The 108,727-nt window shown below is 67.6% G+C and carries 114 protein-coding genes, 2 tRNA genes and 3 pseudogenes (2 of these 119 only partly in view); 70 read left to right on the forward strand and 49 right to left on the reverse strand.

What is annotated here, in order from left to right; all coding sequences use genetic code 11:
* The 3 genes from ACK8CO_RS12535 to ttcA form a co-directional block, all read right to left on the reverse strand.
* Window positions 1-438: the 5' portion of an MOSC domain-containing protein gene (locus tag ACK8CO_RS12535; protein WP_414896817.1), read on the reverse strand. It extends 309 nt beyond the left edge of the window; 438 of the gene's 747 nt are visible here — the first part of the coding sequence; its start codon is at window positions 436-438; the stop codon falls past the left edge of the window.
* Entirely contained in the window at window positions 435-2,291 is a 1,857-nt protein-coding gene (yidC, locus tag ACK8CO_RS12540; RefSeq protein WP_414896818.1) for a membrane protein insertase YidC, read from the reverse strand. Before yidC ends, ACK8CO_RS12535 begins: the two co-directional genes overlap by 4 nt.
* Window positions 2,292-2,547: 256 nt before the next feature.
* Window positions 2,548-3,417 (reverse strand): tRNA 2-thiocytidine(32) synthetase TtcA, encoded by an 870-nt coding sequence (gene ttcA / locus ACK8CO_RS12545; RefSeq protein WP_414896819.1) that lies wholly within the window; start codon window positions 3,415-3,417, stop codon window positions 2,548-2,550.
* 74 nt (window positions 3,418-3,491) lie between these two features.
* On the opposite strand from ttcA, the gene ACK8CO_RS12550 reads away from it, so the two are divergent.
* Entirely contained in the window at window positions 3,492-3,764 is a 273-nt protein-coding gene (locus tag ACK8CO_RS12550) for a leucine zipper domain-containing protein (protein ID WP_414899020.1), read from the forward strand.
* A gap of 606 nt (window positions 3,765-4,370) precedes the next feature.
* Here ACK8CO_RS12550 and yidD read toward each other — a convergent pair.
* The 3 genes from yidD to rpmH are packed head-to-tail and all read right to left on the reverse strand — an operon-like array spanning window position 4,371 to window position 5,183.
* The gene (gene yidD, locus ACK8CO_RS12555) at window positions 4,371-4,610 is read right to left on the reverse strand and encodes a membrane protein insertion efficiency factor YidD (RefSeq protein ID WP_080617520.1); all 240 of its coding nucleotides are present in this window, start codon (window positions 4,608-4,610) and stop codon (window positions 4,371-4,373) included.
* The gene (gene rnpA / locus ACK8CO_RS12560; protein WP_231119317.1) at window positions 4,607-5,020 is read right to left on the reverse strand and encodes a ribonuclease P protein component; all 414 of its coding nucleotides are present in this window, start codon (window positions 5,018-5,020) and stop codon (window positions 4,607-4,609) included. The genes yidD and rnpA overlap by 4 nt, the downstream gene beginning before the upstream one ends.
* A gap of 28 nt (window positions 5,021-5,048) precedes the next feature.
* Complete coding sequence (rpmH, locus tag ACK8CO_RS12565; RefSeq protein WP_042456712.1) at window positions 5,049-5,183, reverse strand: 50S ribosomal protein L34; 135 nt, start codon at window positions 5,181-5,183, stop codon at window positions 5,049-5,051.
* A 323-nt stretch (window positions 5,184-5,506) separates the two neighbouring features.
* Here rpmH and ACK8CO_RS12570 point away from each other — a divergent pair, with 323 nt between their 5' ends.
* The 4 genes from ACK8CO_RS12570 (at window position 5,507) to ACK8CO_RS12585 (ending at window position 9,268) form a co-directional block, all read left to right on the forward strand.
* Window positions 5,507-6,238: a TVP38/TMEM64 family protein gene (locus tag ACK8CO_RS12570; protein ID WP_414899021.1), complete on the forward strand. Its 732-nt coding sequence runs from the start codon at window positions 5,507-5,509 to the stop codon at window positions 6,236-6,238.
* A 4-nt stretch (window positions 6,239-6,242) separates the two neighbouring features.
* Window positions 6,243-7,655 (forward strand): dihydrolipoyl dehydrogenase family protein, encoded by a 1,413-nt coding sequence (locus ACK8CO_RS12575; protein ID WP_414896820.1) that lies wholly within the window; start codon window positions 6,243-6,245, stop codon window positions 7,653-7,655.
* 30 nt (window positions 7,656-7,685) lie between these two features.
* On the forward strand, window positions 7,686-9,101 hold the full coding sequence (locus ACK8CO_RS12580) for a sensor histidine kinase (RefSeq protein ID WP_414896821.1): 1,416 nt from the start codon (window positions 7,686-7,688) through the stop codon (window positions 9,099-9,101).
* Window positions 9,102-9,191: 90 nt separating this feature from the next.
* Window positions 9,192-9,268: transfer RNA gene (locus ACK8CO_RS12585), tRNA-Arg, on the forward strand.
* 27 nt (window positions 9,269-9,295) lie between these two features.
* On the opposite strand, the gene ACK8CO_RS12590 is transcribed toward ACK8CO_RS12585, so the two are convergent.
* From ACK8CO_RS12590 to ACK8CO_RS12635, 10 genes are all read right to left on the reverse strand, one after another.
* The gene (locus ACK8CO_RS12590) at window positions 9,296-10,366 is read right to left on the reverse strand and encodes a tyrosine-type recombinase/integrase (protein ID WP_414896822.1); all 1,071 of its coding nucleotides are present in this window, start codon (window positions 10,364-10,366) and stop codon (window positions 9,296-9,298) included.
* Entirely contained in the window at window positions 10,363-10,596 is a 234-nt protein-coding gene (locus ACK8CO_RS12595) for a DNA-binding protein (RefSeq protein ID WP_414896823.1), read from the reverse strand. The genes ACK8CO_RS12590 and ACK8CO_RS12595 overlap by 4 nt, the downstream gene beginning before the upstream one ends.
* Window positions 10,580-11,407, reverse strand: a complete 828-nt coding sequence (locus ACK8CO_RS12600; protein ID WP_414896824.1) for a hypothetical protein — start codon at window positions 11,405-11,407, stop codon at window positions 10,580-10,582. The genes ACK8CO_RS12595 and ACK8CO_RS12600 overlap by 17 nt, the downstream gene beginning before the upstream one ends.
* Window positions 11,407-12,120: a hypothetical protein gene (locus tag ACK8CO_RS12605; RefSeq protein ID WP_414899022.1), complete on the reverse strand. Its 714-nt coding sequence runs from the start codon at window positions 12,118-12,120 to the stop codon at window positions 11,407-11,409. Before ACK8CO_RS12605 ends, ACK8CO_RS12600 begins: the two co-directional genes overlap by 1 nt.
* Window positions 12,117-12,371: a hypothetical protein gene (locus tag ACK8CO_RS12610; RefSeq protein ID WP_414896825.1), complete on the reverse strand. Its 255-nt coding sequence runs from the start codon at window positions 12,369-12,371 to the stop codon at window positions 12,117-12,119. Before ACK8CO_RS12610 ends, ACK8CO_RS12605 begins: the two co-directional genes overlap by 4 nt.
* Window positions 12,368-12,595, reverse strand: coding sequence for a hypothetical protein (locus ACK8CO_RS12615; RefSeq protein ID WP_414896826.1), 228 nt, complete (start codon window positions 12,593-12,595; stop codon window positions 12,368-12,370). The genes ACK8CO_RS12610 and ACK8CO_RS12615 overlap by 4 nt, the downstream gene beginning before the upstream one ends.
* On the reverse strand, window positions 12,595-12,747 hold the full coding sequence (locus ACK8CO_RS12620; RefSeq protein ID WP_414896827.1) for a hypothetical protein: 153 nt from the start codon (window positions 12,745-12,747) through the stop codon (window positions 12,595-12,597). Before ACK8CO_RS12620 ends, ACK8CO_RS12615 begins: the two co-directional genes overlap by 1 nt.
* 57 nt (window positions 12,748-12,804) lie before the next feature.
* Window positions 12,805-13,062 (reverse strand): hypothetical protein, encoded by a 258-nt coding sequence (locus ACK8CO_RS12625; protein WP_414896828.1) that lies wholly within the window; start codon window positions 13,060-13,062, stop codon window positions 12,805-12,807.
* A gap of 57 nt (window positions 13,063-13,119) precedes the next feature.
* A complete protein-coding gene (locus tag ACK8CO_RS12630; protein ID WP_414896829.1) occupies window positions 13,120-13,401 on the reverse strand; it encodes a hypothetical protein in 282 nt (93 codons plus the stop codon).
* 161 nt (window positions 13,402-13,562) lie between these two features.
* Entirely contained in the window at window positions 13,563-14,300 is a 738-nt protein-coding gene (locus ACK8CO_RS12635; protein WP_414896830.1) for a helix-turn-helix domain-containing protein, read from the reverse strand.
* Here ACK8CO_RS12635 and ACK8CO_RS12640 point away from each other — a divergent pair.
* The 35 genes from ACK8CO_RS12640 to ACK8CO_RS12810 all read left to right on the forward strand — a co-directional run bounded on the left by ACK8CO_RS12640 (window position 14,299) and on the right by ACK8CO_RS12810 (window position 42,164).
* Window positions 14,299-14,511 carry a hypothetical protein gene (locus tag ACK8CO_RS12640; protein WP_414896831.1) on the forward strand — a complete coding sequence of 71 codons (213 nt, stop codon included), beginning with the start codon at window positions 14,299-14,301 and terminating at the stop codon, window positions 14,509-14,511. The two genes, ACK8CO_RS12635 and ACK8CO_RS12640, sit on opposite strands and share 2 nt — an antisense overlap.
* A 65-nt stretch (window positions 14,512-14,576) precedes the next feature.
* On the forward strand, window positions 14,577-14,858 hold the full coding sequence (locus tag ACK8CO_RS12645) for a hypothetical protein (RefSeq protein WP_042456636.1): 282 nt from the start codon (window positions 14,577-14,579) through the stop codon (window positions 14,856-14,858).
* A complete protein-coding gene (locus ACK8CO_RS12650) occupies window positions 14,855-14,995 on the forward strand; it encodes a hypothetical protein (RefSeq protein WP_178390545.1) in 141 nt (46 codons plus the stop codon). The genes ACK8CO_RS12645 and ACK8CO_RS12650 overlap by 4 nt, the downstream gene beginning before the upstream one ends.
* Window positions 14,996-15,084: 89 nt before the next feature.
* Entirely contained in the window at window positions 15,085-15,357 is a 273-nt protein-coding gene (locus tag ACK8CO_RS12655; protein WP_414899023.1) for a DUF2312 domain-containing protein, read from the forward strand.
* A complete protein-coding gene (locus ACK8CO_RS12660; protein WP_414896832.1) occupies window positions 15,357-15,839 on the forward strand; it encodes a hypothetical protein in 483 nt (160 codons plus the stop codon). The genes ACK8CO_RS12655 and ACK8CO_RS12660 overlap by 1 nt, the downstream gene beginning before the upstream one ends.
* Window positions 15,836-16,471 (forward strand): hypothetical protein, encoded by a 636-nt coding sequence (locus tag ACK8CO_RS12665; protein ID WP_234153952.1) that lies wholly within the window; start codon window positions 15,836-15,838, stop codon window positions 16,469-16,471. Before ACK8CO_RS12660 ends, ACK8CO_RS12665 begins: the two co-directional genes overlap by 4 nt.
* Window positions 16,472-16,757: 286 nt before the next feature.
* Window positions 16,758-17,330, forward strand: coding sequence for a hypothetical protein (locus ACK8CO_RS12670; RefSeq protein ID WP_414896833.1), 573 nt, complete (start codon window positions 16,758-16,760; stop codon window positions 17,328-17,330).
* Complete coding sequence (locus ACK8CO_RS12675) at window positions 17,327-17,989, forward strand: hypothetical protein (RefSeq protein ID WP_414896834.1); 663 nt, start codon at window positions 17,327-17,329, stop codon at window positions 17,987-17,989. The genes ACK8CO_RS12670 and ACK8CO_RS12675 overlap by 4 nt, the downstream gene beginning before the upstream one ends.
* 187 nt (window positions 17,990-18,176) lie before the next feature.
* Window positions 18,177-18,764, forward strand: coding sequence for a Panacea domain-containing protein (locus ACK8CO_RS12680; protein WP_414896835.1), 588 nt, complete (start codon window positions 18,177-18,179; stop codon window positions 18,762-18,764).
* A gap of 536 nt (window positions 18,765-19,300) precedes the next feature.
* Window positions 19,301-19,684 (forward strand): HNH endonuclease, encoded by a 384-nt coding sequence (locus tag ACK8CO_RS12685; RefSeq protein WP_414896836.1) that lies wholly within the window; start codon window positions 19,301-19,303, stop codon window positions 19,682-19,684.
* Between the two features lie 121 nt (window positions 19,685-19,805).
* Window positions 19,806-20,243 carry a P27 family phage terminase small subunit gene (locus ACK8CO_RS12690; protein ID WP_414896837.1) on the forward strand — a complete coding sequence of 146 codons (438 nt, stop codon included), beginning with the start codon at window positions 19,806-19,808 and terminating at the stop codon, window positions 20,241-20,243.
* Window positions 20,230-21,891: a terminase large subunit gene (locus ACK8CO_RS12695; protein WP_414896838.1), complete on the forward strand. Its 1,662-nt coding sequence runs from the start codon at window positions 20,230-20,232 to the stop codon at window positions 21,889-21,891. The genes ACK8CO_RS12690 and ACK8CO_RS12695 overlap by 14 nt, the downstream gene beginning before the upstream one ends.
* Entirely contained in the window at window positions 21,888-23,180 is a 1,293-nt protein-coding gene (locus tag ACK8CO_RS12700) for a phage portal protein (protein ID WP_414896839.1), read from the forward strand. The genes ACK8CO_RS12695 and ACK8CO_RS12700 overlap by 4 nt, the downstream gene beginning before the upstream one ends.
* Complete coding sequence (locus ACK8CO_RS12705; protein ID WP_414896840.1) at window positions 23,180-24,100, forward strand: S49 family peptidase; 921 nt, start codon at window positions 23,180-23,182, stop codon at window positions 24,098-24,100. The genes ACK8CO_RS12700 and ACK8CO_RS12705 overlap by 1 nt, the downstream gene beginning before the upstream one ends.
* A gap of 92 nt (window positions 24,101-24,192) precedes the next feature.
* Entirely contained in the window at window positions 24,193-25,527 is a 1,335-nt protein-coding gene (locus ACK8CO_RS12710; protein ID WP_414896841.1) for a phage major capsid protein, read from the forward strand.
* A 23-nt stretch (window positions 25,528-25,550) separates the two neighbouring features.
* Complete coding sequence (locus ACK8CO_RS12715) at window positions 25,551-25,883, forward strand: hypothetical protein (RefSeq protein WP_414896842.1); 333 nt, start codon at window positions 25,551-25,553, stop codon at window positions 25,881-25,883.
* The gene (locus ACK8CO_RS12720) at window positions 25,880-26,449 is read left to right on the forward strand and encodes a hypothetical protein (RefSeq protein WP_414896843.1); all 570 of its coding nucleotides are present in this window, start codon (window positions 25,880-25,882) and stop codon (window positions 26,447-26,449) included. The genes ACK8CO_RS12715 and ACK8CO_RS12720 overlap by 4 nt, the downstream gene beginning before the upstream one ends.
* Window positions 26,446-26,775, forward strand: a complete 330-nt coding sequence (locus ACK8CO_RS12725) for a phage head closure protein (protein ID WP_414896844.1) — start codon at window positions 26,446-26,448, stop codon at window positions 26,773-26,775. Before ACK8CO_RS12720 ends, ACK8CO_RS12725 begins: the two co-directional genes overlap by 4 nt.
* Complete coding sequence (locus tag ACK8CO_RS12730; protein WP_414896845.1) at window positions 26,772-27,281, forward strand: HK97-gp10 family putative phage morphogenesis protein; 510 nt, start codon at window positions 26,772-26,774, stop codon at window positions 27,279-27,281. The genes ACK8CO_RS12725 and ACK8CO_RS12730 overlap by 4 nt, the downstream gene beginning before the upstream one ends.
* A complete protein-coding gene (gp17, locus tag ACK8CO_RS12735) occupies window positions 27,278-27,697 on the forward strand; it encodes a tail completion protein gp17 (protein ID WP_414896846.1) in 420 nt (139 codons plus the stop codon). Before ACK8CO_RS12730 ends, gp17 begins: the two co-directional genes overlap by 4 nt.
* Window positions 27,694-28,122 carry a phage tail tube protein gene (locus ACK8CO_RS12740; protein WP_414896847.1) on the forward strand — a complete coding sequence of 143 codons (429 nt, stop codon included), beginning with the start codon at window positions 27,694-27,696 and terminating at the stop codon, window positions 28,120-28,122. Before gp17 ends, ACK8CO_RS12740 begins: the two co-directional genes overlap by 4 nt.
* A 3-nt stretch (window positions 28,123-28,125) precedes the next feature.
* On the forward strand, window positions 28,126-28,482 hold the full coding sequence (locus tag ACK8CO_RS12745; RefSeq protein WP_414896848.1) for a hypothetical protein: 357 nt from the start codon (window positions 28,126-28,128) through the stop codon (window positions 28,480-28,482).
* 98 nt (window positions 28,483-28,580) lie between these two features.
* On the forward strand, window positions 28,581-28,790 hold the full coding sequence (locus tag ACK8CO_RS12750; RefSeq protein WP_414896849.1) for a hypothetical protein: 210 nt from the start codon (window positions 28,581-28,583) through the stop codon (window positions 28,788-28,790).
* Window positions 28,791-28,793: 3 nt separating this feature from the next.
* Window positions 28,794-30,839, forward strand: a complete 2,046-nt coding sequence (locus ACK8CO_RS12755; protein WP_414896850.1) for a phage tail tape measure protein — start codon at window positions 28,794-28,796, stop codon at window positions 30,837-30,839.
* Window positions 30,839-31,435, forward strand: a complete 597-nt coding sequence (locus tag ACK8CO_RS12760) for a hypothetical protein (RefSeq protein ID WP_414896851.1) — start codon at window positions 30,839-30,841, stop codon at window positions 31,433-31,435. The genes ACK8CO_RS12755 and ACK8CO_RS12760 overlap by 1 nt, the downstream gene beginning before the upstream one ends.
* Complete coding sequence (locus ACK8CO_RS12765) at window positions 31,435-31,959, forward strand: hypothetical protein (RefSeq protein ID WP_414896852.1); 525 nt, start codon at window positions 31,435-31,437, stop codon at window positions 31,957-31,959. The genes ACK8CO_RS12760 and ACK8CO_RS12765 overlap by 1 nt, the downstream gene beginning before the upstream one ends.
* On the forward strand, window positions 31,959-32,366 hold the full coding sequence (locus ACK8CO_RS12770) for a DUF6950 family protein (protein WP_414896853.1): 408 nt from the start codon (window positions 31,959-31,961) through the stop codon (window positions 32,364-32,366). The genes ACK8CO_RS12765 and ACK8CO_RS12770 overlap by 1 nt, the downstream gene beginning before the upstream one ends.
* Window positions 32,351-35,530, forward strand: coding sequence for a hypothetical protein (locus tag ACK8CO_RS12775; RefSeq protein WP_414896854.1), 3,180 nt, complete (start codon window positions 32,351-32,353; stop codon window positions 35,528-35,530). Before ACK8CO_RS12770 ends, ACK8CO_RS12775 begins: the two co-directional genes overlap by 16 nt.
* Before the next feature lie 7 nt (window positions 35,531-35,537).
* On the forward strand, window positions 35,538-36,383 hold the full coding sequence (locus ACK8CO_RS12780) for a hypothetical protein (protein ID WP_414896855.1): 846 nt from the start codon (window positions 35,538-35,540) through the stop codon (window positions 36,381-36,383).
* A 69-nt stretch (window positions 36,384-36,452) separates the two neighbouring features.
* A complete protein-coding gene (locus ACK8CO_RS12785; protein WP_414896856.1) occupies window positions 36,453-36,740 on the forward strand; it encodes a hypothetical protein in 288 nt (95 codons plus the stop codon).
* 24 nt (window positions 36,741-36,764) lie between these two features.
* Entirely contained in the window at window positions 36,765-36,977 is a 213-nt protein-coding gene (locus tag ACK8CO_RS12790) for a hypothetical protein (protein WP_414896857.1), read from the forward strand.
* A 4-nt stretch (window positions 36,978-36,981) separates the two neighbouring features.
* The gene (locus ACK8CO_RS12795) at window positions 36,982-37,491 is read left to right on the forward strand and encodes a lysozyme (protein WP_414896858.1); all 510 of its coding nucleotides are present in this window, start codon (window positions 36,982-36,984) and stop codon (window positions 37,489-37,491) included.
* Entirely contained in the window at window positions 37,488-37,817 is a 330-nt protein-coding gene (locus tag ACK8CO_RS12800; RefSeq protein WP_414896859.1) for a bacteriophage spanin2 family protein, read from the forward strand. Before ACK8CO_RS12795 ends, ACK8CO_RS12800 begins: the two co-directional genes overlap by 4 nt.
* Before the next feature lie 139 nt (window positions 37,818-37,956).
* Window positions 37,957-39,486: a site-specific DNA-methyltransferase gene (locus ACK8CO_RS12805; RefSeq protein WP_414896860.1), complete on the forward strand. Its 1,530-nt coding sequence runs from the start codon at window positions 37,957-37,959 to the stop codon at window positions 39,484-39,486.
* Between the two features lie 2 nt (window positions 39,487-39,488).
* Entirely contained in the window at window positions 39,489-42,164 is a 2,676-nt protein-coding gene (locus ACK8CO_RS12810; protein WP_414896861.1) for a DEAD/DEAH box helicase family protein, read from the forward strand.
* A 266-nt stretch (window positions 42,165-42,430) separates the two neighbouring features.
* Here ACK8CO_RS12810 and ACK8CO_RS12815 read toward each other — a convergent pair whose 3' ends face one another.
* The 3 genes from ACK8CO_RS12815 to ACK8CO_RS12825 are packed head-to-tail and all read right to left on the reverse strand — an operon-like array spanning window position 42,431 to window position 44,897.
* Window positions 42,431-43,222, reverse strand: coding sequence for a hypothetical protein (locus ACK8CO_RS12815; RefSeq protein WP_414896862.1), 792 nt, complete (start codon window positions 43,220-43,222; stop codon window positions 42,431-42,433).
* Window positions 43,223-43,224: 2 nt separating this feature from the next.
* Complete coding sequence (locus tag ACK8CO_RS12820) at window positions 43,225-43,995, reverse strand: Tox-REase-5 domain-containing protein (protein ID WP_414896863.1); 771 nt, start codon at window positions 43,993-43,995, stop codon at window positions 43,225-43,227.
* Complete coding sequence (locus ACK8CO_RS12825; RefSeq protein ID WP_414896864.1) at window positions 43,995-44,897, reverse strand: DUF4123 domain-containing protein; 903 nt, start codon at window positions 44,895-44,897, stop codon at window positions 43,995-43,997. Before ACK8CO_RS12825 ends, ACK8CO_RS12820 begins: the two co-directional genes overlap by 1 nt.
* Window positions 44,898-45,428: 531 nt before the next feature.
* Here ACK8CO_RS12825 and ACK8CO_RS12830 point away from each other — a divergent pair.
* Window positions 45,429-45,632: pseudogene (locus ACK8CO_RS12830) on the forward strand (integrase core domain-containing protein); the annotation flags it as partial.
* 7 nt (window positions 45,633-45,639) lie between these two features.
* A pseudogene (locus ACK8CO_RS12835) lies at window positions 45,640-45,954 on the forward strand (transposase); the annotation flags it as partial.
* A 178-nt stretch (window positions 45,955-46,132) separates the two neighbouring features.
* On the opposite strand, the gene ACK8CO_RS12840 reads toward ACK8CO_RS12835, so the two are convergent.
* Window positions 46,133-46,216 (reverse strand) — tRNA-Tyr (locus ACK8CO_RS12840).
* 109 nt (window positions 46,217-46,325) lie between these two features.
* Between ACK8CO_RS12840 and rlmB the strand changes: the two genes are divergently transcribed.
* Complete coding sequence (gene rlmB, locus ACK8CO_RS12845; protein ID WP_080617494.1) at window positions 46,326-47,129, forward strand: 23S rRNA (guanosine(2251)-2'-O)-methyltransferase RlmB; 804 nt, start codon at window positions 46,326-46,328, stop codon at window positions 47,127-47,129.
* Between the two features lie 225 nt (window positions 47,130-47,354).
* Here the strand turns inward: rlmB and ACK8CO_RS12850 are convergent, their stop codons facing one another.
* The 15 genes from ACK8CO_RS12850 to ACK8CO_RS12920 form a co-directional block, all read right to left on the reverse strand.
* On the reverse strand, window positions 47,355-48,569 hold the full coding sequence (locus tag ACK8CO_RS12850) for a DegT/DnrJ/EryC1/StrS family aminotransferase (RefSeq protein ID WP_414896865.1): 1,215 nt from the start codon (window positions 48,567-48,569) through the stop codon (window positions 47,355-47,357).
* Between the two features lie 88 nt (window positions 48,570-48,657).
* Entirely contained in the window at window positions 48,658-49,956 is a 1,299-nt protein-coding gene (locus tag ACK8CO_RS12855) for an NAD(P)/FAD-dependent oxidoreductase (RefSeq protein WP_414896866.1), read from the reverse strand.
* Window positions 49,953-51,308 (reverse strand): glutamine synthetase family protein, encoded by a 1,356-nt coding sequence (locus ACK8CO_RS12860; RefSeq protein ID WP_414896867.1) that lies wholly within the window; start codon window positions 51,306-51,308, stop codon window positions 49,953-49,955. The genes ACK8CO_RS12855 and ACK8CO_RS12860 overlap by 4 nt, the downstream gene beginning before the upstream one ends.
* A 3-nt stretch (window positions 51,309-51,311) precedes the next feature.
* Window positions 51,312-51,989, reverse strand: a complete 678-nt coding sequence (locus ACK8CO_RS12865) for a type 1 glutamine amidotransferase (protein ID WP_414896868.1) — start codon at window positions 51,987-51,989, stop codon at window positions 51,312-51,314.
* An 85-nt stretch (window positions 51,990-52,074) separates the two neighbouring features.
* Window positions 52,075-53,406, reverse strand: coding sequence for a glutamine synthetase family protein (locus ACK8CO_RS12870; protein ID WP_080617489.1), 1,332 nt, complete (start codon window positions 53,404-53,406; stop codon window positions 52,075-52,077).
* On the reverse strand, window positions 53,403-54,242 hold the full coding sequence (locus ACK8CO_RS12875) for an ABC transporter permease (protein ID WP_414896869.1): 840 nt from the start codon (window positions 54,240-54,242) through the stop codon (window positions 53,403-53,405). Before ACK8CO_RS12875 ends, ACK8CO_RS12870 begins: the two co-directional genes overlap by 4 nt.
* Window positions 54,239-55,120, reverse strand: a complete 882-nt coding sequence (locus ACK8CO_RS12880) for an ABC transporter permease (protein ID WP_080617487.1) — start codon at window positions 55,118-55,120, stop codon at window positions 54,239-54,241. Before ACK8CO_RS12880 ends, ACK8CO_RS12875 begins: the two co-directional genes overlap by 4 nt.
* A gap of 51 nt (window positions 55,121-55,171) precedes the next feature.
* The gene (locus ACK8CO_RS12885) at window positions 55,172-55,891 is read right to left on the reverse strand and encodes a transporter substrate-binding domain-containing protein (RefSeq protein WP_414896870.1); all 720 of its coding nucleotides are present in this window, start codon (window positions 55,889-55,891) and stop codon (window positions 55,172-55,174) included.
* 32 nt (window positions 55,892-55,923) lie between these two features.
* On the reverse strand, window positions 55,924-56,700 hold the full coding sequence (locus ACK8CO_RS12890) for an ABC transporter ATP-binding protein (protein ID WP_080617485.1): 777 nt from the start codon (window positions 56,698-56,700) through the stop codon (window positions 55,924-55,926).
* A gap of 252 nt (window positions 56,701-56,952) precedes the next feature.
* A complete protein-coding gene (locus tag ACK8CO_RS12895) occupies window positions 56,953-57,399 on the reverse strand; it encodes a TerB family tellurite resistance protein (protein ID WP_414896871.1) in 447 nt (148 codons plus the stop codon).
* 55 nt (window positions 57,400-57,454) lie between these two features.
* Complete coding sequence (gene rlmJ, locus ACK8CO_RS12900; protein WP_414896872.1) at window positions 57,455-58,246, reverse strand: 23S rRNA (adenine(2030)-N(6))-methyltransferase RlmJ; 792 nt, start codon at window positions 58,244-58,246, stop codon at window positions 57,455-57,457.
* Between the two features lie 25 nt (window positions 58,247-58,271).
* On the reverse strand, window positions 58,272-59,915 hold the full coding sequence (locus ACK8CO_RS12905; RefSeq protein WP_080617482.1) for a CTP synthase: 1,644 nt from the start codon (window positions 59,913-59,915) through the stop codon (window positions 58,272-58,274).
* A gap of 225 nt (window positions 59,916-60,140) precedes the next feature.
* Complete coding sequence (gene secG / locus ACK8CO_RS12910) at window positions 60,141-60,515, reverse strand: preprotein translocase subunit SecG (protein ID WP_414896873.1); 375 nt, start codon at window positions 60,513-60,515, stop codon at window positions 60,141-60,143.
* Between the two features lie 63 nt (window positions 60,516-60,578).
* Window positions 60,579-60,998, reverse strand: a complete 420-nt coding sequence (locus ACK8CO_RS12915; RefSeq protein ID WP_080617480.1) for a DUF6524 family protein — start codon at window positions 60,996-60,998, stop codon at window positions 60,579-60,581.
* Window positions 60,999-61,151: 153 nt separating this feature from the next.
* Complete coding sequence (locus ACK8CO_RS12920) at window positions 61,152-61,550, reverse strand: DUF6524 family protein (RefSeq protein WP_414896874.1); 399 nt, start codon at window positions 61,548-61,550, stop codon at window positions 61,152-61,154.
* A gap of 161 nt (window positions 61,551-61,711) precedes the next feature.
* Between ACK8CO_RS12920 and ACK8CO_RS12925 the strand changes: the two genes are divergently transcribed.
* The gene (locus tag ACK8CO_RS12925) at window positions 61,712-63,004 is read left to right on the forward strand and encodes an adenylosuccinate synthase (RefSeq protein WP_080617478.1); all 1,293 of its coding nucleotides are present in this window, start codon (window positions 61,712-61,714) and stop codon (window positions 63,002-63,004) included.
* Entirely contained in the window at window positions 63,004-63,246 is a 243-nt protein-coding gene (locus tag ACK8CO_RS12930) for a DUF2842 domain-containing protein (protein WP_080617477.1), read from the forward strand. Before ACK8CO_RS12925 ends, ACK8CO_RS12930 begins: the two co-directional genes overlap by 1 nt.
* Window positions 63,247-63,265: 19 nt before the next feature.
* On the opposite strand, the gene ACK8CO_RS12935 is transcribed toward ACK8CO_RS12930, so the two are convergent.
* Window positions 63,266-64,789: a hypothetical protein gene (locus ACK8CO_RS12935; RefSeq protein ID WP_414896875.1), complete on the reverse strand. Its 1,524-nt coding sequence runs from the start codon at window positions 64,787-64,789 to the stop codon at window positions 63,266-63,268.
* 140 nt (window positions 64,790-64,929) lie between these two features.
* Between ACK8CO_RS12935 and ACK8CO_RS12940 the strand changes: the two genes are divergently transcribed.
* Window positions 64,930-65,655, forward strand: a complete 726-nt coding sequence (locus ACK8CO_RS12940; RefSeq protein ID WP_414896876.1) for a thiamine diphosphokinase — start codon at window positions 64,930-64,932, stop codon at window positions 65,653-65,655.
* 566 nt (window positions 65,656-66,221) lie between these two features.
* On the opposite strand, the gene ACK8CO_RS12945 is transcribed toward ACK8CO_RS12940, so the two are convergent.
* From ACK8CO_RS12945 to ACK8CO_RS12955, 3 genes are all read right to left on the reverse strand, one after another.
* Window positions 66,222-66,401: a hypothetical protein gene (locus tag ACK8CO_RS12945; protein WP_414896877.1), complete on the reverse strand. Its 180-nt coding sequence runs from the start codon at window positions 66,399-66,401 to the stop codon at window positions 66,222-66,224.
* 118 nt (window positions 66,402-66,519) lie between these two features.
* Complete coding sequence (locus tag ACK8CO_RS12950) at window positions 66,520-67,062, reverse strand: hypothetical protein (RefSeq protein ID WP_414896878.1); 543 nt, start codon at window positions 67,060-67,062, stop codon at window positions 66,520-66,522.
* Between the two features lie 160 nt (window positions 67,063-67,222).
* Window positions 67,223-68,080 (reverse strand): PRC-barrel domain-containing protein, encoded by an 858-nt coding sequence (locus ACK8CO_RS12955; RefSeq protein ID WP_414896879.1) that lies wholly within the window; start codon window positions 68,078-68,080, stop codon window positions 67,223-67,225.
* A 429-nt stretch (window positions 68,081-68,509) separates the two neighbouring features.
* Between ACK8CO_RS12955 and ACK8CO_RS12960 the strand changes: the two genes are divergently transcribed.
* Window positions 68,510-68,695: a PLDc N-terminal domain-containing protein gene (locus ACK8CO_RS12960; protein WP_080617472.1), complete on the forward strand. Its 186-nt coding sequence runs from the start codon at window positions 68,510-68,512 to the stop codon at window positions 68,693-68,695.
* 31 nt (window positions 68,696-68,726) lie between these two features.
* Window positions 68,727-70,319: a phospholipase gene (locus ACK8CO_RS12965; RefSeq protein ID WP_414896880.1), complete on the forward strand. Its 1,593-nt coding sequence runs from the start codon at window positions 68,727-68,729 to the stop codon at window positions 70,317-70,319.
* Window positions 70,320-70,452: 133 nt separating this feature from the next.
* On the opposite strand, the gene ACK8CO_RS12970 is transcribed toward ACK8CO_RS12965, so the two are convergent.
* Complete coding sequence (locus tag ACK8CO_RS12970; RefSeq protein ID WP_414896881.1) at window positions 70,453-71,538, reverse strand: AI-2E family transporter; 1,086 nt, start codon at window positions 71,536-71,538, stop codon at window positions 70,453-70,455.
* A gap of 173 nt (window positions 71,539-71,711) precedes the next feature.
* Here ACK8CO_RS12970 and ACK8CO_RS12975 point away from each other — a divergent pair, with 173 nt between their 5' ends.
* A complete protein-coding gene (locus ACK8CO_RS12975) occupies window positions 71,712-71,912 on the forward strand; it encodes a CsbD family protein (RefSeq protein WP_080617469.1) in 201 nt (66 codons plus the stop codon).
* 261 nt (window positions 71,913-72,173) lie between these two features.
* Window positions 72,174-72,551, forward strand: coding sequence for a hypothetical protein (locus ACK8CO_RS12980; protein ID WP_414896882.1), 378 nt, complete (start codon window positions 72,174-72,176; stop codon window positions 72,549-72,551).
* Window positions 72,552-72,622: 71 nt separating this feature from the next.
* On the opposite strand, the gene ACK8CO_RS12985 is transcribed toward ACK8CO_RS12980, so the two are convergent.
* On the reverse strand, window positions 72,623-73,867 hold the full coding sequence (locus ACK8CO_RS12985) for a hypothetical protein (RefSeq protein ID WP_414896883.1): 1,245 nt from the start codon (window positions 73,865-73,867) through the stop codon (window positions 72,623-72,625).
* Window positions 73,868-73,991: 124 nt separating this feature from the next.
* Window positions 73,992-76,391: a Tex family protein gene (locus ACK8CO_RS12990; RefSeq protein ID WP_414896884.1), complete on the reverse strand. Its 2,400-nt coding sequence runs from the start codon at window positions 76,389-76,391 to the stop codon at window positions 73,992-73,994.
* Window positions 76,392-76,546: 155 nt separating this feature from the next.
* On the opposite strand from ACK8CO_RS12990, the gene ACK8CO_RS12995 reads away from it, so the two are divergent.
* Window positions 76,547-79,384 (forward strand): DUF2339 domain-containing protein, encoded by a 2,838-nt coding sequence (locus ACK8CO_RS12995; RefSeq protein WP_414899024.1) that lies wholly within the window; start codon window positions 76,547-76,549, stop codon window positions 79,382-79,384.
* Between the two features lie 308 nt (window positions 79,385-79,692).
* Here the strand turns inward: ACK8CO_RS12995 and ACK8CO_RS13000 are convergent, their stop codons facing one another.
* On the reverse strand, window positions 79,693-80,451 hold the full coding sequence (locus tag ACK8CO_RS13000; RefSeq protein WP_414896885.1) for a FadR/GntR family transcriptional regulator: 759 nt from the start codon (window positions 80,449-80,451) through the stop codon (window positions 79,693-79,695).
* Between the two features lie 583 nt (window positions 80,452-81,034).
* Window positions 81,035-81,613, reverse strand: coding sequence for a helix-turn-helix domain-containing protein (locus ACK8CO_RS13005; protein WP_414896886.1), 579 nt, complete (start codon window positions 81,611-81,613; stop codon window positions 81,035-81,037).
* A gap of 108 nt (window positions 81,614-81,721) precedes the next feature.
* On the opposite strand from ACK8CO_RS13005, the gene ACK8CO_RS13010 reads away from it, so the two are divergent.
* From ACK8CO_RS13010 to ACK8CO_RS13045, 8 genes and pseudogenes are all read left to right on the forward strand, one after another.
* Window positions 81,722-82,909: a benzoate/H(+) symporter BenE family transporter gene (locus ACK8CO_RS13010; RefSeq protein ID WP_414896887.1), complete on the forward strand. Its 1,188-nt coding sequence runs from the start codon at window positions 81,722-81,724 to the stop codon at window positions 82,907-82,909.
* A gap of 367 nt (window positions 82,910-83,276) precedes the next feature.
* Window positions 83,277-84,371, forward strand: a complete 1,095-nt coding sequence (locus tag ACK8CO_RS13015; RefSeq protein ID WP_155774091.1) for an ABC transporter ATP-binding protein — start codon at window positions 83,277-83,279, stop codon at window positions 84,369-84,371.
* A 77-nt stretch (window positions 84,372-84,448) separates the two neighbouring features.
* Entirely contained in the window at window positions 84,449-85,576 is a 1,128-nt protein-coding gene (locus ACK8CO_RS13020) for an extracellular solute-binding protein (RefSeq protein WP_080617461.1), read from the forward strand.
* A gap of 130 nt (window positions 85,577-85,706) precedes the next feature.
* Window positions 85,707-85,997, forward strand: coding sequence for a DUF1330 domain-containing protein (locus tag ACK8CO_RS13025; protein ID WP_414896888.1), 291 nt, complete (start codon window positions 85,707-85,709; stop codon window positions 85,995-85,997).
* Window positions 85,994-87,676 (forward strand): ABC transporter permease, encoded by a 1,683-nt coding sequence (locus ACK8CO_RS13030; protein WP_414896889.1) that lies wholly within the window; start codon window positions 85,994-85,996, stop codon window positions 87,674-87,676. Before ACK8CO_RS13025 ends, ACK8CO_RS13030 begins: the two co-directional genes overlap by 4 nt.
* Before the next feature lie 14 nt (window positions 87,677-87,690).
* A pseudogene (locus ACK8CO_RS13035) lies at window positions 87,691-88,542 on the forward strand (ABC transporter permease); the annotation flags it as partial.
* A gap of 103 nt (window positions 88,543-88,645) precedes the next feature.
* Window positions 88,646-89,080: a host attachment protein gene (locus ACK8CO_RS13040; protein ID WP_080617457.1), complete on the forward strand. Its 435-nt coding sequence runs from the start codon at window positions 88,646-88,648 to the stop codon at window positions 89,078-89,080.
* A 51-nt stretch (window positions 89,081-89,131) separates the two neighbouring features.
* The gene (locus tag ACK8CO_RS13045) at window positions 89,132-89,434 is read left to right on the forward strand and encodes a DUF4389 domain-containing protein (protein ID WP_080617456.1); all 303 of its coding nucleotides are present in this window, start codon (window positions 89,132-89,134) and stop codon (window positions 89,432-89,434) included.
* Window positions 89,435-89,498: 64 nt separating this feature from the next.
* Here the strand turns inward: ACK8CO_RS13045 and ACK8CO_RS13050 are convergent, their stop codons facing one another.
* The 3 genes from ACK8CO_RS13050 to ACK8CO_RS13060 are packed head-to-tail and all read right to left on the reverse strand — an operon-like array spanning window position 89,499 to window position 94,021.
* Complete coding sequence (locus ACK8CO_RS13050) at window positions 89,499-91,328, reverse strand: M3 family oligoendopeptidase (RefSeq protein WP_414896890.1); 1,830 nt, start codon at window positions 91,326-91,328, stop codon at window positions 89,499-89,501.
* Window positions 91,329-91,337: 9 nt separating this feature from the next.
* Window positions 91,338-93,011, reverse strand: coding sequence for an ATP-dependent DNA ligase (locus ACK8CO_RS13055; protein ID WP_414896891.1), 1,674 nt, complete (start codon window positions 93,009-93,011; stop codon window positions 91,338-91,340).
* Window positions 93,008-94,021, reverse strand: a complete 1,014-nt coding sequence (locus tag ACK8CO_RS13060) for a ligase-associated DNA damage response exonuclease (RefSeq protein WP_414896892.1) — start codon at window positions 94,019-94,021, stop codon at window positions 93,008-93,010. Before ACK8CO_RS13060 ends, ACK8CO_RS13055 begins: the two co-directional genes overlap by 4 nt.
* A gap of 69 nt (window positions 94,022-94,090) precedes the next feature.
* Here ACK8CO_RS13060 and ACK8CO_RS13065 point away from each other — a divergent pair, with 69 nt between their 5' ends.
* The 6 genes from ACK8CO_RS13065 (at window position 94,091) to ACK8CO_RS13090 (ending at window position 99,481) form a co-directional block, all read left to right on the forward strand.
* A complete protein-coding gene (locus tag ACK8CO_RS13065) occupies window positions 94,091-94,987 on the forward strand; it encodes an NAD(P)-dependent oxidoreductase (RefSeq protein WP_414896893.1) in 897 nt (298 codons plus the stop codon).
* Between the two features lie 179 nt (window positions 94,988-95,166).
* On the forward strand, window positions 95,167-95,787 hold the full coding sequence (gene rpsD, locus ACK8CO_RS13070; protein ID WP_080617451.1) for a 30S ribosomal protein S4: 621 nt from the start codon (window positions 95,167-95,169) through the stop codon (window positions 95,785-95,787).
* A gap of 197 nt (window positions 95,788-95,984) precedes the next feature.
* Window positions 95,985-96,521: a TIGR00645 family protein gene (locus ACK8CO_RS13075; protein ID WP_080617450.1), complete on the forward strand. Its 537-nt coding sequence runs from the start codon at window positions 95,985-95,987 to the stop codon at window positions 96,519-96,521.
* Window positions 96,522-96,624: 103 nt separating this feature from the next.
* Entirely contained in the window at window positions 96,625-97,710 is a 1,086-nt protein-coding gene (hisC, locus tag ACK8CO_RS13080; protein ID WP_414896894.1) for a histidinol-phosphate transaminase, read from the forward strand.
* Window positions 97,707-98,633, forward strand: coding sequence for a prephenate/arogenate dehydrogenase family protein (locus tag ACK8CO_RS13085; RefSeq protein ID WP_080617448.1), 927 nt, complete (start codon window positions 97,707-97,709; stop codon window positions 98,631-98,633). The genes hisC and ACK8CO_RS13085 overlap by 4 nt, the downstream gene beginning before the upstream one ends.
* Window positions 98,634-98,761: 128 nt before the next feature.
* On the forward strand, window positions 98,762-99,481 hold the full coding sequence (locus tag ACK8CO_RS13090; RefSeq protein WP_414896895.1) for an extensin family protein: 720 nt from the start codon (window positions 98,762-98,764) through the stop codon (window positions 99,479-99,481).
* A gap of 45 nt (window positions 99,482-99,526) precedes the next feature.
* Here the strand turns inward: ACK8CO_RS13090 and ACK8CO_RS13095 are convergent, their stop codons facing one another.
* A complete protein-coding gene (locus ACK8CO_RS13095; protein ID WP_414896896.1) occupies window positions 99,527-100,528 on the reverse strand; it encodes a DUF2125 domain-containing protein in 1,002 nt (333 codons plus the stop codon).
* A gap of 65 nt (window positions 100,529-100,593) precedes the next feature.
* Here ACK8CO_RS13095 and ACK8CO_RS13100 point away from each other — a divergent pair, with 65 nt between their 5' ends.
* From ACK8CO_RS13100 to ACK8CO_RS13110, 3 genes are all read left to right on the forward strand, one after another.
* Window positions 100,594-101,133: a gamma-glutamylcyclotransferase gene (locus ACK8CO_RS13100; protein WP_414896897.1), complete on the forward strand. Its 540-nt coding sequence runs from the start codon at window positions 100,594-100,596 to the stop codon at window positions 101,131-101,133.
* 67 nt (window positions 101,134-101,200) lie between these two features.
* The gene (locus ACK8CO_RS13105) at window positions 101,201-102,406 is read left to right on the forward strand and encodes a biopolymer transporter ExbB (protein WP_414896898.1); all 1,206 of its coding nucleotides are present in this window, start codon (window positions 101,201-101,203) and stop codon (window positions 102,404-102,406) included.
* Window position 102,407: 1 nt separating this feature from the next.
* The gene (locus ACK8CO_RS13110; protein WP_414896899.1) at window positions 102,408-104,072 is read left to right on the forward strand and encodes a peptidoglycan -binding protein; all 1,665 of its coding nucleotides are present in this window, start codon (window positions 102,408-102,410) and stop codon (window positions 104,070-104,072) included.
* Window positions 104,073-104,122: 50 nt separating this feature from the next.
* Here the strand turns inward: ACK8CO_RS13110 and rimK are convergent, their stop codons facing one another.
* The gene (gene rimK, locus ACK8CO_RS13115; RefSeq protein WP_080617442.1) at window positions 104,123-105,535 is read right to left on the reverse strand and encodes a 30S ribosomal protein S6--L-glutamate ligase; all 1,413 of its coding nucleotides are present in this window, start codon (window positions 105,533-105,535) and stop codon (window positions 104,123-104,125) included.
* A 191-nt stretch (window positions 105,536-105,726) separates the two neighbouring features.
* On the opposite strand from rimK, the gene tgt reads away from it, so the two are divergent.
* Both tgt and lon read left to right on the forward strand, forming a co-directional pair.
* Entirely contained in the window at window positions 105,727-106,854 is a 1,128-nt protein-coding gene (gene tgt / locus ACK8CO_RS13120) for a tRNA guanosine(34) transglycosylase Tgt (protein WP_414896900.1), read from the forward strand.
* 224 nt (window positions 106,855-107,078) lie between these two features.
* On the forward strand, window positions 107,079-108,727 hold the 5' portion of the coding sequence (gene lon / locus ACK8CO_RS13125) for an endopeptidase La (RefSeq protein WP_414896901.1). Its footprint extends 763 nt past the window's final position; only the first 1,649 of its 2,412 coding nucleotides appear in the window; it begins with the start codon at window positions 107,079-107,081; its stop codon lies off the right edge, out of view.

Consider the following 108,727-nt stretch of genomic DNA (forward strand, 5'->3'; position numbering starts at 1 on the left):
CGCCTCGAGCGAGGCGAGCCCCAGCAGGCTGACCGAGGGAAAGGCGCTGTCGGTCATGCCGCGCCCGGGCACCCGGACGATCCGGGTCGAGGCCGCGCGGTCTGCGGGCATCAGGGGGCGGACCCAGTCGATCAGGGCCGAGCCCTCGCTGTCGGGAGAGAATGTCAGATCCGGCCGGTCGGGATGGGTCAGGGTGATCTGCCCCGCCGCATCGTTCAGCCGCGCGCCGATGGCCATCAGCTGCGGCGCCTTCGCCCCGCGCGAGAAATTCGCGCAGGGCGCCCAGCCGGTTCCATCCGCCCGCGACGCCTCATGCGCCACGGCCCAGGTGCGGTCCCAGGGCAGGGTCCGGCCGGCCTCGAGCTCCACCGCCTCCAGCGCCTCGGCGCCGTGGCCCTTGATCGGGTGGCGATAGATCTGGGCCAGCCGTGCCGTCATTTGTGCTCCGGTTCCGGCTTCTTCTTGCGGAAGCTCGACCTGATATTGCCCAGCACGTCGGGGTGATAGCCGTGGATGCGCATGATCGCATATTGCTGGATGAAGGTGATCGTGTTGTTGCAGATCCAGTACAGCACCAGCCCGCTGGCAAAGTTGCCCAGCATGAACATGAACACCCAGGGCAGCCAGGCGAAGACCATGGCCTGCGTCGGATCGGTGGGCGTCGGGTTCAGCTTCTGCTGCAGCCACATCGAGATCCCCAGCAGGATCGGCAGCACGCCGAGCGACAGGATCGCGAAGAAAGAGCCCGGTTCCGGCGGCGCGTAGGGCAGCAGGCCGAACAGGTTCAGGATCGAGGACGGATCGGGCGCCGAGAGGTCATGGATCCAGCCGATCCAGGGCGCGTGGCGCAGCTCGATGGTGACGAAGATCACCTTGTAGAGCGAGAAGAAGATCGGGATCTGCACGAAGAGCGGCAGACAGCCCGCGGCCGGGTTGACCTTCTCTTTCTTGTAGAGCGCCATCATCTCCTGCTGCAGCTTCTGGCGGTCGTCGCCGCAGCGCTCCTTCAGCTCCTCCATCTTGGGCTGAAGTTCCTTCATCTTGGCCATCGAGCTGTAGGACTTGTAGGCCAGCGGCAGCACGATCGCCTTGATGATGACGGTCAGAAGGATGATCGACCAGCCCATCGAGCCCGGCACGCCAAGGCCGGACATCGCCCCGTTCAGCCAGTGCAGCACGCGGAAGATGGGTTTCGTGAAGAAGAAGAACCAGCCCCAGTCGATCGAGTCGATGAAGCGGAAGATGCCGTCATCCTTCTGGTAATGGTGGATCGTCTCCCATTCCTTGGCGCCGGCAAACAGCATGGTCGAGGTGCCTTCGGTAGCACCGGCAGCGACGGTCACGACCGGCAGCCGCGCCTCGACCTGGTAGATGTCGGGGCCCTGGACATATTTGGCGACCGAAGTGAAGGGCTGACCGGGTTCCGGGATCAGCGTGGTCATCCAGTACTTGTCGGTAAAGCCGATCCAGCCGTTCTCCTGAACGTCGGTGACCTCGGCATTGGCCCGCTCGCGCTCGACATAATCCATGTCGGGCATCTTCTTGTACTTGATCTCTTCCAGCTCGTCGTCGGTCTGCCGGACGACACCCTCGTGCAGGATGTAGAACCGGCTGCCCTCGGGCTGGCCATGGCGGGCGACGATGCCATAGGGGGCAAGGCGCACGGCCTCGCCGGTGGCGTTCTCGACGCTCTGCTCGACGGTGAACATGTAGTTCTCGTCGATGCTGATGGTGCGGTGGAAGGTCAGGCCCTTGCCATTGTCCCAGTGCATCGAGACCGGGGTTCCGACGGTCAGCGCGTCATTGCCGTCAAGCGTCCAGAGCGTGTTGGCACCGGGCACGTCCTCATAGCCGAGGCTGCCTGCGGGCGCCCAGCCGTAAAGCGCGTAATAGGGGCGCTCGGTCCCGACCGGTTCCAGCAGCGACACCAGCGGCGAGTCCGGATCGAGCGTCTCGTGATAGCCTTTCAGCGACAGCCGGTCGATGCGGCCGCCCAGCAGCGAGATCGAGCCGGTCAGGCGGGGCGTCTCGATCGAGAGCCGGGGCGCCTCGGCGGCCAGCGAGGGCGCGGCGGTTTCGGGTGTACTGGTCGCGCCGCTGCCCGGCAGCGCCGGGGGGGCGACGGCCAGGTCGGGCGTGGTCGCACCGCTGCCGGTCTGCTCCGTCGTCGTGACGGCGTCCTGTTCGGTGACCGGCGCCTGCTGTTCCGGCGGGAACAGCAGGAACCATCCGAGGATCACCAGGAAGCTGAGCGCCGTTGCGAGTATGAGATTCTTGTTCTGATCGTCCATGGCAGACCGCCACCCCGTCCTTTGAAAGGTGTGGCTGCTTCAACAGATTGAGGCCGGTGAGGTCAAGTCGTTTTGCCGACGCACGGAGTTTGGGGGCAGTGCCCGCCTTTGGCATCTGCCCGCATTCGCCCCCGCCGGTCGCCCCTTGCGGACGTCCCGAGGGGGTATTTTGACCAAGAAGAAGTCATATCGCTGCTTCTTCTTGGAAAAATACCCGATTTCCCGACCTCGCCACGGGCGCGGGGTCGGGGAAAGGTCAGCCCGTTGCGGTCTCGCCGGGCGCGATGTCGGAGGGCGTGCCGGTTTCCCGCACCAGACCCGCGAAGTCGAAGAGCGCCGGGTCAAGCAGATGTGAGGGGCGCACATGCATCAGCGCGCGAAACATCTTCTGGCGGCGCCCGGGATGGTTGCTCTCCCACTGGTCGAGCATCGCCTTGACCTGCATGCGCTGCAGCCCGTCCTGGCTGCCGCAGAGATCGCAGGGGATGATCGGATAATCCATGGCGCGGGCGAAGCGCGCGCAATCGGCCTCGGCGACATGGGCCAGCGGGCGGTAGACGAAGAGATCGCCCTCTTCGTTCACCAGCTTCGGCGGCATCGTCGCCAGCCGTCCGCCATGGAAGAGGTTCAGCAGGAAGGTTTCCAGGATGTCGTCGCGGTGATGGCCCAGGACCACGGCCGAACAGCCTTCCTCGCGCGCGATCCGGTAGAGATTGCCGCGCCGGAGCCGCGAGCAGAGCGCGCAATAGGTCCGGCCCTGGGGCACCTTGTCCATGACGATGGAATAGGTGTCCTGATACTCGATCCGGTGCGGCACGCCCATCTTTTCCAGAAATGCGGGCAGCACGGTCGCCGGAAATCCCGGCTGGCCCTGGTCGAGATTGCAGGCCAGAAGCTCGACCGGCAGCAACCCGCGCCATTTCAATTCGTAAAGCGCGGCCAGCAGCGTGTAGCTGTCCTTGCCGCCTGAGAGGCAGACCAGCCAGCGTGCGCCGCGCTCGATCATCCCGTATTGCTCGATGGCCTCGCGGGTGTCGCGGATGATCCGCTTGCGCAGCTTCTTGAACTCGGTGGTCGAGGGGGCGCCGTGGAACAGCGGATGGATATCGTCGGGCTCGTCGGACATGGCTGAGCCTATGCCAGATTGCCCGCCGCCGGGGAAGCGGAAAGGCGGCCTCTCTTTCGTGCTCTGGCAGTGAAATTTCGGAAGGTTGTTCCCGCGCCGCGAAGCAAGCCTGCAAGCCGCCAGACGCCAGCCCGGGCCCCGCAGCGAGGCGCAGCCTTCATCGGAATTCCCGCCTCACTGTCTATGGTCGGAAACAGATCGTCGCCCGCGTCGCCGCTGGTCGGGGCGTGACCCGATTGGCACAAGTTCTCGGCCTGTCTTTCGGCACGTGGGGCAAGTGGCTGGCCCGGTTCCGCGAGACGGAGCTCGGGCGCCTCAGGATCGGCCGCGCTCTCTGCGCCAGGTGAGCGCGCGCCTGCTGCGGTGCCTTATCGGCCCGACCCGCTTGCGGGCGATGGCTGCATCTCACCGGCGCCGCCATCCTCCGCATGCGGGGTCCGCCGCAGTCGCCGGTGGCTGACCCGGAGCGGGCTTTTTCGGCTGGCGGCGGGCGGGGGCTCTGCCCATGTCTCAGGACCCGGCTTGCCCATGCCGGGTTGCAGTCGGACACGCGCAGGGTCATTATCCCCGGCATCCTGCTGCGTGTCCTGCGCGGGGCCCGCGGGCCGGGCATGAAGGCCGAGCCTGTGATGGCGGGCAACGGCGGCGCCTGCCGCTTGCGCCGGTTCCGCAAGGCGCCGGGCTCGCCGGGTATCCGCCTCCTCTACACGCAGCCCTTCATGCCAAAGCCAAATGGCAAGGGCCGGGCGCGTCTGTCGGAAGAGCGGTCCTCCGGATTCGTGTCCTTGCCCGGCTGGCTCCGAACCCTTCTGCGCGACTGGGGCTATGGGCTTGCACATCCTTTCTCGGTGATGCGTAGTGCTCGCGCGAGCCGTTCGCCTCCCGAGGCCGCAGTCAGCCCTCAGCAGATTGCCCCCGCTAAGGGGGCTGAGCAACCGCATGGGAAACCAGAGCTAGCGCTTCGCGCCGGGTTTCGGCGGGACCGGGTCGTAGCCGCAGCCGCCCCAGGGGTTGCAGCGCAGGATGCGCCAGAGCGCGAGTGCCCCGCCGCGAAGCGCGCCATGGGTCTCGAGCGCTTCGAGTGCATAGGCCGAGCAGGTCGGCTGATAGCGGCAGTTGAAGCCGATCCAGGGCGACAGCACCATCCGGTAGGCCTGGATGGGAAGGGCAAGCAGGCGGGCGAGAGGGCTCATGACCGATCTGCATGCAGGCGTTCGAGCGCCCGGCGCAGGTCGGCGCTCAGGGCTGCGAAATCGCGGCTTGCGGTCGTGACCGGCCGTCCGATCAGCACGTAATCCCAGCCCGGGAGGCCATGGTCGGGCAGCTCGGCTCGGGCGATCTCGCGCAGGCGACGCTTGGCGCGGTTGCGCGCGACGGCATTGCCGACCTTCTTCGAGCAGGTGAAGCCGATCCGGATGCCGCCCTCGGGCGCCTCGCTTCGGCGCCGGGCCTGCAGCGTGAAGGCAGGGGCCGATTGCCGTCTTGCCCGCGCCGCAAGCAGGAAATCGGCGCGGCGGGACAGGACTGTCAGGCATGACGACGCCGCCGGAGAAGCTTTGGTGCACTCCGATGGTTCAGAGGCACCGTTCATCCCCGGCGGCATCATGTCGTCATCGCCCTCAGGCGTGCTCTCAGGCGCAAAGGCTCTTGCGGCCGCGGGCACGGCGGGCGTTCAGGATCTTGCGGCCGGCCTTGGTCGCCATGCGGGCACGGAAGCCGTGGCGCTTCTTGCGGACCAGGTTCGAAGGTTGGTAGGTGCGTTTCATCGCGCGTCGCTCCGTCGAGATGGACCCAAACCGCGTGCGGATTCGAAGGCCCCATGGTGTTCGAAGCCCGTCCTTTAGGGGCTTGACGCGGGCAAGTCAATTCTTCCCGCACGGGAAATGCTGCAATCTGACGCCAGCATGCGACTGTGGCCCTCCGGTGGCCTTCTGTCCGACCCCGAGAGGGGGCGCTTTTCCTGTCACCGCCGATCAATGCGGCGTGAGCGGGCTGTGCAGACCGGTCGGGTCCGTCCATGTTCGCAAGGCGGATATCCACAGCGGACCCGGAGATGGCGAAGAACCTACCCGACATGAACATACCCGAGATGGCCCCGACAGGGCAGCAGAGGCCGACACGGCGCGGCCTTGCCCGCTACCTGCTTCTGGCAGCGATTGCCGCCGTCGCGCTGATTGGCGCCCTGACGCTGCATGACCGGCTGAGCTTCGAGGCGCTTGCGGCGCATCGCGAGGCGCTGATCGCGTTGCGGGACGCCAATTATGCCATGGCGGTGCTGGGCTTCATGCTGGCCTATGTGCTGATCGTCGCCTTCTCCCTGCCCGGGGCGACGGTGGCGACGCTGACTGGCGGCTTCCTGTTCGGTGTCTTTCCGGGCGTGTTCTTCAACGTCACGGCCGCCACGCTGGGTGCGCTTCTGATCTTTCTCGCGGCCCGCTGGGGGCTTGGCGACCGGCTCTCGGCCCGGCTCGATGCCGGCGAGGGACGGATCGCGGCCTTTCGCGAGGCGCTTCGCGAGAACGAGATCCCGGTATTGTTCCTGATCCGGCTGGTTCCGGCGGTGCCCTTCTTTGTGGCCAATCTGTTGCCCGCGATGGTGGGCGTGCGGGCCGGGCGCTTCGTCTTCACCACCTTTTTCGGCATCATGCCGGGCGCGCTGGTCTATACATGGGTCGGCGCGGGGCTGGGCGAGGTCTTTGCCCGGGGCGCGCGGCCCGATCTCGGCATCATCTTCGCGCCCTATTTTCTGGGGCCGCTTCTGGGGCTGGCGGCGCTGGCGGCCTTGCCGATCGCGATCCGTGTCGCGCGGCGGAAGGGGTAGGGCCATGGCGACGACGAAAACCGATCTCTGCATCATCGGTGCCGGTGCCGCCGGGCTGTCGCTGGCGGCGGGTGCGGTGCAGATGGGCGCGCGGGTCGTGCTGGTCGAGGGCCACAGGATGGGGGGCGATTGCCTGAATTACGGCTGCGTGCCCTCGAAGGCGCTGCTTGCGGCCGCGGCCCGGGCGCAGGCGATGCGCGAGGGCGGCTGCGGCATCGCCGGGATCGCGCCGCAGATCGATCATGCCGCGGTCATGGCCCATGTGCGGGGCGCGATTGCCGCCATCGCCCCGCATGACAGCGTCGAGCGGTTCGAGGGGCTCGGTGTGCGGGTGATCCGGGACTGGGGCCGATTCGTCTCTCCGCGCGAGCTTGAGGCGGGCGGCGAGACCATCTGGGCGCGCCGCTTCGTGATCGCGACGGGCTCGCGTCCGGCGGTGCCGCCGGTTCCGGGGCTCGACCGGGTGCCCTATCTCACCAACGAGACCCTGTTCGAGCTTGACGCACGGCCCGACCGGCTTCTGATCCTGGGCGGCGGCCCGATCGGAATGGAGATGGCCCAGGCCCATGCCCGGCTCGGGGTGCGGGTCGCGGTGATCGAGGCGAAGCGGGCGCTGGGCCGGGAGGATCCCGAGGCGGCGGCGCTGGTGCTCGCGCGGCTCGGGGCCGAGGGCGTCGAGCTCTTCGAGCGCACCGAGGTGCGGCGCGTGAGCGGCCGGGCGGGCGCGATCACGGTCGAGACCGGTGACGGCCTGCTCGAGGGCAGCCATCTTCTGGTCGCGACGGGCCGCCAGCCGGCGCTCGAGCGGCTCGACCTGGCTGCGGCCGGGGTCGAGGTCGATGCCGCCGGCGTGCGGGTCGATCCGGGCCTGCGCAGCACGAATCGGCGGATCTACGCCATTGGCGATGCGGCGGGGCAGGGGCAGTTCACCCATCTTGCGGGCTATCATGCCGGTCTGGTGATCCGGCCGATCCTGCTGGGCCTGCCCGCCCGGGTCCGCCGCGATCACATTCCCCGGGTGACCTATTCCGATCCCGAACTGGCGCAGATCGGTCCGACCGAGGCCGAGGCCCGCGCCGCGCATGGCGATGCAATCGAGGTCGTGCGTGCCGATTATGCGGGAAACGACCGTGCCGTGACCAGCGGGCGGACCGCAGGATTCGTCAAGGTCGTGCTGCGCCGGGGGCGTCCGGTCGGGGCAACCCTGGTGGGCGCCGAGGCCGGCGAACTGGTCGGTCCCTGGGCCCTGGCCATCGCCGGAGGTCAGCGGATGACTGCCCTGACCGGCATGATTGTGCCCTATCCGACACTGGGTGAGCTTAACAAGCGGGCGGCGGGCGCCTATTTTTCCCCCAAACTGTTCAAGAATCCCTGGGTCAAGCGGGGGGTGAGGGTGATTCAGCGCCTCTTGCCCTGAGCCAACCCCCCGGGGCCGGGGGCGACACGCATGTTCCTCAATTCCCTGTCCGGTCGGTTCCTGCTGCTGACGATCGTCTTCGTCATGCTGGCGGAGGTGCTGATCTTCGTGCCCTCGGTGGCCCGGTTCCGTGTCGATTTCCTGCTGGCCCGGCTGGAACGCTCGCAGATCGCCTCGCTCGCGCTTCTGGCCAGCGATGGCATGATCGGCGACGAGCTGGAACGCGAACTGCTGCAGAATGCCGGGGTCTACAATGTCGTTCTGCGGCGCGACCGGGCCCGCGAGCTGGTGCTGTCCTCGCCGATCCCCGAGCCGGTCTATCGCAGCTTCGATCTGCGGGATACCAACGTGCTGTCGCTGATACCCGACGCGCTGATCCGGCTCGCCGACCCGAAGACGCGCGTGATCCGGGTGATCGGCCAGCCGGTCCAGCGGGCGGGCCTCCTGATCGAGGTCACCATGAGCACGGCCGAGCTGCGCAAGGCCATGATCGATTACGGCCTGCGGATCCTTCTGCTCTCGGCGGTGATCTCGGTTCTCTCCGCGCTGCTGCTTTTCCTGTCCGCGCGGCGTCTGCTGGTGGTGCCGATCCGGCATGTGGTGCGGGCGATCAAGCTCTATGCCGAGGCCCCCGAGGATAATCGCCGGATCATCGAACCCTCGGCCCGGGTGGGCGAGCTTTACGAGGCCGAGACCGCGCTGCGGGCATTGCAGGAAGAGCTGACCGGCGCGCTGCGTCAGAAGGATCGCCTGGCCCAGCTTGGCGCGGCTGTCGCCAAGATCAGTCACGATCTGCGCAACATCCTGACGACGGCCCAGCTTTTCGCCGACCGGATGGAGGCGAGCGACGATCCGGCAGTCAAGCGCGCCGCGCCCAAGATCGTGGGCGCGATCAGCCGTGCCGTGCATCTGTGCGAATCGACTCTGGCCTTCGGCCGGGCGCAGGAGCCGCCGCCCCGGCTCGAACGGGTGGCGCTGGCGCCCATCGTCAACGAGGTCGTCGACGGCGAGCGGCTGGCGGCGGGCGACTACGATATCAGCTTTTCCGAGGACGTGCCGGCGGGGCTGACACTGCGTGCCGATGTCGAACAGCTGATGCGGGTGCTGACCAATCTGGTGCGCAACGCGCGCCAGGCCATCCTCGCCTCGGGCAAGCCCGGCGAGATCGGCATCCATGCCGACGAGACCGAACAGGATTGGGTGATCCAGGTGACCGATACCGGGCCCGGTCTGCCGCCGAAGGCGCGCGAGCATCTGTTCCAGCCCTTCCATGGCGGCACGCGCAAGGACGGCACCGGCCTCGGGCTCGCGATTTCGATGGAGCTGATCCGCGGCCATGGCGGTGCGCTGGAGCTTCGCCGCAGCGATGCCGACGGCACTGCCTTCGAGATCCGTCTGCCGAAAGCCGCCGCCGTGCTTCCGGGCGAGGGCGAGGCCCCGCTCTGAGCCGGTTTCGCGGAGTGCGAAAAAACTGTGCCGAAATGCTCGGTTTGCCCCTTGCGTTGCCCTGCGGGGGGCGTTACATCCCCAACCCACGCGCTGGTAGCTCAGTTGGATAGAGTACTTGACTACGAATCAAGGGGTCGGGGGTTCGAATCCTCCCCAGCGCGCCACTTCCAAGATATCCAACTGAAATCGCTTCACTTTTCCCCGCATTTTTCACTTTGCGCGGAAGTGTTTGCAACGTTCTGTTCTTGTTCCATTCCCACGACCGCAGCCCGGCGCCGAGTCGCGCGGGTATAGTGCTCGACTTCTTTGAGCGAAACATGCCCGGTCCAGGCGGCGATCTGGTGGGTTGTCGCGCCAGCCTCAGCCAGAGCCACGGCCCGCGCCTTCCGCAGCCCGTGGGCGCTTTTCTCGATCCCTGCCGCGCGGGCAGCTTCGCGGATCAGCGTTCCCAGAGCTTTCGATGATCGCGTCTGGCCGCGTGTCGTTGCCAGATAGGTCATGTGGCCGCCGGGTGCTGCAGCGATAGCCCTGTGCATCTGCTCCCGTTCATCGGCGAGCGTCGTGGCCCATGCGGGCAACGGGCAGGTCCAGGGGATATAAGCAGGATCTCGCGTCTTGGACTGGCGAAAGGTTAGGACGCCGCCGCGATCCACCATGCCGGGACCGAGGTGCACGGCATCGGAAAGCCGGGCACCCGTCCAGTGCATCAACTCGAATGCCAGACGCGGCACCGTGCCGACCGGCCAGCGCGCACGATAGGCGTCGATCTCATCGGGCGTCCATGGCGGGTGTCCGGTGGTCTTGCGCCTCTTTGGCGCGCGGACACCGACAGTCGGATCGAGATCGAGCAGCGCCGCGGCCATGCCATGGGCTGCCAGAAACCGCCATGCCTTCAGCCTGTCCACCGGGCTTGCCGCTTCGATCACGTTCTTCTGGATGTGCTTGGGACGCAGCCCCCTGGCGGGCGCATCGCCCGCCGTTCTGGTGATGGCGTCGAAATGCCGGTGCAGCGTGGCGCGATAGACCTCGCTCAGGGTCTTGAAGGTATCGGTGCGCATTGCGGCTTCGGCCAGTGCGCCGACGGTTCCGGCGGGTCTTCCTTTTGGCTTGGACTTGGCCCGCCTGGCTTCTGCATATGCTGTCAGGAAATCCGGATGATCGTGCGGCAGGTCGGGGAGCCTCACCAGCGGCTGCCCCTTGGTCCGGTAATAGGTGTAGACCTTGCCTCTGCGCCGAACGACGAAGATGCCGGTCAAGCTCACGACGCCACGCCGAAGGCCCGGTCGCACGCCCCTTCCTCCCTGTCTGTTTCTCCGCCTCGCGCCAGGCTGTCCGCAAATGCATCGAGTTCGAAGCGATCATAGAGGCGTTTGCCACGCAGTGGCAGGGTCTGAATTCCCAGCTTGCGCAAGGTGCTTTCCGATACCCCCAGATAATGGGCGGCTTGTGGTGCGGGCATCAGACGGGGCGCGAAGTCACGCGTGATGGCCATCGGCCTTTCCTCCCTTCATGGCGCAGTCGACCAGCTCGGCGATGGCGTCGCGGAATGCCTTGTCGGCGGGGTCTTCGGCGGGCCTAGGCAGGGCGTCGTCCGCATAGCAGATCCCGCCGCATCCCTGCCCCTCGGTCACCCTCGCGCCGCAGGCGGGGCAGATCCGGGGCTCGCCCGGCGGCTGCCCGGCCTGCGGGTCGCCCAGCAACAGCCGTTCCGCGCGGCGCGGGTCATTGGTCAGGCGCAGCCGCCAGCAGAGCTTGACGGCGGCCATCACGCCCGCGCGGTAGCGCAGATCCTCGCCGAGCTCGGCTTCGATCAGTTCGAGCCCCCAGCGCAGCGCCCGCTCGATATCGGGCGCCCAGCTTCCGCCCAGAAGCGAGCTGCGGATCAGGTCGCGGCCGAAGAGCCGGATCATGTCCTTGCCGTCATCGCAGATGATCAGCCGGGCCTCGGCCGGGGCTACCTCGGCATGGAACCGGCCGAAGCTGCGGGTGAGCGTGTCAGGTGTTGTTTCAGTGATGATGCGGTATTCGGTCTCGACGTCCCGCAGCCGCTCGGGCTCGGCGCGGAGCCGGTCGCGTTCGGCCTCTGCCGTCTCGGCCCGGGCGCGCAGCGCGGTCAGCATTTCCAAGCAATAGCGTTCTGCGCTGTCGAGGATGTCGCTGTCCACATAGCAGTGGAACTCGCAGTCGCGATCTCCTTCCCATCGCGGGACGGTCGCATGCACCGAAAAGACGTGCCTGCCATCTGCATCATCCGGGTCGGCTTGAGCGGCCCAGATCTCGCGGGGCCATTGGGTCTCGGCCATCAGGCGGCCTCCTTTCCTGCTTGCCCGCCCCATTGGTCCGCCGCGGCAGCGGCGAGGCCTTCGAAGGTGCGGGATCTGATCTTCCAGCGGTCGGGTCCGGGCGGGGCCCGATGGACCGCACTCCAGCGCTTGTGCGCCTCGGTGCCGGGCGCGGGCGGGGTCAGCCGGTTGGTGGCGCTCAGCGGCGCGAGGCCGCGCAGATAGAGCCCCGTCGCCTTGAAGACCGGCTCGCCGAACCACCAGGGCTGCACGATCTGCGGCTTCGGCAGATCGGCCGGTAGCCGCGCCCGCCCGTGGCGGTGCATCACCGGGTTCTCGACCGCGACGCGCGGGATCGGGGCGCGCCAGCAGGCCGAAAACAGCGCGGCCCCCTCGTCGAGCAGCCGCCACATGATCGCGCGGCGGGTGTCCTCGGGCAGATCCGGCCAGGCGGTGCGTTCGTCCGGGCGCGCCTCGGCCGGGGCGTTGCTCGGCGGCACATGCAGCCAGCGGACACCCGAATTGCAGAGCCGGGTGCAGGGCGGATGCATGACGGCGAGCAGATCCCAGCCGAGGTGAAGCACGTCGCGGATATCGCAGATCATGTGCCGGTTGGTCGCGTCCTCGGCGGGCAGCAGGTCGCAGGACCAGACATCGTGCCCGCGCGCGGCAAAGGCCCGGCGCATCACGCCCGAGGTCTCGCAGCCGATCAGGATCCGGAGGGAGTGCATCAGTCGAAGGGACAGAGGCGGGTGGCCGCCTCCATCCAGTTTTGGGCGGCCTCGTCGCGGCCGGTGGCGGTCAGCCCGAAGAGCTGGATCTCGTAAAAGACCACCCGGCCGGGCAGCGTCGGGATCTCGAGCCCGTGGCGGCGGAGCGCGCCGCGGATGGCGGCAAGGCGGGTCTCGGGGGCGGCGCCGCGCCATTCGGCGACGAAGGCGGCCAGCGCGTCGGGCGGCGGGGCGATGCTGTCGAAGAGGCTCATGCGGCACCGCCTGCCCGGGCCTGTTCGGCCAGGGCGCCGAGGGTGACGGCCCGGCCCTGCAGCCGCTCGGCCCGGGCGAAGGCGGCGCGGGCGAGCAGCGGCTTGCCGTCCCGCGCGCTCGACTTGGCGGCGACGCGGGCAGTCTGGGCCTCGATGCGGGCGGCGGCCGCCTCGGCCGCGAGGCGGTCGGCGATCTGCGGGGCAATGGTGAGGATCGCGGCCATCAGAGGCTGGCCTCCGCGATCCGGGCCAGCATGAGCCCGCCCCAGGCCGAGACGACGAAGAGCACACCGATCAGGGCGCCCAGCAGCGCATCGCGCCAGGTGCCGAAGCCGTAAGTTACGGGAAGGTCAGGGATTTTGAGCATGCGGGGCATGATGTCCTCCGGGTTTGGGCATGGGATGCCCGCCCGCGCGGGGCGGGGCACCGATGCTCAGGCGGTGATGTGGCGGCAAGCGCGCATCACGGCGTCCTCGGCGTGGGTGTTGGCAAGCGAGAGGTCGCGAGAGCTGAAGCGATCGCCCTCCGGATCGGTCCCGCCGATCTCATGCAGCTTGGCGATGAACGCCGCGCCCATATCCTTGATGACCTGCATCTGGGATTTCTCGGCGTCGGTCAGGGCGCGGTACTTGTGACGCACAGCATTGTTGGTCGTGCGGCTGTCGCTGGTGCTGTCGATCTGCTCGGGCATCATGTCCTCCTTTTCTGAGCATGGGATGGGGGCTGACATGCAGCCCCGCACCGATGCTCAGGGCTCGGAGGACTCGCCGCCTTCGCCTTCGCCTTCGCTGCCCTCGCTCGGGTCGGAGGCGGCGCGGTCGCGGTCATTGCTGGTGGGGGCGACGTAATAGATGCAGCCCGGCGCATGGGTGCGCTGGAAGGCATTGGTGCCCGGGATCGGTGCGAAACAACCCTGGCTGTCGGCCGAGGGCTGACGGATCGCCCGCAGATCCTCGGTGGTCTCGGTCGCGGCGAGTGCGGGCGCGGCCAGCAGGGCCAGCGCGGCGGCAGTGGTCAGGATGGTCTTCATGGGTCTCCCCTTTCGCGGTTGCGGTGGGATGACCAATATAGGGAAGTTTCCCCATGTCAATCTAAAATCGGGAAATATCCCCCTTTCGGGGCGAGCCTAAGCCCTCAGCAACCCCAAATAGGAGCCACCCGGAACACCCTTCAGCGGAGGATCGCCGACGGTTAGGCTCTCTTTACGAGATCTGAAGGCCAATGAAGCCTGACCGGCGCAGCCCACTTGAGGCGCACATCGTGCTGGTTCTCCGCGTCGGGATTCAGGGCAATGAGGTGAAAATAGCCGGGCTGCGAGCCGAGCTTTACGAGCTTGACCCACCCCAAGCCCCGCTCGCATTCGCAGACACAACGCCTGCCGATAGCCTCGCTCGGCACGCCCTCGTGAGTGGGGCGAGAATAGAACAGAAGATCACCTGCCGAATAGACCGGCTCCATGCTGTCGCCGACGATCTCGACAGCGACAACGCCATGCGGGGAAAGGCCTGCCGGGCATTCGACCTGTGGGCCGGCACCCCTCTCATATGCTTCGAATACAGGCACCTTGGCGCCAGCCCCCACCCTACCCGCAATCGAGATTGTAGGCACCCCAGCAACGGACCCATTCGCTGCGGCCAAGATTTCTTCCACGCTTATGCCAAGAGCCCGCGCGATTTTCATTGCGGTATCGAGCTTGGGGCTGGCCGCTTTTCCGCGCCGAAGATCCCGAATGAAGCTTTTGCTCAACCCGGCAGCCTCAGAGAGCGGCGCGGCCCGCAATCCGCGCGCGTCCATGATCCGTTCCAGGCCAGCAAGGAAGTCATCGCCAATATCACGCATGCTGAAGAGATTGCACAGACTCCCGGGACGGAAGTAGCGGGAAGTTTCCTGTTGCAAATGTCGGGAAGTTTCCTCATTGTCCGCTGTCATGGAACAGCTCATCGCCGAAGTTAGGGCCTATGCAGAGGCCACGAACAAATCACCCGAGAAGGTGCTGCGCGAAGCCATCGGCGCCAGTTGGGGCGCCTGGGCCGCGTGGCAGGCCGGAACCTCAGGTCCGACCATGCGAAGCGCGGACCGCCTTCGCGCCTTCATGGCTGCGAACCCGGCTCCCGCCAAGCAGGAGGACACCGCATGCTGAGCGCGTCCTGCCCCCCGATTTCTTCCCCGAGTCATTTTGCACGAAGCCACCATAGGGATGTTGCCATGCAAAAGTCCTTCCAGAAGTTCCGCGACCCGCAGGAGCGGGAGCGGAAATGGTTCGCCTCGCTGCTTTGGCGGTCATTCCCCGAGGCGACCAGCGAGGCCCAACTCGCCGATCTCGTGGCCGAGGCGCTGAACACGGCGCATCGGCCGGTGAACCCGCGCACGGTGCGGAACTGGCTGCGCTCCGAGAACGCGCCGGGGCTGCATTACGTGGTGGCGGTGCTGGCGCTTGCGGGCGCCGAGACCGTCTTCGAACTCTTCGACCCGGAGCAAACGGCATGACACTGGCAACTCGGATCTACTGGCGTATCGCCGGACGCTTCAACCAGGTGCGCGCGGGCAGAGCCCGCGCCGCCGCCCGCGTCTTCGAGGCGCGGGCCGAAAAGTTTTTGGCGCGTTTCAAGGGGGGCCGGACATGACCGGCCCGACCGTTTCGCTCACCGGCCCGAACGGGGCGACGACCGGCCCGATCCCGCTCGACGCCTTCACCGCCGGGATACGGGCGCCGATGAAGGAGACCGCAGCGGATGAGGCGGTGCGGGAGAAGACATACCGGGTGGCGGCCGACGAGCTGCGCGGCTTCATCGAGCGCTTCGAGGCCCTGGCCGAAGAGAAGGCCGCCCTCGGCGATCAGCAGAAGGAGGTGATGGCCGAAGCCAAGGCCCGCGGTTACGACACCAAGGCGCTGCGTCGGCTCATCGCGCTGCGCAAGCGCCATGCCGAGGACATCGCCGAGGAAGAGGCGGTGCTGCAGCTCTATCGCGAGGCCCTGGGGATGTGATGGCCGCGCGGATTTACACCGACCTGACGATCCGCGGCACGACCTATCCGGATGCGGCCAGCGCCGCCCGGGCGCTGGGGGTGACCCCCGAGGCGATCCGCTCGGCCGCGCGCAAGGGGCGGCTCGATCTGGTGGGGACGGGCCGCAAGGGGCTTGCGCCGATGCCGGTGCGGATCCGGGGCGAGCTCTTCACTGATGCCCATGCCGCCGCCGCCCGCTTCGGGGTGACGCCGCAGGCGGTCTGGCGGGCGATCTGCGATGGCGATCCCGACCGGATCGGCCGGCCGCAGCGCCGCCCCGGCCGGGCCCCGAAACCCTTCGAGATCGGGGGCTTGCGCTTTGCCTCGCAGCGCAAGGCCAGCCGGGCGCTGGGGTTCTCGGAGGATTACCTTTCCCATGCCCTGACCCGGGGCGGCCGCGCCGCCCGGGAACGCGTTCTGGCCGCAGCCATGGCGCTGGCGGCGAAAGGGGTAACGCCATGACACTTGCCGCCTCCCGTCTTCGCCCGGTCGATGCCGCCGAGCTGCCTGATTATCCGCTCGGCCCCGAGGACGACCTGAACGGCCATTACTTCATGACCTGGTATCACCGCGAATGGCTCAACAGCGAGATGCGGCTGAAGGGCACCGAGGAATGCCGGGCGCTGTATTTCGACCTGATCTGCCTGTCGCAGGACCAGAAGCCGGTGGGCACGCTGCCCGACGATCCCGAGCAGCTGGCCAAGCTGCTGGCGGTCGACGTGGCGCGGCTGCGGCGGCTGAGCGAGATGGAATACGGGCCGCTTCATCACTGGCAGCCCTGCCGTTGCGGCGACCAGATCCGGCTGATGCACGGCCGGGTCACCGCCATGGTCCTCGAGGCGCTGTCGCGCAAGCATGACAACCGGGCGCGCAACGAGGCGGCGAACGCCGCCAAGCGGCGCCAGCGGCTGCGCTCGGCCGTGGCCGGGCTCCATCCCGAGCTGGCGCAGAACGACGCCGCCATCCTCTGGATGGACGACTGGCTGGTCGAACAGGGCTGCGGCTATCGCGGCTCGACCTGGGTCGAGCGGGCGCTCGCCGCCTGGTCCAGCCACATGTTCGACGTGAACCGGGCCGCCCGCGCCCGCGAGTAACTTCCAGACTGTCCCAAGACTGTCCGCAACTGTCCCGAGGACAGTTCAGGGACAGTCTCGGACAGTCTCAGACTGTCCTGCACGACAGGGACATAGACAGAGAAAAGGACAGGAACATGGACGGTTCGCGTCGGTCTGACAGGACAGGACCTGTGGATAACCCCGAAAGGGCAGAGAAAGGGGCGGGACTGTCCCGAACTGTCCGCAACCGTCCCGCAAATGTCCGCTGGACAGTGTCGGGACAGTCCTGAGGCGGTCGGGCAAGGCAGAGAGAAAGGAGGCGGAGATGGACGCGAAGGATCAGGCCGAGGGCGAAAAGCGGGTGCGGGCGCTGCTGATCGAGCCGCTGTTGCGGCGGGGGCTGGTGAAGTCGGGCAAGCTGACGAAAGCCCGGTTCGAAGAAATGCTGGTCGATGTCGAGAAACGGCTGGCCTACATGAGCGCGTCGAACCTGGCCGCGCTGGAAGAACAGATGGCGGCCCTCGCCGGGGGCGAGGCGAAAGACATCTTCCCGACTAGCAATCGTATTCGGCAAGAAGCTCTGAAAATCCAGAAACCGGACGACCGGGCGTCGCCGCTGATGCGTGCCGTTTTCAAGCATCCTATCGGGCAGGGGGCCTTGACCGAGGGCTGGGCGCCAGAGCTTCTGGATGAGTTGCGTGACAACCGCGTTTGGCCGGGGACCTATGTTCTCGGTCGCGTCAGGGATGAGGCGCGGGGCGCTATCCTGCGGCTTGACCGCCTCCGCAGGATCGCCCCGGCCGACCTGACCGATGCCGAACGTCGCTGGCTTGCGGCCCGAGAGCAGCAGATGGAAGAGTGCCGCCGCATCGCCGATCTCGCGGGGACAGCGGCATGACGGCCGCGCTCCGTTCCCCGGTGCAGACGGCGCCGCGCAGTCGGCGCGCGATGCCGGTGCGCGCGGCGCTGGAATGGGCCTTCGGCACCGAATGCGCCCAGCTCGACCATGACGAGATCGAAGCGGTCGGCGGCACCGGCTGGCGCCCCTTCGGCATGGAATACGTGGCCCTCGAACGCGCCCGGCTGGGCACGCGCGTCGACACCAGCCGCAGCCGGTCCCGCCCGCATGACGATGCCGAGCTGATCGCGACCGTGGTTCGGAACGTCCTGCCCTGGTACGCCGCCACACTGGTGGCCGATCTCGCCCGCGCGGGCCGCACCCCCGACTGGATGCCCGACGCCCGTCCGCGGCTGAAGCCCGAGGACTGGATGGTGAACCGCTGGGGCCGTCACTCGAAGACGGCGGATGCCGCCACGCTGGGGGTCGAGGGCTGGCAGCCGATCCCGCGCCGCAACCGCAAGGGCGTGATCGTCCACCATGCGGTGCGTTTCACGCCTTGCGTCTGGGAACCGACCCCTGCCCGGATCGCGGCGGCGCGGCGGGCCTATCTCGACTGGTGGGGCTATCTGCTGGCGGTGCAGGCGGCATTGAAAGGCGCGGACCTGACGCGGATCGAGGTCACCCGGGACATGCCGCCGATGCGGCCGTGGGGGTGAGGAAGCGGTAGTTGAGCGGACTGCGCCTGCGGATCTGCTACAAAAACGCCCATGTGGGGTTGAACAGTGTGCCGCAGGAGGAAAGGTGCATTGAATCAACATGATCTCGGTCGATCAACTTTTCTGACACCGGCTTGGAATAATGCTACAATCCGCTATATGGAAGCCCGTTCAAGGGTCGGACGAGATGAGCACGGAATCCCCAACGTTTGCAGTGATGACGCCGAGTGTGCCCCGCATCTTGGCATCGCTTTATCATGTGATGAAGGAAGCTTGCGGGAGAAAATCTCCTGTTTCGCAGTACCAGCTTGTGAAAACGCTCTTCTTAGCGGACCGGGCTCATCTCAACGAGTGGGGCAGGCCTATCACCTATGATAATTACACGGCGATGTGCCATGGCCCGGTGCCGTCTTTGGCGTACGATTTTCTTAAGGGCAACCTGAAAGCCCTACGCGACTTCGGCGTTGGGAAGCTTCCTTGGAAGACGGTGGAGCGTGGCGGGAAATTCAAGAATTACTACCCCATAGATGGGGAGTTGGATCCGGAAGAGTTCCTCTCGGAGAGCGATATTCAAGCTCTCAACGACGCGCTCACGATAGTGCTCCGTCTTGGTTTCGGGCAAATTCGGAAGCTAACCCATGAAGACCGGGCTTATGTGGATGCGTGGCGTGACGATGGCGGGAAGGCCGCCTACGAGATGAAACTCGGCCTGCTCTTCGATGAGCCGAATTTTGACCAAGCAGCGATGATTGCGGAATATTCGCCGTATGTTTGAAGCTGGCGACGTTGTCCGCTTCCACAGTCCTACGGCGGGAAAAGAGAAGTTCCACCTGTGCCTTGGCACTATAGGCGGCTCTCCTGTCTTCGCTTTCCTTCACTTGAATTCAGGGTCGGGTTATCGTGGAGATTGCATTCTGGACGACGGCCAAGTTCCCGGGTTGCCAAAATCGCGGACTGGTCAAACAGTCGTATCCTTTTCTGTTGTCGTCAGGATGAGAGAGGATCGGCTCAGGAAGTGTGGCGCGACAAAGACGGGCGCTATCGATGCGCACCTTGCCGGTGAACTGGCGGCGTTTGCAAGAACCACCAGTGTGCTAACCAAACCAGATCGGGCGTTAGTCGTCTCAGCTCTCGAAGCCCTGTTTTCATAGTCTCGAACCGCGTTCCCCTGCACCGTCCCGTTGCGGCCAGCCCCCTGGAAACATTTTTCTTGACGTTTCTCTAGCCCGGTTGACATAGTGCCGTCACCCAAGCTGCGCCCGGAGCGGAACCCCCGCCCCGGGCGCTTTGCGTTTGCGGGAGGCCTCACCCATGACGATCCGCAAGCTCTGCGCGGCCTCTGGCTGCGACGACCTCGCTGTGCCTGGTGCCGCGCTCTGCGAAGAGCATGAGGCGGAACGGATCGCGCGGGGCCGCGCGCGGCGGGCGAAGGTGAAGACGGCCGAGGAGATCCGGCGCCGCTCGAAGCTCTATGCCAGCCCCGCCTGGAAGAAGGCGCGCGCCGCCTTCCTCGAGGCCAACCCGCTCTGCACCGATTGCGCGGGGCTCGGGCTGGTGACCCCGGCGACCGAGGTGGATCACATCGCGCGGCACGAGGGCGACCGGGCAAAGTTCTGGGACCGCTCGAACTGGCAGGCGCTCTGCAAGAGCTGCCACAGCCGCAAGACCGCCCGCGAGGTGCTGGGTCGCACCTGACACCGGGGGGGGTGTCCAAAAATCGACGGCCCCCCTCGGGAACCGCGCATGGGAGCTTTCTTGTTGCGCGGGCCGAATTGGCAAAAAAAGCCCACGATTATAAGCCCCTGATGGAGGTCCGATGCGCGGTCAGAAGCCGAAGCTCGACAATGTCGTGCCGATGAAGGCCGACCAGACGGCGCCCGTGCCCGAGGCGCCCGACTGGATGAGCGCCGAGGGGCGCGACGCCTGGGACCGGCTCGCGCCGGTGCTGGCGGGCAAGCGGCGGCTCGATCCGGCCTATCACGATCCGTTCGCCGTCTATTGCGAGGCGGTGGCCGATGTCATCCGCTTCACCGGCGACATCGCGGCCTTCGGCAGCTGGTACGAGGTCGAGACCCGGAACGGGCGGCAGCAGAAGAAGCGCGCGGTCTGGGGCCAGCGCCAGGACGCGATTGCCACCATGAACCAGCTCGCCGCGCGCTTCGGGATGACGCCGGTCGACGAGGCGCGGATGAGCGCGGGCGGGCAGGGCGATCTCTTCGGCGAGATCATGAGGACACTCGATGGACCCGATTGACCACCCGGTCTCGCGCTATGCGCTCGATGTGATCGAGGGCCGCGAGGTGGCGGGCGCGCTGGTGCGGCTCGCCTGCGAACGCCACCTGATGGATCTGGAGACGGGCCGCGACCGCGGGCTCTGGTTCGACTGCAAGCTGGCAAGCCGCGTTCTGAACTTCGCGCGGCTGATCCAGCACACCACGGGTCCGGCGGCGGGCCGCCCGCTGGAGCTGACGCCCTGGCAGGCCTTCCGGCATGGCTCGGTCTTCGGCTGGAAGCAGGCCGATGGGCTGCGCCGCTTCCGCACCACCTATCACCAGGTGGCGAAGAAGAACGGCAAGACCACCGACACGGCGGTGCCGATGCTCTTCACCCAGCTCTTCGACGGCGAGGCGGCGCCCCAGGGCTTCTGCACCGCGACGACGCGCGATCAGGCGGGGCTGTTGTTCCGCGAGCTCCGGCGGATGATCAAGGCCGCGCCTGCGCTCTCGGCCTTCATGGATACGGGCAACAAGCACCTGATCTCGACCGCGATCACCAATGGCACGATCCGGACGCTCAGCCGCGACGGCAACTCGGCCGATGGCATCAATCCGAGCTTCGTCGCCCGCGACGAGGTGCACCGCTGGACCGACCGCGAACTGGCCGAGGTGGTGGTCAATTCGATGATCGCCCGCGCCCAGCCCATCGACTGGGCGATCACCACGGCGGGCGCCGACATGGCCTCGATCTGCGGCGAGCTGCGCGCCTATTCCGAGACCGTGCTGCGCGGCGATGTCGCCGATGACAGCTTCTTTGCCTATGTCGCCGAGCCGCCGGCCGACTGCGATCCGGGCGATCCGGTGGCCTGGAAGATGGCCAATCCGAACCTCGGCGTGGCCTTCAGCGAGGAGCGCTTTGCCGAGCTTTACCGCGAGGCCACGGTGATCTCGGGCAAGATGCCGAACTTCCGGCGGCTGCACATGAACCTCTGGACCGAGGGCGCGCAGTCCTGGATCGGGCGCGAGATCTGGGACACGGGCGCCGAGCCCTTCGCGCTTGAGGCGCTCTATGGCCGCCCCGCCTGGGTCGGGCTGGACCTCTCGAAGACCACCGACCTGACCTCGATCTGCGTCGCGATCCCGAAGGACGGGCTGGTCTATCTGATCAGCTATTCCTTCCTGCCCTCGGGGCCGAAGGGCTTCATCGCGCGGGCGCAGAGCGAGAAGCGGGAATACGTGGCCTGGCGCGACGAGGGCTGGCTGGAGGTGCATGGCGGCGGCGTGATCGACGAGGACCGGGTGATCGAGCGGCTGGAATGGATCCGGGGCCACTTCGATCTGCGCGAGCTCTCCTATGACCGCTGGGGCATGAAGTATGTGGCGAAGGAGCTGGTGAAGCGGCGCTTTCCGCTGGTCGAGCATGGCCAGGGCTATGCCTCGATGTCCTCGCCGATGAAGCGCTTCGAGCGCGCGGTGGCACAGGGGCGGATCCGGCATGGCGGCAATCCGGTGCTGGCCTGGGCGGTCGGCAATGTCCATCGCGACGAGGATGCGGCCGAGAACATCAAGCCCAACAAGGCGCGCTCGAAGGGGCGGATCGATCCGGCGGTGGCCGCGATCATGGCGCTCGGCCGCGCCGAGGCCGAGGCGGGCAAACGCAGGGCACGGGACGTGGCAACGGTATGATCGGACTTCCTTTCCTCACGCGCGGCCGGAGGGCCGATGTCTCCGAACCCGCCCCCCGGCGCGAACCGCCGGTCACCGCGGCCATGGCGTCGGTCGAGCCCTCGGGCACGCGCGCCCCGTCGCCCTGGTTCGGCGATCTCTGGGCGGGCGGGCAATCGCGCGTGCGCTCGCTGCCGGTGGTGACGCCGCTGGCGGCACAGCGCCATGCCACGGTCTTTGCCTGCTGCAACGTGATCGCGGGCGATCTCGCCAAGGTGCCGCTCCGGCTCTACCAGCGGATGGGGCCGAGCCGCGCCGAGCCAGTGGTCGAGCATGCCGCGACCTATCTGCTGAACACCGAATCCGCGCCGGGGGTGGCGGCCCGGGTCGCGCGCTTTGCGCTGGTCTATGCCTTCGCGCTGCGCGGCCGGGGCTATGCCTATGCGCCCCGCGACGGGGCGGGCGAGCTGACGCTGCTGGATGTGATCCGCCCCGATCTCTGCGCCGAGCTCCGTGACGGCCGGGCGCGCTTCTATGCCTTCGAGGACGGCGCCGGGATCCAGCGCCGGGCGCCGTCCCGGGCCATGGTGCATCTGCGCTACATGGCCGAGGATGGCTGGACCGGCCGCAGCCCGCTTCAGGTCGCGGCGGAATCCGTGGGCCTGGCGCTGGCCGGTCAGGAGGCCGCGGCGCGGGCGGCCTCGGGCGTGCAGATGCGCGCGGTGCTGAAGATGGAGGATGTCTACGAGGATGACGAGGCCTGGCACCGCAACGCCCGCCGCGTCCGCAATGCGCTGCTCGATCCCGAGGCCAATGGGATTCCGATCATCGGCGCCACCGAAGACATCAAGTCGCTCGATCTCTCGGCCGCCGATCAGCAGCTCCTGGAAAGCCGCAAGTTCGACCGCGAGCAGATCGCCGCGATCTACCGGGTGCCGCCCTCCAAGCTGCAGATGCTGGAACACGGGGTGAAGGCCAACGGCCAGCAGCAGGCCATCGATTACAAGACCGACTGCCTGCTGCACTGGGGCGGCTTCGTCGAGGCGCAGCTGGCGCTCGGCGTGCTGACCGAGGCCGAGCGTCGCGCCGGGCTCTTCTTCCGGCATGACTATGACGCGCTGATGCAGGCGACGACGAAGGAGCGTTACGACGCGCTGAAGGCGGCGGTGGGCGGCCCGTTCCTGACCGCGAACGAGGCCCGGGCCGAGGACGGCCGCGCGCCGGTCGCGGACGGCGACCGCCTCAACCCCGCCGCCAACATGACCCGCGATGACGACAGCAAGACCGGGACCGAAGAGGACAAGGACTGATGGAGATGACGATTGCCAGCCTTCTGGGCGCCGCCCCCCTGGCGCTCGACCGCGACTTCGGGGCGGGGCTCCTGGCCCTGCCGCTGCCCGCCGCGCCTGCTGCCGGTCCCGCGCTTTCCGGGCCGGTCGAGGTGGCCCGCGGCGAGCGCTACGCGGTCGCCCGCGGCGTGGCGGTGATGCCGGTGCGGGGTGTGTTGACGCCCAATGCCGAGATCCTCGAACGCTTCCTCGGCTGGGCGACCTTCGCGGGCATCGAGGCCTCCTGCGGGGCGCTGGCCGCCCAGGAGGACGTGGCGGCGGTGGTGATCGAGTTCGACACGCCGGGCGGGCTGGTGCTGGGGGGCGCGGCGGCGGCAGGCGCCATCGCGGCGCTGGCAGCGGTCAAGCCGGTCCATGCGCTGGTCAATCCGCTGGCGGCCTCGATGGGCTATCACCTGGCGAGCCAGTGCAGCGACATTGCGATGACGCCCGGCAGCCTCGCGGGCTCCATCGGCATCATGCGCCAGGCGGGCTGGCCGGTCGGCCCGGACGGGGCGGGCCAGCAATGGCAGATCTTCACCTCGACCCATGCCCGCGCCAAGCTGCCGAACCCCGAGACCGAGGCGGGCCGGGCCGAGATCCGGCGCGATCTCGATGCCCATGAGGCGGCCTTCCATGCCGATGTCGCCCGCGGCCGGGGCATCGCCCCCGGGGATCTGGCCGCGCGGCTTTCCGTGACCGACGACCCGGCCGATGGCGGTGCGACCTTCGGGCCGGAGGCGGCCATCGCCCGCGGCCTTGCCGACCGCGCCGAGACCCGCGCGGCCTTCTATGACCGGATCTTTGCCGCCCATGCGCCGAAGCCTGCTGCCGCCCGCCGGGGCTCCGGCCGGGGCCACCTGGCGCAAGCCGCCGCCGCGCAGGCCCGCGCCACGCTCTGAACTTCCCGACAGACTTCCCGAGATCGGGAACTTGCCGCCCCGTCCGGATCGCTCCGGGCGGGGCTTCTGCTTTTGCCAACCAGGAGACCGACATGCCCAAACCCCGTGACCTGAACGATCTGCGCCGCGAGCGCCGCGCGGCGGCCGCGCAGATGCAGGAGCGCGCCGATGCGCTGGCCGCGCTCGAAGGCGCCGAGACCCCCGATGCCGAGGCCATCGCCGCCGCCGAGACCGCCTTTGCCGAGGCCCAGGCGGGGTTCGAGACGCTCAACGCCCAGGTCGGCCGGGCCGAGGCCACCGAGGCCGCCCGCGCCGCCGCCGCAACCGGGGGCGACGATCCGGCCGCCACCCAAAACCCTGGGCAACAGCCCGCGCCGCAGGCCGCCACGCCTCGCAATCCCGCGCATCGGGGCGTCGAGGTGGGCTTCATGCTGCATGCGCTGGCGGCCTGCCGGGGCGACCGCGCGCGTGCGGTGGAGCGGCTTGAGAGCGATGGCCATTCCGGCGTCGCCGCGATCATGTCGGGCGCCTCGGAAGCCGCGGGCGGCATCACCATTCCCGCCGCGCAATCCGAGGAGCTGATCGCGCTGCTGCGCCCGCGCGTCACCGTCCGGGCCTCGGGCGCGCGCACCGTGCCGATGCCGGCCGGTGAGCTGCGCACCGCGCGGCAAACGGCGGGCGCGACCGCCGGCTACGGCGCCGAGACCTCGGCCATTGCCGAAAGCGAGATGAGCTTCGATGCGGTCGACAAGTCCTTCAAGCTCCTGCGCGCGCTGGTGCCGCTTTCGAACAGCCTCTTGCGGCATTCCTCGGTCGCCATGGCCCAGCATGCCCGGGATGACCTGCTGAAGGCGATGGCGCTCCGCGAGGATCTGGCCTTCCTGCGCGGTGACGGCGCGAACGACACGCCCAAGGGGCTGCGCAACTGGGCGCTGGCCGCGAACTGGCGCGACGGCATCGCGGGCACGGCGGCGGCGGCCGAGGCGGCGGTTCGCTGGGCGGTCTCGACGGTCGAGGATGCCAATGTCGGCATGGTCCGCCCCGGCTGGATCATGCGCGCTTCGGCCAAGAACTGGCTCGCGAGCCTGCGCGATGATCGCGGCGCCCCGGTCTTCCCCTCGATCGATGCCAGCGGGACGCTGAAGGGCTACCCGATCCGCACCACCTCGCAGGTGCCCGACAACCTGGGCGCAGGCGGCGACGGCACCGAGATCACCTTCGCCGATTTCGACGAGGTGATCATCGGCGACGCGATGCAGATCGCCATCGCCGCCTCGACCGAGGCCGCCTTCGTCGATGCCAATGGCGAGACGATCTCGGCCTTCCAGCGGGATCTCACGCTGATGCGCGCGGTCTCCGAACACGACCTCGCGCCCAGCCATGATGAGACCATCGCGGGCTTCACCGCGACCGGCTGGTCGCTCTGATCACTCAGCAGAAGGACAAGACCATGACCAAGGTGATCCTCAAGTTCCGCCGCGCCCATGGGCGCTACAACCGTGGCGAGGTGGCGGGGTTTGCGCCCACGCTGGCCGCCAGGCTCACCCGGGGTGAGGACCCGGTGGCGACGGTCTTCGACCGGGCGGCCGAGGCCCAGCTCGCCGCGGCGGCCGATCCGGTCGGGCTGGAGGCGAAAGCCGCCGATCTGGCCACGCGCGAGGCGGCGCTGGCCGAGCGCGAGGCTGCCCTGGCGGCGGCCGAGGCGAAGGCCCGGACGGGCGCGCCGCCGAAGCAGGGCAAGGCCGCTGACAAAGCCGCTGACAAGGATGCGGCGACGGCATGATCCTGGAAACGGATCCTCCGCTCGGCGTCAGTGTCGAGGCGTATTGCCGAGCGGGGTTCGGGGATGAGCTGGGCCAGGACGATGCGGCTCATGTCGCGTCGTGCCTCCAGGCGGCGCAATCGGCGGTCGAGACCGCCACGCGCCGCCCGCTGACGCCCCGCCGGGTCCGCTTCGAGACCGTGGCCGGACAGGGGCGGCGCTGGTGGGTGCCGGTAGCGCCCGCCCGGACGCTCATTGGCGTCAGCTGGACCGGCGAGGATGTGGGGGAGACCTGGCTGGCGGCCGATGCCGCTCGCCTCGCCTTTGCAGGAAGCGAGCCGCAGATCCTCTTTGCCCCAGGCGCGCTCGCGGGCGTCCCGGATGGCGCGGCCCTCTCCATCGTCCTCGATGTCGGCCCCGACACCGTGCCGCCCACGCTGGCGCAGGCGGTGATCCTGATCGCGCGGGACTGGATCGACGCGGGGATCGCCGTCGAGACGGTGGAAAGCCCCCGCATCGCCTTCGGGGCGCGCGCCCTGATCCGGCAGGCGCGCTATCGGCGCCCGACCAGCTGGTGCCGCCAATGACCATCCGCCGGAATTGCCGCGTCACCTTCGAACGGCACGGCGAAGGGCGCAACGCGCTGAACGAGAAGGTGGGCAAATGGCAGCGCCTCGGGGCGGCCTGGGGCGCGCGCACGGACTTGTCCGAGATCGAACGCGCGGCGGCGGGCCAGATCGGCGCGGTGCGCGCCGCCCGCTTCACCCTGCGCCGCTCCGATCTCGTCCTGGGCCTCACTGCAGCCGACCGGATGAAGGCGGGCGGGCATGTCTGGAACATCACCGGCGTCACCGAACGCGGCCGCTGGGTCGACGTCTCGGCCGTCAGCAATGGCCGGAAGGAGGAGGCATGAGGAAGCAACCCGTCACGGTCGAGGGCCTGACCGACCTGGAACAGATAATGGTGGAACACCTGCCCAGATCCACCGGGCGCGGCGTGCTGCGCCGGGTCGGCAAGGCGGCGCTGGGGATCTTCGTCGAGCGCGCCCGCGATCTGGCGCCGCAGGCGAGCGGCGATCTGGCCGAGAGCCTCGCGGTCTCGACCCGGCTCGACCCGAAGCAGCGCCGCGATCACCGCCGCCTCGTGCGCGACGACAAGGCGGCGGTCGAGATCTTCGGCGGTGCCGCAGCGCTGCCCCATGCCCATCTGGTCGAGTTCGGTACCGTCGAGCGGCATCTGGAACGCGGCGGCTCGACCGGCACCATGCCCGCCCAGCCCTTCATGCGCCCGGCCTGGGACGCGACCCGCGAGGCGGTGCTGGCCGATATCGCGAAGGGGCTCGGGCGCGAAATTGCGAAGACCGTGGCCCGTCGGGCGAAGCGGCTCGCGAAGAAGGTCGGGAAGGGGGGCGGCCGATGAGCCTCAAGGCCGATCTGACCGACCTGCTGCTGAGCGATCCGGCCCTCGCCGATCTGCTCGGCCCCCGCATCACCTGGGGCCGCCGCGCGCCTGGCGAGGGGCTCCCGGCCGTGGTGCTGATGCGGGTCGGCGCGACGCGCGACTATCACATGAAGGGCGTCACCACGCTGCGCCGGACCCGGATCCAGGCCGACATCCTGGCCACGACGCTGGCCGGGGCGGGCGAGGTCGAGGCGCGTCTGGTCGCCCGGCTCGACCGGATCCGCGGCCCCCATGGCGGCACCGACTTCAGGGCCATCTTCGTCGAGGCCCTGCGCGACGGGCTCGACTCCGACCGGGACGGCAGCGGGATCCACCGGATCCTGGCCGACCTGATCATCCATCACAGGCTTCACAACGAGGAGAACGAGAGATGAGCGAGGCGGATATCGCCTGGGGCTATGGCGTGGAAGTGGCCGAGGACGCCGCCGCCACGACCTTCCTGGAGCTGGCCGAGGTCAAGTCGGTGTCGCTGCCCGACCAGCAGCGCGACGAACATGAGGCGACCCATATGAAGTCGCCGAACCGGACCAAGGAGTTCCGCCCGGGGCTGCTCGATCCCGGCGAATGCTCGGTCACCATGAACTGGGTCGAAGGCTCGGCCACCGACACTCTGCTGATCGGGATGAAGGCCAGCGGCAATGTGCGCCAGATCCGGGTGAGCTTCCCGGGCGGCACGGTCTGGACCTTCGAGGGCTGGCTCAAATCCTACGTGCCCCCCGCCACCGTGGGCGAGTTCCAGGAGATCACCGCGGCCTTCCGGGTCACCGGCAGTCTGTCCATCACCGGTGTGGGGAGCTGATCCATGGCCAATCCGATGAAGGGCGAGATCGATGTCGAGGCTTGCGGCGAACAGCTCCGGCTGATCCTGAGCTTCAATGCCATTGCCGAGCTGGAAGAGGAGGCGGGGCAGACGCTGGCCGAGATCATGGCCGCGCTGAAGGCGGGCTCGGTCCGGACCATGCGGCTCATCCTCTGGGCCGCGATGCGCGATCACCGCCCCGGCACGACGCTGCGCCAGGCGGGCGAGGTGGCCGAAGATCTGGGCGCCGGGCTCGGCCCGGTGCTGGGCCGGGTGATCGCGGCCTGCGGCTTCTTGGCGGCGGAGGACGATCCCGCGCCGGGAAAGCCGGACCCGGGAAAGGGGCCGGACATGGCCTGAGCCCGGCGGGCTGGCTCGATCTTCTGAAAGACTACTGCGCGGCCGGGTTCGATCCGGCCGCCTTCTGGTCCCTGACCCCGGGGCTCTACCGCGCCCAGATGGCGGGCGCCGCGGCCCGGGCGAAGGTCGGCCAGCATCGCGACCGCTGGCTGGCCTGGCATGTCGCGGCACTTACCCGGACGCCCGACTTTCCCCGGGCCGAGGAGTTCCTCCTGCCGTCCGACCCGAAGCGCGAGGCCGCGGCGATGATCCTGCGCGCCCGCGTGATGCATGCGCGCTTCCAGAAGCAAGAACAGACGAAGAGGTGACCCATGGCCCTGAAGGCGGTGATCGGCGCGCTGCGCGTCAATCTCGGGCTCGATTCGGCCGAGTTCCGGTCGGGGCTCAAATCGGCCGATGACCGCTCGAAGCAGTTCTCGCGCAATGTGAAGATCGGGCTCGCGGGCGCGGTCACCGCCGCGACCGGCGCGCTCAGCCTGATGCCCCGGCAGGCCATGGGCGCAATCGATGCCCAGGCCAAGCTCGCGCAATCGCTCGGCACCACCGTCAAATCGGTGCAGGTGCTCTCGCGCGCGGGCGATCTCTCGGGCGTCGCCATGGGCACGGTCGAGCAGGCGACCAAGGATCTGACGCGGCGCCTCAGCCAGGCCGCCGCCGGGACCGGCCCGGCCGTCAAGGCGCTCGGGCAGCTGAACCTCACCGCGGCCGAGCTGCAGAAGCTGCCCCTCGATGAACGGATCGCGACCATCAACGCGGCGATTGCCGACTTCGTGCCCGCGGCGCAACGGGCGGCGGTGGCGGGCCAGCTCTTCGGCGAGGAGGGCTCGATTGCCATGGGGCGCATGGATCCGGCCACGCTGCGCCAGGCTGCGCGCGATGTGGAAGACTTCGGCGTCGTGGTCTCCGAGATCGATGCCGAGAATATCGAGACGGCCAATGACGCGGTCTCGCGGCTGGGGCTGGTGGCGACCGGGCTGGGCAACAAGCTGGCCGCGGCCGCGGCCCCCGGCATCGAGCGGCTGGCGACCGGCTTTGCCGATCTCTGGCGCAAGGGCGCGCCGCTGTCCTCGGCGCTTGATCTGGTCCTGTCGAATCTCGACCGGGTCGCGGCCTATGCCGGCACGGCGGCCACGCTGATCGCCGGTCGGTTCGCGGCCAGCTTCGCGGCGGCGACCGTGGCGGCGGCCGCGCTGAACGCAAAGCTTCTGCTGACCCGGGCAGCCTTGATGCGCACCGGGATCGGCGCGCTGGTGGTGGGCGCGGGCGAGCTGGTGCTCTGGTTCGGGCGGCTGGTCAAGGCGGCGGGCGGCTTCGGCGCGGCGCTCGAGCTGATGAAGGATGTCGCGGCCGAGGTCTGGGACCGGATCGTGATGGGGCCCGAGCTGATGCGGCTCAGGATGGACGAGCTCGGCGCCCGGATGAAGGCGACCTGGGGCGATGTGATGGTGTACTTCCAGGAGAAGTGGTCGGGCTTTCTGGCCAAATTTGCCGATCTGCCCGACTTGGTGCCCGGGGCAAAAGCCATGAAGGCAGCGGCAGATGGCGCGGCCGATGGGCTGACGGCGGCGAAGGAGGCGGCGGCAGCCGCGGGCGAAGAGGCCAAAAGGCTGAAGCTTGAGGCCAATGGCATTGCCGATGCGATGATCCGCACGCCGCTGGCTTCGATGCAGGCGCTGAAGGAGACGCTGGCCGGGGTGTCCGAGGAAGCGGGCAATACCGCCACCAGCCTCGCGCGGATCGGCGATGCGGCCGATGACGGCGCCGGGATCGAAAAGGTGAAGAAGAAGACGAAGGATCTGGCCGATACCGCGAAGGAGACCGGCGACAGCTTCAAGACCTTCTTCAAGGATCTGGCGAAGGGCTCGGGCGACGCGGGCGATGCGGTGGCCAAGCTGGCCGACCGGATGCTCGACGACCTGCTCGACCGGGCGATGAGCCCGCTCTCGAATGCCCTGGGCGGCTTCTTCGACAGTCTGTTCTCGGGGATGTTCGGGGGCGCGGGCGGCGCGAGTGGCGCCACCACCAAAAGCGCGCTCGGCAATATCTTCGAGGGTGGCCGGGTCCGGGCCTTTGCCGCGGGCGGCGTGGTCGACCGGCCGACCTTCTTTCCGATGCGCGGTCCCACGACCGGGCTCATGGGCGAGGCAGGCCCCGAGGCGATCCTGCCGCTGACGCGGCTCGGCAATGGCAAGCTCGGGGTCGCGAGCATCGGCGGCGGCTCGGTCCGGATGGGCGATGTGCATGTCAGCGTGGCCCAGACCAATGCCGATCCGCGCCAGATCGCCGAGGCGGTGCGCCAGGTCTCCCGCGAGGAGGCGCAGCGGGTCTATGCCCGCCAGCGCCGGGAGGGCCGCTGATGGCCTTCCCACCCGATGCCGTCCGCGTGGCCTCGCTCACGCTGAAGCAGATCACCAGCAGCCTGCGGGTGCAGAGCCCATACAGCTTTGCGCAGACTGCCTATGACTTCATGGGCGGCATGTGGGCGGCCGAGCTGGTGCTGGCGGCAGTCGATGCCCGCGAGAGTGCCGCGATCTCGGGCTGGATCGCCAGCCTCAACGGACCCGCGGGCCGCTTCGAGCTCGACATGGCGGCGATGGAGTATGACGGCCCCCATGGGAAGATCTCCGCCGATCCTGCCGTCGCGGTCGCGGCCAATGCCCGGGCGCAGGCGCTGGTGCTGCAGCTCGCCAGGGCGGGCGACCGGGCGCTGCCGGGCGATTACCTGACCCTCGGTCGGCATCTGCATATCGTGACCGCGGCCGAGGCCCCCACCCCCGCCTTCCGGCAGAGTGTCACGCTCTGGCCCCGGCTGCGCCGCCCCGTCGCCCCGGGCGATCCGGTGGCGATGCGCGCGCCCTGGGGCAGCTGGGCGCTGGCCGGTCCCGAGACCGTGCTCTCCGTCAGCCAGGCGCGGGTTCGGACAAGGACACTGCAAATCAGAGAGGCGCTGTGATGGACGCGAGCGGAGACCGGATGCTGGGCCTGCTGGTGCGCTGCCGGTTCGATACCGGCGATCTGGCGATGTTCACCGGATATGGCGAGGTCGACTGGGAGGGCGTGACCTATCTGGGCGCGGGGCAGATGCTCTCGGTCGGCGAGGCGCAGGCGACCTCGGGCGAGGGCATTCCGGGGCTGTCGATCACGCTTTCCGGGCTCGACCCGGAGGTGGTGGCGCTGGCCGAGCTCGAGGAGTTCCAGCGCCGCCGGGTGACGGTGTTCCTGGCACTGTTCGACGAGACCGGCCAGATCGAGACGGCCGATGTGCTCTTCGACGGGGTCGCCGACACGATGGAGAGCGATGACGGCCCCGACACCGCCACCACCACGCTGGCGCTCGAGCCGCGCAGCATGGCGCTGGGGCGCAAGTTCCCGTGCTACTACCTGCCCGAGGACCAGAAGAAGCGCTTCCCGGGCGATCAGGGCTTCGATCTGGTTCAGGCGATCCAGAACCGCGAAGATACCTGGGGGCGGACCTGATGCGGCGCGCGGGCTGGGAACGGCGCCTGTCGGCCGCGGTGCGGGACTGGGAAGACCGGCCCTTTGCCTGGGGCACGGCCGATTGCCTGGGCTTCTGCCGCGCCGTCGCCCGGAGCATGACCTGGGAAGATCCGATCCCGGGGCTGCCGGAATACGGTTCGGAATACGGGGTCGCCAAGGTGCTGGTTTCGCTGGGCTTCGGCTCCATCGAGGCGCTGGTCGACGCGCATCTGGCGCGGCTGCCGGTCGCGGGCGCGCGGCGCGGCGACTGGGTGATGACCGCCTGCGAGGGCGCGATGCCGGGCGCCATGGGCGTGGTGACGGGGCGCTATGCGCAGCATATGGGCCGGAACGGCCTGGTGCGCCGCCCGGTCCTGACGGCGGAGGCGGCATGGCGTATCGACTGATCCGGCGCATGATCGCAGCGCTGGCGCTGGTCCTGTTGGCCAGTCTGGCGCTGATCCTCCCGGCGACCCCTGCGGCGGCCATGCCGCCGGTGGTGGCGGCGCTCGGGGCGGCGGCGGGCGGCTGGATGGCGGGGCTGACCGCCACCGCCATCATGGGCCAGGCCGCGCTCGCGGCCGTGCTGACCGGCATCCAGATGGCGATGGCGAAGAAGCCCAAGGCCAAGACCCGCGACGAGATCACGCTGAACCGGATCCAGCCGGTCACCACGGGCCGGATCCTCTATGGCGAGCGCATGCTCGGGGGTTCCATCGTCGCCCGCGCCACCACCGAGGCCGGGGGCAAGCCGCATCGCCGTTATCACTCGATCATGCCGCTGGCCTGCCACGAGATCGACGGCGCGGTCGAGATCTGGCTGGGCGAGACCCTGGTCTGGACCGAGGCGCAATACCGCCGCGATGAAGCCGCGGGCACGGGCGATCCCTATCACTGGGGCCAGGTCGGAAGCGATTACAAAGGCCGCGTGCGCCTCCGCGTCCATAATGGCGGCGAGGATCAGGCGGCCGAGGCCCGCTATGTCGCGGCCGCCCGCGAATGGACCGAGGCGCATCGGCTCCGCGGCGTGGCCTACGTTTATTTCGAGGCCGATTACGACCGCGACCTCTTCCCCAGCGGCGCGCCCCAGATCCGGGTCCGCGCCCGCGGCAAGCAGGTGCTCGATCCGCGCGAATGGACCAGCTCGGCGCTCGCCTCCGCCACGGCCGCCAGTACAGTTCCGAACTGGGCCGGAACAGATGACGGCGCCATCGGACAGGTCGGCGGCGGTGGGTATCCGAAGGGCGAGACGGCCGCGCCCTGGACCGGCGGGGCCATCGCCGCGCGCTTCTATTTCGGCCGCCGCTATCCCGGCGGGCTTGAGCCCGAGGCCGGGCTCAGCCCGGATCTGACCGCGACCCGGGGCGAGATCCTCGAGGCGAACTGGATGGAGCGCGAGGAAGATCTCTTCGCGGCCTTCGATGTCGCTTTCCCGGACGCCCCCGAGGGCGTGATCTGGGAACAGGGCGGCGCAGTCTATGGGGCGTATCTCGGGGTGACCGGGGACGACCTGGTCTTCCGCGCTTTCTCCGGCGAGGCCTCCGGGCCGAAGCTGGCAAGGGCCACCCTGCCGGTCTCGGCCGTCGCCGGGCGGCGCGGCACGATCTATGTCGAGATCGACAGGACGGCGGGCACGGTCGCGCTCTGGTTCCGGGGAAGGAAGCACAGCACCAACCCCGCGCTCTGCCTGCGCGATTACATGCTGACGCCGCAGCTCCGCGGCGGGCCGGGCTGGCGCCCCGGGGATCTCGACGAGGACACGATCCTCGCCCTGGCCAACCTGGCCGAGGAACAGGTGCCGCTGGCCTCGGGCAGAACCGAGAACCGCTATGCCTTCAACGGCGTGCTGGAGACCGAGGCCACGGCGGCCGAGAACCTGAACGACCTGTCTTCCTCCTGGGGCGGCTGGTGGACCTGCGAGCGCGGCCGCCTGACCGTCGGGGGTGCGGCCTGGGAGGAGCCCGCCTTCACCGTCACCGAGGACATGCTGACGGGCGGCATCCAGGTCACCGCGCGCAAGCCCTTCGAGGAGCAGTTCAACACCGTGAAGGCGCAATATGCCGATCCGGAGAACGAGCATGTCGTGACCGACCTGCCGGTGCTGGACAGCGCCACCTATATCGCCGCCGACAATGGCGAGCCGCTGGTGCTCGACATGGGCGAACTGCCGGGCGAGACCGGCTTTGCCCGCGGCCAGCGGCTGATGAAGCTGGCGCTCCTGAAGGGCCGCCGCCAGAAGCAGGTCACGCTGCCCTGTTCGCTTGCCGCCTGGCCGGTGCGGCTGGGTGACAATATCCGGGTGAGCCTGCCGCGCCGGGGCTGGACGGCGAAGACCTTCGAGGTCACCGGCCGCACCGTCCATATCGGCGAGGACGGGGTCCGCGTCACGCTGAGCTGCATCGAGACCGGCCCCGCGATCTTCGACTGGCGGACCTCGGAGGAGATGCCCAAGCCTGCGGGCGGTGTGCCGACGCTGCCCTCGCCGACCGCAAAACCGGTGGTGAGCGCGCCGACCATGACCGAGGAATTGTACGAGACCCGCGGCGGCGGCGGGGTGAAGACCCGGGTGCGGCTGGCGGCCACGACCGACAATCCCTTCATTGACGCCTGGCAATTCGCCTGGCGCCCGGTCTCGGCCCCCGGGCCCACGCTGCGCGGCCTGACCGACACGCCCGAGGACATGATCGACGATGTCGCGCCCGGCCCCTATGCCTTCGGCGTGCGCGGGCGGAACGCGCGCGGCATCTGGTCGGACTGGGCCTGGGCAGGCGCCACTGCCGTGCAGGGCGAGAACGCCCCGCCGGGCGCCATCACCGGGCTCTCGGTCCAGGCCTCGGGCGGCGCGGTGGCGATGCTGCGCTGGGACCGGCATCCCTCGCTCGACGTGCGCCAGGGCGGCCGGATCGAGTTCCGCCACGCAACCGCGCAGGCGGGCGCCAGCTGGCAGAGCTCGACCGGCATCGGAAAATCGGTCTCGGGCGGCGTCACCGAGGCGACCCTGCCGCTCAAATCCGGCACCTATCTCGCGCGCCCCTATGATGCGATGGGCACGCCCGGCCCGGTCTCGGGGATCGCGGTCCGCGCCGCCTCGATCATCCCGACCACCACCGTCGCCACCCTGGCCGAGGCCCCGGGTTTTGCCGGGACCGCCACCGGCTGCCACGCGGCGGGCGGCGTGCTGGCGATGGCGCCGGGCCAGACCCGCGCGCGCTATGCCTTCGCGGGCCGGATCGATCTGGGCGCGGTCCAGCCGGTGCGGCTGATCTCGGATATCGAGCTCCTGATCTCGGAGGCCCGGGACCTGTTCTGGCAGCCCTCCGGCACGGCGATGTGGACGCCGCCCGATGCGCGGCTCTGGCTCGGATCGACGGATGCCTATGGCGATGTCGATCTGCAGGTCTCGCTGACCGACGACGCCCCCGAAACCGCCCGCTGGGGGCCCTGGCAGAGCTTCGATGCCGCCGATTTCTCGGGCCGGGCCTTCCGCTTCCGCGCGGTCCTGGGCGTCGAGAGCCCCGATTACACCATCGGCATCACGGGCCTGACCGTGACCGCCCTCCAGGCCGCATGAGGATGACATGACCCAAGCCACCTATCTGCTCGACACCGGCCATACCAAGGCCCAGGCCTTCGCCATGCTGCAGGGCGCGCTCTCCGCGATCCAGAGCGGCAATGCGGGCGCGACCCCGCCCGCCGAGACGGCGGCCGGCATGATCTGGGTCGATACCGCCGCCCGCGCCCTGAAAATGCGCAATGTCCCGAACAATGGCTGGATCACGCTGGGCAGCTTCGCCTCCGGCAGCTTCGTTCCGGCCGGGGTGAACCAGCTGACCGAGGCCCAGGCGAAGGACGCGTTTTCCGACATCTACGGCGCTGTGACCGGGGCGATCCTGCGCGCCGCGATCCTGGCCCACGCCCCCGACGCGGTGATCCCGGGCTGGCACCCATATGACATGCTCCGGCCCGGCGACGGCGCCACCGGCCTGATCTGGAGCTATGACAAGGCGGGCAGCATCCAGAACGTGGAGACGCCGGAGTTCGAGGACGGCTACGAATATGCGCTGGTCTTCGAGGCCGTCGCCACCAACAAGACCACTTCCACCCTCCAGATCTCGGTCCAGCCCGAGATCACCGGCACCTGGTCGGCCTTCACGTCCTTCCCTGGGGCGGGCTTCGCCTGGGGTGACATCTGTTCCGGCATGCTGCGGCTGCCAATGCCGCGCCAGCCCCGGCTGGTCCATGGCTGCATCTGGGACGCGCCGCTGAAGGCCGGGATGGAGGATCTTGCCGTCCCGACCGGCGCCCCCGAGGCCTCGGCGCTGAGTGCCGTCCGGGTCCGCTGGGCCGAGGGAAATCGCATCAACGAGGTCTTCCGCACCGGCCGCGTCCGCCTGTTCAAGCGCCGCGAACACCTCACCGGCTGATCTGCCCCCCATGACGAGGCCCGCCATGACCGTCACCAGCACCGCGCGCTCCCATCCGCCGGAGGCCCCATGCAGGAATTGACCACGCAGATCCGCGACTGGTGGGCGGTGATGCTCTCGCTGCTCGGACTGGCCGTCTGGTCGGTCCGGCTCGAGGCGCGCGCCCGCGCCAATACCGCCGCGCTCGACCGCGAGACCGCCCGGCTGGCCAAGGAAATCCGCGCCCTCGAGGCCCGCTGGCAGCGGCAGCGCGCCGAGGATCTCACCGCCCGCCAGCGCGACCGCGAGGAGACCAACGCGCTGCTGCGCGAGCTCCGCGCCGACATCAAGACCGTCCTGCAGCGCGTCCCGCGCTGAGCCTCCAGCCAAAGGAGATTCCCCATGCACCTCGTGCCCCAGTGGCGCGCGCTGATCCGGCGCGCCTGGTCGATCCGTCTCATCCTGATCGCGGGCCTGCTGTCCGGGCTCGAGGCCGGGCTCTCGCTCGCCTCGCCCGATCTGCTGGGCATCCCGCGCGGGTTCTTCGCCGGGCTCTCGGCGCTGGTCACCGCGGCCGCCTTCGCCGCCCGCCTGATCGCCCAGAGGATGGAGTGAGCCGATGCGCAGGATCCTGAAGCGCGGCGCGGCCGCCACCGCCCTCGCGCTGAGCTTTGTCGGCGGCAATGAGGGCCTGAAGACAGAGGCCTATCTCGACATCGTCGGCGTGCCGACCGTCTGTTTCGGCGAGACCCGGGGCGTCGCGCTCGGCGACAGCTACACGCCCGCCGAGTGCCGGGCCATGTTCGCCGACCGCCTGGCCGAGGTCGAGGCCGGGCTCGACCGGCTGATCGCGGATCCCGTCGAGGCGCTGATCCCCGCCCGGAGCTATGTGGGCATTCTGGACTGGGCCTATAATGTCGGGCTCAGCGCGGCCGGGCGCTCGACGCTGATCCGCAAGCTCAATGCGGGCGATCTGCGCGGCGCCTGCAATGAGCTCCCGCGCTGGCGTTTCGCGGGCGGCAAGGGCGTGCGGGGGCTTCTGATCCGCCGCAACAAGGCCCGCCAGCTCTGCCATGAGGGGCTCGACGGCGTTCCGGCCGATGTCCCGTTCCGCTGGGACGGCGCATGAGGGCGCTCCTCGCGGCGCTGCTGCTGGCCGGATGCGGCGGGCTGCCCGTGCCGCTCGGTCCCAACCTCGCCGCGAATGTCCAGGCCGGGGCCGAAAACGTGCAAGGCCAGAAGGTCGAGAACGCGCCTTCCATCGTTCGGCCGCGCGCCCGCGAGATCCGCCAGGAGCAATCCGAGAACCGCCTCCGCGCCGAGCGCGTCGAGACGGTCATCGTCAATGTCATCCCGCCCTGGATCGTCCTCCTCGCCCTGATCGGATGGATCGCCCCCTCGCCCGGCGAGATCGCGCGAAGGGTCAGGGAGGCGGTCACGCGCCGCCGGGCCTGAGAGTTCCCCCCGCTTCCGGGCGGGGGCAAGGCGGTGTTGCAGCCGATCCGGGCGAGGCTCACTTTCCATCCCAGATCCCGTCGTTTACGTTCCGCGAAAAACCGGGGGCAGATCCCGGGCGGGACTGTGAGGGACGAGCATGCCTCTGCTGAACTGGCTGACGCGGGACGAGGATCTGAAGGCGGCGGACCGCGTGCCCTACCGGCTGCTGGACGAGGTGCCGGAGCTGTCCCGTGGCGAGGGCGCGGAAGGGCTGCTGGTGCAGGGCGACAATCTGGAAGCGCTGAAGGCGCTGCTGCCCTTTTATGCGGGCCGGGTGAAATGCATCTATATCGACCCGCCCTACAACACCCGGTCGGCCTTCGAGCATTACGACGACAGCCTGGAACACGCCAAATGGCTGGCGATGATCGTGCCGCGTCTGATGCTGCTGCGTGAGTTCCTGAGCGAAGACGGGTCGATCTGGGTCAGCATCGACGACAATGAGGGGCATTACCTGAAGGTCGTCATGGATGAGGTTTTCGGAAGGCGGAATTTCATCAACAATGTCCTTTGGCAAAAGGTTTTTTCCCCAAAGAATACTGCGCGCCATTTCTCGGAGGACCATGATCACATCCTTGTTTTCGCAAAGAATGCGGACTCTTGGATGCCGAATCCGATGCCGCGATCGGAACGGATGAATAAAGGTTACAAAAACCCGGACAATGATCCTCGCGGGGCTTGGACCTCGGGAGACGTGTCAGCCCGAAATTTCTACGGGGCAGGCACATACTCGATTATTTGCCCGAGTGGGCGAGTGATTGATGGGCCGCCGAACGGCATGTATTGGCGGGTCTCGGAAGAAAAATTCAAGGAAATGGATGCCGACAACCGGATATGGTGGGGAAAGGACGGGAACAACACGCCCCGCATAAAGCGCTTCCTTTCTGAAGTTAAGCAAGGGGTTGTTCCTCAGACGATGTGGTTCAACACGGATGTGGGAAACACGCAGGAGGCCAAGAAAGAAGTTGTTGCGATCTTCGGCGCGGCCAACTTCATGACGCCCAAACCTGAACGTCTCCTGCAACGGATCATCAATGTTGCCACCAATCCCGGCGACCTCGTTCTCGACAGTTTCCTCGGTTCCGGCACCACTGCCGCAGTTGCGCACAAGATGGGCCGCCGCTGGATCGGTATCGAGATGGGCGAACATGCCCGCACCCATTGCGCGCTGCGGCTGGAAAAGGTGATCGAGGGCGAACAGGGCGGAATCTCGAAGGATGTGGACTGGCAGGGCGGGGGCGGCTTCCGGTTCTGTCGGTTGGGCAAGGCGGTCTATGACGCGCAGGGACGGATCGACGACAGCATCCGCTTTGCCGATCTCGCGCGCCATGTCTGGTTCTCCGAAACCCGCCAGCCTTTGACCGACCCGCCGGAAAGCCCGGTGCTGGGGGTGCATCAGGGCCGGGCCGTGGCTTTGTTGTTCAACGGCATCCTCAAGGATCGGACGCCCCGGGGCGGCAATGTGCTGACCCGGCCCGTGCTGCGGCTGATCCGCGAGGCGCTGCCCGAGGAATTTGACGGCGATCTGGTGGTTTATGGCACGGCCTGCCGCCTGTCGGCCGAGACGCTGAAGCATGAGGGCATCCTGTTCCGCCAGACGCCCTACGATCTTGCGGTGAGGGTGTGACGATGCAGCTCAAATCCTATCAGCAGGCCGCCCTGGATGCGCTGGACGGTTTCCTGACGCGGGCGCTTGCCTCGGGTCCGGCCGAAGCCTTTGCCCATGCGGTGGCCGATCAGGAGGGGGCGGCGGCGCTGGAGGGGCGGCGGCTCGAGCCTCGTGTCTACCAGCCGCTGGAGCAGTTGCCCGAGGTGCCGTATGTCTGCCTGCGGTTGCCGACCGGGGGCGGCAAGACCCTTCTGGCGGCCGAGACGATCCGCCTCGCGGCGCGCAGCTATCTGCGCCGGACCTATCCGCTGGTGCTGTGGATGGTGCCGTCGGATGCGATCAAGTCGCAGACGCTGGAGGCGCTGAAGGATCGCACCCATGCCTATCGGCGGCGGTTGGACGATAATTTCGGCGGCCATGTGCGGGTGTTCGACATCGCCGAGTTCGAGATGCTGCGGCCGCAGGATCTTCAGCGGTCGGCCTGTGTGGTGGTGTCGACGATCCAGGCCTTCCGGGTGACGAACACGGTGGGGCGCCGGGTCTATGCCCATCACGAAGAGCTGGAGCCGCATTTCTCGGGCGTCCCGACAGTCGGCATGGAAGTGGTTTCGGCCGAGGAGGCGGCCGGGAACGGAATGCTGCGCGAAGGCGCGGTCAAGTTCAGCTTTGCCAATCTGCTGTATCACCAGCGGCCCCTGATGATCATTGACGAGGCCCATAATGCCGTTTCCGGGCTGTCGCGGGAGGTTCAGGCTCGCTTGCGGCCAGCGGCCATCGTCGAGTTCACCGCAACGCCCCGGCAACGGAACAACATCCTGTTTTCGGTCACGGCATCGGCGCTGAAAGACGAGGAGATGATCAAGCTGCCGATCCGGGTGCGCCCGCATGACGACTGGCACGAGGCGGTGTCGGCCACCGTTGCGACACGGAACATGCTGGAGGCCAAGGGGGACAAGGATCGGGATTTCATCCGGCCAGTGGCGCTTTATCAGGCGCAGGCGAAGAACGGGCACCCCACGGTGGCCGAGCTGAAAAGCTATCTGATCGAGGAAAAGCTGATCCCCGAGGCCCGTATCAAGGTCGCCACCGGCGAGCAGCGCGAGCTGGACGGTGTGAACCTGCGCGACCGCCGTGAGCCGACGCGGCATGTGATTACGGTCGATGCCCTGAAGGAAGGCTGGGACTGTCCCTCGGCCTATGTGCTCTGCGCGACCCAGAGCCTGTCGAGCCAGACGGCGGTCGAGCAGCTGCTGGGCCGTGTCCTGCGGATGCCCTATGCCACGCGCCGCAAGGATGCCGCCTTGAATTGCGCCTATGCCCATGTCTCCGAGCCGTCCTTTGCGGCCGCGGCCGAGGGGCTGCGCGACAAGCTGATCGATATGGGGTTCACCGACGAGGAGGTCCGCGAAAGCCTGCAGCCGCGCGGTGTCGAGCAGGACGCGCAAGGCAATCTGTTCGATCCTGACCCGGTGCGGCCGAGACCCGTTCTGCAGGTGACGGTGCAGGACAGTCCTGAGGCGCGCGCGCATCTGAACGGCCTGCAGGAGGATGGGGTCGACTATGTACCGAAACCCGACGGCACGCTTTTGGTGGGCCTGACGGGCGCGGTTCCGGAAACGGCCGTTGCCGGGGTCCGAGCTGTCGTCCGGGACGAAGATCATGGGCATTTCGATGCCCAGTTGGCGAAGCACCGCGCGAAGGTGGAGGCACAGAAGACCCGTGCCGAGCTGGGCGCCGTGATCGAGGTGCCGCGCCTTCTTCTTGAGATGGACGGGGAGGTGTTCGCGGCGGACACCGATGCCATTTACGAGAGGGCGGACTGGTCGCTGCTGGACCATCCGGCGGTGTTGTCCGAGACGGAGCTGTCGTTTCGACGCGATGAGGATGTTATCGAGATCGATCTGGAAGGCGAAAAGCTGGTTTACAGCCGATCCACGCATGAGATGCCGCAACTGTCGGGGCTGGTGCTGCCGGATGATGCCGACCTTGAGCTGTCCCTGATACAGTGGCTTGTCAGGGAATGTCGGCACCGCTGGATCACAGAGGCAGAGATGCAGCCCTGGGTCGCAGGGCTGATCGGCAGCCTCCTGGAGCGGGAAGGCGTCACGGCTCGCACCTTGATCGACTGGCAGCACCAGATTGCCGCCCGCATTCGCTGGAAGATCGAGGAGATCCACAAGATCGAGCGCGGGCGGGCCCATCAGATGGCGCTTTTCGACATGTCGGCGAAACCGACATGGGATGCGGCAAACATCATTCGTTTCGACGACACCGTCTATCGGACCGTTCCGACCCAACCGATTGGAGCGATGCGGTTCAAGCGACATCTTCTTGGCGCAGACCGCGCGCCTTTGCTGGACGGAGATCTGAACGGCCAGGAATTCCAGTGCGCCTGGTCTCTGGACAGTCTGGACGAGGTCGATGTCTGGGTGAGGAATGTCGCGCGGCACCCGGACTCGTTCTGGCTTCCGAGGGTTGGGGCCCGTTTCTATCCCGATTTCATTGCGCGCTTGACGGACGGTCGGATCTTCGTGGTCGAGTTCAAGGGCGAGCACCTCGTCGGCGCTCCGGAAGCGCGTGAGAAAGACCGGATCGGACGGCTTTGGGCCAGAACGACGGGAAACGTTTTTCTCATGGTTCGACAGGTGGCGCATGGGGTCGACGCAGGGGGGCAGATGCGCGCGGCCGTCTCGTAGCCAGTTGGCAGGTTGAATGGACAGCTCAGGTTTTTGATACCACTAGGCTTTGTTGCGGAAACGATGGCTCTTGCGTCGCCGAGTGGTTTTCGAGGCAGGACATTGCTCTGCTTGGCGAGCAAGAAACCCTTCGTGTAAGCCCCTGCAGCGGCTGACTTCTTCGATTGCGCAACAACAGCCAAGGTGGGTCAAATTTCGATGGAAAACCCGGGTCGCTTCCGGGTGGAAATCAAGACATACTTGCTTTCTAATTTCGTTCGGGCGACCTATAGAACCGCTAGAGCCCCACGGTCCAAAAGATATGCCTCTGCTTTGTTGCAGGTTTCGATATCAGGGGCTTTCATGTTCATCATCCGCTCTTGCAGGAGCATGAACGTACCACCTTTGAGGGGTTCCATTCTGGCCAAGGCAGAGCTTGCATCACGGGGCAGGTCTTGCGGTGTCCAGCCCATCCATCCAAATGAACGCCGGTCTGGGAAAAGGTTCTTTTGTAGGCCAATATACATGGTCGGTTGAGCGACGATCCAGTCGAACTCCCAGATATCCATCGTTGCTAACATGATGTCGCGCATGGTCGTCCAGTGCTGATACCAGAAGTCTGTTTTGTCGTGCATCGGCATCTGGAGGACGAGACTACCGAAGCTCCGGCCATGGCGGTAGACTGTGCGTTTGATCTCGCCCTCATAGGTGCCATCGGTTCGCACAGACAAAAATATGGGGGTCTGCGGGTCGTCCGCGACCTTTCGTTGATGGGCTTCGATCATGGATTTAAGGAAACTTTCGGGTTCATCAAAGAGGAATGTCGTGTTTGGTGACGCTGAAAGGCGGTCCAGTTCCGCAAGATCTTCTTCGCTTTGCTCCTCCTGAAGGAGCATCTGGTCGGCTAAGGCTTGCCCCCGCGCAATAATATCCTCCTCCATGACGCCAAACCTTGCGAACAGTGGATGCAAGGGGCGGACATAGTTTGCCAGTCGCATGATGCGGCTGAATTCTTCCCGTATTGCTTCGGCGTCGTTTGTAGCTGTGACACCGCGCGTGAAACCTGCCAATCTGTACATAGTTACTCCTGAATATAGCCGCTATGCGGATCTGCATGGTTCGGATTGGGGGTGTAGATCGGCGCGACCTGCACACCGGCCGATTGAAATTCTTCGGTTAAAATGATGACCAATGCGATCTGTGCACAGTGCCATTGCAGTTGAACGGGCGGGCGTGGTCGGGCGGCGTTATCTTGGCGCCGCGCCTCGCCGACCAACTGTATCTTTGCTGCCGGTTCGCTTTCGCTTCTTGCAAATCGCCAATCTACTGAAGTAATTGATGCGTCACTGAAAAAACCGCCATCATCGGTTTTTACGTCTAGCATAAATGCGTAGTTGTCCTTGGCTTCGACGAGTGTGCAGACCGGTTGCCAGAAACCATCGAAATCGACGCCATTGTAGCTGTATTCGACGCGTTGCGGAAAGCCGGTGATGAACTGCTGATATTGTCGGGCGCGTGCGGACATATTCCAGTTTCGTGCGACGGGGTGTCCACGGTTTGCTTCGCAAGCTTCGCATTTCGCCGGATCGGCGGCGCATGCGGCTTCCATCTCTTTAGCAAGAGCATCTGCCTTCGCCTGATCGTCTGCAAACTGGTCATCGATGTCCCGGTAGTTTTCGGGTGCAAGCGTGCCTGCCGCAACTGCCGCGCTGTAGATCGCTTGTGCAGCTTTGCTCGCAGCCATCTGCGCGGCGCGGCGCACGACCATTCGAATGACTTGTCTGGCAGCCAAGCGGGTTCCGACTGCACCAGCTAACCATATACCCCCCCAAACGACAGCAGGCGCAACCATCAGCCGGTTTCCTTTCTTGCTATGGTGGGGAACTGGCGCTTCATCACGGCTTCATAGTCTCTAAAGGTCTGATCTGGATCAGAGGAGTTCATGAATAGCTGTTCGATAATCGTTTCCCGGTGGAACCCCGGGGCCAGCGCAACAGCGGTGATGATGAACTTTGCCCGTATTTTTCCATTGTGCAATCCGAAGTCGTTGGCTGCCATCCATGCGTCTTGGACCTCACGCTCGACAGCGGATCGTTTTAGGTGTGACACCTGATCTGGAAAGGTCTCGATGATCTTATCGGATAAATTGGCGCGGCGGCGGATGGTGAGCATTCGCCCGATCTGCCTGACGTGGTCTTGCGTCAAATGGCCGGGGCGATCCCTCGCTTCTTCGATGGTGTCGAACCTGTAAACATCCGATCCGACTCGGCAGACGACGGATAGGTCAGGGGCGATAATTCCCTGTGTATGTGGGATTCCAGCCTTTAACATCTGACCGAGTAGCCCTGGTTCCCAATATCGCAAGAATAGAGATGACTGCGTATCGACCACGCGCGGCCTATGGAATTTTCTTAGATGACGCGTCAGGTCAGCGAGGTTTCTATTTGTTAAAAAAAATATGCCAGGGTCGATAGACCACAGCCCAGACGGCATTTTGTCAGAGAATAATTCTGCGACGAGCGGATCTTGGCGTTTTATTCTTATGATCCAAGGAAGCGCCGTTGCGGTGTCTCCTTCGGATGAGGGGATTAAACAGGAGGCTTCTTGCTCGTGATCTTCCAACCTCTCTGAAATATTCGTTTGCAAGGCGCTATCTAGCATTACGTAAACATTGCGCCCATCGTTGAACAGAAGTTCCAATATAGGAGTTGCATCTCCGGGGCTCAGGTCGGTGATTTCAGGTTGAAGCTGCATTCATCGGATCCAATTTTCTTCGGCGCCTCGGCCCAATATGTGGTAATTTCTCCTTTTGCGGGGGCTTTGTCGTAATGCTTGCGCGGCCATCTTCCGTTTCCGGGCGGGGGCATGCCGCCGTCGCACATGTCGGGCGCTCATTGTTGTAGGACCAAAGCCACTCGGTGGCAATCTGGACATCACCGGAAACCTCTGGGTCGCTGGTTGAGAGCTGTCCCATGGGCCAAGCGGATGTCCGCTTCTGCGATTCGCCAACCTTCGACGGCAGGGGGCGGCGCGCGTCTGCAATCGGCAGAACGTTCAGATGGTAAGCGGGAGCGCCGGGAGACCAGCTACATCGCGAAAGCGAGTGGGGCGGCCGTTTTCCACCGACGGCTCGAAGCTATGGATATCTAATGGTGCTCTTCGCATCCGTTTTCCATCTCAAATAACTGGGCAGAAAAAGAAATATTAGTTCTCCCCAGCGCGCCACTTCCAATATTGTAAGATGCCAAGCAAAACCGACTTTCGTGTCACATTGCTGAGCGCCTCGTCGAGCGGTTCAATGGCACGGTGCTGGAGGAGTTCTTCCGCGTGAAGATGCGCGAGACCTTCTACGAGACTGTCGAGGCCCTCCAGGCCGATCTCAACGCCTGGCTCGTCCACTACAACACCGAGCGCCCGCATCTGGGTTACCGAAACATGGGGCGACGACCCATCGAAACCGTCATGTCATTCGATAGCCAAGAAGATTAAGTGGACAAACGATTATACCGGCGCGGCGGCGCTGCTGGCCAGTCTGCCGAAGGCAGGCTGGCTTCTGGCCGATCGGGGCTATGATGCCGATTGGTTCAGAGAAGCGTTGAAAGACAAGGAGATAAAGGTTTGCATCCCCGGCCGGAAATCCCGCAAGAAGGCGGTGAAATACGACAAGAGGCGGTACAAACGGCGCAACCGCATCGAGATCATGTTCGGGCGGTTGAAGGATTGGAGGCGTGTCGCCACCCGATACGACCGGTGCCCGGAAACCTTCTTCTCTGCGATCATGCCCGCCGCAACCGTCTTGTTCTGGCTGTGAAACTCAATGAGTCTGGACCCTAACAGTCAATGACCGTGCGAGCCGCGACGGCTTTGATGCTGCGACATGCGGCCACGAATTCGTGAGTATTAGCTGTGCCCATGCCCGAAACAGTCCTGCCAGGCGATGATTGGGAGTATCGGAATGTCACCATTTTCCCTTGTAAATAAAGGGTAAATGGTGGGCGACCCTGGAATCGAACCAGGCGTGGGTCTCCCCGGCGGATTTACAGTCCGCTGCCGCACCTTGCAGCGCGTCGCCCTGAGTGAGGCGCTGGATACGCAAGGCGTGCGGGCGCGTCAACAGGAAAATCCCTTGCGGCGGCGTCGCCGAGGCGCCATGGTCGCCGCCTGTCGGAAAGGGGCAATGACGTGGCCAAGAAACCCACCTGGGTGATCGAGAAGGAACGTGCGCGGAGGGCCGCGGCGGCTGAAACCGTCTGGCTGTTCGGGCTGCACGCTGTGCGCGATGCGCTGGAGAATCCCCGGCGCGAAAAGCTGCGGCTGGTGGTGACGCGGAACGCGGCCGACCGGCTTGCTCCGGCCATCGCCGCCGCCGGGATCGCGCCCGAGATCAGCGACCCGCGCCGCTTTGCCGCGCCGCTGGATCCGGACTCGGTGCATCAGGGCGCGGCACTCGAGGTGAAGCCGCTGGACTGGGGCACGCTCGGCGCGGTCTGCGAGCCGGGGCAGGGTCCGGCCCTGACTGTGCTGCTGGACCGGGTGACCGACCCGCATAATGTCGGCGCGATCCTGCGCTCGGCCGAGGTGTTCGGCGCCCGTGCGGTGATCGCGCCGCATCGCCATTCCGCGCCCGAGACCGGGGCGCTGGCCAAGACCGCCTCGGGGGCGCTGGAGCGCCAGCCCTATCTGCGCGTGCCGAATCTGGCCCGGGCGATGGAGGAGCTGAAGGAGATGGGCTACAGGCTGCTCGGGCTGGACGGCGAGGCCGGGCAGACGCTGGCCGAGGGGCTTGGCGGGCCTTGCGCCGCGCCGGTCGGGCTGGTGCTGGGCGCCGAGGGGCCGGGCCTGCGCGAACTGACGCGCAAGACCTGCGACGGGCTGGTGCGGATCCCGGCCGCGGGCGGGTTCGGCTCGCTCAATGTCTCGAATGCGGCGGCGGTGGCGCTTTATGCGGCGGCAGAGGCGCAGGCTGCCGGTCCGGAGGAGGGCTGAGGGCCGGCATCGGCCCATGCAGGCAGGCGAGGCCCGCTCAGATCACACTTGCATGATCGAACTGGACAAGCCGCAGCAGAGCCACCATCTCACAGAAGAAGGACGGAGCCCCGGAACGGTTTCGTCCTGCTTCACTGTCCCTCGTTCCGCGACTGGCGCCCGGTTTTTCCGGGCGCTTTTTTTACTGTCACCTTGTCGCCGCAGGGCCCTGCCGTGTCAACCGGGTCAAGTGCCATAGGCGCGCGCATCGGCGCCTTTCACCGCCTCGGCAGCGGCCACGAGTATCGTGGCGATGCGGTCGAGCTCGGCGCGCGGCAGATGCGCGGGCAGGCGCGCGTCGCAGGCCCGCATCAGCATCGCCCGGGTCTTCGGAAGATCGCGTTTCCGCCCGCCCGGCAGCCCCTCGAGAAAGCCCCAGTTCCAGAATGCCCGGGCATTGTCGGTGGCAAGTCCGAAGACCTGCACCTGCACCCCACGCGCGGCGGCTTCGGCCTGGAAGGCGCGGGCCTCGTCATCCTCGCTGAAGCCGATCAGGTTGAACTGGATCGAATCCGGGGCGCGGGTTTCGGGCGGCAGCGGCGGCGGCACCGAAAGCCAGGGCGAGCGGTTCAGAGCCGCCGCCACGTGGTCGTGCCCCGCCCGCCCGTCGCGGACCCGGCGCGGAACCTCGGGCAGTTGCGGACGGATCACCGCGGCCGAGAGGTTCTGCATGCGCATGTTGTAAAGCGGCAGTCGGTTCTGCCAGCGGGCAAAGCTGGCCGCCAGTCCGTCATGCTTTTTCCAGTTATGCTCGTAGGCGCCCGACATGATCACCGCGCGGGCGATCAGATCGGGATCGTCGGTGACCAGCATCCCGCCCTCGCCGCCATTGACCAGCTTGTAGGACTGGAAGGAAAAGCAGCCGATCCGGCCCAGCGTCCCGATCTTGCGGCCATGCCAGAGCGTGCCCAGAGAATGCGCCGCATCCTCGATCAGCGGCAGCCCGCGCGCCGCGCAGGCGGCGGCGATGGCGTCCATGTCAGAGGTGTGCCCGCGCATGTGGCTGATCAGGACGACGGCGATGTCCTCGTCGATCCGGGCTGCGAAATCATCGAGGTCGATCCGGAAATCCTGTCCGACCTCGACCAAGACCGGTACGCAATCGGCATGCAAGACCGCCGAGGGCACGGCGGCGAAGGTGAAGGCCGGGACCAGGACCCGCGCGCCGCGCGGCAGGTCCAGCGCCTTGAGCGCAAGGAACAGGGCTGCCGAGCAGGATGAGACCGCCAGCGCATAGGGCAGGCCGATCATGGCGGCGAAATCGCGTTCGAGCAGCGTCACCGGCGCATCGGATGCGGCAGTATATCGGAACAAATCGCCGCTTTGCAGCAGGCGTTCGATCTCGGCGCCGGCGCTCTCGGGGATCGGCTCGGCGTCATAGACATTGCGGGAACAGGTCATTCGGCGCCATCTCCTCATGTCGTTTTCCTGTGGGACGATATGCGCGCGGACCTGCCCGACAGATGTGACAGGATGGCGAAGGCAGCGATCAGATGCCCGTTGTGTCCCTCAGAGCATACCAGGCCATGGCCAGCGCCAGAAGCGGTGCACGGAAGGCGCCGCCTCCCGGGAAGGGGCGGCAGGGGATGCGGGCGAAGGTCTCGAAAGCCGCGCTGTCGCCTTGTGCGGCTTCGGCCAGAACCCGGCCGGCCAGCGTTGCCATCGCCACGCCATGGCCCGAAAAGCCCGAGGCAGAGAAGATCCCCGGCGCCGGTGTGGCAAGGCAGGGAAGCCGCGAGCGGGTGATCGCGAGCGTGCCGCCCCAGGCATGGGTCAGCGGGACATCCGCAAGCTGCGGAAAGACCTTCAGCATCGGTTTGCGCACCAGCGCGCGGATGTCGTCGGGAAAGCGGTAGCCATAGCTCTCGCCGCCGCCGAACAGCAGACGTCCGTCGGGCGAAAGCCGGAAATAGTTGACGACGAAGCGGCTGTCGGCGACCGCCACGTCGCGGGCCAGCACCGAGGCCGCGCGCGCGCCCAGGGGCTCGGTTGCGACCATGTAATTGTTGATCGGCATCACCCGGGCCGCGACATGCCGCTCGAGCCCGCCGAGATAGCCGTTGGCGGCAAGGATCACCCGGTCGGCGATGATGCGGCCGCGATCCGTCACCACGACCGCCCCTGCATCGACCCGCTCGACCAGCGTGGCCTCGTGGATGGTGGCGCCTGCCCGCCCGGCCGCCCGGGCCAGCCCCAGCGCATAGGCCAGCGGGTTCAGATGGCTGCCGCCCCAGTCGAGCACCCCGCCGCGATAGCAGGGCGCGCCGACGATGGCCTGCAGCGCGTCGCGGCTCAGCGGTTCGAGCAGGTCGTAATCGTAGTCGCGTAGCAGCTTTTCGGCATAGGCATGGGCGTCGCGGGTGCCGCGCGCGGTGCATTCGGCATAGACGATGCCGGGGCGCAGGTCGCAGGCGATGTCATGGCGGGCGATCAGATCGGAGACCAGCGCCCGGGCGTCCTCGGCCAGATGCCAGAGCCGGGTCGCGGGCCCGTCGCCCAGCATCCGCTCCAGCGCGTCCTGGTGCAGCCGCTGCCCCGACCCGACCTGTCCGCCATTGCGCCCCGAGGCACCGAAACCGACCCGGTGCGCCTCGACCAGCACCACGTCGCGCCCGGCCTGGGCCAGATGCAGCGCGGCCGAAAGGCCCGTGTAGCCGCCGCCGACGATGCAGATATCGGCGCGCCGGTCGCCATCGAGCGGCGCGAAGGGCGGCAGCGGTGGCGTGGTCTCGGCATACCAGCTGGCCGGATAGACCCCGCGGCGGTCATTGGCGAAGAGAAGGTTCATACGTTCAAGAGCAGATGTTCGCGTTCCCAGGGGCTGATGACCTGCAGGAACTGCTTGTATTCCAGCTCCTTGACTGCCGAGTAGACGGTGCAGAATTCCTCGCCCAGCACCTCGCGCATCGGCGAGGCCCCCTCGAAGAGATCAAGCGCCTCGGCCACGTTGCGGGGGATGTCCTCGTCGCCCGAATAGGCGTCGCCGGTGAATTCCGGGCGCGGCTCCTGGCCTTCGATCAGCCCGAGATAGCCGCAGGCGAGCGAGGCGGCGATGCCGAGATAGGGGTTGCAGTCCATCCCCGCGAGCCGGTTCTCGACCCGCCGTGCCTCGGGTTCCGAGACCGGCACCCGCAGCCCGGTGGTGCGGTTGTCGCGCCCCCAGAGCAGGTTGATGGGCGCTGCGAAATCGGGAACGTAGCGGCGGTAGCTGTTCACATAGGGCGCGAGCAGCGCGATCACCGAGGGCATGTGGGTCTGCAGCCCGGCGATGAAATGCAGGAAGGCGGAGCTTTCGCTGCCATCGGCATTCGAGAAGATGTTCAGCCCGGTTTTCGCATCGACCACCGAATGGTGGATATGCATCGCCGAGCCCGGCTCGTGCTCGATGGGCTTGGCCATGAAGGTGGCGTAGCAGTCGTGCCGCATCGCCGCCTCGCGGATCAGCCGCTTGAAGTAGAAGATCTCGTCGGCCAGCTTGACCGGATCGCCATGGCGCAGGTTGAGTTCCACCTGGCCCGCGCCGCCTTCCTGCAGGATGCCGTCGATCTCCAGCCCCTGGGCCTCGGCGAAATCGTAGATGTCGTCGATCACCGGACCGTATTCGTCGACCGCGCTCAGCGAATAGGCCTGACGGCCCGCCGCGCGCCGGCCGGACCGGCCCATCGGCGGCTGCACCGGTTCCGAGGGGTTGGTATTGCGCGCGACGAGGAAGAATTCCATCTCGGGCGCGACGATCGGGATCCAGCCCCGGTCATTGTACAGGCTGACGATGCGCTTGAGCACATTGCGCGGCGCGGTCGTCACCATCTCGCCCTCTTGGTCGAAGACGTCATGGATGACCTGAAGCGAGCAGTCGCTGGCCCAGGGCGCGGCCGAGGCTGTGCTGAAATCGGGGGTCAGGATCATGTCGGGCTCGGTGAAGGCCCGGCCCTCGATATCGGCCCAGTCGCCGGTGATGGTCTGCTGGAAGATCGAGTTCGGCAGGTAGAACCGGGTCTGGGTGGCGAATTTGGCCGCGGGCATCGCCTTGCCACGGGCCACGCCCGCGAGATCGGCCACGATGCACTCGACCTCGTCGAGGCGGCGCCCTTCGAGATAGGTGAGGGCGGCCTCGGGAAGCTGGTCGCGCCAGTCTTGCATGGCTCAGCGCCTTTCGGTGAAGAAACGGGCGATCCGCGCGGCCATCGCGGCCGAGTCGGTGGGCTGGTCGAGCCGGGCCCGGGCCTCGGCCAGCCTGTCATCGGGCACCACGCCGGGGCCGCGCTGCTCGATCAGCCCCCGCTCGAAGGCGGGGTCGAATTCCGGATGCGGCTGCACGGTATAGGCACGGTCGTCATAGATCAGCGCGGCATGGGCGCAGCCGGGCGTGCTGCCGACGGTCTCGGCGCCCGAGGGCGGCACGACCACCTGATCCTGATGCCAGGCGTTCAGCCGGTAGTCGCGATCCTCGATCCGGTAGTCGCGTGCTCCGACCGACCAGCCGCCCGCGAATTTCTCGACCCGGCCGCCCAGTGCCTGGGCGATGATCTGATGCCCGAAGCAGATCCCGACCAGCGGCACGCCTTCGGCATGGGCCTGGCGGATGAAATCTTCCAGCGGGTGGATGAAGGCGTGATCCTCATAGGTGGCGAAACGCGATCCGGTGATCAGCCAGCCTTCGGCGGCATGGACCGAGGGCGGAAATGCCATGTCGAGCACGGGCCAGGTCCGGAACTCGAAGCCGTGGCCCGCGAGCAGCCGGACGAACATGTCGGGATAGTCGCCATGCGCCGCGCGAAGCGCGTCGGGCGCGTGGCCTGTCTGCAGGATACCGATCTGCATGGGAGTCTCTTGATTAGGTGCGCCCAACCTAATCCTGGGGCGGCAGTCGGGCAAGCCCCCGCGCAGCGCCTCCGGGGACGGCGCCTCAGACCGTGTCGAGATACAGCGCCATCTGCGCCTCCTCGTCGAGATCCGCGATGCGGCGCGCTTCCTGCCGCTTGGTCATCGTGAGGTTGCGGATCAGGCCGCGCCGGAAGATCCGGGCCATGCGCGGGCTCTGCTCGAAGGAGTCGATGGCGCTTTGCCAGCAGGTCGGAATTTGCGGCAGGTCGAGCTCATAGGCATTGCCGGTGATGGGCGGCGGCGGCACCAGTTGTTCCTCGACCCCTTGCAGCGCCGCACCGAGGATCGCCGCGATCATCAGATAGGGGTTGATGTCGCCGCCCGCGACGCGGTGCTCGATCCGGCGGGCGCGGGGGCTGCCGCCGGGAATGCGGATGGCGGCGGTGCGGTTCTCATGCGCCCAGCAGATGCCGGTGGGGGCATGGTTGCCGGGCACCAGCCGGGTATAGCTGTTGGCATGGGGTGCGAGCACCAGCGTCATGTCGGGCAGGGCGGCCAGACAGCCCGCCACCGCCTGGCGCAGGAAGCCCGAGCCCTCGGGGCTGGCATCGTCGAAGATGTTGTGGCCCTGCGCATCCAGCACCGAGAAATGGGTGTGCATTCCGTTGCCGACATCGTCGGCATAGGGCTTGGCCATGAAGCTGGCGGCGAAGCCGTGCCGCCGCGCCATGCCGCGCACCAGAAGCTTGAACAGCCAGGCATCGTCGGCGGCCTTCATCGCGGGGCCGTGCATCATATTGATCTCGAACTGCCCGGTCCCGGCCTCCGAGATCGCGGCATCGGCGGGAATGTCCATCGCCTCGCAGGCGTCGTAGAGATCGGTGAAGAAGGCGTCGAAGGCGTCGAGCGTGCGCAGGCTCAGGATCTCGCCCGCCTCGCGGCGCTTGCCCGAGCGCGGCGAGCGCGGCGGGTGCAGCACCGCGGCGCTGTCGTCGATCAGGTAGAATTCAAGCTCGGTCGCGACCTGCGGCGCCCAGCCGCGCTTGTCATATTCCTCGAGCACCACCGCCAGAGCATGGCGCGGGCAGCCCTCGAAGGGGCGGCCCCGTTCGTCGAACATCCACAGGGGCAGAAGTGCGGTCGGCGCATCGAGCCAGGGCATCGGCACGAAGCCGCGCCCGGTCGGGCGCAGCACGCCGTCGGCATCGCCGGTCTCGAAGACGAGCGGGCTGCCCTCGATATCCTCGCCCCAGATGTCGAGATTCAGCACCGAGAGCGGAAACCGGGTGCCCTCTTCCTCGATCTTGCCGGCAAAGCGCGAGGGCACGCGCTTGCCGCGCGCCTGTCCGTTCAGGTCGCAGGCGGCCATCCGGATGGTCCGGATCTCGGGATTGTCGCGAAGCCAGGCGCTCATCTTATGACCTGCGGGCGGATCCTCAGGCGCGGCCGGGTTTCGGGCGGCATGTGGCGGTTCAAATGGCGGTTGATCAGCCCGAACAGGCCGATGATCGCAAGGGTCACGAGGATGAAATAGAAGGCCACGATGGGATAGGGGATGAAGGGGTTGAAGGTCTTGTCGGCGAAGTAATTGGCATAGTAAAGCGCGTCGCCCTTCTGCTGCCAGGCCGGAAAGCCGGAAAAGTAAACCAGCGTCGTGGCGTGGAAGAGAAAGATCGCCTCGTTGGTATAGGCGGGCCAGGCCAGCCGCAACATCGTGGGCCAGACGATCCGCCGGAACCTTTTCCAGCCCGCCATGCCATAGGCGTCTGCGGCTTCGAGATCGCCCTTCGGCACCGAGCGGAGCGCGCCGTAGAAGATCTCGCCGGAATAGGCGGCGGTGTTCAGGAACAGCACGATCAGCGCCCCCGCCCAGGCCCGTGTCAGCCAGCCCGTCTCGGCGCTGATCTCGGTGAAGATCAGGTTCAGCTCGATCCCGTTTCTGGGCAGCAGCACGAAGGCCTGGTAGGCGAGGAAGAACTGGATGAAGAGCGGCGAGCCGCGAAACACGAAGATGAACCATTCGGCAGGCTTGCGGACGGCCAGAAAGCGACTGTCGCGCGCCACCGCGACCGCGGTCGCGAGGAAGAAGCCGAAGAACAGGGCGAGCGCCCCGAAATAGATGTTCCAGACCAGCCCCGAGCCGATCAGGGTGAATTGCTCGCACAGCGTGAAATCCGAGCGCGGCAGCAGCCGCTCGCCATAGCCGAGCGAGCGGAAGGCGTAATCATGGAATGTCTGCACGCAGCTCATTGCGCGGCCTTTCGCTGGGCTTCGCCCGCCAGCGTCGCCTGGCCATGCGAAAGCCGTGCCGTCAGCCGGGTCAGCACCGCCTCGGAGACCCGGGTCAGCAACAGATAGAAAATGAGCAGGCCGAGGAAGTAGTAGAGCCGCCAGTCGGGATGCGGATAGGCGAAGATCGAGGTCTTGGTGCCGCCCAGCTCGCGCGCCCAGTAGACGATGTCCTGCACGCCCAGCAGGAACAGAAGCGGCGTGGCCTTGATCAGGATCATCCACAGGTTCGACAGGCCCGGCAGCGCATAGATCCACATCTGCGGCACCAGCACCCGCCAGAAGGACTGGCGGCTTGTCATGCCATAGGCCTCGGCGGTCTCGATCTGGGCGCGCGGCACCGCGCGCATCGCGCCGTAAAGCACATTGGCCGCGAAGGCGCCGAAGACCACGGCGAAGGCCAGCACCGCCAGCGCGAAGCCGTAGGTTTCATGTACCCATTGCGGGCTGGTCGACAGCGGCAGCTTGGCCACCGGGCAGACCACGAAATCGCTGCCCTGCCGGACCGGCTCGGTCCAGTCGGGGCACTTGACCTTGTGCCGGAGCCATTCGAAGCCCTGATCCATCGCGACCGGCACGAACAGGAAGAAGACGATATCGGGGACGCCGCGGACCATCGCCGTATAGATGCGGCCCAGGATCCGCAGCGGCCAGATCCGCGAGCGCGCCGCCATGGCGCCGCCGAAGCCGAACAGAAGCGCTGCCGGGGCGGTCACCGCCAGCAGGGCAAGCACGACCAGGAAGGACTGGTAGAACGCCATGTGCTTGCCGCTGGTCAGGTAGCAGGCAAGCCAGTTCAGACCTTCGAGGGTGGAGGGATCGGCGCAGGATGCGAACATGGGGGAAAAACCGGGCAGGGCGAACCGGTCGCCCCGCCCGCACCTGTCTTGTTACCAGCGGGGCGAATCTTCGCCCATCCATTTGATGATGAGCTCATTCAGGGTGCCGTCGTCCTTCATCGACTGGACCGCGGCGTCGAACTTGTCCTTCAGCGCGGGGTCGGACTTGCGGAAGGCCATGCCGATGCCGTTGCTCAGCGCGGTGTCCTTGCCGACGAACATCAGCTCGCCCTCATTCACGATCGGCACCAGGACGTCCTTGTCGGCCAGCACCGCATCGGCCTCGCCATTGCGCACGGCGTCGACGCATTCGTCGGCGGTCGGATATTCCAGCAGCGTGGCACCGGTATCGACCACATGATTGGCCTGGATCGTGCCGGTCTGGGCCGAGATCACGCTGTTTTCCAGGTCGACGTCATCGCTCAGCGCGGCATAGGCGGACAGCGAGGGGGGCGTGTAGGGCTGGGTGAAGGCGACGACTTCCTGGCGTTCGGGGCTGATGCTCATGGCGGCGAGGATGGCGTCGTAATTGCCCGAGACGAGGTTCGGGATGATCGAATCCCAGTCATTGGTGACCCAGGTGCAGTTCAGCTCGGCGCGCTTGCAGAGCTCGTCGCCAAGCTCGCGCTCGAACCCGTCGACCTCTCCTGCGTCATTGATGAAGTTGTAGGGCGGGTAGGCGCCCTCGGTGGCCAGACGCACCACGTCCTGCGCCAGCGCCATGCCGGCCGAAAGCGCGAGGGCGGCGGCGCCAAGGATCAGCTTTTTCATCGGAATTCTCCCCTGTTGTCTTGTCTGGCCGTTTACGCGGCCGTTGCGCTGAGAAACTGTTGCAGTCGCTCGGAGGCGGGCGCGCCGAAGACCTGCCCGGGCGGGCCCTGCTCTTCGATCAGCCCCTGATGCAGGAACACGACATGGTCCGAGACATCGGCGGCCAGCCGCATGTCATGGGTCACCAGCATCATCGTCCGGCCTTCCTCGGCCAGCACCTTGATGACCTTGACCACCTCCTGCTGCAATTCGGGATCGAGCGCCGAGGTCGGCTCGTCGAACAGCAGCGCGCGCGGCTGCATCGCCAGCGCCCGGGCGATGGCGGCGCGCTGCTGCTGGCCGCCCGAAAGCTGGGCCGGATAGGCGCTGCATTTGTCGCCGATGCCGACCTTGTCGAGCAGCGCCCGGGCGCGGTCCTCGACCACGGTCCGGTCCTCGCCCAGCACGGTGACGGGCGCCTCCATCACGTTTTGCAGGATCGTCATATGGGCCCAGAGATTGAACTGCTGGAACACCATCGACAGGTTGGTGCGGATGCGGATCACCTGACGGCGGTCGGAGGGATGGCGACCGCGGCCCTGGCCGCGCCATTTGACAGGTTCGCCCTCGAACAGGATCTCGCCCTGCTGGCTGTCCTCGAGCAGGTTGGCACAGCGCAGGAGGGTGGATTTGCCCGATCCGGACGAGCCGATCAGCGACACGACATGGCCTTTCGGCGCAGAAATCGAGACGCCCTTCAACACCTCAAGGTCGCCATAGCTCTTGTGCAGGTTGCGAATGTCGAGAACGGGCGGTGTTGGGTCTGTCACGCGAAAACCGGGGCAAGTTATTGTTCGGGCCCGAAGTAGGACGCAATTCGCGCCTGAATGCAACGGGGAACCGGTGTCCTGATAGGCGGACGCCCAGGATTTGAGCGTGGCCCGAGGTCGCGCATCCCCGAGCGCGGCACCCCCGATCCGCTGCGGGCAGAGTCCGGGGGCGCCGATCCGCCTATGCGGCGAGAAATGGGATCTGTTCTTATGAAGGTTCCGGTTCCCGGGCGGTTTCCGGAAGGGGCGGCCTCAGCCGGCCAGCCGTGCCTCGGCCCGCTGCCGGGCCAGCGCGCTGTCGCGGTCGTTGACGCCGAGCAGGTTTGCGACAAGTCGAAGCAGCCCGTCCTCTTCCTCGTCGCGGATGCCGTCGACCAGCACCACCTCCCACAACGCCTCGACCACCCCCTCGCGATCCTCATAGGGCACGGCATCCTTGATCGCGCGGGTGAAGCGCACGGTATCGGGCGCCTGCGCCTCCAGCGTCTCGGCCCGGTCGCGCAGCTCGAGCGCCTGTGCCGGGCTGAGGCCGTAACGGGCGGAGAGGATGCGCGAGATCCGCTGGGCCTCCTCGCCGGCATAATCGCCATCGGTCCGGGCGACCCGGACCAGCAGCGCCGCAAGCGCCAGCCGCGCATCGGGATTATCCAGCTGTTCTGGGTCGGGGCCGATCAGGCGATTGAGGAACTCTGCGAACATGGGCGCTGATATAGCCCGCCCCCGGGCGCCGGAAAAGCCCGTTTGCGCGCCATCCTTACCCGGCGCGACCGGGGGCGGTGCCGAAAAGCCGCCCGAGGGCGGCCGCTTCGGCCTCGAGCCCCCAGGGCGGGTTGACGATGAAAAGCCCCGAGCCGATCAGCCCGTGACCCTCGCGCGCGGGCGGGAACCGGACCTCGTGGCAAAGCGCTCCGGGAAAAGCCGTGCGCAACGCCGCGAGCATCGGCCGATGCGGGGCGGCGGGCAGAAGCGGATACCACAGGACCAGCGTGCCCACATTCCATTTGCGGTGCAGCGCAGCCATGTGCCGGGGGATGGCGGCGTAATCGGCCTTCACCTCATAGCTCGGATCGATCAGCATCAGCCCGCGCCGGGGCATGGGCGGGGTCAGGGCCTGTGCTGCCTGAAACCCGTCCTCGGCCATCACATGCGCGCTGAAGGGGGCCATCGCCGTTTCCAGCGCGGCGCGCTCCTGCGGGTGCAGCTCGGCCAGATGGAGCGCGTCGCCGGGCCGGAGCGACAGCGCCGCCAGCAGCGGCGAGCCGGGATAGGCACCGGCGCCGAAGCGGGCGCGCGCCTCGGCCAGCCGCCGCCGGTAGGGATGATCCCCGGCCAGCCGCTCTTCCATCGTCCCGATCCCCGCCGCCGCCTCGCCGGTCCGGACCGCCTCGGGCGCGGCCAGATCGTAGAGGCCCCGGCCCGCATGGGTCTCGATATAGCTCAGCGGCTTGTCCTTGCGGGTCAGGTAGTCGAGCATCGCGCAAAGCAGCGCATGCTTGTGCACGTCGGCGAGATTTCCCGCATGGTAAATGTGCTGATAGGAGAGCATGGCGTGACGGTCCCGCGCGCGGTCCTCAGACCAGCCGCGAGACCTCGACCGCCGCGCGCACGAAATCGGCAAACAGAGGATGCGGCGCGAAGGGCTTCGATTTCAGCTCGGGGTGGAACTGCACGCCGATGAACCAGGGATGGTCCTTCCACTCGACGATCTCGGGCAGGCGGCCGTCGGGGGACATGCCCGAAAACACCATGCCGCAGGTCTCGAGCTGCTTGCGGTACTTGATATCGACCTCGTAGCGGTGGCGGTGACGTTCCTCGATCACGGTCGAGCCGTAGATCCGGGCCACCTTCGAATCCTTCAGCAGATGCGCGGTATAGCTGCCCAGACGCATGGTGCCGCCCTTGTCGTCGCCGATCTTGCGCTTGACCATCGCATTGCCCTGCACCCATTCCTTGAGGTGATAGACGACGGGGGTGAAGCGCTTCTTGCCGGCCTCGTGGTCGAATTCCTCCGAGCCGGCATCGGACAGCTCGGCGACGTTGCGCGCCGCCTCGATCACCGCCATCTGCATCCCGAGGCAGATCCCCAGATAGGGCACGCCGCGGGTGCGGGCGAACTGGGCGGCCTTCATCTTGCCCTCGGTGCCGCGCTCGCCGAAGCCGCCGGGCACCAGGATCGCATGGAAACCTTCCAGCCAGGGCGCCGGGTCCTCGCGTTCGAAGATCTCGGCATCGATCCATTCGGCCTTGACCCTGACCCGGTTCGCCATGCCGCCATGGGTCAGCGCCTCGGCGATGGATTTGTAGGCGTCCTCGAGCTGGGTATACTTGCCGACGATGGCCACGCGCACCTCGCCCTCGGCATTGAAGACCCGGTCGGACACGTCTTCCCATTTGGACAGGTCGGGCTTCGGCGCCGGGTTGATCTGGAACGCGTCCAGCACCGCCTGGTCGAGCCCCTCGCGGTGATAGGCCAGCGGCGCCTCGTAGATCGACTTCAGGTCCTGCGCCGCGATCACGCTGTCGGGGCGGACATTGCAGAACAGCGCCAGCTTTTCGCGTTCCTTGGCCGGGATCGGCCCTTCCGAGCGGCAGACCAGCACGTCGGGGGCGATGCCGATCGAGCGCAGCTCCTTGACCGAGTGCTGGGTGGGCTTGGTCTTCAGCTCGCCCGATGCCTTGATATAGGGCAGAAGCGTCAGATGCATGAAGATGCACTGGCCGCGCGGCTTGTCCTGGCTGAACTGGCGGATCGCCTCGAAGAAGGGCAGCCCCTCGATATCGCCGACCGTGCCGCCGATCTCGCAGAGCATGAAATCGACCTCGTCCTCGCCGGTGGCGATGAAATCCTTGATCTCGTTGGTCACGTGCGGAATGACCTGGATGGTCTTGCCGAGATAGTCGCCGCGACGCTCGCGTTCGAGCACGTTGGAATAGATCCGCCCCGAGGAAATCGAATCCGTCGCCCGCGCGGCCACGCCGGTGAAGCGCTCGTAATGGCCGAGGTCCAGATCGGTCTCGGCGCCGTCATCGGTGACGAAGACCTCGCCATGCTCGAACGGGCTCATCGTGCCCGGATCGACGTTCAGATAGGGGTCGAGCTTGCGCAGGCGGACGGTGAAGCCGCGGGCCTGCAGAAGCGCGCCGAGCGCGGCCGAAGCCAGGCCCTTGCCCAGCGACGACACAACCCCGCCAGTGATGAAAATGAAGCGTGCCATGTGCTGGAGTCTCCCGTGACTAGTGCTCGATGCCTGCTGGATTCGGTGCGGCTTGTCCGCAGCATCACGGGACTTGGACTATAGCGGATTCGCGACGGAACCGCAACCGGACCGCAAGATGCTGGGGGGTGTCTGACACCCGAATCAATTTGTTGTGGTGGTATTGTCAAAAGCCGCAGCAGCCCGACCGGGCGGGCCCTGCGGCGGATTAGGCGGGGCAGTGGATCAGTCGGCGCGCGGCGGGGCGGCGGGCGTGTCGCCGGGAACGACCGGGGCGGGCGGCAGCAGGTCCGGCTCGGCCGCGGGGGCCTCGTCAGGGGCGGCCTCCTGCCCGGCCGCGGGCGCGGTGCCTCCCAGCCGGTCGATGACCGAGGTTCCGGCGGCATTCTCCGCGGCGATGATGGTCAGCGCGATGGAACTGCCGATGAAGCAGATCGCGAAAAACCAGGTCAGCTTGCCCAGCGGCGTGGTCGGGGCGCGTCCGGTGATGGTGCCGCCCCCACCCATGCCGAGCCCGCCGCCTTCATTGCGCTGCAGCAGGACAATCCCGATGAGGCAGACGGCGAGGATCAGGTGAACGATGAGGATGACGTTTTCCATATGGAGCGGCCCCGGCTTGAACTTGGCGCGTACCTATGCCGAACGGGCCGCTCCCGCAACCCCTCAGGCGTTGGCGGGCTTGGCGGCCGAACGGGTCTTCTGCGCCTTCTTGGCCTGCGCCCTGATCTTGCTGGGCGAGCGCCAGCTCATGGTCGCGCCGAGGATCAGCGACAGCAGGATCGCGCCGCCCCAGATGTTGAAGCTGTTCAGCTCCGGTTTCAGTGTTTCGTTTCCGACCAGGATGTAGCCCAGCAGCCCCAGGATGACGACCAGAAGGAAGAGCCCGAGCAGGCCCAAGGTGCGCACCGCGGCGACGACATAGACCAGCAGCGCCAGCGCCAGCATCACGCCGAGACCGATGACCAGAGGCTTGCCGGTGGCGAAATTGGCCTGGGCCCAGGCGATGTAGTTATAGTCGGTCGGATTGTAGGTGGCGGCGAGCAGCAGGAAGGCGACCAGCCAGCGAAGCAGGAATCCGGACATTCATGTTCCTCCGTGATTATTTGATATGCCGACTCGACGGGAGTGTAACGCGGCCACCGGTGGTTGGGACGACTTTCGGGCGGCCTCATCGTCGCAGGGTTAGGGCGTCCCGGTGGTCGTCAAGTCAGTGCGACGCCGGGTCGCGCAGCGGCGTCATTCGTCGACATCGTCGATATCGGCCTGCCCCGACAGCCGCCGGCGCAGGATGCTCCAGGCCAGTCCGACCCCGAGGATGAAGGACAGCGCCAGCAGTGCGATCCAGGTGTTCAGACCCGGATTGTCGAGCCGGAGCACCTTCCAGTCGACCAGCACCCAGATCAGCGCCCCGACCAGCGCCGTCACCAGGACCATGCCGAACGGCCCGATCGAGCGCAGCGTGGCGCGCAGGTAGATCACGTAGCCGGTGAACAGCACCAGGCCCGCCAGCACCACCATCGGCGTCTGCGTGTCCCAGCCCGCCATCGCCCAGCGGATATAATTCCAGGAGGTGGGGTTATAGGTCAGGGCCAGCAGCAGGAAGGCGACCAGCCAGCGAAGAAACAATGCGGCCATTTCGGGCTCTCCGTTCAGTCATCTTTCAAGCGTCTTCGCCCGAGTCTAGCGGCTTGCGCGGCGCTGTCGTCCGGAATTTGCCCAGATTTCGCCTTGCCTCGTCGTCTGAGGGGTTTATACCTGCGCGGGTTTGCATTGCAGCAGCTTGAAAGGAATTGGCCGTGGCCAATGTCGTTGTCGTTGGCGCCCAGTGGGGCGACGAGGGAAAAGGCAAGATCGTGGACTGGCTGTCCGAGCGTGCCGATGTGGTCGCGCGCTTCCAGGGCGGGCACAATGCGGGCCATACCCTGGTCATTGACGGCACCATCTACAAGCTGAACGCGCTGCCTTCGGGTGTGGTCCGGGGCGGCAAGCTCAGCGTGATCGGCAACGGTGTCGTGCTCGACCCGTGGCATCTGGTGAAGGAAATCGAGACCATCCGCGGCCAGGGGGTCGAGGTGACGCCCGAGACGCTGATGATCGCCGAGAACACGCCGCTGATCCTGCCCTTCCATGGCGAGCTCGACCGGGCCCGCGAGGGCCAGAACTCGATGGCCAAGATCGGCACCACCGGTCGTGGTATCGGCCCCTGCTACGAGGACAAGGTCGGCCGCCGGGTGATCCGGGTCGCCGATCTGGCCGATGATGCGACGCTCGAGCTTCGCGTCGACCGGGCGCTGGTGCATCACAACGCGCTGCGCAGCGGGCTGGGCCTGCCCGAGATCGACCGCGACGCGCTGCTGGCGAGCCTGCGCGAGATCGCGCCCGAGATCCTGAAATACGCGGCGCCGGTCTGGAAGGTGCTGAACGAGAAGCGCCGGGCCGGTAACCGGATCCTGTTCGAGGGGGCGCAGGGTGCGCTTCTGGACATCGATTTCGGCACCTATCCCTTCGTCACCTCGTCGAACACCATCGCCGGTCAGGCCGCGACCGGCACCGGCATCGGCCCGGGATCGATCGATTTCGTGCTGGGCATCGTCAAGGCCTATACCACCCGTGTGGGCGAGGGGCCGTTCCCGACCGAGCTGGACGATGATGATGGCGAACGTCTGGGCACCCGGGGCCGCGAATTCGGCACCGTCACCGGGCGCAAGCGCCGCTGCGGCTGGTTCGACGCGGTGCTGGTGCGCCAGACCTGCGCCACCTCTGGCATGAACGGCATCGCGCTGACGAAGCTTGACGTTCTGGACGGGTTCGAGACCCTGAAGGTCTGCGTCGGCTACGAGCTTGACGGCGATCGGCTCGACCATCTGCCCACCGCCGCCGATCAGCAGGCACGCTGCACGCCGGTCTACGAGGAACTGCCGGGCTGGCAGGAATCGACCGAAGGCGCGCGCAGCTGGGCCGATCTGCCCGCCAACGCCATCAAGTATGTGCGCCGGGTCGAAGAGCTGATCGACTGTCCGGTGGCGCTTCTGTCGACCTCGCCCGAGCGCGACGACACCATCCTCGTCACCGACCCCTTCGCTGACTGATGGCGCTGTCCTGGAAAGCCCGCCGCCGCTGGTCGCTGGTGATCCTGCTGATCGGGTTGCCGGCCTATATCGTGGTGGCCGTGAGCGTGATGAACGCTCTTGGCCGCCCGTCCTTCCTGGTCGAGCTTCTGGTCTATGTGGCGCTCGGCATCGTCTGGGCGCTGCCCTTCCGCTTTGTCTTCCGCGGGATAGGCCAGCCCGATCCCGAGGCGAAAGAAGACGACCGGGCCGAACGCGACTGATCTCGCGGGGGCCGACCGCTCAGGCGATGCGGTCGGCCCCCGCCGCCTGCGGTGGGACCGCGGTCTCGTCCAGCCCGAACTGGCCGCGCCGGATCCGCCGGAACCGCCCCTCGCGAAGATGCCGCCCGAAGGCGCGCAGCATGTCCTCACGCTCGAAATCGTCACCGGCAACGCTCCGCGCCAGTTCGATGACCTGGGGTCGGGTGAACAGCATCGCACCTTCCTGCCCGGTCAGATAGGCGGCGGCCTGGGCCAGGAGCCCCGTCAGATCGGCGGGGTCGTGACCGGCGGTGGCGGCGGCAAAGCCCCTGAGCCGGGCCTCTGTCAGGGGCAGGATCGGCGCATCGAGCCGCAGAGTCTCGGGACCTGTCCCGTCCTTCTCGCCCGCGGGGCCGGTCCTCTGCCCGGTCGGGGCGTCGGCTTCGGCGTCCGGTGTGGCCCGGTCGATCCGCTGTTCGGTGACCAGGATCAGCGGCGCCAGTCGGTTGCCATCGCCCGCTTGCGGCATCTTGCGGGCGCCGCGCACGACCTCGGCCAGAGCCTGGCGATAGGGGCGCATATGGCTGTCATCGTCGCCGCGGTGCCGTGTGTCGAGCCGGCGTTCGGCGACGGTGGCCGCGACGGCTGCCTTCAGATGCGCGATAGAGGCCTGACGCCGCCGTTGTTCGGCGCCGGCCAGCTTGGAGTTGGTCTCGTCCAGAAGCCGCTGCAAGGCGAGCTCGTGATCGGCAAGATCGGCCGAGCGACGGCGGTCCGCCGCCAGCGCCGGGGCCGGTGCGGGATCGTGGGCCGGCGCCCGGACCTGGTCGATGTCGGAAGGTCGCGGCGCGGCGCCGGATGCAGGCGTCGGGCCCGCCTCCCCGTCTGGAGGCCAGGTCTGGCTCAGATCGTCGCGACGGAGCTTCAGGACCCGGGCGCGGGCCGTTCCGGGGGGGGGGGCGGGCGTCGGCTCGGCTTCGGCCGCCGGATCCGGGCTGTCCCGGTCGTCGGAAGAAGGTGTTGCGGCCGTTTCAGGGGCCGGGGGGCCGGTCATGGCCATCCGCCGCTCCGGCGGGCTGCCCGGAGGGCGCGGTTCGCGCGCCATGCCACCAGGAGGGGCGTCGTCGGTCTCGTCCTCGAAGCCGGTATCGGCAAGCTCGGCATCGGCGGCATGGGCGGTTTCGACGGCGGCTCGGATGCGGGCCAGCTTGGCGGCCACGGATTCGGGTTCATCGCTGCGGGGGACCTTGGCGGTCGGGGGCTGCGTTCCCGGAGCCGGAGAAGGGGCGGAAGAGATCCTGCCCTCCAACCCGCCCGAGCGCAGCAGCACGCCGTCAAGCTCGACCCGGGCCTCGACCCGGCGGCGGGCCTCGCCTTCGGCGATCCGCTGCAGCGTTTCGGCATCGGGCGGGGGCGGCTCGGCGCCGAAATACCTGTCCCCGGCTGCGAGGTCGCGGAAATATTCGGTGATCTTCTTCATCATGCCGAAGGAATCCTCGAACCCCTCCAGCTTGCAGGAGAAAGTTCCATAGGACACCGTCAGGACCTTTGGCGGGCCAGCCATCCGAAACTCGCTTTCTCCTCGAACAGGACGCGCTTATGTTTACATAGTGCGGTTCCAGAGGATGAACAAAAAGCGGAATTTTCAAGATTTTTCCGCCATCCACAGGACTGTCACCAGATTTCCGCCGCAAGGTTGCCTCAATGCCAACACATTTCGTCCATCATTCCGACAAAATCACCCTGCTCGGCGGGGCCAGGGTCGATCCGGCACAGTTGCGGCGGGCGCTGGAGATCGCCCCGGCGCTGGTGGCCGCCGATGGCGGGGCGGATGCGGCGCTGGCGGCGGGCTGTCTGCCCGAGGCGGTGATCGGCGATTTCGACTCGATCTCGGCCGCGGCGCAGGCGGCGATCCCGGCCGAGTGCCAGCATCGCGTGACCGAACAGGACAGCACCGATTTCGAGAAATGCCTGCGCCATGTCGCGGCGCGGCTGGTTCTCGGGCTCGGCTTTCTCGGCGACCGGTTCGATCACGGCCTGGCGGCGCTGAACGCGCTGGTCCGCAATCCCGAGCGGCGCTGTCTGCTGATCGGCGACGACGATATTTGCTTTCACTGTCCGCCGGATCTAGCGCTCGACCTGCCCGAGGGGGTGCGCTTCTCGCTGTTTCCGATGCGGCCGGTGCGGGGCGTCAGCGAGGGGCTGCACTGGCCCATCGACGGGCTCGATTTCGCGCCCGGCGGCCGGATCGGCACCTCGAACCGGGTGTCGGGTCCGGTAAGGCTGAGGATGGAGGCGCCGGGCATGGCGGTGATCCTGCCTGTCGAGGCCTTCGACGCCGCGGTGGCCGCGCTCATGCCGCCGGCGGCGGTGGCCGCATCAGGTTCGGGCGGCGCTCGCACGGGAAAACGTGAAGCCCTGCGCCCGTGATGATGGCGCTCCCGGTCGGGGCCTCGGGAGCGGGCAGGGTGTCGGGGATCCGATAGCCGGGCGCGATGGCGGCAACGATCTCGAGATCCTGCAATGCAAGGGCGCAATGACCGCGGCCAGCGCCGGTCAGACGAGGCAAGGCGGTCGTCGTCGGGCCGACGACCCCGGTGAGCCAGAACCGGAACGGTCCTCGCGCGGCCAGACCGGGGCAAGCGGGGCACCCCTGATCCGGTGCAGAGCGCCAGCTCTGGTTGCATGTCGGCGCTGGCGGCCTCCGCTGCGCGATCCATCGCGTCAGGATCAGACAGGTGGCATGGCAGAAGGCCGACGCAAGCGGCAGCCGGGCCACCTGGCCGAAGGCTGCGAAGCTCGGCCGGATCGGCCGCATCGCCCGAAAAGACCCGATGGCCGAAGCGCGTATCCGGCGCCCGCCGAGGGGTTTTCCTGAGGGAAACGCGTCAGGCATGATCAGGGTGACGGGGTCGATGAGTATGATCGCGATCACCTCAGTGAGCGGCGTCTTGTGGACAAGGCGGCCGTTGCGCAGAGGATCGGGCCGGCCCTGCTCAGATCCAACGCTGGCCTCGTCCGGGCAGGGCGATCTGGCCCATCGTCAGGGCGGGCGACGGGAGGAACAGGGGCTGAAGGCCGAAACGGGCGACGACGATCAGGTCAACCGGACGTCTCTGGCGATTCTGCGCGTCGAAGCTTTCCAACGGCGCAACTGTGACGTTGGAGCCGGTCATCAGGAGGATCGCCGGAAGGGATGCGGTCGACGCCAAGGTTCCTGCGGCCGATCTTGCGGCGCCGAGCGGTTTTCCGAGAGCGCCCTGTTGGCGTGCCGCCGGACTTTGATGCGGCGGATCAGCTGGCCCGGGCGAGAACGAGGCTTTCGGCGGTCGAGAGCCCTGTCGGGGCGGGATGCGCCGTGGCCTGGAACGCCTCGAGCCTGGCAAGAAAGGCCTCGCGCCATTCGGTCGGGTCGCCCGAGCGGCGCGCATAGGCAAGCTGGTCGCGGTTGACCTCGATCAGGTCCATCGGCTGGGTATAGTCCGGGTGGCGGGCCTCGATCCCCGCCGATTGAATGGTCTCGACCAGATGCGACTGGAATTTCTCGCCATAGATCTCGAGCCCCAGCAGAAAGTCGATATCCTCGAAGCCGGCATCGCGAAGCTCCTGCGCCATGCTGTCGACCTCACGCGGCGAGATGCGGGTCATGTCGTGGCGGGCGAAGATATCGGCGATGGCCGCGGGACCTTGCGGAGCGGTCTTGGGGGCCTTGGGATCCATGTTTCCTGTTCCGGCGACTTCCTTCTCGAAATCGGGCGAGTGGACGCCTGACAGGCTCGCCTCTCGGGAATAGGCGGCGATCCGTTGGGCGATGGCATTGGTGCCATGAATATTCATCGCAGCAGCCTCCTCTAATAGGGTCTGCGGGAGCATGACAGCGCCGGGTAAACAGAAAGCTAACCTGCCTCGCCCGGCCCCGGCGCCGATAAGCCAGCCCATGGAAAAGGGGCCGCGCAATGGCGGCCCCCGGTAGGTCTGTCTTCGGTGTGGCGCAGGGTCAGCCCGTCCACTCGGGCAGGCTCTTCAGCGTGTCCTTGGTCTGGACGGTCGAGACCTTCAGCGCGCCATCCTCGTCACGCGAGAGGTTGAGTTCGCCATAGGCCAGCTGGACCTGCTTCGACCCGATGCCGAGGAAACCGCCCACATCGACGATCACCTTGTCGATGCGACCGTCATCGGTCAGCACCAGCTCGCCGATCTTGCCGATCCGCTCGCCATTGGCGCCGACCAGGGTATGGCCCTGCAGGTCTTCGGCGGTCAGTTCGGCGCGTTCGGTCTCGGAAAGCGGGGTGCCCGATGTCATGCCGTTATCCATGCCCCCGCCGGCGGCCATGTCGGTGCCTTCGGCGCCCGGTTCGATCCGGCCCTCGCTCGAGGCATGCTGGTTGCCCGATCCGAGGAAGTCGCCCTCGGTATCCATCGCGGTGCGGTCATAGGCTTCCTTGCCCTCGAGCGTCGACGGATCGCCCTGGAACACGACGAAATATTCGCCCGCGTCATCGGCATCCGGCGCGAATTGCAGGCTGTCCATCTGCAGCGCGACCTCGCGTTCGCCGATGCCGAGGAAGCCGCCGATATCGGCAATCACGGCATTCACCGTCCCGGTACCGTCGATATAGACATCGCCGATCTCGCCCACGTCTTCCCAGCTGTCGGGCGCATCGGTCAGATCGGTCATCGACAGACCGTCGCTCTCGCCGGTCGCGACATAGATACGCTTGCCGATCAGGGTGTCGGCGCTCATCGACTGGCCGGCCACCTCGACATCAGGGGCGGACGCGGCACCCTGGCTCTGGGCGAGAACGGGCATGGCCACGAGAGTGGCAAGGGCGGTGGTCGCAAGAATACGTTTCATCTCTGAACCTCCTTGATGTGGCGGTGCCGGGCCGGCTCCGCTTCCATGGACATCCAACGTGGCCGGCTGCAGGAAGTTTCGTTTCGTGATCAAAAAAACATCGCATTTCGGCGGGAACCTGCCTGTTCTCTGTGCGTTCCCGTGCGCCGGTTCCGATTGATGCGATTTTATACGGCCGTCCTGCCGCTGGTCTGCTACCGGCTTGCTGCTGCCCGGTTGTCGTCCAGTTGCTGTCCTGAGCCGGCTGCGGGCATATTCCGTCCGGCAGCGTCCGGGGGGGCTGGCCGTGGCCGGTGTCGGAACAAGCCGGCGTCACAGCAGGACTGCGGAACCGCGGCGACCCGCAGGGCGTTGTCCGTCAACATCGCCTCGACCAATGCAGCTTCGGGCAACCGCAGCGTCAGACCAGAACAGAAAGGAACAACCGTCATGGAAGTCACAGGGATCGGCGGTCTCATCGTCCTCGTCCTCGATATCTGGGCCATCGTGTCGGTCCTGAATTCGGGAACGGCGACAGGCAACAAGGTGCTCTGGATCCTGCTTGTCCTGTTCCTGCCGCTGGTCGGGTTCATCATCTGGCTGATCGCGGGGCCGCGCTCGGCCACCGCGCGCTGAGCTCGGGACGAGGCCACGCGAAACCGACACAATGCATGGGTTCCCCGAAAACGATGCGGCCCGCGCCGCCGCGACAGGCCCGGTCGAGGAGCTTGAGCTTCTGCTGACCGCGGCCGAGGCCTATCCGGCGCTCGAACGGGCGTTTCTCGACGCGCGTCACAGCATTTCCGCTAGCTTTCGCATCTTCGATCTCGCGACCCGGCTGCGCTCGCCCGAGGCGCGCGCGATCGGGGAGGATTGGTTCGATCTGATGGTCCATACGCTGGAGCGGGGGGTCTCTGTCCGCCTCGTGCTGGCCGATTTCGATCCGATCGGTGCCGCCGATCTGCACCGGTTGTGCTGGAACGCGCGCCGCAGGCTGATCGCGGCCAGCGAAGTCGCGCGGGGCGGCCGGCTGGACGTGCTGAGCGCGCTTCACAGCGCGCAGGCCGGCCTCGGCGCGCGTCTGGCGCTCTGGCCGGGCGCGCATGCCAAGCTGCGCAGCGTGCTAGACGATCTCAATGCCCGCTCCGAGGCCGAGCGCCGCCGGTTCCTCGAAGAGGCGCCCGGCATCGCGCGGATCACCCGCAAGCGGCCCGACGGCCGGATCGTGGCGGTGCCGGGCCTGCCCGACCTGACGCCCGCGACCCATCACCAGAAGATGGCAGTCTTCGACGGGCGACAGCTTTACGTCGGCGGGCTTGATCTCAACGAACGCCGCTATGACACCGCGCGCCACTGCCGCGCTCCGGAACGCACCTGGCATGACGTGCATGCGATGGTGCGGGGGCCGGTGGTGCGTGCGGCCGAACAGCATCTCGACGGCTTCCTCGACATCGTGGCCGGACGGCAGGCCCCGGGACCGGCCGCGCCCGGCTTTCTGCGGACCCTGTCGCGCCCGGCGCGGCGCGCGCCGTTCCGGTTCTCGCCGCGGCCCCTGGTGACCGAGATCGAGCGGGCCCATCTGTCCCGGATCAGGGCGGCCGAACGGCTGATCTATCTCGAAACCCAGTTCTTCCGGCATCTGCCTCTGGCCCGGGCCATGGCCCGCCGTGCCGAGGCCTGCCCCGATCTGTGCGCCATTTTGGTGCTGCCCGCCGCGCCCGAGGATGTGGCCTTCGAGAACAGCAGCGGGCTGGACGTGCGCTATGGCGAGCATCTGCAAAGCCGCTGCCTGAGCCTGCTTTACGACGCCTTCGGTCCCGACCGGGTCCTGGTTCTCTCGCCGGTTCAGCCGCGGCGGCTGGCGGTCGAAGGCCGTGCCGAGCTTGAAGACGCGCCGATCATCTATGTCCATTCCAAGGTGTCGATCTTTGACGGCCAGGCGGCGATCCTGTCTTCGGCCAATCTGAACGGGCGGTCGATGCGCTGGGATAGCGAGGCGGGGCTGGAACTGACCGCGCCCGCCCATGTCGCGCTGATCCGCCGCCGGGTGATGGGGCATTGGCTGCCGCGCGAGTGCGACGGCCAGCCGGATCCGGCGGCGCTCGATCCCGGGACCGCCTTCGAGGCCTGGCGGGTGCTGGCCGATCTCAACAGCCGCCGCAAGCCCGACCGGCGCGAGGGCTTTCTGGTGCATTACGATTCCGATCCCGCGCGCAAGCTGGGCCTGCCGGTGCCGGGCGCGCCGCCCGAGATCGTCTGACCGAGATCATCTGGCCGAAACTGTCCGGGGCGGTGCGCCCGGGGTATCGATCGGAGGCGTGATCGGAACCAGCTTTCCCGCCTGCCGTCGCGCTGCGACCCGGACCTGCCTGGGCCGGAGCCTGAGCCGGGACTCAGCCGGGTTCGGCCGGTTTCTGCGGGAGGGGCTGCTCGTCCGCCGGGACGGCCGGGTCGTCGAAGACGTCGAGCATCGCCAGCACGATCACCAGAACCGGGATTGCGATCACCCCGCCGAGCGGTCCCCAGAACCACAGCCAGAAGACCAGCGAGACGAAGATCGCAAGCGGGTTCACCGCGATCCTGCGGCCGACGAAGGTGGGGGTGACGACCTGGGATTCGATCCCGTTCAGCACGAGATAGATCAGGGCGGGAAAGACCGAACTCCAGCCATCGAAGACGATCAGCCCGCCCAGAAGAAGCCCTGCCACCATCGTCGCGGGGCCGATATAGAGCACGAAATTCAGCAATGCCGCCCCCACCCCCCAGGCGAGGGCGCCGGGCATGCCGAGCACACCCAATGCGATGGCAAGCGCGATGCCGAGCCCGGCATTGATCAGCGAAATGGTCATGAAATAATGCGCGACCAGGCGTTCGGCAGTCCGGATGCGGTTCAGGATCGTCTCGCGTCCCAGCCACTGACCGGCATGTTCGGCCACCCAGGCATAGATGTCGGCCCGGGTCAGGAGGAAGAAGAACAGGGCCGCGATGAAGATCAGGAGCTGCGCCGCGACCCTGGGCGCCACGAAGAGCGCATCGGTCAGGCTCGGGATCGAGGGGGCGGCGGCCTCGGCGTCATTGCCATTGCCGGTGCCGCCCAATGCGCGCTGAACCTCGTCGCCGACCTGTCCGATATTCTGTACGAAGCCACGGAAGTCGTTGACCACGCCGCGCAGTTCCCAGCGGATCGAGGGCCACTGGTCGACCAGCCGCCCGACCACCGGTTCGACCGCGAAGGCCAGCGCGCCGACCGCAAGGATGCCCAGCGTCGGCAGCGCCGCCGCGACCGACATCGGCGGCAGACGCAGCCGCCGCTCGAGCATGTCGGCCAGAGGCGACAGGATGATCCCCGTGACCAGGGCGAGGCAGAGCGGGGCGAAGATGTCCTCGGCAAGCTTGAGAGCGGTGAAACCTGCGACCCCGGCCAGAACCAGCAAGGCGACGCGCGACATCGGGTCGAGGCGGATCGTGGGGTCGGTCATTGGCTCACAACGCCTGTGAAGGCGCGGGGTTCCGCCCGTTCGCCCGTTCGCCCGCCGCCGATGCCCCGACGCCGATGCCCTGGCCGGAATATCGGGCCGAGGGGACGAGGCATGGGAACATAATCCGGGTACCGGACGTTGACCGGGCATTGCAGAGAGGAAAGGAGGTTCAAATGAATACCGATATCTTCCAAGGCAAATGGAAACAGATCAAGGGCCGGGCCCGGGAGGCCTGGGGCGCGCTCACCGACGACGATCTTGACCGGACCGAAGGGGACCGGGAACAGCTGGTGGGCCTGATCCAGGAGCGTTACGGCAAGGCTCGCGAGGATGCCGAGCGGGAAGTCGACGAGTTTTTGGCGAAGTTCCGCTGATGCGGCATCCCGACAGACCGAACGAAACGCCCCGCCCGGCTTCGGGCGGGGCGCGTTTTTGTGCGAAATTCTTCCCTTCCGGTGATGCCGGGGAATATTTTTTCTGATTCCAATGGGGTGATGAAATTTTCCGTTGAGTAACGGGACGGCGTTCCGCAGGCGCGGGGGGCGGCGTGGGTAGTGTTATCTTTAATGCACTTGCCGCCTTGTTCCTGTTATGATGATCTGCGGATCATCTTGCGGAAAGGAGACCCCCCCGACATGTCGCACGCGGCTTTGCCTGTCGCGAAAGCGCACCCGACCTATGTTGTGCTCGAACGGGATGCTCTCATCTCGGCCGACCTGATCCAGGCGATCGAGACTTTGGGGCCGTGCCGGGTGATGCACTTCTCTTCGGTCGATGAAATGGCCTCCGGCCTCGAAGGAGTCGGATCGGTCGATGCAGCCTTTCTGGAGCTTCGCCTCGACGAGGCCCTGGCAAGCGGTCTGGCCACCAATCTCGGCAAACTCGGGGCGCGTCTGGTGCTGACCCTCGGAGAGGATGTCGAACGGGTGATGAGCGCGGGCTGCCGCCTGTTGCTGCGCCCGTTCACCGAGCGCATGGTCCTTGACGTCCTGACCGAGCCGGCTACGGCCTGAAAGGCCCGAACTCACGAAAAGACCCCGGTCGCAGATCGCACCGGGGTCTTTTCGTTTCAGCGTCCTTCGGCTCAGCTTTCCTTGGCGGGCCTCAGATCCTCGGGCAGCAGGGCCGGCGGGGTCAGTCCGCCGACCGGATCGTGCAGCAGCTCTTCGGCCAGCCGCAGCCGGTCGGGGCTGTCGCCGACCAGCGTCCAGAGCCGGCGCATGTCCTCTTCCAGCCGGTCACCGTCGATTTCGCCCGCATCGCGCAGCCGCTCGAATTCCGCGATCACGTCGACCGCGTAATCGGTGAGGCCCAGCGCCTGCAGTTGCTCGCCCTCGCGCGCATCTTCGGCCACCGCATGGGCGAAGGCGAACAGCACGACCTGCGACAGCGCCTCGCCGATCGAGGCGCCCCGGTCCATGCGGTCGGCGATCAGCGCCTCGCCGGCGAAGGTCATCTCGATCCCGATCACCGCCAGCGCCTCGCGCAGGTTCTCCATCATCGCCGGATCGGCATTGTGGCGCAGCGGAACCGTCTTCACCGCGACCGGGCTGCCGCCAAGCTCTTCGGTATATCCGCGCGGGTTGCGCGGGGCGGCCCGGCGGGGCATCGGCAGCGGCGCATCGGTCCCGGCCGGGGGAGCGGCGGGGGCGCTCGGTTCGGCCCGGGGGGCGGCCGTGGCCTTGGGGGCCGACACAGGCGGTTCCGCCGGGGATGCCCTGTGGGGCGCCGGGTGCGGAGCCTGGGGCGCGGGCGGTTCTACCCGGGGCGCGGGGGGCGGTTCAGGCGTGGACGGGGCGGGCGCCGGGGACTGTGCCGGGGCGAGGGCCGGAGACGGCGTGCGCGCGGCCGGTTTCTTGTCCGGGTCCGGGACAGCTGTCGGGCGCTGGGTCGTCTCGGGCGCAGTTGCGGTTTCGCGCCCGGTGCCTGCACCAGTTCCGGTCTGGGGCCCAACCTCGGGTCCGGCCTTGGGACTGGTCTCGGATACGGGGTCAGGGCCCGTATCCGGGCCAATATCAGGACCAGCCTCGGCCGCCGCTGTGGCTTCGGAAGTCGTGGCCTCGCTGCCAAGCGCGAGGCCCGAGGCGGTCGGGCGCAGGAGGGCCTCGGGCCTGGCGCCGAACAGGCGGCGCAGCAGGATGGGCTTGCGCTCGATCTCCTCGACCAGCCCGAGCTCCTTCAGCCGGCCCAGCGGGCGCGAGACTTCCAGCCCGCGCCCGCGCGCCCGCACCAGCAGCAGGTCGCGCCCGAACGGGCCCTCTTCAGCATGGATCTGACGGATCACCGCCAACAGGTCCAGTTCGACGGATTCGAGCGGTTTTTCTTGCATGTTGCCCTCTCAGCCAAGCGTTGGCGGCATGGCAGATCGGCCTTGCCGCGTCAATCGAGCCGGCGTCGCGGCGGGCGGCGACCCGCCGGTGGCCCGCCGGTGACACGCCGTTGGGCCGACCCGCTCAGCGCCGCTTCATCGCCTCGAGCAGGGCTGCGCCCAGCGCCCCGGTCTCTGCCCCCGAGCCGCCGCCCTTGCCGCGCGGGCCCGTCCGGTCCGCCCCCTGCCCGGGTCCCCGCCCGCCGCTCTTGCCGGGGGCCTTGGCTTTGTCGGGGCCCTTGCCTTGGGCGCCCTTGCCGCCCGGCCCGCCACGGCCCGGGCCCTTGCCCGTCGCGCCGTCGCGCGAGGCCGCCTCGGCCCCGCCATCCTTGCGCATCGACAACCCGATCCGCTTGCGGGCCACATCCACCTCGACCACGCGGACCTTCACGACATCGCCTGCCTTCACGACCTCATGCGGGTCCTGCACGAAGCGGTCGGCCAGTTGCGAGACATGGACGAGCCCGTCCTGATGCACGCCGATATCGACGAAGGCGCCGAAAGCCGCGACATTGGTCACCGTGCCTTCCAGCAGCATTCCGGGGCGCAGGTCGGTGATTTCCTCGATCCCGTCGGCAAAGCTGGCCGTGACGAATTCGGGCCGGGGGTCGCGTCCCGGTTTCGCCAGTTCCGACAGGATGTCCCTGACGGTCGGCAGCCCGAAGCGGTCATCGACGAAGTCCCTCGGGTCGAGCCGGCCCAGCTGCGCCTCGTCGCCCATCAGCGTGCGCAGGTCGCGTCCGCAGGCAGCCACGATCCGGCGCGCCACGTCATAGGCCTCGGGGTGGACGGCCGAGGCGTCGAGCGGCTCGTCGCCGCCGGTGATGCGCAGGAAGCCCGCGCATTGCTCGAAGGCGCGCGGCCCGAGTCGCGCGACCTTCAGCAGATCCTTGCGCTTCGCGAAGGCGCCATTGGCGTCGCGATGGGCGACGATGGCCTCGGCCAGAGAACCTCCGAGCCCCGAGACCCGGGCCAGCAGCGAGGCCGAGGCCATGTTCAGATCGACGCCGACCGCGTTCACCGCATCCTCGACCACGCCATCAAGCGCCCGGGCCAGCCGGTGCTGGTCGACGTCGTGCTGATACTGGCCGACGCCGATGGCCTTGGGCTCGATCTTGACAAGCTCGGCCAGCGGGTCCTGCAGCCGCCGCGCGATCGACACGGCCCCGCGCAGCGACACGTCGAGCCCGGGGAATTCCTTGGCGGCAAGTTCGGAGGCCGAATAGACCGACGCGCCGGCCTCGCTGACCACCACCTTGGTGGGCTTCGGCGCGGGCAGATCGCCCAGAAGCTCGGCCACCATGCGCTCGCTCTCGCGGCTTGCGGTGCCGTTGCCGATCGCGATGAGCCCCACGCCATGCCTGCGGATCAGTGCGGCCAGCGTCGCCTGCGCGCCCCTCAGGTCGTTCCTGGGCTGGAACGGATAGATCGTGGCGGTGTCGAGAAGCTTGCCGGTGGCATCGACGACGGCCACCTTGCAGCCGGTGCGGATGCCCGGATCGATCCCCATCGTCACCCTGGCGCCCGCCGGGGCGGCCAGCAGCAGATCCTTGATATTGCGGGCAAAGACCCGGATCGCCTCGTCCTGCGCGCGGGTCCTGAGATCGCCCATCAGATCGAGCATCATCGACAGGCTCAGCTTGGTCCGCCAGGTCCAGCCCGCAGCCTCGCGCAGCCAGCGGTCGCCGGGGCCGTCGCCCCGCGCCTCGAGCGCGCCCGCCACCATGGTCTGCACCCGGGCCAGGCCCTCGTCGGGATCGGGGCCGATATCGAGCGTCAGCACGCCCTCCTTCGCGCCGCGCATCATTGCCAGCGCCCGGTGGCTGGGAACCCTGGCCCAGGGCTCGCGATGGTCGAAATAGTCCGAGAACTTGGCGCCTGCCTGTTCCTGCCCCTCGACCAGTTTCGCCGTCACCAGCGCATTGTCCTGCAGGAAGGTCCGAAGCCGCCCGATCAGATCGGCATTCTCGGCCAGCCCCTCGGCCAGGATGTCGCGCGCGCCTGCAAGCGCCGATTTCACGTCCGGCACCGCCTCGGTCACGAAGCCCTCGGCCAACGTCTCGGGGGCGGCATCGCGATCTGCCAGGATCGCCTCGGCCAGCGGCCCCAGCCCGTTCTCGCGGGCGATCATCGCCCGGGTCCGGCGCTTGGGCTTGTAGGGCAGGTAGAGGTCTTCCAGCGCCGCCTTGGTTTCGGCCTTCAGGATATCGGCCTCGAGCGCCTCGGTCAGCTTGCCCTGCGCGCGCACCGTATCTAGGATCGTCGCCCGCCGCGCCTCGAGCTCGCGCAGATAGGCCAGCCGTTCGGCCAGATCGCGCAGCTGGGTGTCGTCGAGCCCGCCGGTCGCCTCCTTCCGGTAGCGTGCGATGAAGGGGACGGTCGCGCCCCCGTCGAGCAACCCGACCGCGGCGGTGACCTGCTGCGGCTGGGCGCCGATCTCGGCGGCGATGGTGCGGGCGATGCGGGGGGCAAGATCGGCGGTCATGGCGGTCCGAAGTCTGGGTCAGGGGGCGCCACCCTATCCCGGCCGGCGGCCGCCGCCAAGCGGCGGAATCCCGCTGGTCCGGGGCCTTGCGCAGGACGATGCCGATCGCGAGACTGCGGACCGGACGACGAGGGGAAAAGAGTATCGTGGAAACCATGTTGATCGTGTTCGGGAGCGTCTATGGCCTTCTCGTGCTGGTCGGGCTGCCGGCGCTGATATTTGCCCATTTCGGGCTGCGCTCCGAGAATGCCGATCTGCGCGTCCGGCTGGAGCGGCTGGTCAAGGAATTCGAGGCCCTGGCGCGGGAGGTCGCGGCGCTGCGGCAGGACGCGCCGCCTCAGACGCCGCCTCAGACCTCGCCACAGGCATCGCCAGAGACGCCGGCCGAGCAGGCTGCGGACGCGGCCGCCCTTTCCCCAGACTCCGGTCCGCAGGTCGCCCCGACCGATGCCGCGCCCGATCCCTTGCCCATGACGGTGCCAGAGACCATTACCGCGCCCGAGACCCGGCGCGAGGAGCGGCAGGCAGAGCAGGCCCCGCCGGTCGCGGCCGCGGCGAAGGTGCCGCCGTCCGAACCGCCCTCCGAACTGGCCTCTGCACCGCAGGGCTCCGGATTGGCCGACCGCCTGGCGGTCTGGCTGCGGGAGAACTGGACTCTGGCCCTGGCCGCGCTCTCGCTGATCCTCGGCGGGCTGTTCATGGTGCAATACGGGGTCGAGCAGGGGCTTCTGACGCCGCCGCTCCGGGTTCTGGGCGCGCTGGTGCTGGGGGCTGCGCTGATCGCGGGGGGCGAGGTGATCCGGCGGCGGCATGGCGACAGCGCCACGCCCAATCTGCGCCATCTGCCCTCGACCTTCTCGGGTGCGGGCACGGTGGTCCTGTTCATCGCGATCCTGTCGGCCCATGCGCTTTACGGGCTGATCGGGTCGGTTCCGGCGCTCGCGGGCATGGCGGCGGTCTCGGTGGTGGCGATGCTGCTGGGCTGGCTTTACGGGCCGGTGCTGTCGGCCATCGGTCTTCTGGGCGCCACGGCCGCGCCCTTCTTCGTCGGTGGTTCCTCCGACAAGGCGGTGCTGCTTTACCCCTATTTCGCGATGGTGGGGCTTGCGGGTCTGGGCATCGACACCTTCCGGCGCTGGGCCTGGGTGTCGGGGCTGGCGCTGGCGCTGCCGGTCGGGGCGCTGGGGCTCTTGTGGATGCATGCGCCCGATGCGCCGGGGCTGGCCCTGGCCGCCCTGGCGCTGGGCGTGGGCGCGGTGCTGATCCCGGCGCGGAGTCTTCGGCCGGTCGAGAGCGGGGCGATGGCCAGCCAGGGGGCGTCGGGGACCGGCACGCCCGCCTTTCCGACCTGGCTTGCGGCCGCGGGGGTCGCGCAGGTTTCCGGGGCGGGGCTTTTGCTGATGCTCGACGCGGCGAGCCCGGCGGGCAACGGGCTTGGCTATGCGCTGCTGCTTCTGGTCTTCGCGGCCGTGGCGCTGGGGCTTGCCCGGGCCCCGGCCTTCGAGGATCTGGCGGTCTTCCCGGCGGCGGCGGCGCTGGTCGGGCTCGGTCTGCATGCGGCTCAGGGCGGTCCGCTTTATCGTGCCTTCCGGGCCGGGATCGACCGGCTGCCCGAAAGCCCGGCGCCGGCGACGGTCTGGTGGCTGGCGGCAGGGGGCGCCGCGCTGTCGGTCATCGCCTTCCTCCGGCTGGCCCGGAAGGCCCGGCCCGATCATCGCGGGCTTTGGGCGCTGGGCGCGGCGGTGCTGCTTCCCGCAACGATCCTGGTGCTCGAATTCCTCTGGGCGCCCGGCGAGGTGACGGGCGCCTACCCCTGGGCGCTGGCGGTGATGGCGGGGGCGGGGCTGATGGTGGCCCTTGCCGAGCGCCGGGCCGCGCTGGGCGGCGAGACCCGCGGCTTCGAGACCGGGCTCTTCGCGGCCTCGGCCCTGATCCTGATCGGGCTGGCGCTGTTCCTCGTGCTGACCAAGACCGCGCTGACGCTGGCGCTGTCGGCAATGATGGTGGCGGCGGTCATCATCGACCGGCAGCGGCCGATGCGTCCGCTGGGCTGGCTGGCCCAGCTTGGCGCGGCGGTGATCGGCTACCGGCTTCTGGTCGATCCGGGCATCGACTGGGCCATCCACGGGGCCGGGACGCTCGACGTGCTGCTGGCCCATCTCGGGCCGCTTGTCGCTTTTGCGGCGATGCTGGTGCTGGCACGGCCCGAACGGGCGGCGCTGCGGGCGCTGGCCTCGTCCTCCCTGGTGACGGTGACGGCACTTGCGGTGACGGTGGCGCTTCGGCGCGGGCTCGGGTCCGAGGGGTTCGAGACCCATTGGGCGCAGGGGTTGACGGCGACGGTCTGGATCCTGGCCGCCTTTGCCCAGATCTGGCGGCTGCCGCATGACCCGGCGCAGCTGCGTCCGCTCCGGATCGGCTTTGCCGTGCTGATGGGGCTGGCGGCCTGCGGCGCCGTGGCGGTGATGGCCGACGATCTCGGCAGGACGCTGGTCGCCGGGGTGGGCCGGGTCGCGGGGCCGCCGGTTCTCGACAGTCTGGCGCTTGCGCTCCTGCCGTTGGCGGTCGTGCTCGGGGCGGGGGCGGTGCTGCTGGGGGCGCCGGGTCGGCCCGGGGCGCGGTGGCTGCGGCCCGGGCTGGGCGGGCTCTCGGTGCTGGGGCTGGGTGTCTGGGGCTGGCTCGAGATCCGGCGGCTTTGGCGCGGCCCGGATCTGTCGCTGCCGGGGCCGAGCGATGGCGAGCTTTACAGCTATACGCTGGCGCTTCTGCTCGCCTCGGGGCTGGGACTGGTTCTGGCGGTGCTGACCCGCTCGCATGCGCTGCGGCGGCTGGCGATGGCGGGGGTCGGGCTGACCGTGGCCAAGGTCTTCCTGATCGACATGTCGGGGCTCTCGGGGCTGGTCCGGGTCGCCTCCTTCGTCGGGCTCGGTCTTGCGCTGGCCGGGCTGGCCTGGCTCGACCGCGCGGTCAGCCGGATCTGGGAGCGGGGCTGAGGCGGATCGTGCCGGTTGCTCCCCTGATGCGGGGCTGAAGTCGGACCCGCGCCCGCCCGGCAGGCCCCGGCCCGGATTGGAGGCGCGCCGGGATTGACGCTGGCCAGGGCGTCCCCGGCGTGCGCGCCATTGGACGGAACCGGGGCAGGCCCCCTGTCCCCGCATCGGCCGGGTCGGGGGGCTCTGAGCGGCGCATCCCGAGGGCTCACCCTATCCGCGGGCACCTCCCGGCGCCTGTCCCGCGCTCCGGAAATGTCGGTCCGGACCCTGCCGGCAGCTCGGGTCCGAGGCGGGGCAGCATCGGCAGGTTACGGGTCGAAATTGCCGACGCTTGCCTGCAGATGGCTGCGCATCCGGTACTGGTAGGCCAGCCGGTCGCGGGCCTCGAGCGCCTCGAGAATGCCCAGATGATCGGCATGGGTCTCGATCGCCTGGACAGCGCCGTTCCGGCCCCTCGACATGATCCTCAGGATCACCGGCTTCATGATCTTGTAGATATCGAGGATCGCCTTGTTGCCCATCACCGCGATCAGGCGGGTATGGAAGCCGAAGTCGATTTCGGCGGCCTCATCAAGGCTTTCGGTCCGGCGCAGCCCGTCATTGATCTCGCGCATCTCGGCAATGTCGGCCCGGGCGATGCGGTCGAGGATCAGGTCGATCCCGGCCACTTCCAGAAGCCCTCGAAACCCCTGGATGTCGGAAAACGCCTCGCGCGAGACGTCGAGCGTGTTGAAGGAGAACAGGTCGAGCGCGCGTTCCATGCGGTCGTCGACGATGGTCGCGCCGACCTTGGGGCGGACGGTGACGACGCCATAGGCCTTGAGGATGCGCATCGCCTCGCGCACCGTGTTGCGGCTGGCCCGGAACCTGTCGCAAAGCTCGCGCTCGGTCGGCAGGCTGTCGCCGACCCGAAGCCCTTCCGAGGAAATCATCGCCCGGAGCTTGGCGACCAGATCGTCGACCGCCGAGAGCCCGGGACCGCCCGCGCGCTGCAGGACCGGTCTTGGCCGGGCGGCCATCCCGGCCTCGCGACCGATGTCCGGTGACCGTCCGTCCTCCTCCCGCATCGCGAAGTCTCTCCCCCAGGACCTGTTTGTCGGACAAATCTAGATGCCCGAATTGACATCTGTCAATTAGTCTTGAAAATTAAGGCCTTTGAGGGAATTTTTTAAATTATTGGGACCGGGCGCGCAGAGGGTGAATTACATTCGTTCTGGCGATTGGCTCTGGATGCATATCATGCGTTTTCAGGCGGAAAAATTCCCTGTGTCGGGGATCGCCGCCGGTCTTGTGTTTCGGTTCAGCGGTTCAGCGGTTCAGCCGGAAAAGGATCATGTCGCTGCGTGAAAGCTGTGGCCTTGAAAGCAGTGGTCGGGGTCAATTTTCCCTTGCCATTCGTCGCTGGCCAAAAAACTGCAAAAGATATTGATATTGAATGGGGACTCTGCGAGCCGGAGGATATGCGAAGCCCGCTTTCCCTGCGGACCGGAAGGCGGAAATGCACAGGGTTTTCGTGCGGAGACCGGATTTTTTACCGGCCGGTTTTCAGGGGGGCTCTCTCGAATATCACGGGGCCCTTGCCATCTGGCGTCGAGTTGAGCCGGATTGCGGAAGTGTTTTCCTGTTGCCCGTGCAGATGGCGGCGGCGGGTCAACCTGTTCCGGGGCCGTCCTCGAGCAGTGCGGTGCGGGGATAATGCAGCGTGTTGTGAAAGCGGGCCGGGGCGCCGGTCCGGTTGCGGTAGCCATGTGGCCGGTCGGCCGGAAACCGCAACCCGTCGCCCGCATGGAAGGTCTGCCACTGGCCGTCCAGCAGGATCCCGATCTCGCCCTCGGTCACGAAGACATCCTCGACCACGCCGGTATCATGCGGGTTCGACAGGTGGACCTGGTCCGGGGCGAGCGTCAGCAGGAAGGTCTCCGAGCCGAAGACCGGATCGAAGGGAAACACCGTGCGCACGCGGATGTCGCCCTCGAACCGCACCGGCGCGCGTTCGGCGGGCGCGACGCTGCCGGTGGTCTGCACCAGATCCTCGATCAGGGCGGTCAGCGGCAGCCGGAACCCTTTGGCAAGCTTCCACATCGTCGCCAGCGTCGGGCTCGACTCGCCGCGTTCGATCTGGCCGAGCATGGCCTTGCTGACCCCGGTGAGCTCGGCGGCCTGGGCGAGGCTCAGCCCGGCGCGGCTGCGGGCGGCCCTGAGATTGATCCGGATCTTGCTGTCTGTCATCGGCATGAGAGGGCTTGTGCGTTATAGCGTACGGGCGTTATAGCGTCCGCCGTCGGTTGGGCGGCTCCCGCCTCCTAGCCCGGACTGGCAGGAAAGGCACGGATCGAAATGGGCTCGGGGCTGAAACTCTCGCATCTTGTGGCAGGCTTCATCGCGGTTCTGCTGGGCTATACCAGCAGCGTCGCGATCATCTTCCAGGCGCTCGAGGTGCTGGGCGCAAGTCAGGCCGAGGCCAATAGCTGGATGCTGGCGCTGGGCGTCGGGATGGGGGCGAGCGGGCTGATCCTGTCGCTGCGCTACCGGATGCCGATCCTGACCGCCTGGTCCACGCCCGGCGCGGCGCTGCTGGTCGTCGGGCTCGACGGCGTGTCGATGCCCGAGGCCATCGGCGCCTTCCTGTTCTGCGGCCTGCTGCTGACCCTGACCGGGCTGAGCGGCTGGTTCGAGAAGCTCTCGCATCTTATTCCCGACGCCATCGGCAATGCGTTGCTGGCGGGCATCCTGTTCAAGTTCGGCCTGGGGATCTTCGTCTCGACGGAGGAGAACCTGCCGCTGGTTGCGGTCATGTGCGCGGTCTATCTGGCCGGGCGGATCTGGTTCGCGCGCTTCGCCATCCCGGCGGTGTTGCTGGCGGGCTGCCTTTTCTGTGCCGCGACCGGCGCCTTCGAGCAGGGCGCGCTCGATCTGTCGCTGGCCCGACCGGTGGCAGTGCTGCCGGAATTCTCGCTGCCGGTGCTGATCGGGGTCGGCCTGCCCCTGTTCATCGTCACCATGGCCTCGCAGAACACCCCCGGTGTGGTCACGCTGAGGGCTGCGGGCTATGCGCCGCCGGTCTCGGCCTGCCTGACCGTGACCGGGCTCACGACGCTGGTGCTGGCGCCGTTCGGCGGCTATGCCTTCAACCTTGCCGCCATTACCGCCGCGATCTGCGCCGGGCCCGAGGCCGACGAAAATCCCGACACGCGCTACCGGGCGGTGGTGGTCGCGGGCCTGCTTTACATGCTGGTGGGCATTCTCGGCGCCGCCGTGGTCGGGCTGTTCACCATCGCGCCGAAAGCCCTGGTCGTGACCGTGGCAGGGCTCGCGCTGCTTGGCACCATCGGCACCAGCCTGCAGGCCGCCTTGGCCGCGCCCGAGCGCCGCGAGGCGGCCCTCGTTACCTTCATGACCACGGTTTCGGGCATCGGCTTTCTCGGTATCGGCGCGCCGCTCTGGGCAGTGTTGCTGGGCATGGGAACCGGCGCCGCGCTGTCGCTTTCCGCCCGCGCGCGCAGGTCGGCAGGCGCCCGCCCCTAGGGTCCCGCGCCTGCCCGTTGCGCCGGTTGCGCCGGGCCCCAGGACCGCCTTTCCCTGACCGAAGGCTGCCCGAAACCGGGCAGGACAAGGCAAAATTGCCCGATATTGCGGCAGATGCCCGACCTGTTTGCATTTTCGGGCGGCGCGGATGTGGTGCGCCTGCGAGGCCTGGCTAGCACGGAAGGGGTGATCGGCCCCGGTCGGGCGGCGATCTCTTCGAGAACGGGGAATGGCCGGGGCGTATCGCGCCGTATTAAAGTTCTGCGTTGCGCTTAGAGGTTCTGATGTTACCTTTTCCAGAAGCGGCAGCAGAGCCGATAAAAAGAGCGGTCCCAAAAAGGGAGCGCCAGACAACAGGGGATGCCGGTTGACCGGAACAAACGACGGTTTCGTGGTCTTTGACCGCGTGCAAAAAAGCTATGACGGGGAAACTCTCGTCGTCAAAGATCTCAATCTTTCGATCGGCAAGGGGGAATTCCTGACGATGCTCGGGCCCTCGGGGTCGGGCAAGACCACCTGCCTGATGATGCTGGCCGGGTTCGAGACGGCCACCCATGGCGACATTCTTCTCGACGGCAATCCGATCAATAACATCCCGCCGCACAAGCGTGGAATTGGCATGGTATTTCAGAACTATGCGCTGTTCCCGCACATGACCGTGGCCGAGAATCTCGCCTTCCCGCTCGAGGTGCGCAAGATCGGCCGTTCCGAGCGCGAAGAGAAGGTGCAGCGCGCGCTCGACATGGTGCAGATGGGGGCTTTCGGCGGCCGCCGCCCGGCCCAGCTTTCGGGCGGCCAGCAGCAGCGGATCGCGCTGGCCCGCGCGCTGGTCTTCGAGCCCGAGCTGGTGCTGATGGACGAACCGCTCGGCGCGCTCGACAAGCAGCTGCGCGAGCATATGCAGTTCGAGATCACCCGGCTGGCCCATAATCTGGGGATCACCACGGTCTATGTCACCCATGACCAGACCGAGGCGCTGACCATGTCCGACCGGGTCGCGGTGTTCAACGATGGCCGGATCCAGCAACTGGCCCGACCCGACGAGCTTTACGAGAAGCCTGTGAACAGTTTCGTCGCCCAGTTCATCGGCGAGAACAACACGCTGCTCGGCCGGATCAAGCAGATCGACGGCAATGCGCTGATCGAGCTCGACGATGGCGAGGTGATCGACGCGGTCCCGGTCAATGTCTCGCGGCCCGGCGAACGCACGCTGGTCTCGATCCGGCCCGAGCGGGTCGAGATCGACCCCAAGCGGCTTACGCCCGGGGCGCATCTGATCCATGCCGAGGTGCTGGAATTCATCTACATGGGCGACATCTACCGCACCCGGCTGCGGGTGGCGGGCAATGACGATTTCGTCATCAAGACCCGCAACGCCCCTGACCAGCGCCGCCTGAAGCCGGGCGAGCATATCGAGATCGGCTGGTTGCCGGAGGACTGCCGCGCGCTTGATGCGCCCTGACGGTTTCCGGGCCCGCCTCGCCCGGGGGCGGTGGCCGGAGCAACACTGATCCGGGCCAAGTCAGCAGGGAGATCGCAATGACGATCAGACATCTTCTTTCCGCAACCGCACTGGCGGCGCTGCCCGCCGGATTTGCCTTTGCCGAGGACCTGCCGCCCTGCGAGGGCTGCGCCGACAGCTTGACCGTCGTGTCCTGGGGAGGGGCTTACCAGACCAGTCAGCAGAAGGCCTATTCCGAGCCCTATGCCGAGATGACCGGCACCGGCTTCACCTGGGACGAAAGCTCGAACGAGGCGGTGGCCAAGCTGCGCGCCATGAACGAGGCGGGCAACATCACCTGGGATCTGGTCGATGTCGAGGGCCCCGACAGCCAGCGGCTCTGCGACGAGGGCCTGGCGATGGAAGTGGATCTTGACGAGATGCTGGCGGCCGCGCCCGACGGCACCCCGGCGACCAAGGATTTCGGCGACAGCGTCATCAATGACTGTTTCGTGCCGCAGATCGTGTTCTCGACCACCTTCGGCTACCGTACCGATGTCGCGGCCTGGAACGGCAAGGAGCCCGAGAATCTCTGCGCGCTGTTCGATACCGAGACCTTCCCCGGCAAGCGCAGCCTCGAGAAGCGCCCGAAGAAGAACCTCGAATGGGCGCTGCTCTGCGACGGCGTCGAGAAGGACGAGCTTTACGACGTGCTCGACACGCCCGAGGGTGTCGACCGCGCGCTGGCCAAGCTCGACACAATCAAGGACGACGTGATCTGGTGGTCGGCGGGCGCCGAGACGCCGCAGCGCCTGGCCGATGGCGAGGTGGTCATCGGCTCGACCTATAACGGCCGTCTGTTCAGCCTGATCGTCGAGCAGAACCAGCCGGTGAAGATGCTCTGGGACTGGCAGGTCTTCGACTATGACGGCTGGATCGTTCCCGCCGATCTGCCCGAGGACCGGCTGAAGCGCGTCGAGCATTTCCTGCATTTCGCGACCGACACCCAGCGCCTGGCCGATCAGGCCAAGTACATCTCCTATGGCCCGTCGCGGGCATCGTCGCAGCCGCTGGTTTCGACCCATGCCGATCTCGGCATCGAGATGGCGCCCTTCATGCCCACCAACCCGGCGAACCAGAAGAACTATCTGGTGAACAACATCGAATGGTGGGCTGACAACCAGGACGATGTCGAGGCCAAATTCCAGGCCTGGCTCGCCAGGTAAGCGGCCCGAAAGCGGCCCGGGTCGGCGCCCCCAGGCGGAGCGCGCCGACCCGATCATCCGACCGAACGGCCCGGGCGGCGCCGCATGCGTGCGCCCCGGTCCCAGCATAAAAAGCAGGGGGACGTGCGAGATGCCGAAAGGCTATATCATCGCCCATATCACCGTGACCGACCCGGAGGCCTACCGGGAGTATGTCGAGCGCGACACGCCGATCCTTGAAAGCTTCGGCGGCAGATTCCTGGTGCGGGGCGGCGCCTCGGAGGCGCCCGAAGGGCCGATGAAGGATCGCCATGTGGTGATCGAGTTCCCCGATTTCGAGGCCGCGAAACGCGCCTTCCATTCGCCGCAATATCAGGACGTGGCCGCGATCCGTCACGCCACCGCGACAAGCGACGTGGTTCTGGTCGAGGGCGTGGCATGACCGGACCCGCCACCGATACCGCCGCCCCGGGCCCTGTCCTCGCCGCCGATGGCGCGCCGCTCAAGCGCAGCCTGCGCCGCGCGCTCCGGGCCCAGAAGCTGCGCGCGCTGATGCTGATCGCACCGCTTCTGGTCTTCGTGCTGGTGACCTTCATCGCGCCCATCGCCGACATGCTGTTCCGCTCGGTCGAGAACCAGATCGTCTCGGACACGCTGCCGCGCACCGCCCGCGCGATCCGGGACTACGACCCCGACAGCGGGCAGATGCCCTCGGACCGCGTGCTGGCGGCCTTCACCTATGATCTGGTCGCCGCCGCCGAGCGCAAGCAGCATACCCGGCTCGGTTCGCGGCTGAATTACGAATATTCCGGCATTTCCTCGCTGTTCCGCAAGACCGGCCGCCGGGTCGACGATTTCGGCGAGAGCTATCGCGACCAGTTCGTCGCGGTCGATCCAGTCTGGGAAGACCCCGCGACCTGGGTCGCGCTGATGGCCGATCCGGACTGGACCGCGACCTATCGCGCTTGGGCCGCCGCCCGCGATGCCGCGAAGACCGCGGGCGAGCCCTTCACCCAGAGCCAGCCGCTCTTCGTGCTTGGGGACGGGGTCGGCGAGGTGCTGCCCGAAACCGCCAGCGCCTATGCCGAATTCGCCCGCATCGTTCAGCTCGAGGATGGCGACGATCCGGCTGCCGAAGCGCCCTGGGCGCCGGTCTATCTGGCGCTTTACCGCGATCTTCTGCATATCGGGCCGGGCGCGGTGGCCCGGCTCGGTCCCGAGGCCGGGGCGATGCTCGATGCCGCCCATGACGCGGTCGAGGGCTTCGCCCCGGTCGATCTGTCCGGGCTCTATCTGAAAGCCGACAAGGACTGGGCAGATCCCGGGGTCTGGGGCACGATCAAGGCCTTCTCGCCCGACTACACGCCGGGCTATTTCCTGAATGCGGTGGATCTGCAACTGACCGCCGACGGGATTGCCGCCCAGCCCGAGGACCGGCAGATCTACATCATGCTGTTCGAACGGACGCTGTTCATGAGCCTGATGATCATGGGCTCCTGCGTGCTGCTGGGCTATCCGATTGCCTATCTGCTGTCGAACCTGCCGCTCCGGACCTCGAACCTGTTGATGATCCTGGTGCTCTTGCCGTTCTGGACCTCGCTTCTGGTCCGGACCTCGGCCTGGAAGGTTCTGCTTCAGCAACAGGGGGTGATCAACGACATCCTGGTCTGGCTCGGGATCGTGTCGAACAGCGGTCGGCTGATCCTGATCAACAACCAGACCGGCACCATCATCGCGATGACGCATATCCTGCTGCCCTTCATGATATTGCCGCTTTATTCGGTGATGAAGACCATCCCGCCCTCTTACCTGCGGGCCGCGAAAAGCCTCGGCGCCACCAACTGGACGGCGTTCTGGCGGGTCTATTTCCCGCAATCGGTGCCCGGCATCGGCGCGGGCTGCATCCTCGTCTTCATCCTGGCCATCGGCTATTACATCACGCCCGAACTGGTCGGCGGGACCAACGGCACCTTCATCTCGAACCGGATCGCCTATCACATTTCCAGCTCGCTCAACTGGGGCCTCGCGGCCGCGCTGGGCTCGATCCTGCTGGGCGTCGTGCTGATCCTTTACTGGGCCTATGACAAGCTCGTGGGCATCGACAATGTGAGCCTGGGATAACGCGCATGTCACAGATGGACCTTCCCCCCTATGCCACGACCGGTCAGCGGATCTGGCATTATGCCTTCTACGTGATCTGCGGGCTGATCTTCTTCTTCCTGATCGCGCCGATCCTCGTGATCATCCCGCTCAGCTTCAACGCCGAGAATTTCTTCACCTTCACGCCGAAGATGCTGGCGCTCGATCCCGAGGGCTATTCGCTCAAGCATTACCGCGAGTTCTTCACCAGCAATTCCTGGCAGCATGCGCTCTGGAACTCGGTCAAGATCGCGCCTGCCGCGACCTTCCTTGCGGTTTCGCTCGGCACCCTGGCCGCGGTGGGGCTCAGCCAGGAGCATGTGCCCTTCCGGCGCACGATCATGGCGATCCTGATCTCGCCGATGATCGTGCCGCTGATCATCTCGGCGGCGGGGATGTATTTCTTCTATTCCCGGATCGGGCTGCAGGGCACCTATATCGGCGTGGTGCTGGCCCATGCGGCGCTGGGCATTCCCTTCGTCATCATCACGGTGACAGCGACGCTGGTGGGCTTCGATACCTCGCTGACCCGGGCCTCGGCCAGTCTCGGCGCGAACCCGGTCACGACCTTCTTCAAGGTGCAGATGCCGCTGATCCTGCCCGGCGTCGTCTCGGGCGGGCTGTTTGCCTTCATCACCTCCTTCGACGAGGTGGTGGTGGTGCTGTTCGTGGGCTCGGCCAACCAGCAGACGCTGCCCTGGCAGATGTTCACCGGGCTGCGCGAGCAGATCAGCCCGACCATCCTTGCGGTCGCGACGATCCTCGTGGTGGTCTCGATCGGGCTTCTGACCGCGGTCGAGATCCTGCGGCGGCGCTCGGAGAAGATGCGCGGGCTGAGCCCCGGCTGAAGCGCGGTCGCGCCTCGTTTCCTCCGGGCCGCGGGCCGGGCCCGGAGGAACCTCTGGCGTGCGGGCCGTGTTGAGAGGGTGTCAACCGACAGGAGGGGAGGCCATGATACCGTTCAAGACACTGGTTCTCGTCGCCAACGAGCGCGACGCGCGTCTGCTGGTCAATCGCGGGACCGGCAAGGGGCTTGCCGAAGTGACCCGGTTCTCGAAGGCACGCGAGATCGAATATGCCGACGGGCGCGGCCGCGACCAGGGCGGCGCGACGGCTGGACATCACGCGATGGAGCCGCCAACAAGCCTGCGGGTCCAGAACCGCGAAAGCTTCGCGGCTGATGTGCTGGAGATCGCCGCCGAGGTCTGGGCCGAAGGCGATTACGACCGTTTCGTGATGGCGGCGCCGCCGAAGATGCTTGGCGAGTTGCGCAACCGGATCGAGGGCTCGCTGGAACGCGCGCTTGCGGTCGATCTCAACAAGGACATCGTGGGGGTTGCAGCCGAGGACCTGCCTCGCCATTTCGAGGAGGTGATCGTGTTCTGAGGCAGGGGCGAGGGGCGTCCCGGGGATGCGGTCATATCGGAGGCTGGACCCATGACCGATACCAACTCGACGCTGAGCGATGGCGCCCGGGCATCGGATGCCCAGGACAAGGGCTACCGTCCTGCGCTGATCCGGGGGGGCTGGATGCTGTTGATGCTGGCCCTCTTCTATGCCGCGCAGCTGATCCTGATCATCGCGGCGGTGCTGCAATTCGGCTGGCTGCTCTTCGCCAAGGAAGAGAACGAGCGGATTGCAGAATTCGGCGACAAGCTCGCCAACTGGATGGCGATTGCCGCGCGCTACCTGACGGTGGCGGGCGAAGCGAAGCCCTTCCCTTGGACCGACTGGAAATAAGCCGGTCCAGGGCCCGATCGGGCCGGGTGGCGCAGGACGCGCCGCCCGGCAATGAGGCGCGGGGTCAGTCCTCCATCGCCTCCAGCTCGTCGATCATGCCCGAGATCATCGACAGCCCCTTGTCCCAGAAGGCCGGGTCCGAGGCATCGAGCCCGAACGGCGCCAGCAGCTCCTTGTGGTGCTTGGAACCGCCCGCCTTCAGCATCTCGAAATACTTCTCCTGGAAGCCCGCGCCGCTTTCCTCGTAGACCGCGTAAAGCGCGTTCACCAGCCCGTCGCCGAAGGCATAGGCATAGACGTAGAAGGGCGAATGGACGAAATGCGGCACGTAGGACCAGAAGGTCTCGTAGCCCGGCATGAATTCGAAGACCGGCCCGAGGCTCTCGCCCTGCACGCTCATCCAGATCTCGTTGATGTCCTCGGGCGTCAGCTCGCCGCCCTGCCGGGCCGCATGCAGCTTGCACTCGAAATCGTAGAAGGCGATCTGGCGCACGACCGTGTTGATCATGTCCTCGACCTTGCCCGCCAGCAGGGTCTTCTTCTGCGCCGTGGTCGTGGCGCCTGCCAGCAGCTTGCGGAAGGTCAGCATCTCGCCGAAGACCGAGGCCGTCTCGGCCAGCGTCAGCGGCGTCGAGGCCAGAAGCTCGCCCTGACCGGCGGCCAGCACCTGATGGACGCCGTGCCCCAGCTCATGTGCCAGCGTCATCACGTCGCGCGGCTTGCCCAGGTAGTTCAGCATCACATAGGGGTGGACGTCGGTCACCGTCGGATGGGCGAAGGCGCCGGGGGCCTTGCCGGTCTTCACGCCCGCGTCGATCCAGCCCTTGTCGAAGAAGGGCTGCGCGATCTCGGCCATCTTCGGCGAGAATTCGGCATAGGCCTCCATCACCGTGGCCTTGGCAGCGTCCCAGCCGACCGTCTTCGGTTCCTCGATCGGCAGCGGCGCGTTGCGGTCCCAGACCTGCAGCTTGTCGAGCCCCAGCCATTTCGCCTTCAGCGCGTAATAGCGATGCGAGAGCCTGGGATAGGCCGCGACCACGGCATTGCGCAGCGCCTCGACCACCTCGGGCTCGACATGGTTCGACAGATGCCGCCCGGTCTGGGGCGTCGGCATCTTGCGCCAGCGGTCCTCGATCTCCTTTTCCTTGGCCAGCGTGTTGTGGACGCGGGCGAAGGTCTTGATATGGGCGCCGAAGACCTCGGCCAGCGCGCGGGCCCCGGCCTCGCGCCTGTCGCGCGCGGGATCGGTCAGAAGGTTCAGCGTGCCCTCGATCCCCAGCGGCGCGTCCTCGCCCTCGACCTCGAATTCCAGCCCGGCGATGGTCTCGTCGAACAGCTTGTTCCAGGCGCTCGCACCGACCACCGACTGGTCGTGCAGGAATTTCTCGAGCTCGTCCGACAGCTGGTAGGGCCGCATCGCCCGCATCCGGTCGAAGACCGGCTTGTAGCGCGTCAGCGCGGCATCGGCGGCAAAGAGCGCCTCATAGGCGTCCTCCGGGATCCTGTTGAATTCCAGCGAGAAGAACACGAGCGGCGTGGTATAGCCGGTGATCCGGTCCTGACAGTCCGACAGGAACTTGGCCCGGCCCGCATCCATGGTGTTCTGGTAGTAGCGCAGCCCGGCGTAGGACATGATCCGGCCGGCTACGCGGTCGATGGCCTCGTAGCGGGTGATGCAGTTCAGCATCCCTGCGGCATCAAGCCCGGCCAGCTTGCCCTCGTAATCGGCCGCAAAGGCCGCGCATTCCTGCTCGAGCCAGTCCATGTCGCGGGCGATCTCGGGCGCGTCGGGCGCGGCATAGAGATCGGACAGATCCCATTCGGGCAGGTCTCCCAGCGCGCCGCCGGCGCTGGCATTGGCGTCGAAGACGGGGGCGGGCGGGGTGATGCGCATCGGCGATCCTCATTCGTTGTCTTGATCCAGAGATAGAGTACCGGGGGGCGGAGGTTCAAGCGCGGGGCTGTTTTTCGGCTCGCGCGCGCCCCGCTCGCGCGTCGCCAGCAGGGTCTTCAGATCGTCGAGTGTATTGGCCTCTGACGCGGGCTTGTCGCGCCGCCAGCGCGCCATCCGAGGAAAGCGCAGGGCAATGCCCGACTTGTGGCGCGGGCTGGCGCGGATGCCCTCGAAGGCGATCTCGAAGACCAGTTCGGGCGCGACCTGCCGCACCGGGCCGAAGCGCTGAAGCGTGTTCTTTCGCACCCAGGCGGTGATCTCGCGGAATTCCGCGTCGGTGAGGCCGGAATAGGCCTTGGTCACCGGCACCAGCGTGTCGCCGTCCCGGACCGCGAAGGTGAAATCGGTGTAAAGCGTCGCGCGCCGCCCGTGGCCTGCCTGGGCATAGATCATCACCGCGTCGACGGTCAGCGGGTCGAGCTTCCATTTCCACCAGTCGCCTTTCCTGCGTCCGGCCAGATAGGGGGCGCCCGCGCGTTTCAGCATCACGCCCTCTGCCTCGGCCCTGCGCGCGGTTTCGCGGATCCGGGCCAGATCTTCCCAGGTCCCGAAGGACAGCCTGGGCGACAGGCGCAGCGGCCCGCCGGGCGGCCCCCCTGCGATGATCTCTTCGAGCCGGGCGCGGCGCTCGGCCAGCGGGCGGGGGCGGAGGTCGGTGCCGCCGTCTTCCAGCAGATCATAGGCGATGAATGCGGCCGGGGTCTCGGCCAGCAGCCGTTTCGACAGGGTCTTGCGGCCGATCCGGGTCTGCAGCGCGGCGAAGGGCAGGGGGCGGCCCTCCTTCCAGGCCAGGATCTCGCCGTCGAGCACGGTGCCGCGGGGCAGGAAATCGCGGGCGACGGCCAGTTCGGGGAACCGCCCGGTGATCAGATCCTCGCCGCGCGACCAGAGGAAATGCGTTCCGCCGCGCGCGATCAACTGGCCGCGGATGCCGTCCCATTTGTATTCGGCGATCCAGTCGTCGGGCGCGCCCAAGGCCTCGGGCGGGCCCTCGATCTGATAGGCCAAATAGAAGGGATAGGGGCGCGACAGCGCCGCTGCCGGGTCGGGCGCCTCGATCAGCGTCTGCCAGCTTGTCGTCGCGGGGGTCCAGTCGCCCATCAGCCGGTGCGCCAGCTCGGCCTCGTCCTGCCCGGTGGCGCGGGCCAGTGCGCGGGTCATCAGGGTCTGGCTGACGCCGACGCGAAACCCGCCGGTCAGCAGCTTGGTGAACAGAAACCGCTCAGGCCCGCCGAGACTGTCCCAGGCATCAAGGATCGCGGCCTTTCGGGCAGGCTCGTCCATCGCGGCCATGGCGAGGATGTCGGTCATCCGTGCCGACAGGCTCCGGTCGCTGCCCGTGCCGGGCGGAGGCAGGATCAGCGCGATGGTCTCGGCCAGATCGCCCACCACCGGATAGCATTCCTCGAACAGCCAGAGCGGCAGGCCCGCCCGCTCGGCCGCCCATTCCCGCAGCCGCGTCGCGGTCACCGCCCGGCGCGGTCGCCGTCCCGACAGAAGCGCCACGGTCCAGAGCCGGTCGGGCTCGGGTGCCTCGACGAGATAGGCGGCCAGCGCCGCGACCTTGGCGGTGGTGCGGGGGGTGCGGTCGAGCGCGGTATAGAGGGCGGCGAAGCGCTTCATTCGACGTCACCTTCGGTCGTTTCGCCCTCCCAGGCGGTGGAGACGATGCCCGCGTCATAGCCCTGCTCTGCCAGCCAGCGCCGGAACGGGCCGGTATAGCCATGGGTTACCAGAACCCGCTCGGCGCCGGTGGCGCGGATCGCGGCGTTGAGCCCGTCCCAGTCGGCATGATCGGACAGCACGAAGCCGCGTTCGGCCGCGCGTCGCCGCCGCACGCCGCGCAGCGCCATCCAGCCCGAGGCAAGCCCGGTCGAGGCCCGCCCGAAGCGCCGCGCCCAGGCGCTGCCGAGGGCCGAGGGCGGGGTCAGCACCAGCGCGCCGGGATGGGCGCGCGGATCGGTCTCGGGCGTGACCGGCACCGTGTCGGGCAGGGCGAGCCCCTGCGCGCGCATCACCCGGCAGGTGGCCTCGATGGCGCCATGGGTCAGGATCGGGCCCGCCCCCGGTTCTGCGCCGTCGCCAAGCCCCACCAGCAGCCGCTGCGCCTTGCCAAGCGCATAGGCCCCCAGAAGGCTGGCCCGGCCAAGGGCCGCATTCTCTGCCCACCAGTCGCGGATCTCGGCCATCACCTCGGGTTGCGGGCGCCAGCGGAAGACCGGCAGCCCGAAGGTGCATTCGCTGATGAAGGTGTGGCAGGGCACCGGCGCGAAGGGTTCGGACAGCCCGTCGGGCTCGGGCTTGTAATCGCCCGAGACGACCCAGACCTCGCCCTTGTGCTCGACCCGGATCTGGGCCGAGCCCGGCACATGGCCCGCCGGGTGGAACGAGACCTTTGCCGCGCCGATCCGGCGGGTCTCGCCATAGCGGATGGTGTCAAGCGAGATGGCGCCCAGCCGGTGGCGGATCACCGGGGCGGCGGTGTCGGTCGCCAGATAGCGGCGGTGGCCGGGACGGGCATGGTCGGCATGGCCATGGGTGATCAGCGCCCGGTCGACCGGCGCCCAGGGGTCGATGTGGAAATCGCCTGCGGGGCAGTAAAGCCCTTGCCCGGTGACGCTCAGAACGCTCATGATCCGACTATAGCGCGCCCCGGGGCCGGGGCGATTGCATTCGGCGCGCGGGCGACGCATAGGGCGATCATGGCTGATGTGCATGTGACCGAACCGATCCATCCCGACGCGCTGGCGCTGCTGGCTTCGGCGGGGCTGAGCGTCTCTTGCGGCTGGCGGGACGATGATCCCGCAGCCGGGTTGGCCGCGGCGCGGGCCTGGATCCTGCGCACCTTCGTGGTGAGCCCCGGGATGATCGCCGGGGCGCCCCAGCTAAGGGCGATCTGCAAGCACGGGGTCGGGACCGACAACATTCCCCTGGCCGAGGCCGAGCGGCGGGGCATTCCGGTCTTCAACACGCCCGGGGCCAATGCCAATGCGGTGGCCGAGCATGCGATGATGCTGCTTTTGGCGCTGGCGCGGCGGGCGGTGGCGATGGACAGGGTCGCGCGGACGGGGTTCGAGAACATCGAGCGGCTGGCGCCGGTCGAGCTGTCGGGCCAGCGGATGCTGATTCTGGGCTTCGGGCCGATCGGCCAGCGGGTCGCGCAACTGGCGCGGGCCTTCGACATCGAGGTCACGCTCTGGCACCGGCGGCTGAGCGCTGACGAGGCGGGCCTGCCGGTGGTGCGCGATCTTGCGGCGGCGCTGCCCGCGGCGCAGATCCTCAGCCTGCATCTGCCGCTGAACGAGGGCACGCGCGGGCTGATCGGTGCGGCCGAACTGGCCGCGCTGCCCGAGGGCGCGATCCTCATCAATACCGGACGGGGCGGCGTCGTCGACGAGGCGGCGCTGGTCGCGGCGGCGCCCCGGCTGGGCGGCATCGGGCTCGACGTGTTCGAAACCGAACCGTTGCCGCCCTCCGACCCGCTTCTCGCGCTGCCGAATGCGCTTCTATCGCCCCATGCCGCGGCGCTGGGCGAGCGCAGTGTCCGGCGGATGGGGATGATGGCCGCCGAGGTCGCGATCCGGGCGCTCGGCGCTTGACAGTGGAAGGCACCCCTGTATAAGCGCGCCATTCCGGCCCCTGCGGCCGGGATTTCCATTGGTGTTGGTGGCCCCCGCAAGGGGATGCCTGTCAGGGTCCGGGCCGTTCCGGAACGGGTCCAGAGGACAACGCCCTTCATTGCCGCCCAAGGGCGGCGCCCTTTTGAAGGAGATCAGCCGTGACCAAACGCACGTCTGCCAAGTACAAGATCGACCGCCGTATGGGCGAAAACATCTGGGGCCGTGCCAAGTCCCCGGTCAACCGCCGCGAATACGGCCCCGGCCAGCACGGTCAGCGCCGCAAGGGCAAGCTGTCCGACTTCGGTATCCAGCTGCGCGCCAAGCAGAAGCTGAAAGGCTACTATGGCGACATGACCGAGAAACAGTTCCGCCGCATCTTCGCCGAGGCCGAGCGTCAGCGCGGCGATACCGGCGAGCTGCTGGTCGGCCTGCTGGAACGCCGCCTCGACACCGTGGTCTACCGCGCCAAGTTCGTGCCGACCATCTTCGCCGCCCGTCAGTTCGTGAACCACGGCCATGTCACCGTGAACGGCCAGCGCGTCAACATCCCGTCCTACCGGGTCAAGGAAGGCGACGTGATCGAGGTCCGCGAGAAGTCCAAGCAACTGGCCGTGCTTCTCGAAGCGGTGCAGCTGTCCGAACGTGACGTACCCGATTACATCGAGGCCGACCATTCCAAGATGACCGCCACCTTCGTGCGCATTCCGGGTCTCGGCGACGTGCCCTACCCGGTCATCATGGAACCGAACCTCGTCATCGAATTCTACGCGCAGAACTAAGGTTCCGCGCCCTATCCCGAGCTTCGGACCCGTCCTGCCACGCGCAGGGCGGGTCCTTTGCGTTCCGCCCGGCCCTTCCGGCGCCTGCGGCACCGGGGCGCGGTCCGGTGCCGGGGGCGAGGGGGCGCTGCGGCTTGTCCGAATCCGGGCGGCGCGCTATGGGCCGCGCGACGGGGTGCTTTGCGGGAGGCGCGATCATGGCCGACAAACCCACTGCCGAACAGGTCTTCGAGCGCGGCCTCTTCGCCTCGCGCTGGCTGATGGCACCGATGTATCTGGGGCTCGTGGTGTCGCTGGCGATGCTGGTCGTCGTGTTCCTGCGCGAGATCGCCTATTACGCGCCGCAGGTGCTGACGATGTCGAGCGAGACCGCGATCCTGGCGGTGCTGACGCTGATTGATCTCACGCTGGCGGCCAACCTGCTTCTGATCGTGCTGTTCTCGGGCTACGAGAACTTCGTCTCGAAGCTCGATATCGGCGATCACAGCGACCGTCCCGACTGGATGGGCACGGTCGATTTCTCGGGTCTCAAGATGAAGCTGATCGCCTCGATCGTGGCGATTTCGGGGATCCACCTGCTCAAGCGCTTCATGGAGATCGGGCAGGCCAAGGCCGATGCGGTCTATGGCAATACCGAGCTTTTCTGGCTGGTTCTGATTCACATGGTCTTCGTGCTGTCGGGCGTGCTGCTGGCGGCGATGGACTGGCTCTCGGCCCGCGCCAGGAAGAGCTGAGCGCGCCGCGGCCGTGCCGGCCCGACGGTGCCGGGCCGGGGGTATTTGGGACTGGCTTTGGCCTTTGCCGTCGGCTAGGGATGCGCGCCAAGGAGACACCGCCATGACCAAGATCCCCCCCCAACCCGGAATTCTTGAAATCGCCCTCTACCAGGGCGGGCAGTCGAAGATCGAGGGGATGACCGACGTCGTCAAGCTCTCGTCGAACGAGAACCCCTTCGGTGCGTCCGAGAAGACCAGGGCGGCCTTCTCGCGCTGCGTGCACAGCCTGCATCGCTATCCCTCGACCGACCATGCCGAGCTGCGCGCCGCCATCGGCGAAACGCACGATCTCGACCCCGAGCGGGTGATCTGCGGCGTCGGTTCGGACGAGATCATCGCCTTTCTCTGCCAGGCCTATGCCGGTCCCGGCGACGAGGTGATCCATACCCGGCACGGCTTTGCCATGTACCGGATCTCGGCGCTGGCGGCGGGGGCGACCCCGGTCGAGGTCGACGAGGTCGAGCGTACCGTCGATGTCGACGCGATCCTTGCCGGGGTCACCGAGCGGACCCGGATCGTGTTTCTGGCCAATCCCGGCAACCCCACCGGCACCATGATCCCCGAGGCCGAGACCCGGCGGCTGGCCGAAAACCTGCCCGAAAGCGTGGTCCTCGTGCTCGACGCGGCCTATGCCGAATATGTCGAGGGCTTCGATGGCGGCCGCGCCCTGGTCGATCGCCACCATAACGTGGTGATGACCCGGACCTTCTCGAAGATCTATGGTCTCGGCGGGTTGCGGGTCGGCTGGGCCTATGCCGCCCCCGAGGTGATCGGCGTGCTGAACCGGGTCCGGAGCCCCTTCAACCTCGGTCAGGCCCAGCTCGAGGCCGGCGAGGCGGCGGTGCGCGACCAGGCCTTCGTGACCCGCTGTCGGGCCGAGAATACGCGGCTCGCGGCCTGGCTGGCCGAGGCGCTGACAGAGGCTGGTGTGCCGACCGATCCGACCTTTACCAATTTTGTGCTGCCGCGCTTTGCCGATGCCGCCGAGGCCGAGGCCTGCGATGCCTATCTCAAGTCGCAGGGGCTGATCGTGCGCCGTGTCGGCGGCTACAAGCTGCCCCATGCGTTGCGCATCACCGTCGGCGACGAGGCCGCCTGCCGCCGGGTGGCCCATGCGGTGCGGGCCTTCAAAGAGGGGGCGCGGTGACCAGCCCGCTCTACGACCGGGTTGCGCTGATCGGGCTGGGCCTGATCGCGGGCTCGATGTCGCTGGCGATGCGCCGGGCGGGGCTCGCGGGCGAGATCGTCGGCACCGCGCGTTCGGCCGAGACTCGCGCCGTCGCGGCTGATATCGGGCTGGTCGACCATGTGGTCGAGACCGCAGCCGAGGCCGCGGAGGGCGCCGATCTGGTGGTGCTGGCGGTGCCGGTCGGGGCGATGGGCGCGGTCGCGGCCGAGATCGGCCCGCATCTGGCGCCGGGCGCCACAGTCACCGATGTCGGCTCGGTCAAGCGGGCGGTGATCGAGACGGTTGCGCCGCATGTGCCCGAGGGCGTTCATTTCATCCCCGCCCACCCGCTGGCCGGGACCGAGCATTCGGGGCCGCGCTCGGGCTTTGCCGAGCTCTTCGATAACCGCTGGAGCCTGATCGTACCGGTGCCGGGCACCGATCCGGCCGCGACTGGGCGCCTCCGGCAGCTCTGGGAAGGCATGGGCGCCAATGTCGAGGAGATGGATCCCGACCACCACGATCTGGTGCTGGCGGTGACCTCGCATGTGCCGCACCTCATCGCCTATACCATGGTCGGCGTCGCCGACGACCTGCGCCGGGTGACCGACAGCGAGGTCATCAAGTATTCGGCCGCGGGCTTTCGCGACTTCACCCGGATCGCGGCCTCTGACCCGACCATGTGGCGCGACGTGTTCCTGACCAACAAGGAAGCGACGCTGGAAATCCTCGGCCGCTTCACCGAAGAGTTGTTCGCGCTTCAGCGGGCGATCCGGACCGGGCAGGGCGAGGAGCTTTTCGATTACTTCACCCGGACCCGCGCCATTCGCCGTGGCATCATCGAGGCAGGCCAGGATACCGAAGCCCCCGATTTCGGCCGCGGTGCCAGGACCCGGACCTGATGCGGTGGCCCGGCCTCGCTCTTGCGCTGGTTCTGATCGCCGGAGCGGGGAGTGCTGTCAGTTCCGATAGTGTCCCGCGCCCCAAGCCGCGCGCGGCGGCTGTTCGGGTCGTGCTTCCGGTTGAGGCCGTGCCGACAAGGCCGAATGCCCGTCCCGGAGAGATCTTTGCCAGGCTGGGACAGACCTCCCCGGGCGTTTTTGCGCAGGCGACAGGTTCCGGCCTCGAGCGTTCGCTGCGGCCCGCGCCGCGCCCCTCCGGTCGGCTGGTCACGCTTGCGTCCGCGGGCCCGCGCAGCCAGCCCTCCGGGGTTCTGACGCCCCGCCGGGGCGCGGTCTGCGGCGACCCGGCGATCGCGGGCGAGATGATCGCCCCGATCGCGGGCCGGATCGCGGGCTGCGGGGTCGACCGGCCGGTGCGGGTGCGTGCGGTCGACGGCGTTGCGCTGAGCCAGCCCGTCACCGTCGATTGCGAAACCGCACGGGCGCTGAGGTCCTGGGTCAGTAACGGCATCAAGCCTGCGGTGGGCCGGCTGGGCGGCGGGGTCGCGTCGCTGAGGGTCTTCGCCCATTACGTCTGCCGCCCGCGCAACAACCAGAAGGGCGCGAAGATCTCCGAGCACGGTCGGGGCCATGCGGTCGATATCGGCGCGGTGACGCTGCGCAATGGCAGATCGCTGAGCGTGCTTGACGGCTGGAAGGACCCGTCTCAGGGCGGGGTGCTGAAACAGATCCACCACGCCGCCTGCGGGCCCTTCGGCACCGTTCTGGGGCCGGGCGCGGACCGGTTCCATCAGGACCATATCCATGTCGACACGGCGCGCTATCGCAGCGGCGCCTATTGCCGCTGAGCCTGTTTGCGCCGGGCATTTTGGGCCCGGCCCGGGGCAGGGCCTCTAGCGCAGCCTGAAATTCGGCGCGGGCCCCAGCGGCACCGGGCCGAGCCATGTCTGCCCCAGCGCAAAGCGCAGCGGCACGTCCAGCATGTCGGGGCGTCCCGAAAGCCCGGCCAGCAGACCCAGCGCGTCCTCGAGCCGGTCGGCAAGTGCCGCGGGCAGCTGGCCCGAGTTGCGGGCGATGGCGATCATCTCGCGCCAGTTGGTGGCGCGGAGCGTGAGGCTGCCCGAGGGCTGGCCCTCGGCATCGACATCGAAGCTGCCTGCCGCCTGCAGCGCCAGATCGCCCCATTGCGCGTCGAGCCGCCCGATCTCGACCCGCCGGAGCTGCGGCCGCCGCTCTTCGAGCGCGCGCCGGTCCCAGGGCGCGTCGAAGACCGCCACCGCCTCGACCGAGACCCGCTGGAAGACCGGCGGCAGAAGGCCTGCCGGGTCGAGCGTCGCGACCAGCCCTGCGGGCGGGCGCATCCCGCTGGCCGAAAACCGCAGATGCTGGGCCCCGGGCCGGTCCTCGACCGCGGCCATCGAGAACCCGGCGCCATCCATCGAGGCCCGCCAGCCGGCATCCGAGACCATCCCGAAGGCGCCCACCGAAAATGTCGCCGAGGCCAGCTCGAAGGTCAGTCCCGGCCGGAAGGCAAGGGCGCCGGTCATCGCCTCGGCGGTGACCGCGATCCGCTCGAACGGGGTGGCGATCTGCTGGGTCTCGGGCCAGTGCGCGATGAGGCGCTGCGGGCGGTGGCTCTGCGCGGAAAAGCCGAATTCCGGCATAGACCAGGCCAGCCCGCTATCCGGATCGGCGAGCTCCAGCGGGGCAAGGCGGGTATCGAAACGGGTGGGAAAACCGGTCACGGCGATCCGGCCCGCATCGGCGGCCCAGCCCTCGGCACGGCGGCTGTCGAGCCAGCCCGCCAGCCCGCGCTCGATCCCGCGCGCGGCCAGCGCCCAGTAGCCCGACCAGGCCAGCGCGGCCAGCAGCGCCAGAGACAGCAAAAACCGCATCGCGGGCCCCCTTTCGTCCCATGCCCCGATGAGGGTAACAGGGGGGAACGGGAAAGGACCAGATGATGCAGGACGGCTTGTGGGTTTTCGGCTATGGATCGCTTCTGTGGAAGCCGGGCTTCGAGGTGGCCGAGCGGCGGCTGGCCCGGCTCGACGGCTGGCATCGCAGCTTCTGCATGCGCTCGATCCACCATCGCGGCAGCGAGACCGAGCCGGGGCTGGTGCTGGCGCTCGATGCCGCGCCCGGGAGCAGTTGCCAGGGGGTGGCGCTGCGCGCCGCGCCGGGGACCGAGGCCGGGACGCTGGCGGCGCTGCGCGAACGCGAACTGATCTCGGCCGCCTATTTCGAGGTCGAGCTCGATCTGGTTCCGGCCGAAGGCGGCAGGCTGCGGGCGCTGGCCTATGTGATCGACCCCGATCATGTGCAGTATTGCGGCGGGCTGCCGCTCGAGGAGCAGGCGCAGATCATCGCCCGGGCCCGGGGCGGGATGGGGCCGAATGACGAATACCTGTTCAACACCGTGGCGCATCTGGCCGGGATGGGCCTGTCCGACCCCGATCTCGACTGGCTCGCCGACAGGGTCAGAGCGCTGAAACCGGATTGATTGTTGTGGGATGACCCCGCTTGGCCTAGTCTCTGCCCAGAAAATGACCGGGCCAGAACCCAATCCCATGGACAAGACCCCTCGCGAGGCAGAGCCGCAGTTTTCCCGACCGAGGCGGCAGGCCGTCCTGATGACGAGTGCCTGCCTGTTTTTCGCAGTCGGGGCCTATCTGGCCTATCCGCAGGTGGCGCCGGTCTTTCTGGCCAGCCCCTATCTGAACGGGGCCATCGTCGTCGTCTTTCTGATCGGTGTCGCGACCTGCTTTCTGCAGGTGGTCCAGCTGGGGGCCTCGGTGCGCTGGATCGAGGATTTCGCGGGCGGTGTTCCGGGCCATGGCCTGACCCGGGCACCTAAGCTTCTGGCGCCGCTCGCGGCATTGCTGCGCAAGCGCAGCGACAAGCGGATGCAGATCAACACCGCCTCGGCCCGCACCATCCTCGATTCCGTCGCGACCCGGATCGAGGAACAGCGCGACATCACCCGCTATCTGTCCAGCCTGCTGATCTTTCTGGGGCTTCTCGGCACCTTCTACGGGCTGGCGACGGTGGTGCCCGCGGTGGTGGACACCATCCGTTCGCTCGCGCCGCGCGATGGCGAGGGCGGGGTCGAGGTGTTCGGGCGGCTTATGGTCGGGCTCGAAAGCCAGCTTGGCGGCATGGGCACGGCCTTCGCCTCGTCGCTTCTGGGGTTGGCGGGCTCGCTGGTGGTGGGGCTGCTCGAGCTCTTCGCCGGGCATGGCCAGAACCGCTTCTATCAGGAGCTCGAGGAATGGCTGTCCTCGATCACCCGGCTCGGCTTCTCGACCGGCGAGGGCGAGGGCGAGGGCGGCGGTGCCGAGGTCGGGCTGCTTGCCGCCACGCTCGACCGGCTGGCCGATCAGATGGAGGGGCTGCATACGCTCTTTGCCGAATCCGAGGGCGAGCGCGTGGCGCTGGAAAGCCGGGTCGGCACGCTGGTCGAGGCGGTCAACACGCTGGGCGCGGCGATGGAGCGCCAGCTTGACGATACCCGCGCGGTGACGGACGCACTGTCGCGGGTGGCCGAGGGGCAGGCCCGCGCCACCGCCGCCATCGAGGCGCGGATGGGCGAGGAGGGCGCGCTGGCCGATGCCGAGGCGCGGATGCGGCTGCGCTCGATCGACGTGCAGCTTCTGCGGATCCTCGAGGAGATTTCCGCCGGGCGTCAGGAAACCGTGACCGATCTTCGGGGCGATCTGGCGGCGCTGGGCCGGGCGTTGTCGCGGCTTGCGCCCGAGGGCGAGCGGTGGGGCTGAGATGGCCCTGACGCGGCGCAGCGGCGGACGGTTCCAGGCCATGATCTGGCCGGGTTTCGTCGATGCGATGACGGCGCTGCTGCTTGTCCTGATGTTCGTGCTGTCGATCTTCATGCTGGTGCAGGAGATGCTGCGCGAGACCATCACCGGGCAGGAAAGCGAGCTGACCGAGCTGAATGCCGAGCTGTCGGCCCTGGCCGATGCGCTGGGCATGGAGCGCCGCCGCGCCTCGGGTCTGCAAGAGCAGGTGGGCGAGCTGGACGCGGCGCTGACGACGGCGCGGTCGGATGCCGAGGCGCAGGCGGCGCTGATCGCGTCCCTTACCGACCGGCTTTCGACGCGCCAGGCGGATCTGGCGGCGGCCAAGACCCGGATCGGCGATATCGAGGACCGCCTGGCCCGGCTTGTGACCGAGCGCGACGCGGCGCAGGCGCGCGGCGAGGCCCTTGAAGGCGACGTGGCCGAGCTCGAGGGCACCCGCGACCGGCTGGAGGCGGCGCTGGCCGCGACCCGCCAGGAGGTCGATGCCCGGACCGAGGCCGCCCGGCTGGCCGCGGCCCGGCGCGAGGCGCTGGAGGCGCTGGTGGCCGATCTGCGGGCCCGGAACGCCGAGACCGAGACCGCGCGTGCGGCGCTGCAGGGCCAGGTCGAGCGCGTGGAGGCGGCGCTGTCGCAGGCCGAGAAGGATCGTCTGGCCGAGGCGGCGGCCGCGGCCGCGCTGCGCGACAAGCTCGCGGGTTCCGAGGACGAGCTGAGTGCGATGAGCCTGGCGCTGGAACAGGCGCGGCAGCGGGCCGAGGAGACGCTGACCCTGCTGGCGGCGGCCGACAAGGCGCGCGAGAAGGCCGAGACCGAGGCCGGGGAGGCATTGTCCGAGGCCGACCGGCGCGCGGCGCTGCTGGCGGTGGCGAACGAGACGCTCGGGCAGGAAGAGGCGAAATCGGCCGAGAGCCAGCGCAAGGTGGCGCTTCTGAACCGGCAGATGGCGGCGTTGCGTGGTCAGCTGGGCGAGCTGCAGGGACTGCTGGACGATGCCCAGGAGCGTGACGCGGCCGCGCGGGTGCAGATCGAGACGCTGGGCAGCAAGCTGAATGCGGCGCTGGCGCGGGTGGCCTCGGAACAGCGCGAACGCGCGAAGCTGGAAGAGGCGGCGCGGCGCAAGGCCGAGGAAGAGGCCGCGCGGCTTGCGGCCGAGAAGAAGACGCTGGAAGGCTACCGCTCCGAATTCTTCGGGCGGATGAGGGCCTTGCTGGCCGGGCGCGAGGGCGTGCGGGTCGTCGGCGACCGCTTCGTCTTTTCCTCCGAGGTGCTGTTCGAGACCGGCAAGGCCGATCTCTCGACCGATGGCGCCGCGCAGATCTCCAATGTGGTGGCGATCCTGCGCGGGGTCGCGGACGAGATCCCGCCCGATATCGACTGGATCCTGCGCGTCGATGGCCATACCGACGACGTGCCGCTGATCCGGGGTGCCGATTTCGCCGATAACTGGGAGCTGAGCCAGGCCCGTGCGCTCTCGGTGGTGCGCTACATGATCGACGATCTGGGCTTCCCGCCCGACCGGCTGGCGGCGGCGGGTTTCGGGCAGTATCAGCCCGTCGCCCCGGGCAAGAGCCCCGAGGCCCGCGCCCAGAACCGCCGGATCGAGCTGAAACTGACCGAACGCTGAGCGGACGCGGACCGAATTCTGGCCTAACTCTGATCGGGGCCCGGGCGGGCCTAGCGCCGGCGGCGCCCCTTTGGCACCGGCAGCGGGCGCACCCGCTTCTCGATCTCGTCGTAAAGCAGCCCGACGATGTTCTTGCCCGAGGATTTCTCGATCCCCTCGAGCCCGGGCGAGGAATTGACCTCGAGCACCCTGGGCCCGTCATGGGCGCGCAGCAGGTCGACCCCGGCGAGGTTGAGCTTGAAGGCGCGGGCCGCGCGCACCGCGGTCTCGCGTTCCTGCGGGGTGATCTTCACCGTGACCGCATGGCCGCCCTGATGCAGGTTCGAGCGGAAATCGCCCTCGGCCCCGGTCCGCTTCATCGCCGCCACGACCTTCGAGCCGACGACGAGGCAGCGGATATCCTCGCCGGCCGCCTCCTTGATGAAGCGCTGCACCAGAAACGAGGCCTTGAGCCCGCGAAAGGCCGAGATCACCGATGAGGCCGCGTTGTTGGTCTCGGCCAGCACCACGCCCTTTCCCTGCGTCGATTCCAGCAGCTTGACGATCAGCGGCGCGCCGCCCACCAACGAGATCAGGTTGCCGGTATCCTTGGGCGAGGCGGCAAAGGCGGTCGTGGGCATGCCGATCCGGTGACGGGCGAGGATCTGATGGGCATGCAGCTTGTCGCGGCTTGCCGTGATGCCTTCCGAGCCGTTGACGCAATAGGTGCCGATGGTCTCGAACTGGCGGATCACGGCGGTACCATAGGCGGTGACCGAGGCGCCGATCCGCGGGATGATCGCGTCATAGCGGGGCAGGCGGGTGCCGTCGTAATGCACGTCGGGCGCCAGCGCATCGAGCGCCATGTAGCAGCGCGCGGTATCGATCACCTCGACCACATGGCCGCGCGCCTCGCCCTCGGATACCAGCCGCGCGGTCGAGTAGTTGTGCGGCTCGCGGCTGAGCACGGCGATCCTGAGCACCCGCGCGGGCGCCACCTCGCGCACCCGCTGGCTGTGATAGACGTCATAGGACAGGACCGGCTGGCAGAAGCTGTCGCCCGGGCTGACGATCACGTCCTCGCCCAGAGCCTGCCGGCCCAGCAGCATGCGGTAGGCCATGCCGCCCCTGTGGGTCAGGGTCAGGTCGATCGGCCAGCGCCGTCCGCCCACCACGATCTCGGCGGCGATGACATAGCGCCATTCGGAATCGCCGTTCGACGAGGTCACCTCGCGGCGGTCGACGATGGCGGCCGAGCAGGGGATCGACAGATCCTCGCGCCCGGGGATCGGATGCACGGCAAAGCGGACCTTGGGCCGCGAGGCGGGGCCGAAGGGCTCGATGTCGAAGGCATGCAGCGCCGAGGTCTTGGCGCCGGTATCGACCTTGGCCTTCATTGCGGGCAGCCCGAGATCGGGCAGCGAAACCCATTCCTCCCAGCCAAGGCGAAAGCCCGGCAGCGCGGGGTCTGTGTGCTCGGTCATGCGGATCGTCCTGTGCGGTGGTGGGGCGACCGGCCCCCCGTCCTGCGGGGAGGCTGGAATCGTCGGCCCCTGTTATCGAAGCCCGCCCCGGGGGCACAAGCGGTCGAACGTCCCGGGGCCGGTGATTTCCGTATCGGGTGGCGCGCCGGAGCCTCTGTCCTTGGCCGCGCCGGGCTGCTATGGCAACGCCCATGACGACATTCGGTTTCACTCTTCATGCCACTGACGGGGCCGCGCGCAGCGGCGCGATCTCGACCCCGCGCGGCACGATCCGCACCCCCGCCTTCATGCCGGTGGGCACTGCCGCCACGGTCAAGGCGATGCTGCCCGAAAGCGTGGCCGCGACCGGCGCCGACATCCTTCTGGGCAATACCTATCACCTGATGCTGCGGCCCGGGGCCGAGCGGGTGGCCCGTCTCGGAGGGTTGCACGGCTTCATGCACTGGGACAAGCCCATCCTCACCGATTCCGGCGGCTTCCAGGTCATGAGCCTAGCCGGGCTCCGGAAGATGTCGGAGGAGGGGGTGCGCTTCAAGTCGCATATCGACGGTTCGACCCATGTGCTGAGCCCCGAGCGCAGCATGGAGATCCAGCGCCTGCTGGGCTCGGATATCGTGATGTGCTTCGACGAATGCCCGGCGCTGCCCGCCTCGGAGGCCGAGGTCGCGCGCGCGATGCGGCTGTCGATGCGCTGGGCCGAACGCTCGAAACAGGCCTTCGGCGAGCGCCCGGGCCATGCGCTGTTCGGGATCATGCAGGGCGGCGTCACCCGCGAGCTGCGCGAGGAATCGGCCGCGGCGCTGACCGCGATCGGCTTCGACGGCTATGCGCTTGGCGGGCTTGCCGTGGGCGAGGGTCAGGAGGCGATGTTCGGCGTGCTCGACTATGCCACGGACTTCCTGCCCGAGGACCGGCCGCGCTATCTGATGGGCGTGGGCAAGCCCGACGACATCGTCGGCGCGGTCGCGCGCGGTGTCGACATGATGGATTGCGTGCTGCCCTCGCGCTCGGGGCGGACCGGGCAGGTCTTCACCCGGCGCGGCGTCGTCAACATCAAGAACGCCCGCCATGCCGACGATCCGCGCCCGCTGGACGAGGCCTGTTCCTGCCCGGCCTGCCGCAATTATTCGCGCGCCTATCTGCACCATGTGTTCCGGGCGCAGGAGATCATCTCGTCGATGCTCCTGACCTGGCACAACCTGCATTATTTCCAGGAGTTGATGGCAGAGATGCGTGCGGCCATCGCTGCGGGCCGGTTCTCGGACTGGCAGGCAGGGTTCCATGCGGTGCGCGCCGAGGGCGATATCGAACCGCTCTGATCGTGGGGCTGCACGGGTCCCTGTTTACCCTGGCCCGGTTTTGCCTTGCCCCGGCCTGTCTGCACGCTTGCGCGCGGCGCGCGGGCCGGGCATTCTGGGCGCCGGTTGAAGGCCGGCATGTTGAATCGGTCAGGAAATGCCCCAAATAAAGTGACCATACCGGGGACGGCCGAGCGCTGCCGATGATCGGGGCCGGTAGCCGTCCAGCGAAACAAGGATACCCCATGCCCGAGCATCTGAGCCCCTCCTATCCCGTCCTGCCGCTGCGCGACATCGTGGTCTTCCCGCACATGATCGTGCCGCTTTTCGTCGGCCGCGAGAAGTCCGTTCGCGCCCTCGAGGAGGTGATGCAGGACGACAAGCAGATCCTGCTTTCCGCGCAGATCGACCCGGCGATGGACGAGCCTGCGACCGAGGGCATCTACCCGACCGGCGTGCTGGCCAATGTGCTGCAATTGCTGAAACTTCCCGACGGCACCGTCAAGGTGCTGGTCGAGGGCAAGACCCGGGTCCGGATCACCGACTATATCGACAACCCCTCCTTCTTCGAGGCGAGCTGCGCGCCGTTGGCCGAGGAACTGGGCGACGAGGAAGTGGTCGAGGCGCTCTTGCGTTCGGTCGGCACCGAGTTCGAGCGCTATGCCAAGGTCAAGAAGAACATCCCCGAAGAGGCGCTTTCGGCGGTGGCGGATACCCGCGAACCGGCCAGGCTCGCCGATCTGGTGGCAGGCCATCTGGGCGTCGAGGTCGCCCAGAAGCAGGACCTGCTGGAAACGCTGGTCGTGGCCCAGCGGCTTGAGAAGGTCTATGGCCTGATGCAGGGCGAGATGTCGGTCCTGCAGGTCGAGAAGAAGATCAAGACCCGCGTCAAGTCGCAGATGGAGCGGACCCAGCGCGAATATTACCTCAACGAACAGATGAAGGCGATCCAGCGCGAGCTTGGCGATGGCGACGAGGGCCAGAACGAGATTGCCGAGCTCGAAGAGCGGATCGCGGGCACCAAGCTGTCGAAGGAGGCCTCCGAGAAGGTCGCGGCCGAGGTCAAGAAGCTGAAGTCGATGTCGCCGATGTCGGCCGAGGCGACGGTGGTGCGCAACTATCTCGACTGGATCCTGACGCTGCCCTGGGGCGTCAAATCGCGGGTCAAGAAGAACCTTGGCGCGGCCGAGAAGGTGCTGGACAACGACCATTACGGCCTTGAGAAGGTCAAGGAGCGGATCGTCGAATATCTGGCGGTGCAGCAGCGCAGCCAGAAGCTCAAGGGCCCGATCCTCTGCCTCGTGGGTCCGCCCGGCGTCGGCAAGACCTCTCTGGGCAAGTCGGTGGCGCGGGCCACGGGGCGCGAATTCATCCGCATCAGCCTTGGCGGCGTGCGCGACGAATCCGAGATCCGCGGTCACCGCCGGACCTATATCGGCTCGATGCCCGGCAAGATCATCCAGGCGATGAAGAAGGCCAAGACCACCAACCCGCTGATCCTGCTCGACGAGATCGACAAGATGGGGCAGGATTTCCGGGGCGATCCGGCCTCGGCCATGCTCGAGGTGCTGGATCCGGAACAGAATGCGACCTTCGTCGATCACTATCTCGAGGTCGAATATGACCTCTCGAACGTGATGTTTCTGACCACGGCCAACAGCTACAACATGCCGGGCCCGCTTCTGGACCGGATGGAGATCATCAGCCTCGCGGGCTATACCGAGGACGAGAAACGCGAGATCGCCGAACGTCACCTCGTGCCCAAGCAGATGAAGAACCACGGGCTGAAGCCGAAGGAATTCGCGCTGACGCCCGAGGCGCTGACCGAGATCATCCGCCGTTATACCCGCGAGGCGGGGGTGCGGAACCTCGAGCGCGAGATCGCCAAGCTGGG

This window comes from Rhodovulum sp. HP10 (assembly GCF_047553435.1).
GTDB lineage: Bacteria > Pseudomonadota > Alphaproteobacteria > Rhodobacterales > Rhodobacteraceae > Rhodovulum.

Excerpts from the sequence above, each read along its gene's own strand:
- yidC (WP_414896818.1), bottom strand. The coding sequence starts at position 2,291 with ATGGACGATCAGAACAAGAATCTCATACTCGCAACGGCGCTCAGCTTC.
- ttcA (WP_414896819.1), bottom strand. The coding sequence starts at position 3,417 with ATGTCCGACGAGCCCGACGATATCCATCCGCTGTTCCACGGCGCCCCC.
- yidD (WP_080617520.1), bottom strand. The coding sequence starts at position 4,610 with ATGAGCCCTCTCGCCCGCCTGCTTGCCCTTCCCATCCAGGCCTACCGG.
- rnpA (WP_231119317.1), bottom strand. The coding sequence starts at position 5,020 with ATGCCGCCGGGGATGAACGGTGCCTCTGAACCATCGGAGTGCACCAAA.
- rpmH (WP_042456712.1), bottom strand. The coding sequence starts at position 5,183 with ATGAAACGCACCTACCAACCTTCGAACCTGGTCCGCAAGAAGCGCCAC.
- ACK8CO_RS12570 (WP_414899021.1), top strand. The coding sequence starts at position 5,507 with ATGGCCCCGACAGGGCAGCAGAGGCCGACACGGCGCGGCCTTGCCCGC.
- ACK8CO_RS12575 (WP_414896820.1), top strand. The coding sequence starts at position 6,243 with ATGGCGACGACGAAAACCGATCTCTGCATCATCGGTGCCGGTGCCGCC.
- ACK8CO_RS12580 (WP_414896821.1), top strand. The coding sequence starts at position 7,686 with ATGTTCCTCAATTCCCTGTCCGGTCGGTTCCTGCTGCTGACGATCGTC.
- ACK8CO_RS12595 (WP_414896823.1), bottom strand. The coding sequence starts at position 10,596 with ATGGCCATCACGCGTGACTTCGCGCCCCGTCTGATGCCCGCACCACAA.
- ACK8CO_RS12600 (WP_414896824.1), bottom strand. The coding sequence starts at position 11,407 with ATGGCCGAGACCCAATGGCCCCGCGAGATCTGGGCCGCTCAAGCCGAC.
- ACK8CO_RS12610 (WP_414896825.1), bottom strand. The coding sequence starts at position 12,371 with ATGAGCCTCTTCGACAGCATCGCCCCGCCGCCCGACGCGCTGGCCGCC.
- ACK8CO_RS12615 (WP_414896826.1), bottom strand. The coding sequence starts at position 12,595 with ATGGCCGCGATCCTCACCATTGCCCCGCAGATCGCCGACCGCCTCGCG.
- ACK8CO_RS12620 (WP_414896827.1), bottom strand. The coding sequence starts at position 12,747 with ATGCCCCGCATGCTCAAAATCCCTGACCTTCCCGTAACTTACGGCTTC.
- ACK8CO_RS12625 (WP_414896828.1), bottom strand. The coding sequence starts at position 13,062 with ATGCCCGAGCAGATCGACAGCACCAGCGACAGCCGCACGACCAACAAT.
- ACK8CO_RS12630 (WP_414896829.1), bottom strand. The coding sequence starts at position 13,401 with ATGAAGACCATCCTGACCACTGCCGCCGCGCTGGCCCTGCTGGCCGCG.
- ACK8CO_RS12640 (WP_414896831.1), top strand. The coding sequence starts at position 14,299 with ATGGAACAGCTCATCGCCGAAGTTAGGGCCTATGCAGAGGCCACGAAC.
- ACK8CO_RS12635 (WP_414896830.1), bottom strand. The coding sequence starts at position 14,300 with ATGACAGCGGACAATGAGGAAACTTCCCGACATTTGCAACAGGAAACT.
- ACK8CO_RS12645 (WP_042456636.1), top strand. The coding sequence starts at position 14,577 with ATGCAAAAGTCCTTCCAGAAGTTCCGCGACCCGCAGGAGCGGGAGCGG.
- ACK8CO_RS12650 (WP_178390545.1), top strand. The coding sequence starts at position 14,855 with ATGACACTGGCAACTCGGATCTACTGGCGTATCGCCGGACGCTTCAAC.
- ACK8CO_RS12655 (WP_414899023.1), top strand. The coding sequence starts at position 15,085 with ATGAAGGAGACCGCAGCGGATGAGGCGGTGCGGGAGAAGACATACCGG.
- ACK8CO_RS12660 (WP_414896832.1), top strand. The coding sequence starts at position 15,357 with ATGGCCGCGCGGATTTACACCGACCTGACGATCCGCGGCACGACCTAT.
- ACK8CO_RS12665 (WP_234153952.1), top strand. The coding sequence starts at position 15,836 with ATGACACTTGCCGCCTCCCGTCTTCGCCCGGTCGATGCCGCCGAGCTG.
- ACK8CO_RS12670 (WP_414896833.1), top strand. The coding sequence starts at position 16,758 with ATGGACGCGAAGGATCAGGCCGAGGGCGAAAAGCGGGTGCGGGCGCTG.
- ACK8CO_RS12675 (WP_414896834.1), top strand. The coding sequence starts at position 17,327 with ATGACGGCCGCGCTCCGTTCCCCGGTGCAGACGGCGCCGCGCAGTCGG.
- ACK8CO_RS12680 (WP_414896835.1), top strand. The coding sequence starts at position 18,177 with ATGAGCACGGAATCCCCAACGTTTGCAGTGATGACGCCGAGTGTGCCC.
- ACK8CO_RS12685 (WP_414896836.1), top strand. The coding sequence starts at position 19,301 with ATGACGATCCGCAAGCTCTGCGCGGCCTCTGGCTGCGACGACCTCGCT.
- ACK8CO_RS12690 (WP_414896837.1), top strand. The coding sequence starts at position 19,806 with ATGCGCGGTCAGAAGCCGAAGCTCGACAATGTCGTGCCGATGAAGGCC.
- ACK8CO_RS12695 (WP_414896838.1), top strand. The coding sequence starts at position 20,230 with ATGGACCCGATTGACCACCCGGTCTCGCGCTATGCGCTCGATGTGATC.
- ACK8CO_RS12700 (WP_414896839.1), top strand. The coding sequence starts at position 21,888 with ATGATCGGACTTCCTTTCCTCACGCGCGGCCGGAGGGCCGATGTCTCC.
- ACK8CO_RS12705 (WP_414896840.1), top strand. The coding sequence starts at position 23,180 with ATGGAGATGACGATTGCCAGCCTTCTGGGCGCCGCCCCCCTGGCGCTC.
- ACK8CO_RS12710 (WP_414896841.1), top strand. The coding sequence starts at position 24,193 with ATGCCCAAACCCCGTGACCTGAACGATCTGCGCCGCGAGCGCCGCGCG.
- ACK8CO_RS12715 (WP_414896842.1), top strand. The coding sequence starts at position 25,551 with ATGACCAAGGTGATCCTCAAGTTCCGCCGCGCCCATGGGCGCTACAAC.
- ACK8CO_RS12720 (WP_414896843.1), top strand. The coding sequence starts at position 25,880 with ATGATCCTGGAAACGGATCCTCCGCTCGGCGTCAGTGTCGAGGCGTAT.
- ACK8CO_RS12725 (WP_414896844.1), top strand. The coding sequence starts at position 26,446 with ATGACCATCCGCCGGAATTGCCGCGTCACCTTCGAACGGCACGGCGAA.
- ACK8CO_RS12730 (WP_414896845.1), top strand. The coding sequence starts at position 26,772 with ATGAGGAAGCAACCCGTCACGGTCGAGGGCCTGACCGACCTGGAACAG.
- gp17 (WP_414896846.1), top strand. The coding sequence starts at position 27,278 with ATGAGCCTCAAGGCCGATCTGACCGACCTGCTGCTGAGCGATCCGGCC.
- ACK8CO_RS12740 (WP_414896847.1), top strand. The coding sequence starts at position 27,694 with ATGAGCGAGGCGGATATCGCCTGGGGCTATGGCGTGGAAGTGGCCGAG.
- ACK8CO_RS12745 (WP_414896848.1), top strand. The coding sequence starts at position 28,126 with ATGGCCAATCCGATGAAGGGCGAGATCGATGTCGAGGCTTGCGGCGAA.
- ACK8CO_RS12750 (WP_414896849.1), top strand. The coding sequence starts at position 28,581 with ATGGCGGGCGCCGCGGCCCGGGCGAAGGTCGGCCAGCATCGCGACCGC.
- ACK8CO_RS12755 (WP_414896850.1), top strand. The coding sequence starts at position 28,794 with ATGGCCCTGAAGGCGGTGATCGGCGCGCTGCGCGTCAATCTCGGGCTC.
- ACK8CO_RS12760 (WP_414896851.1), top strand. The coding sequence starts at position 30,839 with ATGGCCTTCCCACCCGATGCCGTCCGCGTGGCCTCGCTCACGCTGAAG.
- ACK8CO_RS12765 (WP_414896852.1), top strand. The coding sequence starts at position 31,435 with ATGGACGCGAGCGGAGACCGGATGCTGGGCCTGCTGGTGCGCTGCCGG.
- ACK8CO_RS12770 (WP_414896853.1), top strand. The coding sequence starts at position 31,959 with ATGCGGCGCGCGGGCTGGGAACGGCGCCTGTCGGCCGCGGTGCGGGAC.
- ACK8CO_RS12775 (WP_414896854.1), top strand. The coding sequence starts at position 32,351 with ATGGCGTATCGACTGATCCGGCGCATGATCGCAGCGCTGGCGCTGGTC.
- ACK8CO_RS12780 (WP_414896855.1), top strand. The coding sequence starts at position 35,538 with ATGACCCAAGCCACCTATCTGCTCGACACCGGCCATACCAAGGCCCAG.
- ACK8CO_RS12785 (WP_414896856.1), top strand. The coding sequence starts at position 36,453 with ATGCAGGAATTGACCACGCAGATCCGCGACTGGTGGGCGGTGATGCTC.
- ACK8CO_RS12790 (WP_414896857.1), top strand. The coding sequence starts at position 36,765 with ATGCACCTCGTGCCCCAGTGGCGCGCGCTGATCCGGCGCGCCTGGTCG.
- ACK8CO_RS12795 (WP_414896858.1), top strand. The coding sequence starts at position 36,982 with ATGCGCAGGATCCTGAAGCGCGGCGCGGCCGCCACCGCCCTCGCGCTG.
- ACK8CO_RS12800 (WP_414896859.1), top strand. The coding sequence starts at position 37,488 with ATGAGGGCGCTCCTCGCGGCGCTGCTGCTGGCCGGATGCGGCGGGCTG.
- ACK8CO_RS12805 (WP_414896860.1), top strand. The coding sequence starts at position 37,957 with ATGCCTCTGCTGAACTGGCTGACGCGGGACGAGGATCTGAAGGCGGCG.
- ACK8CO_RS12810 (WP_414896861.1), top strand. The coding sequence starts at position 39,489 with ATGCAGCTCAAATCCTATCAGCAGGCCGCCCTGGATGCGCTGGACGGT.
- ACK8CO_RS12815 (WP_414896862.1), bottom strand. The coding sequence starts at position 43,222 with ATGTACAGATTGGCAGGTTTCACGCGCGGTGTCACAGCTACAAACGAC.
- ACK8CO_RS12820 (WP_414896863.1), bottom strand. The coding sequence starts at position 43,995 with ATGGTTGCGCCTGCTGTCGTTTGGGGGGGTATATGGTTAGCTGGTGCA.
- ACK8CO_RS12825 (WP_414896864.1), bottom strand. The coding sequence starts at position 44,897 with ATGCAGCTTCAACCTGAAATCACCGACCTGAGCCCCGGAGATGCAACT.
- ACK8CO_RS12850 (WP_414896865.1), bottom strand. The coding sequence starts at position 48,569 with ATGACCTGTTCCCGCAATGTCTATGACGCCGAGCCGATCCCCGAGAGC.
- ACK8CO_RS12855 (WP_414896866.1), bottom strand. The coding sequence starts at position 49,956 with ATGAACCTTCTCTTCGCCAATGACCGCCGCGGGGTCTATCCGGCCAGC.
- ACK8CO_RS12860 (WP_414896867.1), bottom strand. The coding sequence starts at position 51,308 with ATGCAAGACTGGCGCGACCAGCTTCCCGAGGCCGCCCTCACCTATCTC.
- ACK8CO_RS12865 (WP_414896868.1), bottom strand. The coding sequence starts at position 51,989 with ATGCAGATCGGTATCCTGCAGACAGGCCACGCGCCCGACGCGCTTCGC.
- ACK8CO_RS12870 (WP_080617489.1), bottom strand. The coding sequence starts at position 53,406 with ATGAGCGCCTGGCTTCGCGACAATCCCGAGATCCGGACCATCCGGATG.
- ACK8CO_RS12875 (WP_414896869.1), bottom strand. The coding sequence starts at position 54,242 with ATGAGCTGCGTGCAGACATTCCATGATTACGCCTTCCGCTCGCTCGGC.
- ACK8CO_RS12880 (WP_080617487.1), bottom strand. The coding sequence starts at position 55,120 with ATGTTCGCATCCTGCGCCGATCCCTCCACCCTCGAAGGTCTGAACTGG.
- ACK8CO_RS12885 (WP_414896870.1), bottom strand. The coding sequence starts at position 55,891 with ATGAAAAAGCTGATCCTTGGCGCCGCCGCCCTCGCGCTTTCGGCCGGC.
- ACK8CO_RS12895 (WP_414896871.1), bottom strand. The coding sequence starts at position 57,399 with ATGTTCGCAGAGTTCCTCAATCGCCTGATCGGCCCCGACCCAGAACAG.
- rlmJ (WP_414896872.1), bottom strand. The coding sequence starts at position 58,246 with ATGCTCTCCTATCAGCACATTTACCATGCGGGAAATCTCGCCGACGTG.
- ACK8CO_RS12905 (WP_080617482.1), bottom strand. The coding sequence starts at position 59,915 with ATGGCACGCTTCATTTTCATCACTGGCGGGGTTGTGTCGTCGCTGGGC.
- secG (WP_414896873.1), bottom strand. The coding sequence starts at position 60,515 with ATGGAAAACGTCATCCTCATCGTTCACCTGATCCTCGCCGTCTGCCTC.
- ACK8CO_RS12915 (WP_080617480.1), bottom strand. The coding sequence starts at position 60,998 with ATGTCCGGATTCCTGCTTCGCTGGCTGGTCGCCTTCCTGCTGCTCGCC.
- ACK8CO_RS12920 (WP_414896874.1), bottom strand. The coding sequence starts at position 61,550 with ATGGCCGCATTGTTTCTTCGCTGGCTGGTCGCCTTCCTGCTGCTGGCC.
- ACK8CO_RS12930 (WP_080617477.1), top strand. The coding sequence starts at position 63,004 with ATGGCGCTGTCCTGGAAAGCCCGCCGCCGCTGGTCGCTGGTGATCCTG.
- ACK8CO_RS12935 (WP_414896875.1), bottom strand. The coding sequence starts at position 64,789 with ATGGCTGGCCCGCCAAAGGTCCTGACGGTGTCCTATGGAACTTTCTCC.
- ACK8CO_RS12940 (WP_414896876.1), top strand. The coding sequence starts at position 64,930 with ATGCCAACACATTTCGTCCATCATTCCGACAAAATCACCCTGCTCGGC.
- ACK8CO_RS12945 (WP_414896877.1), bottom strand. The coding sequence starts at position 66,401 with ATGACCGGCTCCAACGTCACAGTTGCGCCGTTGGAAAGCTTCGACGCG.
- ACK8CO_RS12950 (WP_414896878.1), bottom strand. The coding sequence starts at position 67,062 with ATGAATATTCATGGCACCAATGCCATCGCCCAACGGATCGCCGCCTAT.
- ACK8CO_RS12955 (WP_414896879.1), bottom strand. The coding sequence starts at position 68,080 with ATGAAACGTATTCTTGCGACCACCGCCCTTGCCACTCTCGTGGCCATG.
- ACK8CO_RS12960 (WP_080617472.1), top strand. The coding sequence starts at position 68,510 with ATGGAAGTCACAGGGATCGGCGGTCTCATCGTCCTCGTCCTCGATATC.
- ACK8CO_RS12965 (WP_414896880.1), top strand. The coding sequence starts at position 68,727 with ATGCATGGGTTCCCCGAAAACGATGCGGCCCGCGCCGCCGCGACAGGC.
- ACK8CO_RS12970 (WP_414896881.1), bottom strand. The coding sequence starts at position 71,538 with ATGACCGACCCCACGATCCGCCTCGACCCGATGTCGCGCGTCGCCTTG.
- ACK8CO_RS12975 (WP_080617469.1), top strand. The coding sequence starts at position 71,712 with ATGAATACCGATATCTTCCAAGGCAAATGGAAACAGATCAAGGGCCGG.
- ACK8CO_RS12980 (WP_414896882.1), top strand. The coding sequence starts at position 72,174 with ATGTCGCACGCGGCTTTGCCTGTCGCGAAAGCGCACCCGACCTATGTT.
- ACK8CO_RS12985 (WP_414896883.1), bottom strand. The coding sequence starts at position 73,867 with ATGCAAGAAAAACCGCTCGAATCCGTCGAACTGGACCTGTTGGCGGTG.
- ACK8CO_RS12990 (WP_414896884.1), bottom strand. The coding sequence starts at position 76,391 with ATGACCGCCGATCTTGCCCCCCGCATCGCCCGCACCATCGCCGCCGAG.
- ACK8CO_RS12995 (WP_414899024.1), top strand. The coding sequence starts at position 76,547 with ATGTTGATCGTGTTCGGGAGCGTCTATGGCCTTCTCGTGCTGGTCGGG.
- ACK8CO_RS13000 (WP_414896885.1), bottom strand. The coding sequence starts at position 80,451 with ATGCGGGAGGAGGACGGACGGTCACCGGACATCGGTCGCGAGGCCGGG.
- ACK8CO_RS13005 (WP_414896886.1), bottom strand. The coding sequence starts at position 81,613 with ATGACAGACAGCAAGATCCGGATCAATCTCAGGGCCGCCCGCAGCCGC.
- ACK8CO_RS13010 (WP_414896887.1), top strand. The coding sequence starts at position 81,722 with ATGGGCTCGGGGCTGAAACTCTCGCATCTTGTGGCAGGCTTCATCGCG.
- ACK8CO_RS13020 (WP_080617461.1), top strand. The coding sequence starts at position 84,449 with ATGACGATCAGACATCTTCTTTCCGCAACCGCACTGGCGGCGCTGCCC.
- ACK8CO_RS13025 (WP_414896888.1), top strand. The coding sequence starts at position 85,707 with ATGCCGAAAGGCTATATCATCGCCCATATCACCGTGACCGACCCGGAG.
- ACK8CO_RS13030 (WP_414896889.1), top strand. The coding sequence starts at position 85,994 with ATGACCGGACCCGCCACCGATACCGCCGCCCCGGGCCCTGTCCTCGCC.
- ACK8CO_RS13040 (WP_080617457.1), top strand. The coding sequence starts at position 88,646 with ATGATACCGTTCAAGACACTGGTTCTCGTCGCCAACGAGCGCGACGCG.
- ACK8CO_RS13045 (WP_080617456.1), top strand. The coding sequence starts at position 89,132 with ATGACCGATACCAACTCGACGCTGAGCGATGGCGCCCGGGCATCGGAT.
- ACK8CO_RS13050 (WP_414896890.1), bottom strand. The coding sequence starts at position 91,328 with ATGCGCATCACCCCGCCCGCCCCCGTCTTCGACGCCAATGCCAGCGCC.
- ACK8CO_RS13055 (WP_414896891.1), bottom strand. The coding sequence starts at position 93,011 with ATGAAGCGCTTCGCCGCCCTCTATACCGCGCTCGACCGCACCCCCCGC.
- ACK8CO_RS13060 (WP_414896892.1), bottom strand. The coding sequence starts at position 94,021 with ATGAGCGTTCTGAGCGTCACCGGGCAAGGGCTTTACTGCCCCGCAGGC.
- ACK8CO_RS13065 (WP_414896893.1), top strand. The coding sequence starts at position 94,091 with ATGGCTGATGTGCATGTGACCGAACCGATCCATCCCGACGCGCTGGCG.
- ACK8CO_RS13075 (WP_080617450.1), top strand. The coding sequence starts at position 95,985 with ATGGCCGACAAACCCACTGCCGAACAGGTCTTCGAGCGCGGCCTCTTC.
- hisC (WP_414896894.1), top strand. The coding sequence starts at position 96,625 with ATGACCAAGATCCCCCCCCAACCCGGAATTCTTGAAATCGCCCTCTAC.
- ACK8CO_RS13095 (WP_414896896.1), bottom strand. The coding sequence starts at position 100,528 with ATGCGGTTTTTGCTGTCTCTGGCGCTGCTGGCCGCGCTGGCCTGGTCG.
- ACK8CO_RS13100 (WP_414896897.1), top strand. The coding sequence starts at position 100,594 with ATGCAGGACGGCTTGTGGGTTTTCGGCTATGGATCGCTTCTGTGGAAG.
- ACK8CO_RS13105 (WP_414896898.1), top strand. The coding sequence starts at position 101,201 with ATGGACAAGACCCCTCGCGAGGCAGAGCCGCAGTTTTCCCGACCGAGG.
- ACK8CO_RS13110 (WP_414896899.1), top strand. The coding sequence starts at position 102,408 with ATGGCCCTGACGCGGCGCAGCGGCGGACGGTTCCAGGCCATGATCTGG.
- rimK (WP_080617442.1), bottom strand. The coding sequence starts at position 105,535 with ATGACCGAGCACACAGACCCCGCGCTGCCGGGCTTTCGCCTTGGCTGG.
- tgt (WP_414896900.1), top strand. The coding sequence starts at position 105,727 with ATGACGACATTCGGTTTCACTCTTCATGCCACTGACGGGGCCGCGCGC.